Origin of the sequence: Streptomyces sp. NBC_01390 (assembly GCF_045040105.1) — a bacterium.
Taxonomy (GTDB): domain Bacteria; phylum Actinomycetota; class Actinomycetes; order Streptomycetales; family Streptomycetaceae; genus Streptomyces.
In genome coordinates this window covers 6,306,475-6,421,817 of the sequence record NZ_CP109551.1, presented here as the reverse complement: position 1 = coordinate 6,421,817, position 115,343 = coordinate 6,306,475, and the positions used below count along the sequence as shown (strand labels likewise).

General features: G+C 69.0%; 103 protein-coding genes, 3 tRNA genes and 4 pseudogenes (1 of these 110 running past the window's edge). 65 read left to right on the top strand and 45 right to left on the bottom strand.

Annotation, left to right across the window (positions count from 1 at the left end):
* Positions 1-63, top strand: the 3' end of a protein-coding gene (locus OG241_RS28900) for a YibE/F family protein (RefSeq protein WP_405819251.1). 1,527 nt of this gene lie to the left of the window's left edge; the window shows 63 of its 1,590 coding nt (coding positions 1,528-1,590); its start codon lies beyond the left edge, outside the window; its stop codon occupies positions 61-63.
* 141 nt (positions 64-204) lie between these two features.
* Here OG241_RS28900 and OG241_RS28895 read toward each other — a convergent pair whose 3' ends face one another.
* The 4 genes from OG241_RS28895 to OG241_RS28880 form a co-directional block, all read right to left on the bottom strand.
* Positions 205-642: an SsgA family sporulation/cell division regulator gene (locus OG241_RS28895; protein WP_006373803.1), complete on the bottom strand. Its 438-nt coding sequence runs from the start codon at positions 640-642 to the stop codon at positions 205-207.
* 100 nt (positions 643-742) lie between these two features.
* A complete protein-coding gene (locus OG241_RS28890) occupies positions 743-1,672 on the bottom strand; it encodes an IclR family transcriptional regulator C-terminal domain-containing protein (RefSeq protein ID WP_405826471.1) in 930 nt (309 codons plus the stop codon).
* Between the two features lie 234 nt (positions 1,673-1,906).
* On the bottom strand, positions 1,907-2,119 hold the full coding sequence (locus OG241_RS28885; RefSeq protein ID WP_006373816.1) for a DUF5326 family protein: 213 nt from the start codon (positions 2,117-2,119) through the stop codon (positions 1,907-1,909).
* Positions 2,120-2,291: 172 nt separating this feature from the next.
* On the bottom strand, positions 2,292-2,609 hold the full coding sequence (locus OG241_RS28880) for a cupin domain-containing protein (protein ID WP_189150442.1): 318 nt from the start codon (positions 2,607-2,609) through the stop codon (positions 2,292-2,294).
* A gap of 48 nt (positions 2,610-2,657) precedes the next feature.
* Between OG241_RS28880 and OG241_RS28875 the strand changes: the two genes are divergently transcribed.
* The 5 genes from OG241_RS28875 to OG241_RS28855 all read left to right on the top strand — a co-directional run bounded on the left by OG241_RS28875 (position 2,658) and on the right by OG241_RS28855 (position 6,473).
* Positions 2,658-3,035 carry a phage holin family protein gene (locus OG241_RS28875; protein ID WP_405819249.1) on the top strand — a complete coding sequence of 126 codons (378 nt, stop codon included), beginning with the start codon at positions 2,658-2,660 and terminating at the stop codon, positions 3,033-3,035.
* A gap of 9 nt (positions 3,036-3,044) precedes the next feature.
* On the top strand, positions 3,045-3,536 hold the full coding sequence (locus OG241_RS28870; RefSeq protein ID WP_405819247.1) for a low molecular weight protein-tyrosine-phosphatase: 492 nt from the start codon (positions 3,045-3,047) through the stop codon (positions 3,534-3,536).
* Positions 3,533-4,702, top strand: a complete 1,170-nt coding sequence (locus OG241_RS28865; protein ID WP_405819245.1) for a cystathionine gamma-lyase — start codon at positions 3,533-3,535, stop codon at positions 4,700-4,702. Before OG241_RS28870 ends, OG241_RS28865 begins: the two co-directional genes overlap by 4 nt.
* Before the next feature lie 227 nt (positions 4,703-4,929).
* Entirely contained in the window at positions 4,930-5,835 is a 906-nt protein-coding gene (locus OG241_RS28860) for a LysR family transcriptional regulator (protein ID WP_405819243.1), read from the top strand.
* 155 nt (positions 5,836-5,990) lie between these two features.
* Positions 5,991-6,473: an NUDIX domain-containing protein gene (locus OG241_RS28855; protein ID WP_405819241.1), complete on the top strand. Its 483-nt coding sequence runs from the start codon at positions 5,991-5,993 to the stop codon at positions 6,471-6,473.
* A gap of 15 nt (positions 6,474-6,488) precedes the next feature.
* On the opposite strand, the gene OG241_RS28850 is transcribed toward OG241_RS28855, so the two are convergent.
* A complete protein-coding gene (locus OG241_RS28850; protein WP_405819239.1) occupies positions 6,489-8,153 on the bottom strand; it encodes a globin domain-containing protein in 1,665 nt (554 codons plus the stop codon).
* Between the two features lie 706 nt (positions 8,154-8,859).
* Here OG241_RS28850 and OG241_RS28845 point away from each other — a divergent pair.
* A complete protein-coding gene (locus tag OG241_RS28845; protein WP_405819237.1) occupies positions 8,860-9,726 on the top strand; it encodes a GNAT family N-acetyltransferase in 867 nt (288 codons plus the stop codon).
* A 23-nt stretch (positions 9,727-9,749) separates the two neighbouring features.
* Here the strand turns inward: OG241_RS28845 and OG241_RS28840 are convergent.
* Positions 9,750-10,319, bottom strand: a pseudogene (locus OG241_RS28840) (MFS transporter); the annotation flags it as partial.
* A 1-nt stretch (position 10,320) separates the two neighbouring features.
* On the opposite strand from OG241_RS28840, the pseudogene OG241_RS28835 reads away from it, so the two are divergent.
* The 3 genes and pseudogenes from OG241_RS28835 to OG241_RS28825 form a co-directional block, all read left to right on the top strand.
* Positions 10,321-10,539, top strand: a pseudogene (locus OG241_RS28835) (MarR family transcriptional regulator); the annotation flags it as partial.
* Between the two features lie 140 nt (positions 10,540-10,679).
* Positions 10,680-10,787, top strand: a pseudogene (locus OG241_RS28830) (MarR family transcriptional regulator); the annotation flags it as partial.
* A 9-nt stretch (positions 10,788-10,796) separates the two neighbouring features.
* Positions 10,797-11,249, top strand: coding sequence for a GNAT family N-acetyltransferase (locus OG241_RS28825; RefSeq protein ID WP_405819235.1), 453 nt, complete (start codon positions 10,797-10,799; stop codon positions 11,247-11,249).
* A gap of 61 nt (positions 11,250-11,310) precedes the next feature.
* On the opposite strand, the gene OG241_RS28820 is transcribed toward OG241_RS28825, so the two are convergent.
* Entirely contained in the window at positions 11,311-12,696 is a 1,386-nt protein-coding gene (locus tag OG241_RS28820; RefSeq protein WP_405819233.1) for a serine hydrolase domain-containing protein, read from the bottom strand.
* A 65-nt stretch (positions 12,697-12,761) separates the two neighbouring features.
* On the bottom strand, positions 12,762-14,237 hold the full coding sequence (gene dnaB, locus OG241_RS28815) for a replicative DNA helicase (protein ID WP_319097781.1): 1,476 nt from the start codon (positions 14,235-14,237) through the stop codon (positions 12,762-12,764).
* 458 nt (positions 14,238-14,695) lie between these two features.
* Here dnaB and OG241_RS28810 point away from each other — a divergent pair, with 458 nt between their 5' ends.
* Entirely contained in the window at positions 14,696-16,033 is a 1,338-nt protein-coding gene (locus OG241_RS28810) for an MATE family efflux transporter (protein ID WP_405819231.1), read from the top strand.
* 190 nt (positions 16,034-16,223) lie between these two features.
* On the opposite strand, the gene rplI is transcribed toward OG241_RS28810, so the two are convergent.
* The 4 genes from rplI to rpsF form a co-directional block, all read right to left on the bottom strand.
* Entirely contained in the window at positions 16,224-16,670 is a 447-nt protein-coding gene (gene rplI, locus OG241_RS28805) for a 50S ribosomal protein L9 (RefSeq protein WP_318322612.1), read from the bottom strand.
* A gap of 18 nt (positions 16,671-16,688) precedes the next feature.
* Positions 16,689-16,925 (bottom strand): 30S ribosomal protein S18, encoded by a 237-nt coding sequence (gene rpsR / locus OG241_RS28800; protein ID WP_006381652.1) that lies wholly within the window; start codon positions 16,923-16,925, stop codon positions 16,689-16,691.
* 60 nt (positions 16,926-16,985) lie between these two features.
* A complete protein-coding gene (locus tag OG241_RS28795; protein ID WP_405819229.1) occupies positions 16,986-17,594 on the bottom strand; it encodes a single-stranded DNA-binding protein in 609 nt (202 codons plus the stop codon).
* 80 nt (positions 17,595-17,674) lie between these two features.
* Positions 17,675-17,965 (bottom strand): 30S ribosomal protein S6, encoded by a 291-nt coding sequence (gene rpsF / locus OG241_RS28790; RefSeq protein WP_006381649.1) that lies wholly within the window; start codon positions 17,963-17,965, stop codon positions 17,675-17,677.
* 262 nt (positions 17,966-18,227) lie between these two features.
* Here rpsF and OG241_RS28785 point away from each other — a divergent pair, with 262 nt between their 5' ends.
* The 3 genes from OG241_RS28785 (at position 18,228) to OG241_RS28775 (ending at position 20,913) form a co-directional block, all read left to right on the top strand.
* Entirely contained in the window at positions 18,228-18,542 is a 315-nt protein-coding gene (locus OG241_RS28785; RefSeq protein WP_105970260.1) for a hypothetical protein, read from the top strand.
* Positions 18,543-18,693: 151 nt separating this feature from the next.
* Complete coding sequence (gene femX, locus OG241_RS28780; RefSeq protein ID WP_319097776.1) at positions 18,694-19,815, top strand: peptidoglycan bridge formation glycyltransferase FemX; 1,122 nt, start codon at positions 18,694-18,696, stop codon at positions 19,813-19,815.
* A 66-nt stretch (positions 19,816-19,881) separates the two neighbouring features.
* On the top strand, positions 19,882-20,913 hold the full coding sequence (locus OG241_RS28775) for an alanine racemase (protein WP_405819226.1): 1,032 nt from the start codon (positions 19,882-19,884) through the stop codon (positions 20,911-20,913).
* Between the two features lie 91 nt (positions 20,914-21,004).
* Here OG241_RS28775 and OG241_RS28770 read toward each other — a convergent pair whose 3' ends face one another.
* Complete coding sequence (locus OG241_RS28770) at positions 21,005-22,513, bottom strand: glycosyltransferase family 87 protein (protein WP_405819224.1); 1,509 nt, start codon at positions 22,511-22,513, stop codon at positions 21,005-21,007.
* A gap of 150 nt (positions 22,514-22,663) precedes the next feature.
* On the bottom strand, positions 22,664-25,396 hold the full coding sequence (locus OG241_RS28765; protein WP_405819222.1) for a transglycosylase domain-containing protein: 2,733 nt from the start codon (positions 25,394-25,396) through the stop codon (positions 22,664-22,666).
* 384 nt (positions 25,397-25,780) lie between these two features.
* Between OG241_RS28765 and OG241_RS28760 the strand changes: the two genes are divergently transcribed.
* The 4 genes from OG241_RS28760 (at position 25,781) to OG241_RS28745 (ending at position 29,539) form a co-directional block, all read left to right on the top strand.
* On the top strand, positions 25,781-26,467 hold the full coding sequence (locus OG241_RS28760) for a PadR family transcriptional regulator (RefSeq protein WP_405819220.1): 687 nt from the start codon (positions 25,781-25,783) through the stop codon (positions 26,465-26,467).
* A gap of 42 nt (positions 26,468-26,509) precedes the next feature.
* Positions 26,510-27,592 (top strand): inositol-3-phosphate synthase, encoded by a 1,083-nt coding sequence (locus OG241_RS28755; protein ID WP_405819218.1) that lies wholly within the window; start codon positions 26,510-26,512, stop codon positions 27,590-27,592.
* Between the two features lie 106 nt (positions 27,593-27,698).
* Positions 27,699-28,961, top strand: a complete 1,263-nt coding sequence (locus tag OG241_RS28750) for an MFS transporter (RefSeq protein ID WP_405819216.1) — start codon at positions 27,699-27,701, stop codon at positions 28,959-28,961.
* Between the two features lie 116 nt (positions 28,962-29,077).
* A complete protein-coding gene (locus OG241_RS28745; protein ID WP_405819214.1) occupies positions 29,078-29,539 on the top strand; it encodes a hypothetical protein in 462 nt (153 codons plus the stop codon).
* Positions 29,540-29,647: 108 nt separating this feature from the next.
* Here OG241_RS28745 and OG241_RS28740 read toward each other — a convergent pair whose 3' ends face one another.
* Positions 29,648-31,114, bottom strand: a complete 1,467-nt coding sequence (locus OG241_RS28740) for a CCA tRNA nucleotidyltransferase (protein WP_405819212.1) — start codon at positions 31,112-31,114, stop codon at positions 29,648-29,650.
* 219 nt (positions 31,115-31,333) lie between these two features.
* Between OG241_RS28740 and OG241_RS28735 the strand changes: the two genes are divergently transcribed.
* From OG241_RS28735 to trxA, 7 genes are all read left to right on the top strand, one after another.
* Complete coding sequence (locus OG241_RS28735) at positions 31,334-33,706, top strand: DUF6049 family protein (protein ID WP_405819210.1); 2,373 nt, start codon at positions 31,334-31,336, stop codon at positions 33,704-33,706.
* A gap of 47 nt (positions 33,707-33,753) precedes the next feature.
* Entirely contained in the window at positions 33,754-36,021 is a 2,268-nt protein-coding gene (gene murJ, locus OG241_RS28730) for a murein biosynthesis integral membrane protein MurJ (RefSeq protein ID WP_405819209.1), read from the top strand.
* A gap of 118 nt (positions 36,022-36,139) precedes the next feature.
* Complete coding sequence (locus tag OG241_RS28725; RefSeq protein WP_405819208.1) at positions 36,140-37,837, top strand: protein kinase family protein; 1,698 nt, start codon at positions 36,140-36,142, stop codon at positions 37,835-37,837.
* A 22-nt stretch (positions 37,838-37,859) separates the two neighbouring features.
* Positions 37,860-38,570 carry an RNA polymerase sigma factor SigM gene (gene sigM, locus OG241_RS28720; protein WP_405819206.1) on the top strand — a complete coding sequence of 237 codons (711 nt, stop codon included), beginning with the start codon at positions 37,860-37,862 and terminating at the stop codon, positions 38,568-38,570.
* The gene (locus OG241_RS28715) at positions 38,567-39,418 is read left to right on the top strand and encodes an anti-sigma factor family protein (RefSeq protein ID WP_405819204.1); all 852 of its coding nucleotides are present in this window, start codon (positions 38,567-38,569) and stop codon (positions 39,416-39,418) included. Before sigM ends, OG241_RS28715 begins: the two co-directional genes overlap by 4 nt.
* Before the next feature lie 180 nt (positions 39,419-39,598).
* Positions 39,599-40,570 (top strand): thioredoxin-disulfide reductase, encoded by a 972-nt coding sequence (gene trxB / locus OG241_RS28710; protein WP_405819202.1) that lies wholly within the window; start codon positions 39,599-39,601, stop codon positions 40,568-40,570.
* A 42-nt stretch (positions 40,571-40,612) separates the two neighbouring features.
* Positions 40,613-40,942, top strand: coding sequence for a thioredoxin (trxA, locus tag OG241_RS28705; protein ID WP_369029134.1), 330 nt, complete (start codon positions 40,613-40,615; stop codon positions 40,940-40,942).
* An 84-nt stretch (positions 40,943-41,026) separates the two neighbouring features.
* Here the strand turns inward: trxA and OG241_RS28700 are convergent, their stop codons facing one another.
* The 9 genes from OG241_RS28700 to rpmH all read right to left on the bottom strand — a co-directional run bounded on the left by OG241_RS28700 (position 41,027) and on the right by rpmH (position 48,023).
* Positions 41,027-41,644, bottom strand: a complete 618-nt coding sequence (locus OG241_RS28700) for a GNAT family N-acetyltransferase (protein WP_334590082.1) — start codon at positions 41,642-41,644, stop codon at positions 41,027-41,029.
* 330 nt (positions 41,645-41,974) lie between these two features.
* On the bottom strand, positions 41,975-43,075 hold the full coding sequence (locus OG241_RS28695) for a ParB/RepB/Spo0J family partition protein (protein WP_405819199.1): 1,101 nt from the start codon (positions 43,073-43,075) through the stop codon (positions 41,975-41,977).
* Positions 43,072-44,145: a ParA family protein gene (locus tag OG241_RS28690; protein ID WP_405826469.1), complete on the bottom strand. Its 1,074-nt coding sequence runs from the start codon at positions 44,143-44,145 to the stop codon at positions 43,072-43,074. Before OG241_RS28690 ends, OG241_RS28695 begins: the two co-directional genes overlap by 4 nt.
* Before the next feature lie 281 nt (positions 44,146-44,426).
* Positions 44,427-45,143, bottom strand: coding sequence for a 16S rRNA (guanine(527)-N(7))-methyltransferase RsmG (gene rsmG, locus OG241_RS28685; RefSeq protein ID WP_405819197.1), 717 nt, complete (start codon positions 45,141-45,143; stop codon positions 44,427-44,429).
* Positions 45,144-45,324: 181 nt separating this feature from the next.
* A complete protein-coding gene (locus tag OG241_RS28680; RefSeq protein WP_405819195.1) occupies positions 45,325-45,840 on the bottom strand; it encodes a protein jag in 516 nt (171 codons plus the stop codon).
* Positions 45,841-45,855: 15 nt separating this feature from the next.
* Positions 45,856-47,139, bottom strand: a complete 1,284-nt coding sequence (gene yidC, locus OG241_RS28675) for a membrane protein insertase YidC (RefSeq protein ID WP_405819193.1) — start codon at positions 47,137-47,139, stop codon at positions 45,856-45,858.
* Between the two features lie 3 nt (positions 47,140-47,142).
* Complete coding sequence (yidD, locus tag OG241_RS28670) at positions 47,143-47,496, bottom strand: membrane protein insertion efficiency factor YidD (protein WP_105970238.1); 354 nt, start codon at positions 47,494-47,496, stop codon at positions 47,143-47,145.
* Positions 47,493-47,864, bottom strand: a complete 372-nt coding sequence (gene rnpA, locus OG241_RS28665; RefSeq protein WP_235476823.1) for a ribonuclease P protein component — start codon at positions 47,862-47,864, stop codon at positions 47,493-47,495. The genes yidD and rnpA overlap by 4 nt, the downstream gene beginning before the upstream one ends.
* 21 nt (positions 47,865-47,885) lie before the next feature.
* Positions 47,886-48,023 carry a 50S ribosomal protein L34 gene (gene rpmH, locus OG241_RS28660; RefSeq protein WP_006381191.1) on the bottom strand — a complete coding sequence of 46 codons (138 nt, stop codon included), beginning with the start codon at positions 48,021-48,023 and terminating at the stop codon, positions 47,886-47,888.
* Positions 48,024-48,409: 386 nt separating this feature from the next.
* Here rpmH and dnaA point away from each other — a divergent pair, with 386 nt between their 5' ends.
* The 9 genes from dnaA (at position 48,410) to OG241_RS28615 (ending at position 61,388) form a co-directional block, all read left to right on the top strand.
* Positions 48,410-50,281 carry a chromosomal replication initiator protein DnaA gene (gene dnaA / locus OG241_RS28655; protein ID WP_405819190.1) on the top strand — a complete coding sequence of 624 codons (1,872 nt, stop codon included), beginning with the start codon at positions 48,410-48,412 and terminating at the stop codon, positions 50,279-50,281.
* Between the two features lie 922 nt (positions 50,282-51,203).
* Positions 51,204-52,334 (top strand): DNA polymerase III subunit beta, encoded by a 1,131-nt coding sequence (dnaN, locus tag OG241_RS28650; RefSeq protein ID WP_006381194.1) that lies wholly within the window; start codon positions 51,204-51,206, stop codon positions 52,332-52,334.
* A gap of 193 nt (positions 52,335-52,527) precedes the next feature.
* Complete coding sequence (gene gnd, locus OG241_RS28645) at positions 52,528-53,403, top strand: phosphogluconate dehydrogenase (NAD(+)-dependent, decarboxylating) (protein WP_405819188.1); 876 nt, start codon at positions 52,528-52,530, stop codon at positions 53,401-53,403.
* Positions 53,404-53,462: 59 nt separating this feature from the next.
* The gene (recF, locus tag OG241_RS28640) at positions 53,463-54,584 is read left to right on the top strand and encodes a DNA replication/repair protein RecF (protein ID WP_405819186.1); all 1,122 of its coding nucleotides are present in this window, start codon (positions 53,463-53,465) and stop codon (positions 54,582-54,584) included.
* Positions 54,581-55,144, top strand: a complete 564-nt coding sequence (locus OG241_RS28635) for a DUF721 domain-containing protein (RefSeq protein ID WP_405819184.1) — start codon at positions 54,581-54,583, stop codon at positions 55,142-55,144. The genes recF and OG241_RS28635 overlap by 4 nt, the downstream gene beginning before the upstream one ends.
* 395 nt (positions 55,145-55,539) lie before the next feature.
* Positions 55,540-57,603 carry a DNA topoisomerase (ATP-hydrolyzing) subunit B gene (gene gyrB / locus OG241_RS28630; RefSeq protein ID WP_405819182.1) on the top strand — a complete coding sequence of 688 codons (2,064 nt, stop codon included), beginning with the start codon at positions 55,540-55,542 and terminating at the stop codon, positions 57,601-57,603.
* Between the two features lie 42 nt (positions 57,604-57,645).
* Positions 57,646-60,252: a DNA gyrase subunit A gene (gyrA, locus tag OG241_RS28625; protein WP_405819180.1), complete on the top strand. Its 2,607-nt coding sequence runs from the start codon at positions 57,646-57,648 to the stop codon at positions 60,250-60,252.
* Positions 60,253-60,270: 18 nt separating this feature from the next.
* The gene (locus OG241_RS28620) at positions 60,271-61,179 is read left to right on the top strand and encodes a DUF3566 domain-containing protein (RefSeq protein WP_405819178.1); all 909 of its coding nucleotides are present in this window, start codon (positions 60,271-60,273) and stop codon (positions 61,177-61,179) included.
* A 132-nt stretch (positions 61,180-61,311) separates the two neighbouring features.
* Positions 61,312-61,388, top strand: a tRNA-Ile gene (locus OG241_RS28615).
* Positions 61,389-61,618: 230 nt separating this feature from the next.
* Here the strand turns inward: OG241_RS28615 and OG241_RS28610 are convergent.
* A complete protein-coding gene (locus tag OG241_RS28610) occupies positions 61,619-61,960 on the bottom strand; it encodes a DUF6344 domain-containing protein (protein ID WP_405819177.1) in 342 nt (113 codons plus the stop codon).
* 349 nt (positions 61,961-62,309) lie between these two features.
* Here OG241_RS28610 and OG241_RS28605 point away from each other — a divergent pair, with 349 nt between their 5' ends.
* A complete protein-coding gene (locus tag OG241_RS28605) occupies positions 62,310-62,438 on the top strand; it encodes a DLW-39 family protein (protein ID WP_003999697.1) in 129 nt (42 codons plus the stop codon).
* Positions 62,439-62,729: 291 nt separating this feature from the next.
* Positions 62,730-64,073, top strand: a complete 1,344-nt coding sequence (locus OG241_RS28600; protein WP_405819175.1) for a hypothetical protein — start codon at positions 62,730-62,732, stop codon at positions 64,071-64,073.
* A 30-nt stretch (positions 64,074-64,103) separates the two neighbouring features.
* Here the strand turns inward: OG241_RS28600 and OG241_RS28595 are convergent, their stop codons facing one another.
* Entirely contained in the window at positions 64,104-66,023 is a 1,920-nt protein-coding gene (locus tag OG241_RS28595) for a protein kinase domain-containing protein (RefSeq protein WP_405819173.1), read from the bottom strand.
* A 301-nt stretch (positions 66,024-66,324) separates the two neighbouring features.
* The gene (locus OG241_RS28590) at positions 66,325-66,873 is read right to left on the bottom strand and encodes a helix-turn-helix domain-containing protein (protein ID WP_405819171.1); all 549 of its coding nucleotides are present in this window, start codon (positions 66,871-66,873) and stop codon (positions 66,325-66,327) included.
* 180 nt (positions 66,874-67,053) lie between these two features.
* On the opposite strand from OG241_RS28590, the gene OG241_RS28585 reads away from it, so the two are divergent.
* Together OG241_RS28585 and OG241_RS28580 are read left to right on the top strand one after the other, a co-directional pair.
* Positions 67,054-67,126 (top strand) — tRNA-Ala (locus OG241_RS28585).
* Between the two features lie 275 nt (positions 67,127-67,401).
* Positions 67,402-67,923 carry a GtrA family protein gene (locus OG241_RS28580; protein ID WP_405826466.1) on the top strand — a complete coding sequence of 174 codons (522 nt, stop codon included), beginning with the start codon at positions 67,402-67,404 and terminating at the stop codon, positions 67,921-67,923.
* A gap of 146 nt (positions 67,924-68,069) precedes the next feature.
* On the opposite strand, the gene OG241_RS28575 is transcribed toward OG241_RS28580, so the two are convergent.
* On the bottom strand, positions 68,070-68,768 hold the full coding sequence (locus OG241_RS28575) for a DUF5324 family protein (RefSeq protein WP_405819170.1): 699 nt from the start codon (positions 68,766-68,768) through the stop codon (positions 68,070-68,072).
* Positions 68,769-69,161: 393 nt separating this feature from the next.
* Here OG241_RS28575 and OG241_RS28570 point away from each other — a divergent pair, with 393 nt between their 5' ends.
* Together OG241_RS28570 and OG241_RS28565 are read left to right on the top strand one after the other, a co-directional pair.
* Positions 69,162-69,695: a peptidylprolyl isomerase gene (locus OG241_RS28570; RefSeq protein ID WP_405819168.1), complete on the top strand. Its 534-nt coding sequence runs from the start codon at positions 69,162-69,164 to the stop codon at positions 69,693-69,695.
* A gap of 177 nt (positions 69,696-69,872) precedes the next feature.
* Entirely contained in the window at positions 69,873-70,766 is an 894-nt protein-coding gene (locus OG241_RS28565) for a rhomboid family intramembrane serine protease (RefSeq protein ID WP_405819166.1), read from the top strand.
* Positions 70,767-71,119: 353 nt separating this feature from the next.
* Here the strand turns inward: OG241_RS28565 and crgA are convergent, their stop codons facing one another.
* A complete protein-coding gene (gene crgA, locus OG241_RS28560) occupies positions 71,120-71,374 on the bottom strand; it encodes a cell division protein CrgA (protein ID WP_006383246.1) in 255 nt (84 codons plus the stop codon).
* A gap of 142 nt (positions 71,375-71,516) precedes the next feature.
* Here crgA and OG241_RS28555 point away from each other — a divergent pair, with 142 nt between their 5' ends.
* Genes OG241_RS28555 through OG241_RS28530 form a run of 6 tightly spaced genes read left to right on the top strand, consistent with a single transcriptional unit; the run spans position 71,517 to position 76,075 of the window.
* The gene (locus OG241_RS28555; protein ID WP_405819164.1) at positions 71,517-72,296 is read left to right on the top strand and encodes a DUF881 domain-containing protein; all 780 of its coding nucleotides are present in this window, start codon (positions 71,517-71,519) and stop codon (positions 72,294-72,296) included.
* 34 nt (positions 72,297-72,330) lie between these two features.
* Entirely contained in the window at positions 72,331-73,047 is a 717-nt protein-coding gene (locus OG241_RS28550) for a class E sortase (protein ID WP_405819162.1), read from the top strand.
* Positions 73,048-73,091: 44 nt separating this feature from the next.
* Positions 73,092-73,274 carry a hypothetical protein gene (locus tag OG241_RS28545; RefSeq protein WP_164315836.1) on the top strand — a complete coding sequence of 61 codons (183 nt, stop codon included), beginning with the start codon at positions 73,092-73,094 and terminating at the stop codon, positions 73,272-73,274.
* Entirely contained in the window at positions 73,271-73,909 is a 639-nt protein-coding gene (locus OG241_RS28540; RefSeq protein WP_405819160.1) for an aminodeoxychorismate/anthranilate synthase component II, read from the top strand. The genes OG241_RS28545 and OG241_RS28540 overlap by 4 nt, the downstream gene beginning before the upstream one ends.
* Positions 73,906-75,303 carry a class E sortase gene (locus OG241_RS28535; RefSeq protein WP_405819159.1) on the top strand — a complete coding sequence of 466 codons (1,398 nt, stop codon included), beginning with the start codon at positions 73,906-73,908 and terminating at the stop codon, positions 75,301-75,303. The genes OG241_RS28540 and OG241_RS28535 overlap by 4 nt, the downstream gene beginning before the upstream one ends.
* A gap of 13 nt (positions 75,304-75,316) precedes the next feature.
* Positions 75,317-76,075: a class E sortase gene (locus OG241_RS28530; RefSeq protein WP_405819157.1), complete on the top strand. Its 759-nt coding sequence runs from the start codon at positions 75,317-75,319 to the stop codon at positions 76,073-76,075.
* A gap of 100 nt (positions 76,076-76,175) precedes the next feature.
* On the opposite strand, the gene OG241_RS28525 is transcribed toward OG241_RS28530, so the two are convergent.
* The 8 genes from OG241_RS28525 to OG241_RS28490 all read right to left on the bottom strand — a co-directional run bounded on the left by OG241_RS28525 (position 76,176) and on the right by OG241_RS28490 (position 85,537).
* Positions 76,176-76,838: a restriction endonuclease gene (locus tag OG241_RS28525; protein ID WP_405819155.1), complete on the bottom strand. Its 663-nt coding sequence runs from the start codon at positions 76,836-76,838 to the stop codon at positions 76,176-76,178.
* Positions 76,839-76,969: 131 nt separating this feature from the next.
* Positions 76,970-77,230: a hypothetical protein gene (locus tag OG241_RS28520; protein WP_405819153.1), complete on the bottom strand. Its 261-nt coding sequence runs from the start codon at positions 77,228-77,230 to the stop codon at positions 76,970-76,972.
* A 145-nt stretch (positions 77,231-77,375) separates the two neighbouring features.
* Entirely contained in the window at positions 77,376-79,373 is a 1,998-nt protein-coding gene (gene pknB, locus OG241_RS28515) for a Stk1 family PASTA domain-containing Ser/Thr kinase (protein WP_405819151.1), read from the bottom strand.
* Between the two features lie 171 nt (positions 79,374-79,544).
* Positions 79,545-81,017, bottom strand: coding sequence for a peptidoglycan D,D-transpeptidase FtsI family protein (locus OG241_RS28510; RefSeq protein WP_405819150.1), 1,473 nt, complete (start codon positions 81,015-81,017; stop codon positions 79,545-79,547).
* On the bottom strand, positions 81,014-82,453 hold the full coding sequence (locus OG241_RS28505; RefSeq protein ID WP_405819149.1) for an FtsW/RodA/SpoVE family cell cycle protein: 1,440 nt from the start codon (positions 82,451-82,453) through the stop codon (positions 81,014-81,016). The genes OG241_RS28510 and OG241_RS28505 overlap by 4 nt, the downstream gene beginning before the upstream one ends.
* A 27-nt stretch (positions 82,454-82,480) precedes the next feature.
* Positions 82,481-84,043 (bottom strand): Stp1/IreP family PP2C-type Ser/Thr phosphatase, encoded by a 1,563-nt coding sequence (locus tag OG241_RS28500; RefSeq protein WP_405826465.1) that lies wholly within the window; start codon positions 84,041-84,043, stop codon positions 82,481-82,483.
* Between the two features lie 98 nt (positions 84,044-84,141).
* Positions 84,142-84,666, bottom strand: coding sequence for an FHA domain-containing protein (locus OG241_RS28495; RefSeq protein ID WP_405819148.1), 525 nt, complete (start codon positions 84,664-84,666; stop codon positions 84,142-84,144).
* A gap of 10 nt (positions 84,667-84,676) precedes the next feature.
* Positions 84,677-85,537, bottom strand: coding sequence for an FhaA domain-containing protein (locus tag OG241_RS28490; RefSeq protein ID WP_405819146.1), 861 nt, complete (start codon positions 85,535-85,537; stop codon positions 84,677-84,679).
* A gap of 481 nt (positions 85,538-86,018) precedes the next feature.
* Here OG241_RS28490 and OG241_RS28485 point away from each other — a divergent pair.
* The 4 genes from OG241_RS28485 to OG241_RS28470 all read left to right on the top strand — a co-directional run bounded on the left by OG241_RS28485 (position 86,019) and on the right by OG241_RS28470 (position 89,162).
* A tRNA-Leu gene (locus OG241_RS28485) sits at positions 86,019-86,101 on the top strand.
* A 235-nt stretch (positions 86,102-86,336) separates the two neighbouring features.
* On the top strand, positions 86,337-87,788 hold the full coding sequence (locus tag OG241_RS28480) for a DUF2252 domain-containing protein (protein WP_405819145.1): 1,452 nt from the start codon (positions 86,337-86,339) through the stop codon (positions 87,786-87,788).
* A 111-nt stretch (positions 87,789-87,899) separates the two neighbouring features.
* Positions 87,900-88,796 carry a hypothetical protein gene (locus OG241_RS28475; protein ID WP_405819143.1) on the top strand — a complete coding sequence of 299 codons (897 nt, stop codon included), beginning with the start codon at positions 87,900-87,902 and terminating at the stop codon, positions 88,794-88,796.
* A gap of 36 nt (positions 88,797-88,832) precedes the next feature.
* Positions 88,833-89,162 (top strand): rhodanese-like domain-containing protein, encoded by a 330-nt coding sequence (locus OG241_RS28470; RefSeq protein WP_405826463.1) that lies wholly within the window; start codon positions 88,833-88,835, stop codon positions 89,160-89,162.
* A gap of 114 nt (positions 89,163-89,276) precedes the next feature.
* Here OG241_RS28470 and OG241_RS28465 read toward each other — a convergent pair whose 3' ends face one another.
* Positions 89,277-90,410, bottom strand: a complete 1,134-nt coding sequence (locus OG241_RS28465; protein ID WP_405819141.1) for an acyl-CoA dehydrogenase family protein — start codon at positions 90,408-90,410, stop codon at positions 89,277-89,279.
* A 348-nt stretch (positions 90,411-90,758) separates the two neighbouring features.
* Between OG241_RS28465 and OG241_RS28460 the strand changes: the two genes are divergently transcribed.
* From OG241_RS28460 to OG241_RS28450, 3 genes are read left to right on the top strand one after another with little or no spacing between them, the layout of a single operon-like run.
* Positions 90,759-91,616, top strand: coding sequence for a DUF5819 family protein (locus OG241_RS28460; RefSeq protein ID WP_405819140.1), 858 nt, complete (start codon positions 90,759-90,761; stop codon positions 91,614-91,616).
* Positions 91,613-92,887, top strand: coding sequence for an HTTM domain-containing protein (locus tag OG241_RS28455; protein WP_405819138.1), 1,275 nt, complete (start codon positions 91,613-91,615; stop codon positions 92,885-92,887). The genes OG241_RS28460 and OG241_RS28455 overlap by 4 nt, the downstream gene beginning before the upstream one ends.
* Positions 92,884-93,657, top strand: a complete 774-nt coding sequence (locus tag OG241_RS28450; RefSeq protein WP_405819136.1) for a TrmH family RNA methyltransferase — start codon at positions 92,884-92,886, stop codon at positions 93,655-93,657. The genes OG241_RS28455 and OG241_RS28450 overlap by 4 nt, the downstream gene beginning before the upstream one ends.
* Here OG241_RS28450 and paaN read toward each other — a convergent pair.
* A complete protein-coding gene (paaN, locus tag OG241_RS28445; protein WP_405819134.1) occupies positions 93,654-95,360 on the bottom strand; it encodes a phenylacetic acid degradation protein PaaN in 1,707 nt (568 codons plus the stop codon). The genes OG241_RS28450 and paaN overlap by 4 nt on opposite strands.
* A 149-nt stretch (positions 95,361-95,509) precedes the next feature.
* Here paaN and OG241_RS28440 point away from each other — a divergent pair, with 149 nt between their 5' ends.
* Positions 95,510-97,024 carry a 3-hydroxyacyl-CoA dehydrogenase gene (locus OG241_RS28440; RefSeq protein WP_405819133.1) on the top strand — a complete coding sequence of 505 codons (1,515 nt, stop codon included), beginning with the start codon at positions 95,510-95,512 and terminating at the stop codon, positions 97,022-97,024.
* Entirely contained in the window at positions 97,021-97,611 is a 591-nt protein-coding gene (locus OG241_RS28435; RefSeq protein ID WP_405819131.1) for a TetR/AcrR family transcriptional regulator, read from the top strand. The genes OG241_RS28440 and OG241_RS28435 overlap by 4 nt, the downstream gene beginning before the upstream one ends.
* 18 nt (positions 97,612-97,629) lie before the next feature.
* Here OG241_RS28435 and OG241_RS28430 read toward each other — a convergent pair whose 3' ends face one another.
* Positions 97,630-98,115 (bottom strand): Lrp/AsnC family transcriptional regulator, encoded by a 486-nt coding sequence (locus OG241_RS28430; RefSeq protein WP_405826462.1) that lies wholly within the window; start codon positions 98,113-98,115, stop codon positions 97,630-97,632.
* Between the two features lie 190 nt (positions 98,116-98,305).
* Here OG241_RS28430 and pdhA point away from each other — a divergent pair, with 190 nt between their 5' ends.
* From pdhA to OG241_RS28395, 7 genes are all read left to right on the top strand, one after another.
* The gene (gene pdhA, locus OG241_RS28425) at positions 98,306-99,439 is read left to right on the top strand and encodes a pyruvate dehydrogenase (acetyl-transferring) E1 component subunit alpha (RefSeq protein ID WP_405819130.1); all 1,134 of its coding nucleotides are present in this window, start codon (positions 98,306-98,308) and stop codon (positions 99,437-99,439) included.
* On the top strand, positions 99,439-100,443 hold the full coding sequence (locus OG241_RS28420) for an alpha-ketoacid dehydrogenase subunit beta (protein WP_405819129.1): 1,005 nt from the start codon (positions 99,439-99,441) through the stop codon (positions 100,441-100,443). The genes pdhA and OG241_RS28420 overlap by 1 nt, the downstream gene beginning before the upstream one ends.
* On the top strand, positions 100,443-101,750 hold the full coding sequence (locus OG241_RS28415; protein ID WP_405819127.1) for a dihydrolipoamide acetyltransferase family protein: 1,308 nt from the start codon (positions 100,443-100,445) through the stop codon (positions 101,748-101,750). Before OG241_RS28420 ends, OG241_RS28415 begins: the two co-directional genes overlap by 1 nt.
* Before the next feature lie 55 nt (positions 101,751-101,805).
* On the top strand, positions 101,806-102,744 hold the full coding sequence (locus OG241_RS28410; protein WP_405819126.1) for an NTP transferase domain-containing protein: 939 nt from the start codon (positions 101,806-101,808) through the stop codon (positions 102,742-102,744).
* Positions 102,741-104,171, top strand: coding sequence for a molybdopterin molybdotransferase MoeA (locus tag OG241_RS28405; protein ID WP_405819124.1), 1,431 nt, complete (start codon positions 102,741-102,743; stop codon positions 104,169-104,171). Before OG241_RS28410 ends, OG241_RS28405 begins: the two co-directional genes overlap by 4 nt.
* Before the next feature lie 52 nt (positions 104,172-104,223).
* On the top strand, positions 104,224-105,321 hold the full coding sequence (locus OG241_RS28400) for a potassium channel family protein (protein WP_405819122.1): 1,098 nt from the start codon (positions 104,224-104,226) through the stop codon (positions 105,319-105,321).
* Between the two features lie 189 nt (positions 105,322-105,510).
* Positions 105,511-106,734: an RNA-guided endonuclease InsQ/TnpB family protein gene (locus tag OG241_RS28395; RefSeq protein WP_405819120.1), complete on the top strand. Its 1,224-nt coding sequence runs from the start codon at positions 105,511-105,513 to the stop codon at positions 106,732-106,734.
* 134 nt (positions 106,735-106,868) lie between these two features.
* On the opposite strand, the pseudogene OG241_RS28390 reads toward OG241_RS28395, so the two are convergent.
* A pseudogene (locus OG241_RS28390) lies at positions 106,869-107,198 on the bottom strand (ATP-binding cassette domain-containing protein); the annotation flags it as partial.
* 152 nt (positions 107,199-107,350) lie between these two features.
* On the opposite strand from OG241_RS28390, the gene OG241_RS28385 reads away from it, so the two are divergent.
* Positions 107,351-108,331 carry an NAD(P)H-quinone oxidoreductase gene (locus tag OG241_RS28385; RefSeq protein ID WP_405819118.1) on the top strand — a complete coding sequence of 327 codons (981 nt, stop codon included), beginning with the start codon at positions 107,351-107,353 and terminating at the stop codon, positions 108,329-108,331.
* 26 nt (positions 108,332-108,357) lie between these two features.
* Here the strand turns inward: OG241_RS28385 and OG241_RS28380 are convergent, their stop codons facing one another.
* Positions 108,358-108,768: a hypothetical protein gene (locus OG241_RS28380; protein WP_405819116.1), complete on the bottom strand. Its 411-nt coding sequence runs from the start codon at positions 108,766-108,768 to the stop codon at positions 108,358-108,360.
* 171 nt (positions 108,769-108,939) lie between these two features.
* On the opposite strand from OG241_RS28380, the gene OG241_RS28375 reads away from it, so the two are divergent.
* Positions 108,940-109,482: a bacterial proteasome activator family protein gene (locus OG241_RS28375; protein WP_006381368.1), complete on the top strand. Its 543-nt coding sequence runs from the start codon at positions 108,940-108,942 to the stop codon at positions 109,480-109,482.
* 100 nt (positions 109,483-109,582) lie between these two features.
* Here OG241_RS28375 and OG241_RS28370 read toward each other — a convergent pair whose 3' ends face one another.
* Positions 109,583-111,304 (bottom strand): protein kinase domain-containing protein, encoded by a 1,722-nt coding sequence (locus tag OG241_RS28370; RefSeq protein WP_405819114.1) that lies wholly within the window; start codon positions 111,302-111,304, stop codon positions 109,583-109,585.
* Between the two features lie 351 nt (positions 111,305-111,655).
* On the opposite strand from OG241_RS28370, the gene OG241_RS28365 reads away from it, so the two are divergent.
* Positions 111,656-113,251 (top strand): protein kinase domain-containing protein, encoded by a 1,596-nt coding sequence (locus OG241_RS28365; RefSeq protein ID WP_405819112.1) that lies wholly within the window; start codon positions 111,656-111,658, stop codon positions 113,249-113,251.
* A 161-nt stretch (positions 113,252-113,412) separates the two neighbouring features.
* On the opposite strand, the gene OG241_RS28360 is transcribed toward OG241_RS28365, so the two are convergent.
* Entirely contained in the window at positions 113,413-114,819 is a 1,407-nt protein-coding gene (locus tag OG241_RS28360) for a phosphotransferase (RefSeq protein ID WP_405819110.1), read from the bottom strand.
* A 76-nt stretch (positions 114,820-114,895) separates the two neighbouring features.
* Positions 114,896-115,291, bottom strand: a complete 396-nt coding sequence (locus tag OG241_RS28355; protein WP_405819109.1) for a pyridoxamine 5'-phosphate oxidase family protein — start codon at positions 115,289-115,291, stop codon at positions 114,896-114,898.
* Positions 115,292-115,343 lie beyond the last annotated feature (52 nt).

Below are 115,343 nucleotides of genomic sequence, written 5' to 3'. Positions count from 1 at the left end.
GCGGGCGCGGCGCCCCAGGCGGTCGCGGCCCGCGCGGGGAAGGGCCGTCGCCGCAAGCACTGACGGACGTCTAGCCCCCTTTTTTTTGGGGGGAGGTCCGCGCCGAACGCCGAAGTACGACCGTGCCCGAAGAGACGCCACTGCAAGCTTCTCCTCGCGTCTGGAGAAGCGTTACAGCACCGCCGTGCCCCGCCGCGAACCCGCTCAGCCCGCGCTCTGCTCCTCCGCCAGAATGCGGTCCAGCGCCTCGTCGAGGTGGGCGTCGAAGTCGGCGAGGGAACGCTCCTGCCCCAGTGGCACGAGCTTGTCCGTGCGGTCGAGGAAGGCCACCAGCGGCGCCGCCCCGGAGCGGAACAGCGCCTGGTCGCCGCCGACCTGAAGCCGGATCAGCACCTCGCCGAGGACGTCGGTGTCGGCGGGCGCGATCCGCACATCTCCGTCCCCGCATGGCCGCCCCACGCCGTCGATCAGCAGCTCACGCCCGAAGGCCCAGGTCACAGGAGCGTCGCCAGGCAAATGGAACGTCAGCCGGACGGCGTAGGGATCACAGGTCTCGTAGCGCAGCTCCACCGGAATGCGGAAGGAGAGCTCCTCCGAGACAAGAAAGCTCATCATGACTTCTGCCTGCACCGACTCGCGCATCGCCTAACCCCGTCAGTTGCCGTGGACTGGCCTGGAATCATCGCTCTGATACTGCTCGAATCTTGCTGAAAGTACACGGTGAATCACAAGGAGTGAGTTTTCAGATACTGATAGAGATCGCGAACGACCCGACCAGTCTTCCGACCTCTGTCTGCAACTGCTGTGCCGCGTCTAGCAGTCGATCAGCCTGATGGGAAGGAAGAGAAATGGCCAAAGTTGCTGCCGTCGCCCCGATGGTGATCGGAATCGCCGCACAGACCGTCCCCAGCGCGTACTCCTGCCGCTCCACGACGAGTTCCATCCGCCGCATCCGGTCGAGGCGGCGCAACAGGGTGTGGCTGTCGCGCACCGTGTAGGGGGTGACCGCCTGTACGGGGTGGCGGTCGAGATGGTCCCGGCGGTCCTGCTCGTCCAACTGCGACAGCAGGCACTGTCCGACGGCGTGCGCGTGCCCGGTCTCACGGAAGTCGGCCCACTCCTCGACCGCCGGGTTCGCGGGGGTGTCGGAGACGCACACGACCTCGATGTCGCCGTCGCGGTACACGGCGTAGTACACGGGTACGCCGATGATGTCGCGCCAGTGCGCGAGGGCGTCCACGACCGCGCTGCGACGTTTCTGCCTCGCACCGCTGCTGCCCAGCCGCTCGGCCGACTCGCCGAGGAAGAACAGCCCTTTCTCTCGCCGCAGATAGCCTTCGAAGACGAGTGTCCGCAGCAGGTGGTAGGCGGTCGGAAGGGCGAGGCCGGTCTCGCGGGCCAGTTGTTTGGCCGGAGCGCCGTGTTCGTGCGCCGCGACGGACTCCAGCAGCCGCATCGCCCGCTGGACGGAACCGATGAGGGTCGCCGTGGAGTGCGGTTCGGCAGGCGGCACGAGCGCGGGGACGGACGCCGGGACGAGCGCGGTTCCTGGGGTCGACAGGGGTCTCTCGGCCGGCCGGACACGAGCTCCCGGGGAGGGTGGTGGGGTCCGCTGCTCGGGCCGGCGTTGTACGGGTGGAGCCTGTGGTTCCGCGGGTGCGGTGTCGACCATGTCGAGGGTCACTCTCGAAGGCGGTGGGCTGCCCGTGCGGAGAGGCACGGGAGGAGGGGATACGCCGTCCGCGGGGATCGTTCCCGCGTCGAATTCCGGACTCTAACCGCCTGTCACCGCGCACAGACGGCCCGTACGGGAAACTTCCCCCGCCCGAGGGACCCGGCGATTTCTGTTACCGGCGCCGGTGCCGCCCCAGGCACCGGCTCCCGTGTCCCCTCCGCCCCACTGCTCTCACCAGTCGCTGCGCGACGACGAACTCGACATGAACTTCCGTACGACGTAGATGAGTCCGCCGACCAGGGCGACGAAGACCAGCGCCTTGAAGAGCAGGCCGATGACGAAGCCGACGACGGTCGCTATCAGCCCGCCGAACACGACGAGGGCGATGACCGGCACCGCGACCCACTTCACCCACCACGGCATTCCCGCGAAGATCTCTCGCATCGCCCTTTTCCTTACTTCTCCGCCCGTCGCATCCGCCGGGGCCTGGGGCCTTCGCTCGTGCCGGGACATTCGATGTTCCGCTCTCGATGCTAGGGCCGGCAGGGGGCCCGGCGGGGGCCTCGCAGCCCTTGTCCTCCCCTGATCCGTCCCCTAGGGAACCCTGAGGCGGCAGTCAACTCTCGGGCGGAGAGAAGACCACCATGACCCGCAGATCCTCGCTGATGTGGTGGAACTTGTGGGCCACCCCGGCCGGCACGTAGACGACGCTGCCGCGCGCCACCTGGGTCGTCTCCATGCCGACCGTGATCGCTGCGCGCCCGCTCACCACGAAGTAGACCTCGTCCTGACGGTGGGGCTGCTGTGGATCCTGCTCGCCCGCGTTCAGCGCGTACAGGCCGACCGACATGTTCCGTTCGCGCAGAAACTGCAGGTAGGCGCCATCGTTGGCGGCACGTTCCGCCTCCAGTTCATCCAACCGGAATGCCTTCATCGCCCTCGCCCACGCTCGTAACCGATCTCTTCTGCCACGATCAGACACATGAAGAATTTCGTAGTCAAGACGATCGCCAACGCGGGCGCTCTCGGCGTGGCCGTGTGGATACTCGACAAGATCACCCTGACCGGTGACAGCACGGGCAAGAAGATCGGCACACTGGTTGTCGTCGCCCTCCTGTTCGGCCTGGTGAACTTCCTCGTCAAGCCGCTCGTGAAGGTGCTCACCTTCCCGCTGTTCATCCTCACGCTCGGCCTGATCACCCTGGTGGTCAACGCCCTGATGCTGCTGCTCACCTCGTGGCTGGCCGACAAGTTCGACCTGAGCTTCCACGTCGAGGGCTTCTGGACCGCTGTCCTGGGCGGCCTGATCATCTCGATCGTCTCCTGGGCGCTGCACATCGTCCTTCCCGACGAGGACTGAGGGCGCCCGATGCCCTTCCGCGTCTGTTTCGTCTGCACCGGCAACATCTGCCGCTCCCCGATGGCGGAGTCCGTCTTCCGCGCGCGCGTGGAGGAGGCCGGGCTGGCCGGCCTGGTCGAGGTCGACAGCGCGGGCACGGGCGGCTGGCACGAGGGAGACGGCGCCGACGAGCGCACGGTCTCCGTGCTGGAGGCCGCCGGTTACGACGGCGATCACGCGGCCCGCCAGTTCCGGGCCGCGTGGTTCGCCCGTCTCGATCTCGTCATCGCCCTCGACACGGGCCATCTGAAGGCCCTGCGCCGCATGGCACCCACTCCGCAGGACGCGGAGAAGGTACGGCTGCTGCGTTCGTACGATCCCGCCGCGGGCGCTGATCTCGATGTCCCGGACCCGTACTACGGGGGTATGGACGGCTTCGAGGAGTGCCTTGAGATGGTGGAGGCGGCGAGCCCGGGCCTGCTCGCCGCGATACAGGCGGAAGTGGAGGGACAGGCGGTATGAGTGATTCGGCTACGAACGAAGGTTCGGGCGTGCACGCGGACCCGGAGCTCGGTGACGGGACGCGCGCAGTGCGGGCGGGGCTGCCCGACCCGGTCAAGCACGCCCCGGCCCTCCCCGGCCCGGTGTTCGCGGCCCACTACCACCTACCGGGTGTCCCCACCGGCCCGTACACCTACGGCCGCGACGAGAACCCGACCTGGACGCTGCTGGAACGTGCCATCGGCGAGTTGGAGGCGCCGGGGCAGGACGGCGTCGAGACGCTGGTCTTCGCCTCCGGCATGGCCGCCGTCTCGTCGGTGCTCTTCTCCCAGCTGCGCACCGGGGACACCGTCGTCCTGCCCGGCGACGGCTACCAGGCGCTGCCCCTGGTCCGCGCCCAACTGGAGGCGTACGGCATCGAGGTACGCACCGCTCCGACCGGCGGCGACGCCCAGCTCGACGTTCTCGACGGCGCGCGGCTGCTGTGGCTGGAGACCCCGTCGAACCCGGGACTCGACGTGTGCGACGTACGACGGCTCGCCGAGGCGGCACACGCGCGTGGCTGTCTCGTGGCTGTCGACAACACCCTGGCGACACCGCTCGGCCAGCGCCCGCTGGAACTTGGCGCCGACTTCTCCGTGGCCAGCGGCACCAAGCAGCTCACAGGGCACGGTGACGTGCTGCTCGGTTACGTCACGGGGGCGGATGCCTCCGCGATGGCCGCCGTACGACGTTGGCGCAAGATCGCCGGGGCGATTCCCGGGCCGATGGAGGCCTGGCTCGCGCACCGCTCGATCGCCACGCTCCCCTTGCGGGTCGACCGGCAGGATGCCACCGCTCTGGCTCTCGCGGAGTCCCTGCGGGGGCGCCCCGAGGTGACCGGGCTGCGTTATCCGGGGCTGCCTGAGGATCCCGCATACAAGATCGCTTCGCGGCAGATGCGGCGCTATGGGTGTGTGGTTTCCTTCGTGCTGCCCACGCGTGCGCGTGCCGATCGTTTTCTCGACGCGCTGCGGCTTGTCGACGACGCCACGAGCTTCGGCGGGGTCCGGTCCACGGCCGAACGGCGCGGTCGGTGGGGCGGGGACGCCGTGCCGGAGGGCTTCATTCGCTTCTCGGTGGGCGCCGAGGACCCGGAAGACCTGGTGGCGGATGTGCTGCGCGCGCTGGCGGAGTCGACGGACTGACCGGCGGCGGAGCGACCGAAAGGTACTCCGCTCCGTCGGACGGTGGTCCGAGCCTCCCCCCTCGTGGCTCGGACCACCGCGGTTCCGCGCGCGAAGAACCGCGCACACAAGGCTAGTTGACTCTGTGTCAGTGTCCAATCACTCTAGCGACAGGGTCCTATCGACTTATTTATAGTTGGGCGCGGCCGGGGGCAGGAAAGAGGGCGGAGAGAGGGAGGGGGTGCGTCATGGACCTGACCTTGCTGCGCACCTTCGTGACCGTCCACCGAGCCGGCTCCTTCACCCGTGCCGCCGCGCTGCTCGGCCTCTCGCAGCCTGCCGTCACCTCGCAGATCCGCACCTTGGAGCGGCAACTGGGCCGTCCCCTGTTCCTGCGCCAGGCCCGTGGCGTGACCCCCACCTCCATCGGCGACGAGCTCGCGCACAAGGCCGCGCCGCATCTCGACGCGCTCGTGGAGATCACCGAGACCGGGTTGGACGAGGACTCATCCGTACGCACGCTGCATCTCGCCGGGCCACCGGAGTTCACCGCGGAACGCGCGCTCCCCGCTCTCACGAAGCTGACCGGAGGCGACGGCCAGGGCTTCGCTCTACGGGTCTCCTTCGGCAATGCCGAGGAAACCCTGGAGGGGCTGTCCGCGGGGCATCATGATCTGGCCATCACCACGGCCCGTCCGCGCGGCCCCCTGCTGGCAACGACCGCGCTCTGCGACGAGGAGCACGTCCTGGTCGCATCTCCGCTCTGGGCCGCCGAGGTCGGATCCGGAAACCTGCGCCGCAAAGGAGCGTCCGCCCTCCAGGACGTCCCCCTGGTGGAGGTCCACGAGTCACTGCCGTTCGTCGCCCGCTACTGGGCTTCCGTCTTCGACTCCCACCCCGCGGCCTCCGGCACCGTCATCGTCCCCGACCTGCGAGGGGTCCTTGCCTGCGCCGCCGCGGGTGCGGGGCTCGCGGTACTGCCCCGGTACCTGTGCGCGTCCGCCCTGGAACGCGGCGAGGTGGTCACTCTGTTCGATCCGGCGATACCTCCGCTGCGGACGTACTTCCTGGTTGTCCGCACCGGCACGCTGGCGATGCCGCACATCACGCGGGCGCACGACTGGCTCCAGCACGCGGCGGCCGAATGGGGCTGAGGCTCCGTATGCCTCGGAGATTCCCCTGCGGGCCTCGGTGATGTTTCACGTGAAACACGCATTTCGCTCTGCGGTGCAGCATCTTTACCCCGCCAGGAGCGGTTCGTGGAGGGCCGGAATGTTTCACGTGGAACCAGCCGGGCCACATTTCTCCCATGACCGTCCGACCCGTGGTCAAGCGCACCGCACGCGCCATCCTGCTCGATGGCGACGACCTGATCCTGATCAAGCGGACCAAGCCAGGCGTCGATCCCTACTGGCTCACTCCGGGCGGCGGGGTGGAAGCGGACGACACCACCGTCGTCGAAGCCCTCCACCGTGAAGTCCACGAAGAGCTGGGGGCCAAGATCACTGACGTGGTGCCCTGTTTTGTGGACACCGTCGAGCACATCGGTGCGGACGGCGGCGCCACAGGCGTGAAGGTGCAGCACTTCTTCGTGTGCCGACTGGAAGCCATGAACCCCTCGCTGCGACACGGCCCCGAAGTCGACGAGCCCTGCGGCGAGTACGAGATCGTCCGTATCCCCTTCACCCGGGTCGGCATCGCCTCCGTTCATCTCGTGCCGCTCTCGCTGCGCCACTATCTGGACGGCAACATCGAGGGCGTACGGGCGATGCACGCGCCTGACCTGGGCTGACAGTACGGGGGCTCGTCAGTTTCCGGTGACCACGAGTTCCTCCACCGCGTCATGGCGGATCCGCTCCACAGGGATGCCGGCGCGCCGCAGCGCGACCACACCATTGCGGATCATCCCGGGCGGGCCCGACAGATAGGCGTCGTACTCGTACCAGGGTCCGTACTCCCGTACGGCGTCGGGCAGCTGCAGATGCGCCTGCTGGTCTATGACGGCGTGCACCGCGAGCCAGGGGTGACTCTGCTGGAGCCGCAGCATGGTGTCGATGTCGTACAGGTCGAGATCGGTACGGGCGCCGTAGAACACCTCGACCCGCCGTCGGTCACCGTGCTCGGCGACGTCCTCGACGAGTGCCTTGATGGGCGCGATGCCGGTGCCGCCGCCCAGACAGAGCAGGCCGCTGTTGGTGGTGTGGTCGACGGTCATCGTTCCGACTGCCGGGCCGAGCCGGACGATGTCGCCGGGTCGGGCACGGTGCACCAGCGCGTTGGAGACCCAGCCCGCGGGCACCGCCTTCACGTGGAAGGACAGCAGACCGTCGGAACGGGGCGCCGAGGCAAAGGAGTAGTGCCGCCAGATGCGCGGCCACCACGGCGTCTCCAGGCTCGTGTACTGGCCCGCGAGGAACGGATACGGCTGGTCGGGCCGGACGGTGATGACGGCGACCTCCGGCGTCCTGAGGTCGTGGGAGACCACCTCCCCGTACCACCAGGCCGGAGCGCGCAGTTCGTCGACAGCCGCCGCGTCGATCATCACCTGCGACATCGTCGTGTACGCCCGCACCCACGCTGCCTCGGTCTCCTGGTCCCAGATCGCGGCTGCGTACCGGCTCAGTGAGCCGATGAGGCACTCCCCGACGGCCGGGTAGTGCTCGGGCCGGGTGCCGTACTTGCGGTGGCCACGGCCGAGGTTCTTCAGATACGCGACGAGGACCTCGGTGTTGTCGATGTGCTCGGCGGCGGTGAGCAGTGCCTTGAGGAGCCGGTCCCGCTGGGTGTCCATCGCGGCCGGGAAAAGTGAACGCAGTTCGGGGTGACGGACGAACAGCAGCGCGTAGAAGTACGAAGTGGCCTTGTCGGCGACAGGGCCGACCGCGTCCATGGTCCGCCGGATGAGCACTGCGTCCGGGGACGCCTGTTCGCGAGGCTCAGCGGACACCGCGGGCCCTTGTACGGGCGCGTACGGGTCGGAGGACGGAGCCGGGGCCGGGGCCGGCACCGGGCGTTGGGGCGCTGCGGGGAGAGCGGATTCGGGTGCGTCGGTGGACGTGTCGGTATCCGGCGGCTCGGGTACGAAGGGCGGGAGTACCGGCGTCCCTCCGGCCGAAGGCGCGGGCGTGAAGGGCGCGGGAAGAGGTGACGCGGGTGCGGGGGGCAGGGGAGGGAAGGGCGCGGGAGGCGGAGGTGTCGCCGGACGCTGAGGGTTCGGCGGCCCAGGTATTCGCTCCTGCTCCGGCGGGAACCCGGCCTCAGCCGGGCGGGCGTCGTCGTCCGGCTGCACGCTCCTGGCGGCGCTTGTACGGGGCCTGCCCACGGGACGAAGAGCGGCCAGCCGACTGCCTTCCGTTGTCTCCTGTTCGCCGCCCGGGGGCGCCTCCGGCTGCGTGTGGGGCTTGAACCAGCCGCCCCCGCCGCTGCCGCCGGAAGTGCCGTTGTCGGCCGACGTGGTGGTCGGAGCGTCCATGGTCTGCCTCGCCTCGAACATCTTTCGGTCGGTCTGCGCACTTCCTCGGTCGGAATGTGCTCGCGTTCCCCCGCTGACGGCTTGCTTTCCCCGTTCGCCCCCTGTCCAATGCGGTCGCATTCAACCCGGATCACCACGTCACGCGGACAAGCAGGGCCAGGGCGTGACATTGGCCGCGGTGCTCTTCGCGCAGCGTCCCACCGTGGACGAACACCGTCACCGTGTAACCGGAAATGCGAGTCTTCGATCTCTCCGTCCCGTTAGGCTGCATTGCCCCGCTCTTACCGCGTGCACGGGATACGTCACCCCGGTGCGGACAAGAACCGGAGTCGACCATACCGGCCGTCGCCGAGCACACAAGTCCCGACCTTCTCGGCCACGAAAGAGCGAGGGGCGAACCAACAATTCCCCCAACTACCGGGCGCCGCACACCAATTCGTAGGCATCCCACAGATCCCGCCCCGCGCAGGTGTGGGTCGTGAGGTCCGCCGGACGACGATCGGCGTGGCCCCGACAAAGACCGGTACCACCCCGAAGAACGCTGCGTCGGGGTAGGCCAGGCCTGTCACCCGATGACCGATGCTCAGCGTTTCACGTGAAACATCTGTCCATACGCTGTGCGGACCGGCACGACATGGCCAAAAGAGCATGCGGGCGACCGCAAACCGGTGGACGCCGGGGGCGCCGGTCGGACAGCCTGACCTGCGTGCCGACTCCTTCTCCAGCCGATCTGCCCATCCGCCGTCTGACGCATCGCGATCTCACCGCGTGCGCCGACCTGTCCGAGGACCGGGGCTGGCCCCGAGAGGAGCACAAGTGGAGTCTCCTGCTCACGGCAGGGAAGGGCTACGGCATCGACGACCCCGGCGGCGGACTGGTCGCCGCGTGCGTCGTCACTGAGTACGGACTGTACGGAGAGCCCGAGTTGGGAGCCATCGGCATGATGCTGGTCGCCGAGCGGTATGCCCGCCAAGGCATCGGGCGGCGGCTGATGCGGTACGTCATCGCTGCGATGGGCACCACACCACTGACACTGCACGCGACCCCGAACGGTCGCCCGCTCTACGAAGAACTCGGCTTCAAGGTCACCGGCCGGGCCGAGATGGTCCGCGGCCGCTTCACGCCAAACGGTCCGGAGCCGGCGAGCGGCACGCGCCCGGCCACGGCCGAGGACCTCGTCGGCATCATCCGGCTCGACGAAGAGGTGTTCGGCACCGACCGCACACACATGATCACTCGGCTGCCCGCCTTCTCCGACCAGTTGCGCGTCGCGGAGGAGAACGGCCGGATCATCGGTTACGCGGCAGCCTGGCCCAACATGGACACCCATGTGGTCGGTCCTCTGATCGCCCGCGACACGGAGACGGCGAAGGCACTCCTCGCCTCGCTCGCCGCCCTTACCGACCGTCCGCTGCGTACGGACATCGACCTGCGGCACGAGGAACTGCTGGCATGGGTGAAGGAGCGCGGGCTGGCTCCGGTGGGGCTCAACGCGGTGATGACGTACGGGATCCTCGAACTGCCCGGTGACTGGACGCGGCGGTTCGCCCCTCTCACGGTGGCCGCAGGCTGAGTGCCTGCTCTGTCCGGCCCTGGTCACCGGCGCAGTGCCGCCTGCTGGCTGGCAGGTGCTCCGCCGGTGGCGACTGAACCCGATGCGCTCGCGCGGCGCTCCAGTGCAGCCGACAGAAAGGCGAGGAGCAGGGCACCCGCGGCGAGGGCGGCGCCCACCCAGTTCGGGGCGGTGCAGCCGCGGCCCACCGCGATCACCATGCCTCCGAGCCAGGCGGCGAGTGCGTTGCCAAGGTTGAAGGCACCGATGTTGGCGGCCGAGGCCGGCGTCGGAGCACCGTGCGCCTGGTCGAGGACCCGCTTCTGCAACGGCGGAACGGTCGCGAAGCCCAGGGCACCGATCAGGGTGATCGTGACAGCCGCGAGGACCTTGTAGTGGGCGGTGACCGTGAAGAGGGCCAGTACGACGGCCTGGGCGCCCAGGGCGCCCAGGGAGACGTACAGCAGGGGCATCAGTGCGTGGTCCACGTACCTGCCGCCGACCAGGTGGCCTCCGACCATGCCGAGGCCGAACAGGACCAGCAGCCAGGTGACGGAGCCGTCCGCGAAACCGGCGACGTGAGTCATCGTCGGAGCGATGTAGGTGATGGCGGCGTCGCTGCTGGATGTCCTCAGCCGACAGCACGACGGCGTGAGCGGCCATCTCCAGATGAAGGCGGTCGCCGACGCGGTCGTCCTCAGCGAGAGCGCCACGACGCGGCTGGTCACGAGACTCGAGGACCGCGGGCTGATTGCGCGATACCTGTGCCCCACCGACCGCCGAGGGTTCCGCACCGACGTCAGCGAGGCAGGGCTCACGCTCCTCGCCGAGGCACCCCCCCCATTACCGTCTTCGTAGCCCCGCAACGGGGTTACCGGCCTTCGGAGTTGGCATGACTACCTCCCCTTGTCGAGTGCATGGCCTGGGGGGTGGTGTCACCAGCTCCGGAGGCACTGACAGACCACTGATTAGGGGCACCCCCCAATGACAGCGCCCTTCGCGAGGCACTCGACGAAGCGGCCGTGGACCCACAACTGGCTCCGCTGGTCCGGGTCGTGGAGTCGATGAACCTGCCCGCATAGGCTGCGGACATGGGAGATCTTGAAATACGGCCCGCGACGGCGGAGGACGTTCCCGCGATCGTCGGCATGCTGGCAGACGACCCGCTGGGCGCAGAGCGCGAGTCACCGGACGACCCCACCCCGTACCTGATCGCACTGGACCGGCTGACCGCCGACCCGAACCAGCACCTGATCGTCGCGGCCCGCGAGGCTCGCGTGGTCGGCACCCTCCAGCTCACGATCGTTCCCGGGCTGTCTCGCAGGGGCGCGACCCGGGCGATCATCGAGGGCGTGCGTGTCCACACCACCGAACGCGGCAGCGGTCTGGGCACGCAGCTCATCGAGTGGGCGATCGAGAAGGCACGCCAGGAGAACTGCCAGTTGGTCCAACTGACCTCGGACGTCACGCGCACCGACGCCCACCGTTTCTACGAACGGCTCGGCTTCACGCCTTCACACGTGGGCTTCAAGCTCCAGCTCTGAAAACAACACCGGAGAAGCGTCATGTTTCACGTGAAACATGATGCTTCTTCGCAGTCGGCGCCTACTTGATGCCGCGCCACCCTTCCGGATCCACGCCACCCGGCACAGAGGCCCCCTCCTCGTACGGCTGACGCACGAAGACGAACGATCCGAGGTCCAGGTGGTCCACATCCCCGTTCGGCCGTCGTACAGCCCGCAGAAGCTCACCGGCGAAGTACCCGTCGAGGCCCGTCCAGGTGCCGTCGCCGTTCGCCCGGAACCGCGAGCGGCGGCCGAGGCCGGCCAACGGCCCCAGCGAGACGCCCCCGTCGAGCGAGAGCCGCAGGGCATAGGGGGCGGTCCCCCAGTACCACTGGCCCGTCAGCTCCAGCACAGCCCTGTCGACCTCGGGCAACGGGCGCCAGGGATCGGGAATCCGCGGCTCGGCCTCCGCGACGATCTTCACGAGGTCCCCGGCGACCACGGACACCGGCGGGCCGGAGGTGCAGTTGGCCAGAACGACAGCCGCGAGGTCGTCCGCCACGTCGATGGTGAGGCTCGCCAGGAAACCGGGGAGTGAGCCTCCGTGCCCCACCAGAAGTCGGCCCTCCCGGTACTGGATCTGCATACCGAGGCCGTACGCCGAGCCCGCAGCCACATCCTCCGGCTCGGCGGGAGCGGCCGGCGTACGCATCTCCGCGACGGACGCGGCACTCAGTACCTGGTCGTCCCCCTTGGCCAGGAAGGCGGCGAAGCGCGCCAAGTCCCCTGCCGTGGACCAGAGCTGACCGGCAGGCGCCATCCGTCCGAGGTCCTCCGTCGGTTCCGGCAGCAGCACATCGGCCCAGGGATGCACCGCCCAGCCACCCGCGTGCGGCGCCTGCGGCTGCCCGCTGGTCCGTTCCAGCCCCAGGGGGTCGAGCACCTCACGCCGCAGCACGTCCTCCCACGGAGCACCGCGCAACTCCTCGACCAGCGCGCCCAGAAGGCTGTAGCCCGGGTTCGAGTAGTGGTGACGTCGACCCACGGGATGCAGCAACGGCCGCTCGCCGAGGACGTCGGCCAGCTCGGGGCGCAGTGATCCAGGTGTCCGCTCCCACCAGGGCGCGGGTGACTCGGCCGCCAACCCACCGGTGTGCGCGAGCAGTTCGGCGATGGTGGCCTCCCCCGCACCGGTGCCCGGCAGGTGCTTCTCCAGCGGATCGACGAGATCGAGAAGCCCCTCGTCCCGCAGCCGCATCACCAGTACGGCGGTGAAGGTCTTGGTGATCGAACCGATCCGGTACTGCACGTTCGCGTCGGGGGCGTGGCCGTCCACCGAACTGCGCGCCCCTGTCCACACTGTCTCCCCGCCCCGCACCACCGCCGCGACCAGCGACGGCGCCCGTCCGTCACTCTGGGCGACGGCGATCCGATGGAGCAACGCCCGTCGCGTGCCGGGAAGGAACTCGTCCTGAGGTGTTGTCATGGAGCAAGTTCAGCGGTGGAGCCGCCTCGCGTCGAGCGCATTTCCCCCTCGCCACGAGCACCGGCTCACGTCTGGGCCATGTCCACGAACCGGGAGTAGTGCCCCTGGAAGGCGACTGTGATCGTCGCCGTCGGGCCGTTTCGGTGCTTGCCGACGATGATGTCCGCCTCGCCGGCGCGCGGTGACTCCTTCTCGTACGCGTCCTCGCGGTGCAGCAGGATCACCATGTCCGCGTCCTGCTCGATCGAGCCGGACTCACGCAGGTCGGAGACCATGGGCTTCTTGTCCGTGCGCTGCTCAGGACCACGGTTCAGCTGGGACAGCGCGATCACCGGCAGTTCCAGCTCCTTGGCCAGGAGCTTCAGGTTTCGTGACATGTCCGAGACCTCCTGCTGGCGGCTCTCGGACCGCTTGCCGCCGGACTGCATCAGCTGGAGGTAGTCGATGACCACCAGTTTCAGGTCCGCGCGCTGCTTGAGACGGCGACATTTGGCACGGATCTCCATCATCGACAGGTTCGGGGAGTCGTCGATGTACAGGGGCGCGGCCGAGACGTCCGGCATGCGGCGGGCGAGCCTGGTCCAGTCCTCGTCGGTCATCGTGCCGGAGCGCATGTGGTGAAGGGCCACGCGTGCCTCGGCGGACAGCAGACGCATGGCGATCTCGTTGCGGCCCATTTCGAGGGAGAAGATCACGCTGGGCATGTTGTGCTTGATCGAGCAGGCACGAGCGAAGTCCAGTGCCAGCGTCGACTTACCCATGGCGGGGCGGGCCGCGATGATGATCATCTGACCGGGGTGCAGGCCGTTGGTGAGCTGGTCGAGGTCGGTGAACCCGGTCGGCACACCGGTCATCTCCCCCGACCGTGAGCCGATCGCCTCGATTTCGTCGAGCGCGCCTTCCATGATGTCGCCGAGCGGCAGATAGTCCTCGGTGGTGCGCTGCTCGGTGACCGCGTAGATCTCGGCCTGGGCGCTGTTGACGATCTCGTCGACGTCACCGTCCGCCGCATATCCCATCTGGGTGATGCGGGTTCCGGCCTCGACCAGACGCCGCAGGACCGCGCGCTCGTGCACGATCTCCGCGTAGTACTCGGCGTTCGCCGCCGTCGGCACCGTCTGCACCAGCGCGTGCAGATAAGGAGCGCCGCCGACTTTGGTGATCTCGCCCCGTCTGGTGAGCTCGGCCGCGATCGTGATCGGGTCGGCCGGCTCGCCCTTCGCGTAGAGATCGAGGATGGCCCCGTAGATGATCTCGTGCGCAGGCCGGTAGAAGTCGTGGCCCTTGAGTACCTCGACGACGTCGGCGATCGCGTCCTTCGACAGAAGCATGCCGCCGAGTACCGACTGTTCGGCGTCCAGGTCCTGTGGCGGTACCCGCTCGAAAGACGTGCCTTCGCTTTCCCAGGCGCCGTTCTCCCGACCGCGGTCGTGCTGTTCGTCACGTCCCCGGCCCCCTTCACGGCGTTGACGGGAGGGGGGCAGACGATCACTGGGACCGCTGTCGGCCCACGGATCGTCCAAGGGCTCGGAAATACTCACCGAGCCACCTCCTCCCATCCGCAGAGCGGACCTCGCCGTGCCCTCTGTTCTACGGCACGGCACTGACAAATAAGAGGCCCAACTCCGGTTCCGGCGCGTCGGTTTTGTGACGTTTCCGAGGCTGGGAGACGGGGTGGGCTCCGGACCACCGTAGGCCCGTCTGCACCGTCAGCCAATCTGGTTATCCACAGGCCATGTGGACGACGGCCCGGATGCTGTGGAGAACTCCGCAAAACCTGTGCACGACCCGGTGGACAGCCCTGTGAACAAGCTTTCGCGGTCTCCGACGCACCGCCACTGACCAGCACGTTTTCCATCCACCGGCTGTGCAGGAGAAAAACTTTCGCCATCGGGCCAAGATCTCCACGAGCGGCACACCGCAACACACGCCTCAAGCGGTGAAGTAACAGTCTCTATCGCTTTGCATCTCTTACCTGTGGAAGACTAGATTGGTGGTCATGACACAGGCTCCCGCCGCACCAAGGGCGACCCGGCGCCGGCACGACCGTGAGATCGTCGCGCTGGCCGTCCCTGCCTTCGGCGCACTCATCGCCGAGCCCCTCTTCGTCATCGCCGACAGTGCGATCATCGGCCACCTCGGCACCGCTCAACTGGCCGGGCTCGGCATCGCCTCGGTCCTTCTCACCACAGCTGTCAGCGTCTTCGTCTTCCTCGCGTACGCCACCACGGCCTCCGTCGCCCGCCGCGTCGGCTCCGGCGATCTCCAGGCAGCCATCCGCCAGGGTGTGGACGGCATCTGGCTCGCCCTGCTGCTCGGCGCCGCGGTCATCGCCGTCGTCCTGCCCATGTCGCCCTCGCTCGTGGATCTCTTCGGCGCCTCGAAGACCGCTGCCCCGTACGCGGACACCTATCTGCGGATCTCGGCGCTCGGCATCCCTGCCATGCTCGTCGTCCTCGCCTCCACCGGCATTCTGCGTGGCCTCCAGGACACGAAAACCCCGCTGTACGTCGCCATCGCGGGCTTCGTCGCCAACGCCGCCCTGAACGCGGGGCTCGTCTACGGCGCGGACCTCGGCATCGCGGGTTCCGCCTGGGGCACTGTCATCGCCCAGTGGGGCATGGCGGCGGCGTATCTCACAGTCGTCGTGCGGGGCGCGCGGCGACACGGGGCCTCGCTACGCCCCGACGCTTCGGGGATCCGGGCCTCCGCCCAGGCGGGTGCGCCACTTCTCGTGCGCACCCTGTCCCTGCGGGCGATCCTGATGATCGCCACGGCCGTCGCCGCACGGCTCGGGGACGCGGACGTCGCCGCGCACCAGATCATCCTGTCGCTGTGGAGTCTGCTCGCCTTCGCTCTCGACGCGATCGCCATCGCTGGGCAGGCCATCATCGGGCGCTGTCTCGGCGCGAACGACACCCAGGGCGCGCGCGACGCCTGCCGCCGCATGGTCGAGTGGGGCATCGCGACCGGAGTCGTGCTCGGTCTGCTGGTAATCGTCAGCCGTCCACTGTTCCTGCCCCTGTTCACCAGCGACTCCGTGGTCAAGGACACCGCGCTGCCGGCCCTGCTCGTGGTCGCGCTGTCGCAACCGATCTGCGGGATCGTCTACGTCCTCGACGGCGTACTGATGGGCGCGGGGGACGGCCCCTACCTGGCCGGGGCGATGCTGATCACGCTGGCCGCCTTCGTACCCGCAGCCCTGCTCGTGCCGACTCTCGGCGGCGGCCTCACCACCCTTTGGGGAGCGATGACACTCATGATGACCGTCCGCATGGTGACTCTGGGGCTACGGTCCCGTTCAGGCCGTTGGATGGTCACGGGCGCCACCCGCTGACGCGAAACGAGCGCCGAGTGCACCGAAACCCAGCCCTCCGTCGGCGCCCCCTGTTTCACGTGAAACATCGACCGCATTCCTACCGTTTCACGTGAAACATCTGCGTGACCTGTTGCCCACCAACCCGCTCACGCAGGAGGGCCGCACCCCGGAGGATGCGGCCCTACAACTACTTCAACGAGCGCAGCGGTCAGGCCGCGACGACCTCGATGTTGACCTTGGCGGCAACCTCGGGGTGCAGACGCACGGACGTCTCGTGAGCGCCGAGGGTCTTGATCGGCGAACCCAGCTCGATGCGGCGCTTGTCGACCTCGGGGCCACCAGAAGCCTTGATCGCCGTGGCGATGTCGGCCGGGGTGACGGAACCGAAGAGACGACCGGCGTCGCCGGAGCGAACGGCCAGACGAACCTTGACGCCTTCGAGGCGGGCCTTGATGTCGTTGGCCTGCTCGATGGTCTGGATCTCGTGGATCTTGCGAGCGCGACGAATCTGCTCGACGTCCTTCTCGCCGCCCTTGGTCCAGCGGATCGCGAAGTTCCGCGGGATCAGGTAGTTGCGAGCGTAGCCGTCCTTGACGTCGACGACGTCGCCCGCGGTACCGAGGCCGGAGACCTCGTGGGTGAGGATGATCTTCATTAGTCGGTCACCCTTCCCTTATCGCGCGGTGGACGTGTAGGGCAGCAGCGCCATCTCACGGCTGTTCTTGACAGCCGTGGCGACGTCACGCTGGTGCTGCGTGCAGTTGCCGGTCACGCGGCGGGCACGGATCTTGCCGCGGTCGGAAATGAACTTCCGCAGCATGTTCGTGTCCTTGTAGTCCACGTACTGGACCTTGTCCTTGCAGAAAGCGCAGACCTTTTTCTTAGGCTTGCGCACAGGCGGCTTCGCCATGGTGTTTCTCTCCTGTGTGATCAAGAAGTGTGGGTACGGCCCACCCCTCGGCCCGAAGGCCTAGAAGGGGGGCTCGTCCGAGTAGCCGCCGCCACCGCCGCCGCCACTGTTGCCGCCGGAGTTTCCACCCCAGCCGCCACCGCCGCCGCCCTGGTTGCCACCGGCAGGAGCGCCGGTCGCCCAGGGGTCGTCGGCCGGAGCGCCGCCGCCCTGCGGAGCGCCGCCGGAGTTTCCACCCCAGCCACCGCCCTGCTGGCCGCCGCCACCGCCGCCCCCACCGCTGTAACCGCCCTGGCCACCTCGGCCTGCGGCCTTGGTGACCTTGGCGGTGGCGCTGCGCAGGCTGGCGCCGACCTCATCGACGTCCAGCTCGTAGACCGTGCGCTTCTCGCCCTGGGTGGTCTCATAGGACCGCTGCTTCAGCCGGCCCTGCACGATGACGCGCATGCCTCGCTGGAGCGACTCGGCCACGTTCTCCGCAGCCTGACGCCAGACCGAGCAGGTCAGGAACAGGCTCTCGCCGTCCTTCCACTCGTTCGTCTGACGGTCGAAAGTGCGGGGGGTGGACGCGACACGGAACTTCGCGACCGCCGCACCCGAGGGGGTGAAGCGCAGCTCGGGGTCGTCGACAAGATTGCCGACGACCGTGATGACGGTCTCGCCTGCCATAGGGGAACCTCTCGGCGGGTTTGCTGCTGGCTGCTTTTGGTGCTGCTACTCGAAATCCCGAGATCGACCGAGCGGGAGGCTCAGTGGGTCTCGGGGCGGAGGACCTTGGTCCGGAGGACCGACTCGTTCAGGTTCATCTGGCGGTCGAGCTCCTTGACGATCGCGGGCTCAGCCTGCAGATCGATGACCGAGTAGATGCCCTCGGGCTTCTTCTTGATCTCGTACGAGAGACGACGACGGCCCCAGGTGTCGACCTTCTCGACCTTTCCGTTGCCCTCACGGACGACGGAGAGGAAGTTCTCGATCAGAGGGGCGACAGCGCGCTCCTCCAGCTCGGGGTCGAGGATGACCATCACTTCGTAGTGACGCATGTGGAACCCACCTCCTTTGGACTCAGCGGCCACGGTCGTTCCGTGGCAGGAGGGTTGTTATGCGTACGCAACGGTATCGGCGACCACTGACAGTCGGAGGTCCTTGGAGGGATTCTCACGACGTCCTGGGCAGACACCGGTGCAGACGCTACAGACTACCCGTACTGCGCTTCCGGTTGAAATCAGGCCCCGGTGACCCGCAATCTGTACACATCGGGTGTGTATGGCGCTACAGTGCGCCGCCTTCCGCAGGAGGTGCCACATGGCACAGGCATTGCGACCCAACACCGCCGGATCCCTCTTCGCCACCGACGGCAAACCCCATCCGCTCCAGGACAGCCTGCTGGCTGTGACCCTGGTGCTCGGGGTGACGGCCTTCGTCACGGCGATGTTCCACAGTCTGCATCTGCTCAGCTCCTGGACCGGCCTGGTGGGGATCCTCACCGGCGCGTACGGACAGTTCGTCTCGGAGACGACCCGCGAACGCTTCGGACTGATCCTGGGGCTCGGTGCCGCAGCGGTCGGCTTCTTCCTCGGTATGGCCCACGGCGGTCTCTTCGGCGGCGTGATCGGCTGACGCGGACCACCCCCTGGTGCCCGGGCCGAGGCAGTGCCGGGGCACCAGTGCCGTACAGCCAGACGAGGCGCTCGCAGGGCGCAGTAGGCTTCGGCGCGAGAGCCGGAGCCCCTGTACCCATGGGGACACACCAGCCCGAGGAGCGCCCGGAATGAGCCTGACCCTGAGGACGATCAGCCGAGAGCAGCATCTGGCGTACATCCAGAGCCTGCCGTCGGCGAGCCACATGCAGGTTCCTGCCTGGGCAGACGTCAAGGCGGAGTGGCGCTCCGAGAACCTCGGGTGGTTCGACGACCGGACGGGCGAGATCGTCGGCGCGGGCCTCGTCCTGTACCGCCAGCTGCCCAAGATCAAGCGCTACCTCGCTTATCTGCCCGAGGGCCCGGTCATCAACTGGTTCGCGCCGAATCTCGACGACTGGATCCAGCCGATGCTGGCGCACCTCAAGCAGCAGGGCGCCTTCTCGGTGAAGATGGGCCCGCCGGTGATCATCCGGCGCTGGGAGGCCACGTCCATCAAGGCGGGTATCCAGAGCCCTGACGTGAAGCGGCTGCGGGACATCGAGGCCGACTTCATCGAGCCGCGCGCCTTCGAGGTCGCCGACAAGCTGCGTCGCATGGGCTGGCAGCAGGGAGAGGACGGCGGGGCCGGCTTCGGCGACGTACAGCCTCGCTACGTCTACCAGGTGCCGCTCGCGAACCGCTCGTTGGAAGAGGTCCACGCGAACTTCAACCAGCTGTGGCGCCGCAACATCAAGAAGGCCGAGAAGGCCGGCGTCGAGGTCGTCCAGGGCGGCTACAACGACCTGGAGGAGTGGCAGCGGCTGTACGAGATCACAGCGGTGCGCGACCACTTCAGGCCCCGCCCGCTGTCGTACTTCCAGCGCATGTGGACGGCCCTCAACACCGAGGACCCCAACCGCATGCGGCTCTACTTCGCCCGCCACAACGGAGTGAACCTGTCGGCCGCGACGATGCTGATCGTCGGCGGGCACGTCTGGTACTCCTACGGCGCGTCGGACAACATCGGCCGTGAGGTCCGGCCCTCGAACGCCATGCAGTGGCGGATGCTGCGCGACGCCTACGCACTCGGCGCCACCGCCTACGACCTGCGCGGCATCTCCGACTCGCTGGACGAGACGGACCACCTCTTCGGTCTGATCCAGTTCAAGGTAGGTACCGGCGGGCAGGCCGCCGAGTACCTCGGTGAGTGGGACTTCCCGCTCAACAAGCTGCTCCACAAGGCACTCGACATCTACATGTCGCGCCGCTGACGTACCGGCATTCCCCGTCACACCCCTGAGGCACCACAGCCACGAGAAAGGTTCCAGGTCCCGGCCATGGCGCTCACGCTCTACGTCGACACCGCGCGCTGGCGTGCGCACCACAAGCACGTGTCCGAGCAGTTTCCGGGGCTCGTCCCGGTCTGCAAGGGGAACGGCTACGGCTTCGGGCACGAGAGGCTCGCGGAGGAGGCCACTCGGCTGGGCTCGGACATTCTGGCCGTCGGAACGACGTACGAGGCCGCGCGGACCAAGGACTGGTTCGGCGGCGACCTCCTGGTGCTGACGCCCTTCAGGCGGGGCGAGGAGCCCGTGCCGCTGCCCGACCGCGTCATCCGCTCGGTGTCGTCGGTGGACGGGGTGCACGGCCTCGTCGGCGCCCGTGTCGTCATCGAGGTCATGTCCTCCATGAAGCGTCACGGTGTGACCGAGCGGGAACTGCCCCAGCTGCACGCCGCCATAGAGGACGTACGTCTCGAAGGCTTCGCGATCCACCTGCCGCTGGACCGCACCGACGGCTCGGACGCCGTGGAGGAGATCATCGGCTGGATGGACCGGCTGCGCGCCGCCCGGCTGCCCCTCCACACCATGTTCGTCAGCCACCTCAAGGCGGACGACCTCGCGCGGCTTCAGCAGCAGTTCCCGCAGACACGTTTCCGCGCCCGCATCGGCACGCGGCTCTGGCTGGGGGATCACGAGGCCACGGAGTACCGCGGCGCGGTCCTGGACGTCACACACGTGGCCAAGGGCGACCGGTTCGGCTACCGGCAGCAGAAGGCCGCCTCGGACGGCTATCTGGTGGTCGTGGCGGGCGGTACGTCGCACGGAGTGGGCCTGGAGGCCCCCAAGGCCCTGCACGGCGTCATGCCACGTGCCAAGGGCGTCGCCCGCGCCGGCCTCGCCACGGTCAACCGGAATCTCGCCCCGTTCGTCTGGGGCGGCAAGCAGCGCTGGTTCGCCGAGCCGCCGCACATGCAGGTCTCGATCCTCTTCGTGCCGTCGGACGCACCGGAGCCGAAGGTGGGCGAGGAACTCGTGGCCCATCTGCGGCACACCACCACGCAGTTCGACCGGATCGTCGACCGCTGACCACGCTCTGAGGATTCGACTGAGGGCCGTACAGGGAGTCAGGCGGACTCCCTGTACGGCCCTCAGCGCGTCTCTCTCCAGCGGTGTTCGCTCAGAGCGAACGCTCGTCCTCGTCCCGGGCCGGCCTGCTGCCCCACTCCACCTGCGGTCCGTCGAAGTTCGTGGCGTGCTGCGGTGGATGAGCCGCGGGGCCGAGCACGAAGACGTCCTCAGCGCCGTCGAGCACGCCTCCTGAGGGATCGTCGTCACCAGCCCGGCGCACCACGTCCCGCTCCGGCATGAGGACGTCCCGGACGACCACGGCGCACAGGTACAGCGTGCCCACCAGGTGGACGCCGATGACGAACTGGTAGCCCTCGACGGGCAGGCCCTTGTGGGCGTCGCCGCTGGTCGTGTAGGCGAGGTACATCCAGATCCCCAGGAAGTACGCGACCTCGCACGCCTGCCAGATCAGGAAGTCCCGCCATTTCGGGCGGGCCAGCACGGCGAGGGGGACCAGCCACAGGACGTACTGGGGTGAGTAGACCTTGTTGGTGAGGATGAAGGCCGCGACGATCAGAAAGGCCAGCTGGGCGAAGCGCGGACGGCGCGGTGCGGTCAGAGTGAGCGCCGCGATGCCCACGGCCGAGGCCAGCATCAGGAGCGTCGCGAAGGTGTTGACGGTGTCGGTGGTGAGCGGGTTGTCCGAGCGCTGGGAGAGGATCAGCCAGAAGGATCCGAAGTCGACGCCCCGCTCCTGGCTGAACGTGTAGAACTTCGACCAGCCGTCGAAGGCGAAGAGCATCACCGGAAGATTCACGGCGGCCCAGGCCAGGACAGCGCCCCCCAGAGCCGTCCCGAACTGTCGCCACTTGCCGGCGCGCCAGCACAGCACGAACAGGGGGCCCAGCAGCAGCACGGGATAGAGCTTGGCGGCCGTGGCGAGGCCCAGGAGAACCCCGAAGGCAAGCGACCGGCCCCGGGACCACATCAGCATCGCCGCGGCTGTCAGAGCGACCGCCAGCAGGTCCCAGTTGATGGTGGCGGTGAGCGCCGCGGCAGGCGCCAGGGCGACCAGCAGACCGTCCCAGGGGCGCCGCGCGTGCGTACGTGACACGCATACGACGATGATCGCCGCGCACACCATCAGCATTCCGGCGTTGACGAACCAGTACCACTGCTCCTGGTGCTGGATGGTTCCGCTGCTGGGCGTGAGCCAGGCGGCCACCTCCATGAACACGCCGGTCAGCACCGGGTATTCGAGGTACTGCATGTCGCCGTCGAACTTGTCGAAGTACGGCACCAGTCCGTCGGCGAATCCGCGGCCCTGGTAGAGATGCGGAATGTCGGAGTAGCAGGCGTGCGTGTACTGCGAGCTGGCCCCGAAGAACCAGCCGCCGTTGTAGCAGGGCGCCTTCTGGACCAGGCCGAGGGCGAACATGCCGATCGCCACGAGCGCGACCACCCGTACCGGGGTCCACCAGGACGTCCCCAGCAGGGCACGCCGTCCGATGGGGCCGCCGATCAGCTCACTGCCGGCCACGGCGATCTCGTCGTCCCTGGTCGGCCGTACCGGATCCGGCTCGCGCACGCTCGCTTGCGTCGTCTCTGCACTGGACATGGGCCACATCCTGCCGTACGCGCCTAGGAATACGCCGAGGGCCGCCGCACCTGGTCGGTGCGACGGCCCAATGTTTCACGTGAAACAGCGTGAATCGGATCGGTGTTTCACGTGAAACACCCGCGTCGGGCGCTGCCCGGGCCCGTCCGGTCAGCCGAAGATGCCTCCGTTGTTGCCGCCGTTGCCGTTCGCGTTGCCGTTGCTTTGTCCGTCGCTCTCCGTTGGTGACGGACTGGATGTCACTCCGCCGTCGGTAGAGCCTTGATCCGTGCCTCCGTTGCCGGTCCCCCCGGTGTCCGAACACGTGGGATCGAAGGGGTTGCAGGATTCGCTCGGTGAGGGCGAGGGCGAGGGCTCGACCTCTTCGTCGGAGGGCGTCGGGCTCGGCGTCGGAGTCGCTTCCTCCGACTCGGTGACAGAGGGAGTCGGACTCGGCAGCGGGTCCTCGTCGACGACCTCGCCATAGGGCTCGGGAGTCGGGAAGTTCACCACCGGAGCGCCCTTGAGCGCCTGCTCCATGTAGTCGTGCCAGATCTCGGCCGGGAACGAGGCGCCGTGGATCTTCTCCTGGCCACCCGTGCCGTACATCTCCAGGAACTGGCGGTTCTTCTGGGTCTCGTCGTCGTTCATCCGGAACATGCTGATCGCGGTGGACAGCTGCGGGGTGTACCCGATGAACCAGGCCGACTTGTTCCCGTCGGTGGTACCGGTCTTACCGGCCACCTCCCGGCCGGGCAGCTGGGCCGCCGTACCCGTTCCGTCGTCGACCACGGTCTTGAGGACGTCGGTGACGTTGTCGGCGACCTGCTCGGTGAACATCTGCTTGGGCTTGGCGATCTTCTCGTGATCGAAGACGACACCGTCCTTGCTGCTGACCTTCTCGACCGAATACGGGTTGTTCTGCTTGCCACTGGCCGCGAAGGTCGCGTACGCACCGGCCATGCGGATCGCGCTGGGGTCGGACGTACCGATCGAGAACGACGGGAATTCGGCACTGGCCAGACTGCTGTCGAGGATGCCCGCGTCGGTCGCGGACTCCCGGACCTTGTCCAGACCGACATCCATACCGAGCTGGACGTAGGCGGAGTTGGACGAGACCCTCATGGCCTCACGCAGGTCGATTCGGAAACTGGGCGCGTTGTACGACTCGTCGCCGTCGTTGCGCTGCAGCCACTCCTTGTCGTCCTTGTCCTTCCAGATCGTGTTGTCGTAGTTCTCGATCTTCAGCTTGTTCTTGCCGCTGTAGATGCTGTCCGGGGAGACCTGGGTCCGCTCGTCCTGGGCCTGCTCCGCCCCCAGGTCCGGATCCCGTACGCCCCACTTCATCGCGGCGGCGAGTACGAACGCCTTGAACGTCGAACCCACCTGGGCACCCGTCGTGTCGGCGTTGTTGGTGAAGTGCTTGGTCGCGTCCTCACCACCGTAGGTGGCCTTGATCGCGCCTGTCGCCGGGTCCACGGAAGCTCCGCCGAACTGGACGTACCTGTCGGTCTTCGGCCGCTCGCCGGGCTTGATGTTCGCCTTCTCGACGTTCTTGACCGCCTTCTCCAACGCCTGGACCTTCTTCTTGTCGAAGGTCGTGTAGATCGAGTAGCCGCCCTGCTGCAGTTGGTCGGCGGTGATCCCGGTCTTGTCGGTGTTGTTGATGAGGTAGCCCTTGGCGAGGTCGACGAGGTAACCGACCTGACCGCTCAGCGCGGTGTTGGAACGCGGGTTCTGGATCTTCGGGAAGGTCGTGATCTGGGCGCGGTCGGCCGCGGTCATGCGCCCGTCCTTGACCTCCTCGTCGAGGATCCACTTCCACCGATACTCGGCCCGCTTGCGGTTCTTGTCAGGGGTGGCGTTCACGGAGTCGACAGCCACGTTGCCGGCCGGGTCGTAGTACGTGGCGCCCTTCAGTACGGCAGCCAGGAAGGCGCACTCGCTCGGGTTCAGGTCCTTGGCGTCCTTGTTGAAGTACGCGCGAGCGGCCGCCTGCATTCCGTAGGAGTCGCGACCGTAGTAGGCGGTGTTCAGGTAGCCGGCCATGATCTCCTTCTTGTCGACGTTGGTGCCGACCTTGATGGAGATGAACAGCTCCTTGAACTTCCGCGTGAGCGTTTGCGACTGGTCGTTCAGGCGGGCGTTCTTCACGTACTGCTGGGTGATCGTCGAACCACCCTGTGTCTGACCGCCCTTGGCCATGTTGAACAGGGCTCGGGCGATACCCATCGGGTCGACACCGCTGTCGGTCTCGAACGTCTTGTTCTCGGCCGACATCACGGCGTACCGCATCGACGCGGGGATCTGCTCGTACCCGATGATCTGGCGGTTCGTCTCACCACCGGTCGCCACCATCTGGCTGCCGTCGGCCCAGTAGTAGACGTTGTTCTGAGCAGTGGCGGTATTCGCGACCTGCGGCACGCCCACCAAGGCGTAGCCGATGCCGGCCACCGCCACCAGGCTGCCGACGAAGCCGATGAAGAGTCCCGTCACCTGCCGCCACGAGGGCATCCAGCGCGCCGCGCCGTACTTGCCCGCGCGCGGATAGTCGATGAAGCGCTTCTTGGGCGGGGGACCGGCCGCTCTGCCTCTGCCACGCCCGGGTCCGTTCGGGCCGCTGGGACCGCCGCGGCGTCCGCCGCCCTCGGCTCCTCTACGACGTCCACCAGAACTTCTCTGGGCGGCGCGCCGGGAATCGGCGCGGCCTTGCGACTGGCTCTCCTCGCCTTCCGCTCCGTAGGGGCCCAACCCGTAGGAACCCGACCCGTAGGAATCGGAGGAAGACTCGGTTGCGCCTCGCGGTGCCGCACGGCGGCCGGAGGACGAGCCGGACTGGCCGCGTCGGGCCGCGGCACGTCCGCCTCCCTGCGGCTGCGGCGGTTTGCGACGGTGCTCGCTCATCGAACGATTACTCCTTGGGCAGGCGCACCCGTGCGCGCCTGGAAGCGGCGGCTGGTTTCCGGTCCCCCCAAAGTACGGATGCGGCCGTGTTCGCATTCACCCGTACCGCACCGAGCACGACGACGTCCCCAAACGTCACTTGGTTCCCGGTGGATTGCATGGCCCACAGACTACGCACCGTCAAAACCTCCCCAGCCCCGAAGTTCACCCCAAATCAGGCAACTTGGTTCCGACGAATCGGTGATGTGATCCCGTTCACGACTTCCCCCCTTGTCCCATCCGCAGGGTCGTTCTATCGTCTAGATGTATCGAGTCGATACATCAGCTCGGCATAAACAGTGCTCAAGACCGTCACGGTCGGACCGTGGGAGAGGGGAGGCGACGATGAGCCGACGTTCCGGGATCCTCGAGTTCGCCATCCTCGGCCTGCTCCGCGAGTCCCCCATGCACGGCTATGAGCTGCGGAAACGACTCAATACATCACTGGGTGTGTTCCGTGCCTTCAGCTACGGCACGCTGTATCCGTGCCTCAAGACGCTGGTCGTGAGCGGCTGGTTGATCGAGGAGTCGGGGGGCGCGTCCGAGGACGCCCTCGCCGCCCCGCTCACAGGACGCCGCGCCAAGATCGTCTACAGGTTGACGGCGGAAGGTAAGGAGCACTTCGAGGAGCTGCTCTCGCAGACCGGCCCGGACGCGTACGAGGACGAGCACTTCGCCGCTCGTTTCGCCTTCTTCGGGCAGACGTCCCGCGATGTACGCATGCGTGTACTTGAGGGGCGTCGCAGCCGACTGGAGGAGCGTCTGGAGAAGATGAGTTCCTCCCTGGCGCGTACACGGGAGCGCCTCGACGACTACACCCTTGAGCTCCAGCGCCACGGAATGGAGTCCGTGGAGCGCGAAGTGCGCTGGCTGAACGAGCTCATCGAGAGCGAGCGGGCCGGGCGGGACCTCAAAGGTGCCGACTCCGGGAAAACCGACTCGCAGGACACCACATCTGGAGCGCCGGGCGGCCTGCCCCGGTCCCGGGAGGACGACTCCCGGACCGGTCCGTCCGACGACACCGCCACGTGAGGGCCGCTCAGGTCCTCACTCGTACACACAGGGAGCAACCGAATGGGTTCCATTCGCGTAGCCGTCGTCGGCGTGGGCAACTGCGCCGCGTCGTTGGTACAGGGAGTCGAGTACTACAAGGACGCCGATCCGGCGGCGAAGGTCCCCGGCCTGATGCATGTCACGTTCGGTGACTACCACGTCAAGGACATCGAGTTCGTCGCCGCGTTCGACGTGGACGCCAAGAAGGTCGGCCTCGACCTGGCGGACGCCATCGGCGCCTCCGAGAACAACACGATCAAGATCTGCGACGTGCCGAACACCGGTGTGAAGGTCCGGCGTGGCCACACCCTCGATGGTCTCGGCAAGTACTACCGCGAGACCATCGAGGAGTCCGAGGCCGAGCCGGTCGACGTCGTCAAGATCCTCAAGAAGAAGCAGGTCGACGTCCTCGTCTGCTACCTGCCCGTCGGTTCCGAGGCCGCGGCGAAGTTCTACGCCCAGTGCGCCATCGACGCCAAGGTCGCTTTCGTCAACGCCCTCCCCGTCTTCATCGCCGGCACCAAGGAGTGGGCGGACAAGTTCACCGAGGCGGGCGTCCCGATCGTCGGCGACGACATCAAGTCGCAGGTCGGCGCCACGATCACGCACCGCGTGATGGCAAAGCTGTTCGAGGACCGGGGTGTGGTCCTGGACCGCACGATGCAGCTGAACGTGGGCGGCAACATGGACTTCAAGAACATGCTCGAGCGTGACCGCCTGGAGTCCAAGAAGATCTCCAAGACGCAGGCCGTCACCTCCCAGATCCGGGACCGCGAACTGGGCGCCGACAACGTCCACATCGGCCCGTCCGACTACGTGGCCTGGCTCGACGACCGCAAGTGGGCGTATGTCCGCCTGGAGGGCCGTGCGTTCGGCGACGTCCCGCTGAACCTGGAGTACAAGCTGGAGGTCTGGGACTCCCCGAACTCCGCCGGTGTCATCATCGACGCCGTACGTGCCGCGAAGATCGCCAAGGACCGCGGCATCGGCGGCCCGATCCTCTCCGCGTCGAGCTACTTCATGAAGTCCCCGCCGGTCCAGTACTTCGATGACGAGGCACGGGAGAACGTCGAGAAGTTCATCAAGGGAGAAGTCGAGCGCTGAGAGGAGTCCAGCGCCGACCAAGCCCCAACAGGCTTGTCGCTCCTGCCCGTCGAGGGTCCCCGGGTCATCCGCCCGGGGACCCTCCTCGTATGTGAGGCTGTGCCCCATGGCTGTCGTGCGTGACCTGCGGGTACTCCTGCACCTGAGGAACTTCCGGCGCCTGCTGGCCGTACGGCTGCTCTCGCAGGGGGCCGACGGCGTCTACCAGGTCGCACTCGCCGCGTACGTGGTCTTCTCACCGGAGAAGCAGACTTCGGCGACCGCGATCGCCTCCGCCATGGCGGTACTGCTCCTGCCCTACTCCCTGGTCGGCCCTTTCGCCGGCGTCCTCCTGGACCGCTGGCGCCGCCGCCAGGTCTTCCTGTACGGCAACCTGCTACGCGCCCTTCTCGCCTGCGTGACAGCCGTCCTGATGCTGAGCCACGTCCCCGACTGGCTCTTCTACGTCTCCGCCCTCTGTGTCACCGCCGTCAACCGCTTCGTCCTGGCCGGGCTCTCGGCGTCCCTGCCGCGCGTGGTCGACGACGACCGCCTGGTGATCGCCAACTCGCTCTCCCCGACAGCGGGCACGCTCGCTGCCACCGCGGGCGGCGGACTCGCCTTCGTCGTACGGCTGGCGGGCTCCGACTCCGACGCCGCGGTGGTCCTCCTGGGCGCGGCCCTGTACCTCTGCGCGTCGCTCGCCTCCCTGCGCCTCGACCCGGAACTGCTCGGCCCCGACCCCGAGTTGGTCCAGCCCCGGCTGGGAGCCGCGCTCACCGGCACCGCGCGCGGCCTGGCGGCAGGCGTACGGCATCTGGCGGAGCCCGGGCGCCGGGAGGCGGCCTGGTCGCTGGCCGCGATGACCCTGATGCGGTTCTGCTACGGCGCCCTGACGGTCATGGTCCTCATGCTCTGCCGGTACGCCTTCTCGGACGGCTCCGACGACGGGCTGGCCCTGCTGGGCCTCGCGGTGGGTATCTCCGGGGCGGGATTCTTCGTCGCGGCCGTCATGACCCCGGCCGGGGTCGGGCGTCTCGGACCCGGCGGCTGGATCGTGGTGTGCGCCGGCGCGGCGGCGGTCCTGGTTCCCGGGCTGGGCCTGGCATTCGCCGAGGTGCCCATGCTGATCGCGGCGTTCGTCCTGGGCCTCGTCACCCAGGGCTCGAAGATCGCCACGGACACGATCGTCCAGTCCTCGGTCGCCGACGGCTTCCGCGGCCGGATCTTCTCCGTCTACGACGTCCTGTTCAACGTCGCCTTCGTCGGCGCGGCCGGAGTGGCGGCGCTGATGCTGCCCTCAGACGGCCGCTCGATGCCTCTCTTGGTCACAATCGCCGTTATCTACGGGGCAATTGCTGTGACTATGGCCCGCTTTGAACGTCAGTAAGTGTCACATGAAGGCCACAGAGAGCCTCTGAGGTGCAGAGTTGTCAGTGGGTCCCGGTAATTTACGTGCGTCTTACTTCACACCACGCACACCCATAACCAAGGGGGACCTTCAAAGTGACCACGCCGCCGCCTCCGCAGGGCGAGAACCCGTACGCTCAGACGCCCACTGCGCCTCTGACACAGCAGCCGTACGCCCCGTTCCCGAACCAGGGCGCGCCCGTGCCCCCTCCGCCCACTCCGGCGCAGCGAGGCGGCAAGAAGGCGCTGCGGATCCTTGGCGCCATAGTCGTCGGCATACTCGTGCTCGGCGTCAAGTTCGGGATCGGCTGGTGGGCTGACCGCACCGACGCGGAGACCACGTCCGTTGGCGCGTGCCTGCACAATGACGGTACCGACTCCGACGCCGACCTCAACGAGGTCGACTGCTCCTCGGACAAGGCCCAGTTCACGGTGGTCGAGAAGTTCGACGACAGCAGCGATGAGAACAAGTGCCAGACCGTCACGGAATCAACCATCTACTACGTCCAGTCGGGTAGTGGCCATGACGTCGTGCTCTGCTTGAAAGAAACCAAGTAACGCACACCCACGCTCTTACATGCCGACGGGCGTTGTTTCACGTGAAACAACGCCCTCCGCGCGTTCCGGCGCGATGTTTCACGTGAAACATCGCGCCGTTTCACAGTCTCAGCTCTGCTCGGCCCACCACTCCTTGAGCGCGGCCACTGCCGCTTCCCGCTCCATCGGCCCGTTCTCCAGCCGCAGTTCCAGCAGGAACTTGTACGCCTGCCCGATCGCCGGCCCGGGTCCGGTGCCCAGGATCTCCATGATCTGGTTGCCGTCGAGGTCGGGACGGATCGAGTCCAGCTCCTCCTGCTCCTGAAGCTGGGAGATGCGCTCCTCCAGGCCGTCGTACGCCCGCGAGAGTGCCGTGGCCCTGCGCTTGTTCCGCGTGGTGCAGTCCGAGCGGGTCAGCTTGTGCAGGCGGTCGAGGAGAGGCCCCGAGTCCCGGACATAGCGGCGGACCGCCGAGTCCGTCCACTCGCCGGTGCCGTACCCGTGGAAGCGCAGGTGGAGTTCGACCAGACGGGCGACGTCCTTAACCAGCTCGTTGGAGTACTTGAGCGCCGTCATCCGCTTCTTGGTCATCTTCGCCCCGACCACCTCGTGGTGGTGGAACGAGACCCGCCCGTCCTCCTCGAAGCGGCGGGTACGCGGCTTGCCGATGTCGTGCAGCAGCGCGGCCAGCCGGAGAACGAGATCGGGCCCGGCCTCCTCCAGTTCGATCGCCTGCTCCAGGACGATCAGCGTGTGCTCGTAGACGTCCTTGTGCCGGTGGTGCTCGTCGCGCTCCAGGCGCAGGGCCGGCAGCTCGGGCACTACGTGGTCGGCGAGGCCGGTGTCCACCAGCAGCGTCAGACCCTTGCGCGGGTGGGCGGACAGGATCAGTTTGTTGAGTTCGTCCCGGACCCGCTCGGCCGAGACGATCTCGATACGTCCTGCCATGTCGGTCATGGCGGTGACGACCTCGGGAGCCACCTCGAAGTCGAGCTGGGCTGCGAACCGCGCGGCCCGCATCATCCGCAGCGGGTCGTCCGAGAAGGAGTCCTCGGGCGTGCCCGGCGTACGCAGCACCCTCCTCGCCAGGTCCTCGCGACCGCCGTGCGGGTCGATGAACACCTTCTCCGGAAGTGCCACGGCCATCGCGTTCACCGTGAAGTCACGCCGGACCAGGTCTTCCTCGATGGAGTCGCCGTACGACACCTCGGGCTTGCGTGAGGTCCGGTCGTAGGCCTCCGACCGATACGTCGTCACCTCGATCTGGAAGCTCCGATCAGCGTCTCCGACGCGGGCGTCCTTTTGCGCCCCCACCGTGCCGAAGGCGATCCCGACCTCCCACACGGCGTCCGCCCAGGGCCGGACGATCTTCAGTACGTCCTCGGGCCGGGCGTCGGTCGTGAAGTCCAGGTCGTTGCCGAGCCGGCCCAGCAGCGCGTCCCGGACGGAACCGCCGACCAGGGCGAGTGAGAACCCGGCCTCCTGGAAACGGCGGGCAAGGTCGTCCGCGACCGGGGCCACCCGCAGCAGCTCAGTCACCGCTTGGTGCTGCGCCTGGCTCAGGGCGCTGGAATTGTCTTCGTTGGCGTTCGGCACAACAGAAAAGGGTACGTGGCCCGAGCGACAGCCCGCTCCTCCATAAAACGTCCACGCGGAACACCGGGGACTCGTCCGTCAATACACGCACATAGAGGACAGTCGGACTGGGTTCCACGATCTTGTGGAGCAGTCCGCGGCACTTCCCCTCAGCGCGCATCGTTACCATGCGTGGACGCACATTCCGACGACCACTGACGACGAGGGACGGGCGAACGCGTGGCCGAGGCGGCAGACTTCCCGGGGCTGACTCCCTCTCTCGCGCGCCGGTGGTTCCGGCGAGCCGGAGTGCTGCTCACGGGGGCGCCCCTGCTGGCCGGTCTCCTCCAACTACCCGCCGGGCAGCCCGCGTATGCCGCGGGATCCGACCCGGTGGTCGTCTCCCTCAACTCGCTAACCCCCAGCGCCCCCACGGACGGGGACACGCTGACCGTGTCCGGCACGGTGACCAACAAGGGCAAGAAGGCGGTCACGGACGCCCATGTGGACCTGCGCGTGGGGCAGCTGCTGACCACCCGCTCGGGGATCGACGACGTCGCCGCACGCACCGACTACGTGTCGGGCGCCGACGGGACGGAGGTCGGCGGCAAGTACGTCGAGAAGTTCTCGAAGCTCACTCCGGGCGTCACTCAGCCGTTCACCATCTCCGTGCCGGTCGACAAGCTGGACCTCGGCCAGGACGGCGTCTACCAGATCGGCGTCTCGCTGTCCGGCGAGACGGCCACGGCGCCCTACGAGCAGGTGCTGGGAATCCAGCGGACCTTCCTGCCGTGGCAGCCTGAGGAGGCGGACACCAGAACCCGGACGACGTATCTGTGGCCGCTGATCTCCACGGTCCACATGACGGCGGAGACCGGCCCGGGCGAACAGCAGACGCCCGTCTTCCTCAACGACGACCTCGCCGCGGAGATCTCCCCGGGCGGACGCCTGGAACAGATGCTGTCCCTGGGCAAGGGTCTCGACGTCACCTGGGTGATCGACCCCGACCTGCTGGCCTCCGTCGACGCGATGATCGGCAGCTACGGCATCCAGGGCGCGGACGGCACCAGTACGCCCGGCACCGGTCAGGCGGTCGCCAAGCAGTGGCTCGCCGAACTCCAGGACGCCGTCGAGGGCAAGGAAGTCGTCGCCCTCCCCTTCGGCGACCCCGACCTCGCCTCCATCGCGCACAACGGCAAGAACGTCACCGGCACGCTGAGCCACCTCAAGAGCGCCACGGACGTCGCCACCGACACCGTGGAGACGATCCTCCACGTCACGCCGAGCACCGACTTCGCGTGGCCGGTGAACGGCGCCGTCGACCCGTCGATCGTCAAGATCGCCACCTCGGCGGGCGCCGACAAGGTGATCGCGCGCAGCGACAGCCTGAAGGAGACCGGCGACCTGCCGTACACGCCCTCCGCGGCCCGCCCCATCGGCGGCGGCACCACAGCGGTGGTCGCGGACACGCGGCTGTCCACCGCGTTCCAGAGCGACATGACGCGTGCCGGCAGCTCCACGCTGGCGGAGCAGAAGTTCCTCGCCACGAGCCTGACCACCACCCTTCAGACCGACAAGCAGCGCACCGTCGTCGTCGCCCCGCAGCGCATGCCGTCCGCGAGCCAGGCCCAGACGATGGAGAAGGCGATCACCGCGCTCCAGGACTCGAACTGGTCCGAGTCCCAGGAACTCACCGCGAGCGCCGACACCAAGCCGGACCCGGGCGCCACCACCAAGGTGCCCTCGGCGTCCTCGTACCCCGCCACACTGCGCAGGCAACAGCTGCCGCAGTCGGCGTTCTCGCAGATCGCGACCACACAGGACAAGCTCGACAACTTCAAGGTCATCCTCACCGACAAGACACGTGTGGAGACCCCCTTCGGGCGCGCGATCAACCGTGAGATGGCCACGTCCTGGCGCGGCCGGTCCGGCGAGGCGATCAGCTTCCGCAGAGGCGTGGAGTCGCACCTCAACGAACTGACCAACCAGGTCAAGCTGATCGAGAAGTCCGAGACGAAGCTCTCCGGCGGCAGCGCCACGATCCCGGTGACCGTCCAGAACAACCTCGTCCAGCCCGTGGACAACCTCGTGCTGCGGGTCACGTCGACGAACCCGACCCGGCTCAAGATCGGTGACGACGACTACCAGGAGCAGTCCGTCGCCGTCACCGGCGGGCACAGCCAGTCGGTGAAGTTCACCACCTCGTCCAACGCCAACGGCCCGATCACCGTGATCGCCCAGCTCTACACGAAGGACGGCCAGAAGTACGGGCCGGCTGTCTCCTTCGATGTGCGGGTCACCGAGTTCACGGCCATGGCGATGCTCGTCATCGGCGGCGGCTTCCTGCTGCTCGTACTGGCCGGCCTGCGCATGTACACGCAGCGCAAGCGCGCCGCGGCCCGGCGGGCCGAGGAGCCCGGCGACGGGCACGAGGACGAAGCCACCGAAGAGAACGCCGACGGCGAGAACCACGACGGCGACGAGAGCCGTCCGAAGGGGGAGCCGGAGGCAACAGCGCAAGCGGACGCCCCGGAGCAGCCGAGTGACCCGACGCCGAACACCGCACCGGAAAGCGCCGACCCGTCCGGAACGGGTGAGAGAGTGGACCGTTGAGCGATGTCGTGGCCGGTGGGCCCGGTGAACGATGAGGTGGGGTAAGCATGAACGCGCCGTACGACGGTGACCGCGGTCAGGGCGCGGGCGACTCGGGCCACCCCGAGGGCCCGCCGCCCGAGCACGGCCAGGTGCCGGCGCAGCCCCCCGCGGACGCGTATCTCCAGGACGCCTACGCACAGGACCCGTACCGGGCGCAGGACCTCTCCGCCCAGGACCCGGTGGCCGAGGCGCTCTACGACCGCGCCGCGCACCCCCCGCCGCCCCCCGGGACCCATCAGCCGCAGCCCCCGCTCTACGGACAGCCCGCCCCGTCGCCGTACGCCCCCGACCCGAACGTGTGGGCCCAGACCCCGGCCCCCGAGCCGGACGGAGCCACGCAGTACCTGCCGTACGGCGACGATCCCCGCACCACCCAGTACGTGGGCGTCGACGCCCTGGTCTCCCAGGCCGGCGAGCAACGGCACGAGCCGGACGCCTTCGCCCATCTGTTCCGGGACCAGCAGCAGGGCAGCGGACAGGGACCCATCGAGCCTCCGGTGGTACCCGGACCGTCTCCCTCGCCCGCGCCGGGCCAGGGCGGCCCGGTCCCGCGGGCCCAGATTCCGGCGTCGGACGCCACGATGCAGCTCACCCCCCAAGCGGCGACCGCCCCAGCCGCGTCGCCGGCGGCCCCCAAGAAGGGCGGTCGGGCCACGGGCCTGCTGAAGTCGAGCGCCGTCATGGCGGCGGGCACGATGGTCTCCCGCCTCACCGGCTTCGTCCGCTCCGCACTGATCGTGTCGGCCCTCGGCGTCGGCCTGCTGGGTGACACCTTCCAGGTCGCCTATCAACTGCCGACGATGATTTACATCTTGACCGTAGGCGGCGGCCTCAATTCCGTCTTCGTACCCCAACTCGTACGCGCGATGAAAGAGGACGAGGACGGAGGCGAGTCCTACGCCAACCGTCTTCTGACCCTGGTCGTGGTAGCGCTCGGTGTACTGACCGTGCTCGCGGTCGTCGGCGCCCCCATTCTGATCCGCCTGTTGTCCGACCCGGTTGCAAGCGACCCTGCAGCCAACGAGGTCGGCATCACCTTCGTCCGGTACTTCCTGCCCTCGATCTTCTTCATGGGCGTCCACGTGGTGATGGGGCAGATCCTCAATGCACGCGGCAAGTTCGGCGCGATGATGTGGACCCCGGTTCTGAACAACATCGTCATTATCGTGACGCTGGGCATGTTCATCTGGGTCTACGGCACCGCCGCGGACTCCGGCATGAAGGTCACCACCATCCCATTGGAGGGACAGCGGCTCCTCGGCGTCGGAATCCTGCTCGGACTCGTCGTGCAGGCATTGGCGATGATCCCGTACCTGCGTGAAACGGGCTTCCGGCTGCGACTGCGCTTCGACTGGAGGGGCCACGGCCTCGGCAAGGCCGTGACGCTGGCCAAGTGGACGTTCCTCTTCGTCCTCGCCAACCAGGCTGGCGCGATCGTCGTCTCCCAGTTGTCCACCGCAGCAGGCAAGGACTCGCCGGTCGATGGCACCGGCTTTGCCGCCTACGCCAACGCTCAGCTCATCTGGGGCCTGCCGCAGGCCATCATCACGGTCTCCCTGATGGCCGCCCTGCTGCCGCGGCTGGCCCGCTCAGCCCACGAGGGCGACGCCGGAGCGGTCCGCGACGACATCTCCCAGGGGCTTCGCACCACCGCCGTCGCCATCGTGCCCATCGCCTTCGGCTTCGTGGCCCTCGGCATCCCGATGTGCACCCTGATCTTCGGCTCCTCGGGCACCGACGAGGCCACCAACATGGGCTTCATGCTGATGGCCTTCGCCCTGGGCCTGATCCCCTACTCCGTGCAGTATGTCGTCCTGCGCGCCTTCTACGCCTACGAAGACACACGCACGCCCTTCTACAACACGGTGATCGTCGCCGCCGTCAACGCGACGGCCTCCGCCCTCTGCTTTTTCCTGCTCCCGGCCCGCTGGGCCGTGGTCGGCATGGCCGCCTCGTACGGCCTCGCGTACGCGATCGGTGTCGGCGTCGCCTGGAACCGGCTGCGCAAGCGGCTGGGCGGCGACCTCGACGGCACCCGTGTCCTGCGGACATACGCCCGGCTGGGTATCGCCTCGGTACCGGCCGCGCTCCTCAGCGGCGCGGCCTGCTACGGCATCGGCCACACTCTGGGCCAGGGCGTCGGCGGCTCTTTCGTCTCCCTCCTCGGGGGCGGTGCCGTCCTGCTCGTCGTCTTCTACGTCGCCGCCCGCCGTATGCGCATTGAGGAACTGAACTCACTGGTGGGTATGGTGCGCGGGCGACTGGGGCGGTGAGTCGAGGGAAAGCGCACAACCATCGTCCACCCCCGCGTGTCGTGCAGAGCGACGGTCTGTGGGCACAATTGGGTTTGGCGTCGGAGAGCTCGCACAGGATGGGGAGGCAGGAGCGACGGTGGCGGAACGGAGCACGGCTGCCGTCGACGTGGCAGCCAACAGCGGCGACGAGCCGCTGACCGCGCAGGCGGACGAGTCCACGGCCGACGGCGCGGCCCAGAACCGGGAGCGGGACACGGAGAACGACGAGGCACAGGGGAGCGGCGGGACCGAGAGTCCCGGAAAGGCCTCACCGCCCGAACTGCACAGCGGTCACAAACTCGCCAGGCGCTACCGCCTGGAGGAGTGCGTCACCCGTCTGGACGGATTCAGCAGCTGGCGCGCGGTCGACGAGAAACTGCGTCGCGCCGTCGGTGTGCACATCCTGCCCGCGGACCACTCACGGGCGCGTTCCGTGCTGGCCGCGGCCCGCTCCTCGGCGCTTCTCGGAGACCCCCGCTTCGTGCAGGTCCTCGACGCCGTCGAGGAGAACGACCTCGTGTACGTCGTCCACGAATGGCTGCCCGACGCCACGGAGCTGACGGCGCTCCTGGCAGCCGGCCCCCTGGAGGCGCACGACGCCTACCAGATGGTCAGCCAGATCGCCTCCGCCATGGCGGCCGCCCACCGGGAGGGCCTCGCGCATCTGCGCCTGACCCCGGGCACCATCCTGCGGAGTTCGTCCGGCCAGTGGCGTGTGCGTGGCCTCGCGGTCAACGCCGCGCTGCGCGGCATCACGTCCGACACCCCGCAGCGCGCCGACACCGAGGCGATCGGCGCCCTGCTGTACGCCTCGCTCACCCAGCGCTGGCCGTACGAGAACGACGCCTACGGCCTGTCCGGGCTGCCCAAGGGCGTCGGTCTCATCGCGCCCGACCAGGTGCGGGCCGGGGTCCACCGAGGCCTGTCGGAGCTCGCGATGCGTGCGCTCGCGAACGACGGCGCCACCGCCTCACGCCACGAGTCCGCGTGCACGACGCCCGAGGAACTGGTCAAGGCGATCGGTGAGATGCCCCGCATCCGCCCGCCGGAGCCGGTCTTCACGGCCCCGCCCGACTACCAGCGCACCACGTACCAGCAGGGCTCGTACGGCCGTCAGGCGCCCCGCCCGGGCGTCACGCAGCCCCTGCCCACCCCGCCGCCTCCGCTGCAGAGCCGTACCGGCAAGGCGCTCAAGTGGGCTGTGTCGGCGTTGATCATTGCCGCGCTGGGCCTGGGCAGCTGGCAGCTGGCGGACGCGCTCATCGACCGGGGCAACAAGTCTCAGGAAACCGACAAGACCCAGACAACCGACGGTGGGAACAAGGCCCCGACGAAGCCTGTCAGCAAGCCCATCGCCATCGAAGGTGCCCGCGACTTCGACCCGCTCGGCGAGGACGGATCCGAGAACCCGAACGACATAGACAAGGTCTACGACACCGCTGCGGGTACCTACTGGCAGACGAGCTACTACACGAGTTCCGACTTCGGACGGTTGAAGTCGGGCGTCGGAGTCGTCCTCGATCTCGGCAAGGTCCAGCAGGTCGGAAAGGTGACCGTCACCTTCGTCGGCGACACCTCCGTCGAACTCCGCGCCGCCTCGGGAGACACCGGTACGGAGCCGACGACCCTGGACGGTTACACCAAGGTGGCCGAGGGCTCGGGCGCGAGTGTGACCCTCAAGCCCGGCAAGACCCTCAAGTCTCGCTATCTTCTGGTCTGGCTGACAGATCTGCCGAAGCAGGTCGACGACGGCCAGTTCCGCGGCAGGATCGTGGACGTCAAGGTGAGCAGCTGAGATGTGAAGGGGAGGGGGTCCGATGGCAGATGGCAGCACATACGGTGACACAACCGATCAGGACCTTCTCGCCCGGCATGTAGACGGCGACCCCGACGCCTTCGGTGAGATCGTGCGTCGGCATCGTGACCGGCTCTGGGCGGTGGCACTGCGGACGCTGGGAGACCGCGAGGAGGCCGCTGACGCCGTCCAGGACGCTCTCGTGTCCGCCTACCGGGCCGCCCACACCTTCCGGGGCCAGTCGGCCGTCACGACCTGGCTGCACCGCATCACGGTGAACGCCTGCCTGGACCGCGTCCGCAAAGCCGCCTCCCGCAAGACCTCTCCGGTCGACGACACCGAACGGCTGGAGCAACTGCTCGAACCGCACGAGTCGGCGTCGGCCCCTGCCGAGCGCAATGATCTGCACCGCCAGCTCATCGAAGCGCTCGGTACCCTCCCGCCCGACCAGCGCGCCGCCCTCGTCCTGGTGGACATGCAGGGCTACCCGGTCGCGGAGGCCGCCCGTGTCCTCGACGTGCCCACCGGGACGGTGAAGAGCCGCTGCGCCCGAGGCAGAGCCAGACTCCTGCCGCTCCTCACCCACCTCCGCCCGGAAAACACCGGTGACGGAAAGGAATCAGGTGACGGACGGAACCGGGCGCAGGGGACATCCGTCCCACCCGCAGTGGGACCGAAGGACGCAGGGCCAAGCGATTCGACTGCTGTGAAGGGCGGAGGTGGGCGAGCGTGACATCCACGACGGACACGGCCGGACACCCGGACGTCACGGAGATCACCGACCTCACCGAAGGCCTGCTCGCACCGTCCCGGACCTCGTACGTACGACAGCACCTCGACGAGTGCGATATCTGCGCCGACGTGTACGCCTCCCTGGAGGAGATCCGGGGCCTCCTCGGCTCAATGCCGAGCCCTGCGCGCATGCCCGACGACATCGCCGACCGTATCGACGCCGCACTCGCCGCAGAGGCCGAGGGCGCGCATGTTTCACGTGAAACATCGACTCCCCTCGACCGACCCGCCGACCGTCCGACCGGGTACGCTCACGCGGCCACCGGGCCCGGGCGCAAAGGCAGCACACGGCGCGTCCGGCGACGGACCATTGTCCTGGGCACCGCCTTCACCGCCGCCGCCCTGGGGCTCGGCTCCCTGCTGGTGTCGTCTCTGGGCGATGACAACAAGCACCCCCAGGCCGCGAGCACGTTCTCCGGGCAAAAGGTGGAGAGCCAGGTCGCCGAACTCCTCAAGGGCCAGGGCGGCAAGAAGACAACCCGCAGCGGGGGACCGTCGGTCGGCATAAAGAGTCACCCCAGTGACCTGACGCCCGACGAACACGGTGACACCATCAAGCTCCAGCCGACGTCGGTGCCCGCGTGCGTCCTGAAAGGCATCGGGCGCACCGACACATCCGTCCTCGGCGTCAAGGAAGGCACCTACGACGACACCGACGCGTACCTCGTGCTGCTGCCCGCAGCGGGCGACAGCAACCGCGTCACCGCTTACGTCGTCGACTCGGCCTGTGTGAAGCAGCCGTCGGTCCCCGCAGAGGTTCTGCTGACGCAGTCCTACGCGCGTTCCTGAGCGCGGACACTACGACTCCCCTCCCCTTGGCCGGCCCTTGGCGTTCCTTGGCGAGTGACGCCCCTGTGTGCCCGGACACAGCGGGAATGCGGGCCCCGTAGGATCCGTTGGGTGGGGTGAGAGTTCTGAGAGAGGCTCCCACCGGTCAGACGAAGCCGTCCAGAAACGAGGAAACACGCCGTGAGCGACGTCCGTAACGTGATCATCATCGGCTCAGGGCCCGCCGGCTACACGGCGGCGCTCTATACCGCTCGCGCGTCGCTGAAGCCTCTGGTCTTCGAGGGCGCCGTCACCGCCGGTGGCGCGCTCATGAACACCACCGAGGTGGAGAACTTCCCCGGCTTCCAGGACGGCATCATGGGCCCCGAGCTCATGGACAACATGCGCGCCCAGTCCGAGCGCTTCGGCGCTGAGCTCGTTGCGGACGACATCGTCGCCGTCGACCTCACGGGTGACATCAAGACGGTCACGGACACCGCGGGCACCGTGCACAAGGCGAAGGCCGTCATCGTCGCCACCGGCTCGCAGCACCGCAAGCTCGGTCTGCCGAACGAGGACGCCCTGTCCGGCCGTGGCGTCTCCTGGTGTGCGACATGTGACGGCTTCTTCTTCAAGGACCAGGACATCGCCGTGATCGGCGGCGGCGACACCGCGATGGAGGAGGCAACCTTCCTCTCCCGCTTCGCCAAATCGGTGACGATCGTCCACCGCCGTGACACGCTGCGCGCCTCCAAGACCATGCAGGAGCGCGCCTTCGCCGACCCGAAGATCAAGTTCGTCTGGGACAGCGAGGTCGCCGAGATCCAGGGCGACCCCAAGCTCGCCGGACTGAAGCTGCGCAACCTCAAGACCGGCGAACTGTCCGACCTGGCCGTGACGGGCCTGTTCATCGCTGTCGGCCACGACCCGCGGACCGAACTCTTCAAGGGTCAGCTGGACCTCGACGAAGAGGGCTACCTGAAGGTCGAATCGCCCTCGACGCGCACCAACCTGAGCGGTGTCTTCGGCGCCGGAGACGTGGTCGACCACACCTACCGCCAGGCGATCACCGCGTCCGGCACCGGCTGCGCCTCCGCTCTGGACGCCGAGCGCTTCCTCGCCGCCCTGGCGGACAGCGAGCAGCAGGCCGAGCCCGAGAAGACCTCTGTCTGACCCCCAACCGCCCCACCGCAGCATCGAGTTAAGGAGCCCCCTGTGGCCGGCACCCTGAAGAACGTGACCGAAGACTCCTTCGACGAGGACGTCCTGAAGAACGACAAGCCCGTCCTGGTGGACTTCTGGGCTGCCTGGTGCGGCCCGTGCCGCCAGATCGCGCCGTCGCTCGAGGCGATCGCCGCCGAGTACGGCGACAAGATCGAGGTCGTCAAGCTCAACATCGACGAGAACCCGGGTATCGCCGCCAAGTACGGCGTGATGTCCATCCCGACCCTGAACGTCTACCAGGGTGGCGAGGTCGCCAAGACCATCGTCGGCGCCAAGCCGAAGGCCGCGATCGTGCGCGACCTCGAGGACTTCATCGGCTAGCACTTCCGCGCGACAGCCGATGTTTCACGTGAAACACGAGTGGGCCGACCCGAAAGGGTCGGCCCACTCGCTTTGTATCGCTTCTCAGAGCGGCCGAAGCGCAGGCTCCTTCTGCACTGCTCCCAGCAGCCGGTCGAGTGCCATCTCCACGTCTTCCTTCCAGGAGAGCGTCGTCCGCAGCTCCAGTCGAAGCCGAGGGTGCACGGGGTGGGGGCGCACCGTCTTGAAGCCCACAGCGAGCAGATGGTCTGCGGGCAGGACGCAGGCCGTCTCCTTCCAGCGGGCGTCCCCGAAAGCCTCGATCGCCTTGAAGCCCCTCCGCAGAAGATCCTTGGCCACCGTCTGCACCATCACGCGCCCCAGTCCCTGTCCCTGGTAACCCGGCATGATGAAGGCGGTCATCAGCTGCACCGCGTCAGGCGAGACCGGGCTCGTGGGAAACGCCGTGGCCCGGGGAACGTAAGCCGGAGGCGCGTAGAGCGCAAAGCCCACCGGATTGTCGTCGACGTAGACGACACGACCGCAGGAACCCCAGTCGAGGAGAACGGCGGAGATCCACGCTTCCTTCTCCAGTGCGGGTGTCCCCGCCTTTACCGCGGCTTCCCCGCTGACGGGGTCCAGCTCCCAGAAGACGCACGTGCGGCAGCGCTTGGGAAGGTCCGGAAGGTTGTCCAGCGTGAGCGGTACGAGCCGACGCCCCATGAAGGCTGTTCCTCGCTTCCTTCGCCCGCAGCGTCGCGAGCGGCTGTCAGAGCGTTTCGTTCCCTGACCAGACTGCCGACGAACCCGCCGACGGCGCCCAGTCCCAGACCCGCGCTCATCAGTCCGGTGCGGCTCACGATTCGCATGACCCCCGCCTCCCCAACTCAGAGGTGCTGCCAGGTGGATGCGCCATACCCAATCGCATCGTATCGACGAAGCGATTGCATCGATACCGCATGGAAGCAAAGAGCGGGCTGTGTCCGGTGTGCACCAGACACAGCCCGCTCCGGCCGTCGATCGAGCGGAAACCGCCCGGGCCGGCCAAGCTCCTCAGTCCTCCGACTCCTCGGAGTCGTCGTCCAGAAGGCTCTTCTGAAGGACCGGCCCCTCACCCGGGGCGAGGGAGCTGAGAATGCGCTCAAGGTCCTCCATCGAGGCGAACTCGACGGTGATCTTGCCCTTCTTCTGTCCCAGGTCGACCTTCACCCGCGTCTCGAAGCGGTCCGAGAGGCGTCCGGCCAGATCCGTCAGTGCCGGAGACACCAGGGCGCCGGCCCGCGGCCCCTTGCCCCTCGTGGCCGCCTGCGGCCGTGAACCCATCAGGGTCACGATCTCCTCGACGGCCCGTACCGACAGCCCCTCGGCCACGATCCGGTGAGCCAGCCTGTCCTGCTCCTCCGAATCGTCCACGGAGAGAAGCGCCCGGGCGTGCCCGGCGGACAGGACTCCGGCGGCCACCCGGCGCTGGACCGCCGGAGAGAGCTTCAGCAGACGCAGGGTGTTGGAGACCTGCGGGCGGGAACGGCCGATCCGGTCCGCCAGCTGATCGTGCGTGCAGTGGAAGTCCTTGAGCAGCTGATCGTAGGCCGCTGCCTCTTCCAGCGGGTTCAGCTGAGCCCGGTGGAGGTTTTCCAGCAGCGCGTCCAGGAGGAGCTTCTCGTCATCCGTGGCCCGCACGATCGCCGGGATCGCCTCCAGGCCCGCTTCCCTGCACGCCCTCCAGCGCCGTTCGCCCATGATGAGCTCGTAGCTGGTGGGACCCACCTGCCGTACGACGACAGGCTGGAGGAGACCGACCTCCTTGATGGAGGTGACCAGTTCTGCCAGTGCGTCCTCGTCGAACACATCCCGCGGCTGTCGCGGGTTCGGCGTGATCGAGTCGATGGGCAGCTCGGCGAAGTGAGCACCGATCGGCGGCGCCGGTGCCTCTCCGAAGCCGTTCGAGGAATCGTCCTCTGTTTCACGTGAAACATTCGGCAGCGAAGCCAGCCTCGCCGCAGCCACTCCGCGCTCGGCGGTGAGGACCGGGACCGCCGCCGGTGAGGTGGAGGCCGCGCCCCCCATCGCCGGTGGCGTCGGCCTGTCTCCTGTCGGTGCCGATGGGATCAGTGCGCCGAGACCACGGCCCAACCCCCTCCGTCGCTCGCTCACTGGATACCCTCCACGATGCTCTGTTCGTTCTGTGCGCCGATGTGGACGTGCTGCGCGTCATAGCTGACGCCGACACCCTTCAGCGCGATTTCCCGGGCCGCCTCAAGATAGGACAGGGCCCCACTCGATCCTGGATCGTAGGTGAGCACCGTCTGTCCATAGCTCGGCGCCTCGGAGATACGGACCGAGCGCGGAATGCTCGTCCGCAGCACCTCGTCGCCGAAGTGGTTGCGCACCTCGTCCGCGACCTGGGACGCGAGACGCGTCCGGCCGTCGTACATGGTGAGCAGAATCGTCGTTACCTGAAGGTCGCGGTTGAGGTGAGCCCGCACCAGATCGACGTTGCGCAACAGCTGACCCAGGCCTTCCAGCGCGTAGTACTCGCACTGGATCGGGATGAGCACCTCGGCACCGGCGACCAGTGCGTTGACCGTCAGCAGACCCAGCGAGGGCGGGCAGTCGATGAGGATGTAGTCCAGAGGCTGCTCATACGCCTGGATCGCTCGCTCGAGCCGGCTCTCTCGCGCCACCAGCGACACCAGCTCGATCTCCGCACCGGCGAGATCGATGGTGGCAGGTGCACAGAAGAGGCCCTCGACGTCGGGGACCGGTTGAACGACTTCCGAGAGTGGCCTGCTGTCGATCAGCACGTCATAGATGGAAGGAACGTCGGCGTGATGGTCGATCCCCAGCGCCGTGGAAGCGTTGCCCTGAGGGTCGAGGTCCACGACCAGAACGCGGGCCCCGTGCAGGGCCAGCGAGGCGGCTAGGTTGACGGTTGTTGTCGTCTTCCCCACTCCGCCCTTCTGGTTGGCGACCACCATGACACGGGTCCGCTCCGGCCGTGGCAGGCCTTCGCCGGCCCGCCCCAGAGCCTCCACCGCCAATTGGGCAGCACGACCGATGGGAGTGTCGTCCATCGGGGGCGGTGTTTCACGTGAAACATCCTGCCCGATCGACTCGGTTCGGGGACCGGGGACCGGATCGGTCATCGGTCCCGCGATGTTGGCGTTGGACCGCAAGGATTCACTCTCCTCGACATCAGGCTCGCAATGAACAGAGCCTGCCATGCCTTCGGGGTCGTGAACCAGTGAGGCCTGGTGTTCTGTGGAGAAATCCACCTCTGTGGACAACTCCGTTACCTCTCTGGGTGAACCGAGAGGCTTTCGGTCGCGGGGGGCGGCCGCGGCCCGGCCGCGGCTGATGATGCCGTGCAGCAGTGAGCGACGTTTCACGTGAAACAAGATGCCCAGGTGCGAGGGCCATGGCCGCGCGACACTCCGAGATGCGTAGGTTAGGCAGCTTGTGTGGAGTACGTCTCGTCGTCAGGACGGATCAACGAACGGGAAGATCAGCGTCGCCGTCGCGCCCGCCCCGTCCGGGCAGCCTTGGCCCGCTTCGCCGCGAACCGCACTCCACCGGGACTCTCACCGACCTCGACCCGCACGACGGTCGACAGCGGGTCCACCACACCCTCACCCACATGCAGGATGGACGTCTCGACCGCCCCGAGCTTGCTCAGCGCGGTGGCCGAGGCCTTCAGCTCCTCCTCGGCGGTGTCCCCCTTGAGCGCGAGCATCTCCCCGTACGGACGCAGCAAGGGAATGCCCCAGGCGGCCAGCCGGTCCAGCGGAGCCACTGCACGTGCCGTCACCACATGGACCGGCTGGAGCGTCCCCATGACCTCCTCGGCACGGCCACGGATGACCGTCACATGGTCCAGGCCCAGCAGCTCGACGACCTCACTGAGAAAGTTGGTCCGCCGCAGCAGGGGCTCCAGCAGCGTGATCTTCAGGTCCTCCCTGACCAGCGCCAGCGGAATGCCGGGCAGACCTGCCCCCGAACCCACATCGCACACCGTCACGTTCTCCGGCACGACCTCGGAGAGCACCGCACAGTTCAACAGGTGCCGCTCCCACAGGCGCGGCACCTCACGCGGGCCGATCAGACCGCGCTGCACACCGGCCTCCGCGAGCAGTTCCGCGTATCGGACCGCGTCCGCGAAGCGATCGCCGAACACCTCGCGCGCCTGCTCGGGCGCCGGGGGGAGCTCCGCTGCCTCCGTCACGGGGGACCGTCCTTCCGTACCGCATGAGCGCACTGCGCGCTGTTCACCAGGACTACAGGGACTGGAGCTGTCGAGGACCACACGGGGACGAACAGAGGACCAACAGCTGCCGGGGACTACAGGCTGACAAAGTTCGGCCCCGTCTGCGCAACAGACGGGGCCGGAGGGTCGTACGTACCGGTCAGGCGGGAAGGACGACGACGAAGCGCTCCGGCTCCTCGCCCTCGGACTCGCTGCGCAGACCGGCGGCCTTCACCGCGTCGTGCACGACCTTGCGCTCGAACGGGGTCATCGGCTTCATCTTGACGGGCTCGCCGGAGCTCTTGACCTCGGCCGCGGCCTTGGCGCCCAGCTCCGAGAGCTCCTCACGCTTCTTGGCGCGGTAGCCCGCGATGTCGAGCATCAGCCGGCTGCGGTCCCCGGTCTCCCGGTGCACGGCCAGGCGCGTGAGTTCCTGGAGGGCCTCCAGCACCTCGCCGTCCCGGCCGACCAGCTTCTGCAGGTCTCGGCCGCCCCCTTCGCTGATGATGGAGACAGCGGCGCGGTCGGCCTCGACGTCCATGTCGATGTCGCCGTCGAGGTCGGCGATGTCCAGCAGACCCTCGAGGTAGTCCGCCGCGATCTCACCCTCCTGCTCCAGGCGGGACAGGGTGTCGACACCCTCGGCAGCGGCGGAGGTGGTGGTGCCTTCCGTCACGGGATGGACTCCTTCTTACTTCTTGGACGGGGACTTGGGGCGCTGCGGACCCTTGCGCTGTCCGGACTGGGCCTTGCTGCGGGTACCGGAACCGGGCTTGGAGGCTGCCTGCTTGGCGGCCCCTCCGGCCGGCTTGGCGTCCTGCGGCTCGTCGGACTTGATCAGCGACGTCGGGGAGGTGTCCGGCTCGGCACCACCCGCGGGCTTGGCGCCCGACTGACGCTGGGACTTGCTCTGACGCTTGGGCTGCTGGCGCTTGGCGGTGGCGCTGGTGGGCGTACCGTCCTCGGTCTCGGCGACATCGGCGTTCACGCCCGCCGTCACCGTGCCGTCGGGCTGGGCCGCCAGGCCCGCCTTGTTGATAGCGGTGATGAACTTGCGCTCGAACTCGTTGCGGTCACGGCCCTTGGCGACGATGGCCTTCACGATGGCGCGCTCACCGCGGCTGCGGGTCTTGCCGTGGTGCGTGACGTGCTTGTAGAGGCGCTCCAGGTAGGCGGCCTGCGCCTTGCTGCCCGGGGTCGGGTTGTTGCGGATCACGTACATCTGCTGGCCCATGGTCCACACGTTGGTGGTCAGCCAGTAGACGAGGACACCGACCGGGAAGTTGATGCCGAAGAAGGCGAACATGACCGGGAAGACGTACATCAGCATCTTCTGCTGCTGCATGAACGGCGTCTTCACCGTGGTGTCGACGTTCTTCGTCATCAGCTGGCGCTGCGTGTAGAACTGCGACGCCGACATCAGGACGATCATGATCGCGGTGACGACGCGTACATCGGTGACCGTGGCGCCCAGAGCCTGGACGGTGCTGGAGCCGTCCCTGAACTTCGCGGCGAGCGGGGCACCGAAGATGTGCGCCTTACGGGCGCTGGCCAGCAGCGAGTCGTTGATGACACCGATGGTGTCGCCCGTCGCGATGCCGTTGAGCACGTGGTACAGGGCAAAGAAGAACGGGGACTGCGCCAGGATGGGAAGGCACGAGGAGAGCGGGTTGGTGCCCGTCTCCTTGTACAGCTTCATCATCTCTTCGGACTGACGCTGCTTGTCGTTCTTGTAGCGCTCCTGGATCTTCTTCATCTCGGGCTGCAGTGTCTGCATGGCCCGAGTCGACTTGATCTGCTTCACGAAGAGCGGGATCAGGCAGATACGGATCAGGATCACCAGGGACACGATGGACAAGCCCCAGGCCCAGCCGGTGTCGGGGCCGAAGATCGCGCCGTACACCTTGTGGAACTGGACGATGACCCAGGAAACGGGTGTCGTGATGAAGCTGAAAATGCTGGCAATCGTGTCCACTAATCATGCTCCTTGGACATGGGACGGGGTCTCGGCGGCCGGACTCGAGGGGTTCTGGCCCTCGATGGCCGCGCCGGCGGCGGAGGTCCCGCCCTTGCGTGCGTGCCAGGCGTTGCGCAGCATTTCGTGCCACCGCGGACGCTTCCGCGGCGGGACATGGTCCACGCCGCCGAGCGACCACGGGTTGCACCGCAGGATGCGCCAGGCGGTGAGCGCCGTCCCCTTGACCGCACCGTGCCGGTCGATGGCTGTATGGCCGTAGTGGGAACACGACGGGTAGTACTTGCACACCGGTCCGAGCAGCGGACTGATCGTCCACTGGTACAGCTTGATCAGAGCCAGCAGCGGGTACTTCATCGCGCGCCCCCTCCCAGCAGCCGCTGCAGAGCGGCGTCCAGGTCTCGGGCCAACTGTGCATGGTCGGCATCGCCCGCACCGGGCAACGCTCGTACGACTACCAGGCTACCGGGGGGCAGCTCGGCGACTCGGTCGCGCATCAGGTGGCGAAGCCTGCGCTTCACCTTGTTGCGGACGACGGCGCCGCCGACTGCCTTGCTGACGACGAAACCCGCACGCGTCGGGGGAGCGCTCTCCCCAGGCGCGTGCGGGTCCGTGGTACCGCTACGAAGATGGACGACGAGGAGCGGGCGGCCGGCCCGGCGACCCCGTCGTACCGCGGTCGCGAAGTCCTCGCGCCGCCTCAGCCGATGCTCGGTAGGCAGCACGACGTCATGACCTGATCAGGATCAGGCGGACAGGCTCGCGCGACCCTTGCCACGGCGGTTCGCGAGAATCGCGCGACCGGCACGGGTACGCATCCGCAGGCGGAAGCCGTGGGTCTTCGCGCGGCGACGGTTGTTCGGCTGGAAGGTGCGCTTGCTCACTCGGGGGCTCCAGAAAGAATCGGTAGGTACCGGGGTGCCGTCTTGGCTGTCACCGTGCGCCCACGAGTAGCTCGCTTACGCCCGATTGCACCGCTCCCGATCACTGAAGGATGCCCTGGTAGGAGCACTCCACGTGATCTATGCCCATCGGAGGCAGGCGGCAGCAGCCATCGACAACTCGACCTGGTCACGGTACGCGGGGCTACGCCATCCGGTCAAACCAGCACCCGGGGCGAGACACTATCCACAGCCTGGGGACAACAACTTGAACCGCACCCGTCGCCCTGACTACCTTGGCCGGACTCCCTATCGCCCGTCCCACCCGATGTACATCCCGATACGTCCCAGAACCACACGTTCGTGGGACCCGTGAGAGAGCGTGCCCTGTGGCTGACGTACCTGCCGATCTTGCCGCAGTGTGGCCACGAGTGCTGGAACATCTCCTCGGTGAGGGCCGTGGACAGGGCGTCGAGGTGAAGGACGAGCGCTGGATCAGGCGCTGTGAGCCGCTGGCCCTGGTCGCGGACACCGCACTCCTCGCCGTACCGAACGAGTTTGCGAAAGGCGTGCTCGAAGGCCGCCTCGCGCCGATCGTCAGCGAGACACTCAGCCGCGAGTGCGGCCGGCCGATCCGCATCGCGATCACCGTGGACGACTCCGTCGGCGAGCCCTCCCCGCCCGCGCCCGTCCCCCCGCAGTCGCGCTACGAGGACTCCGAGCTCCCCCCGGCCCGCGACCCCTACCAGGGATACGGCCGCCACCGCGCCGACGACCACTCCCAGCCCCGCGACGGCCAGCAGCCCTCCCACGCGGACCAGCTCCCGACCGCCCGCCCCGCCTACCCTTCCGAGTACCAGCGCCCCGAGCCCGGCGCCTGGCCCCGGCCGATGCAGGACGACTACGGCTGGCAACAGCCCCGGCTCGGCTTCCCGGAACGCGACCCGTACGCGTCACCGTCCTCCGACTACCGCCCGCAGCCACCGCGCGACCGCTCGCCGTACGAGCAACAGCGCTCCGAGTACGAACAGCAGCGTTCCGACTACGGACAGCAGCGCTCGGACTACGAGCAGCGCGACGGCCGCCGCGACCTGTCGGACTCCCAGTCGGGCGGCGGTCACGCGCACCGGGGCGGACCCGGAGGGCCCGGGGGCGCCGTGCGTCCCGGCGGTGGCGCCCCCGGTTCACCGGCCTCGCGACAGGCCCCGGCACCGGGTCCCGGCGAGCCCACCGCACGTCTGAACCCCAAGTACCTGTTCGACACGTTCGTCATCGGGGCGTCGAACCGTTTCGCCCACGCGGCCGCCGTCGCCGTGGCCGAGGCACCCGCGAAGGCGTACAACCCCCTCTTCATCTATGGGGAGTCCGGACTTGGCAAGACGCACCTGCTGCACGCGATCGGGCACTACGCGCGGAGCCTCTACCCCGGCACGCGTGTGCGATATGTGAGCTCGGAGGAGTTCACCAACGAGTTCATCAACTCCATCCGCGACGGCAAGGGCGACAGCTTCCGCAAGCGCTACCGCGAGATGGACATCCTGCTCGTCGACGACATCCAGTTCCTCGCGGACAAGGAGTCGACGCAGGAGGAGTTCTTCCACACCTTCAACACGCTCCACAACGCCAACAAGCAGATCGTGCTGTCCAGCGACCGGCCGCCGAAGCAGCTCGTCACGCTGGAGGACCGGCTGCGGAACCGTTTCGAGTGGGGGCTGATCACCGACGTCCAGCCGCCCGAGCTGGAGACGCGTATCGCCATCCTCCGTAAGAAAGCGGTCCAGGAGCAGCTCAACGCCCCGCCCGAGGTCCTGGAGTTCATCGCCTCCCGCATCTCGCGCAACATCCGCGAGCTGGAGGGCGCGCTGATCCGAGTGACGGCGTTCGCCTCGCTCAACCGGCAGCCGGTGGACCTCGGTCTCACGGAGATCGTCCTCAAGGACCTGATCCCGGGCGGCGAGGACTCGACCCCCGAGATCACCGCGCCGGCCATCATGGCGGCAACCGCCGACTACTTCGGCCTCACGGTCGAGGACCTCTGCGGCAGCTCACGCGGCCGCCAGCTCGTCACGGCCCGCCAGATCGCCATGTACCTGTGCCGGGAGCTCACGGACCTCTCCCTGCCGAAGATCGGGGCGCAGTTCGGCGGCCGCGACCACACCACGGTGATGCACGCCGACCGCAAGATCCGCGCGCTGATGGCGGAGCGGCGCTCCATCTACAACCAGGTCACCGAGCTGACCAACCGCATCAAGAACGGCTGACGGCAGCACACTCACGGCACCGAGGGCGCCCCGGGACACGGTCCCGAGGGCGCCCTTCGCCGTTCTCCGGCGGTCTCCTGAGCGGTTGATGGCGCTTCCCCGCCGGTTTCGGCGCCCGTCGGGCGTTGCCGCTCCGCAACCCACTGTTCGAATGCGGGCCGGGTTACGGCCACCCTCCACAGATTTGGTGACTTTCTCGCGTCCACACCCTGGGGACCGCGAAGTTGTCCAGACTGTGTCCACAGGCGAGGCTGGCGATAGACCATCAGACCAGGTCAGGTGGTTGTGGATTGGTGGACAAAAGATCTCCACAGGCTGTGGACAAGAAAATGATCCACAGGCTGTGCACGGAGTTGTCCACCGGTGGCCCACAGGCTGCGGCCGGTTGTCCCCAGCGATCACCGGCTTCTCCACACCTCTGTCCACTGTTCGGCAACACGACGCGCCTCCTCACCACGTCGAGTGAAAGGCGTCACACCAAGGCGTCAGGTTGGGCTGTGGGAAAGGTGGGTAAAGCTGGGGACGGTCCTGGGGAGAAGTAGCCCCCGCCTGTGCATGGGGTGTGCAGAACTTTCTGTTCTCCACAGAAGCGGTGAGTTATCCACCGCCTCCACCCACAGGGTCAGTGGACAAAATTTGCCGCCTGAGCTGCGAAAACGGGGTTATCCACGGTATCCACAGCCCCTACTACTACTGACAACTAGAGAGAGCTGGGAATCCGTTTCGAAGTGGGTCCTGTGCACAACTGGCTCTCGAGAGCTCGGCTGCCCCTCGTCACGACTTGACCCGACAGGCACCTACTGTCAGTGCTGTGCGTCAGACTGTTCCCGGTGTCCTTCCCAGCACAGGGACCGACGACACCGAGACAGACGACGAAGCCAGGCAGGCCAAGAAGCGCCGGCAACAGCAGGAGGCGGCAACAGTGAAGATCCGGGTGGAACGCGACGTACTCGCGGAGGCAGTTGCCTGGGCGGCGCGCAGCCTCCCGGCCCGTCCGCCGGCCCCTGTCCTCGCCGGCCTCCTGCTGAAGGCCGAGGAAGGCCAGCTGAGCCTGTCGAGCTTCGACTACGAGGTCTCCGCCCGGGTGTCGGTGGAGGCCGAGGTCGAGGAGGTGGGCACGGTCCTGGTGTCGGGCCGGCTCCTCGCCGACATCTGCCGCGCCCTCCCCAACCGCCCGGTGGAGATCTCCATGGACGGTGTACGGGCGACGGTGGTGTGCGGCTCCTCCCGCTTCACCCTGCACACACTGCCTGTGGAGGAGTACCCGGCGCTGCCGCAGATGCCGACCGCGACCGGCACGGTGCCCGGCGAGGTCTTCGCCTCCGCCGCGGCCCAGGTGGCCATCGCGGCAGGCCGTGACGACACGCTGCCCGTCCTCACCGGTGTGCGCATCGAGATCGAGGGCGACAGGGTGACGCTGGCGTCCACCGACCGCTACCGCTTCGCGGTCCGCGAGTTCCTGTGGAAGCCGGAGGACCCGGAGGCGTCCGCGGTGGCCCTGGTGCCCGCCAAGACGCTCCTGGACACCGCCAAGGCGCTCACGAGCGGCGACAGTGTGATCCTGGCGCTGTCCGGCTCGGGCGCCGGCGAGGGCCTCATCGGTTTCGAGGGCGCCGGCCGTCGCACGACGACGCGTCTGCTGGAGGGCGACCTCCCGAAGTACCGCTCGCTGTTCCCGACGGAGTTCAACTCCATCGCCGTGATCGAGACCGCCCCCTTCGTGGAGGCCGTCAAGCGTGTGGCCCTGGTGGCCGAGCGGAACACCCCGGTGCGGCTCAGCTTCGAGCAGGGTGTGCTCATCCTGGAGGCCGGTTCCAGCGACGACGCACAGGCTGTGGAGCGGGTCGACGCCCACCTGGAGGGCGACGACGTGTCGATCGCCTTCAACCCGACGTTCCTGCTGGACGGCCTGAGCGCGATCGACTCCCCCGTGGCCCAGCTGTCCTTCACGACGTCCACGAAGCCCGCGCTGCTCAGCGGCAAGCCGGCCCTGGACGCTGAGGCGGACGAGGCGTACAAGTACCTGATCATGCCGGTGCGCCTGAGCGGCTGAGCGATGTGAGCGGGGTGTGGAGCCGCTGAGTCTTTTCGAACGGCTGATCGTCTCCGACGGAAACACTGCAGGTGGGGGCATACGTTTGAGCGCGTATGCCCACAGATGTGCATGAGCGTCCGGGTTTAGGCTCGGACGTGGGTACGAGCAACAGGAGTGCCCTCATGCCACGTCGCAACCTAAGGAACAACTGATGGAGCTCGGTCTCGTCGGCCTCGGCAAGATGGGCGGCAACATGCGCGAGCGGATCCGCCGCGCAGGTCTCACGGTCATCGGATACGACCGCAACCCGGACGTCGCCGATGTCCACAGCCTGGGAGAGCTTGTGGACAGGCTCAGCGCCCCGCGTGTGGTGTGGGTGATGGTCCCGGCCGGCGCCCCGACCCAGTCCACCGTCGACGAGCTCGCCGAACTCCTGGAACCCGGCGACGTCGTCGTGGACGGCGGCAACTCGCGCTGGACGGACGACGAGAAGCACGCCGAGGAGCTGGCAGCCAAGGGCATCGGCTTCGTCGACTGCGGTGTCTCCGGCGGCGTCTGGGGCCTGGAGAACGGCTACGCGCTGATGTACGGCGGCGATGCCGAGCACATAGCCAAGGTGCAGCCGGTCTTCGAGGCCCTCAAGCCCAAGGGCGACTTCGGCGCGGTGCACGCCGGCAAGGTGGGCGCCGGGCACTTCTCGAAGATGGTCCACAACGGCATCGAGTACGCCATGATGCAGGCCTACGCCGAGGGCTGGGAGCTGCTGGAGAAGGTCGACTCCGTCACGGACGTGCGCGAGGTCTTCCGCTCCTGGCAGGAGGGCACCGTCATCCGCTCCTGGCTCCTCGACCTGGCGGTCAACGCCCTCGACGAGGACGAACACCTGGACAGGCTGCGCGGGTTCGCCGCCGACTCCGGGGAGGGCCGCTGGACCGTGGAGGCCGCCATCGACCACTCCGTGCCGCTGCCCGCGATCACGGCGTCACTGTTCGCGCGGTTCGCGTCCCGCCAGGACGACTCCCCGCAGATGAAGATGATCGCCGCGCTGCGCAACCAGTTCGGCGGCCACGCGGTCGAGTCGAAGTAGTCGAGTAGTCCACAGGGCCGTTCAGCGGTCCACAAGTACGGGGGAGGGCGGCGACGACCATGCACGTCACGCATCTGTCGCTGGCCGACTTCCGCTCGTACGCGCAGGTCGAGGTCCCGCTCGAACCGGGCGTCACCGCGTTCGTCGGCCCCAACGGCCAGGGCAAGACCAACCTCGTCGAGGCGATCGGCTATCTCGCCACGCTGGGCAGCCACCGGGTCTCCTCGGACGCGCCCCTGGTGCGGATGGGCGCCGACCGGGCGATCATCCGGGCGCAGGTCAAACAGGGCGAGCGGCAGCAGCTGGTCGAGCTGGAGCTGAACCCGGGCCGGGCGAACCGCGCCCGCATCAACAGGTCGTCGCAGGTCAGGCCACGTGACGTACTGGGGATCGTACGGACGGTGCTGTTCGCGCCCGAGGATCTCGCCCTGGTGAAGGGGGACCCGGGTGAGCGGCGGCGGTTCCTCGACGAGCTGATCACCGCGCGCTCCCCGCGTATGGCGGGCGTGCGCTCCGACTACGACCGGGTCCTCAAGCAGCGCAACACGCTCCTGAAGTCGGCGGCGCTGGCCCGGCGGCACGGCGGTCGCACGATGGACCTCTCGACGCTCGACGTGTGGGACCAGCATCTCGCGCGCGTGGGGGCCGAGTTGCTGGCCCAGCGGATCGACCTGGTCGCCGCGATCCAGCCGCTGGCCGACAAGGCGTACGAGCAGCTGGCGCCCGGCGGTGGTCCGCTGGCCCTGGAGTACAAGCCGTCGGCGCCGGGTGAGGCACACGCGCGCGAGGAGCTGTACGAGCAGCTGATGGGCGCCCTGGCCGAGGTGCGCAAACAGGAGATCGAGCGGGGTGTCACGCTGGTGGGCCCGCACCGGGACGACCTGCATCTCAAGCTCGGTGAACTGCCCGCGAAGGGGTACGCGTCCCACGGTGAGTCGTGGTCGTACGCGCTGGCGTTGCGGCTGGCCTCGTACGACCTGCTGCGGGCCGAGGGCAATGAGCCGGTGCTCGTCCTCGACGACGTGTTCGCGGAGCTGGACACCCGGCGCCGGGAGCGGCTGGCGGAGCTGGTGGCGCCCGGGGAGCAGGTGCTGGTGACGGCTGCGGTCGACGACGACGTGCCGCACGTACTGGCGGGGACGCGGTACTCGGTGTCGGACGGGGCGGTGGAGCGCGTATGACGGCCGACCGGTCCGTGTCGTCCGGGGAGGGCCCGGAGGAATCCCCCAGGCCCGCCCCTGAGCCTTCCGGGGTGGATCTCGCGCGGGTGGCGCTCAGGGCGGCGAAAGAGGCGGCACGCGCGCGTGGGGACGCTGTCCAGCAGAAGAAGCAGGCGCGGCGCGGAGGCGGGCTGCGTTCCGGCTCGGGCCGGGACGGCCGCGACCCCATGGCGCTCGGTGCGGCGATCAACCGGCTGGTGACGGAGCGCGGGTGGGAGGCGCCGGCCGCGGTGGGCGGGGTGATGGGCCGCTGGCCGCAGATCGTCGGCGAGGACCTGGCCAAGCACTGTGAGCCGGAGTCGTACGACGAGGACGAGCGGGTGCTGACCGTGCGCTGTGACTCGACGGCGTGGGCGACGAACGTGCGGCTGCTCGCGCCGCAGCTGGTCGCACGGCTGAACCAGGACCTCGGGCACGGCAGGGTGCGGCTGATCAAGGTGCTCGGCCCGGGTGGTCCGGCACGCCGTTACGGCCCGTTGCGGGCGCCCGGGAGCACCGGTCCGGGGGACACCTACGGGTGAGCCCCGCCCCTCTCTGTGGGTGAGGTGTGTCACATGGGCGCCGTGGCGGGGGCGGGCGGAGTTCGATGCGCGCGTAGGTGAATCCCTACGTGACTTGCCGGTAGCCAAGGGTTGACACCCGGAAGCGCTGAGTGCCTCTCCAAGCCTCTTGGAGCCCCGCTCCGCATATGGGGACTCGGGAGAGACCGGTTGAGGGCGGCACATGCGGACTCAGGTACCGGCAAACCCCCATCACTGTCGGCGCTACCGGTAGACTGGAAGCTAATCCCGCCCCATTGGAGGGGACCACGGGAAATGGTGTGCACCGCTGACTAAGGCTTACCAACGCATCACGCCGCAGCCGCTCCGGCCCACAGGCCGGGAGTCGGCTTGTGCTGTGCCAGAAAGGGCGCTTCGTGGCCGATTCCGGCAACCCCAACGAGAACATCCCGTCCACCGACGACGCCGGCGCCACGGCCGAGGCGAAAACCTCGAACGGCGAGGTCACCGCCTCGTACGACGCCAACGCCATCACCGTCCTCGAGGGTCTGGACGCGGTCCGCAAGCGACCCGGCATGTACATCGGCTCGACCGGTGAGCGTGGACTGCACCACCTGGTGCAGGAGGTCGTGGACAACTCCGTCGACGAGGCACTGGCCGGTCACGCGGACACCATCGACGTGACGATCCTGGCCGACGGCGGCGTGCGCGTCGTCGACAACGGCCGAGGCATCCCGGTGGGCATCGTCGCGTCCGAGGGCAAGCCGGCCCTCGAGGTCGTGCTGACTGTCCTGCACGCGGGCGGCAAGTTCGGCGGCGGCGGCTACGCGGTCTCCGGCGGTCTGCACGGCGTCGGTGTCTCCGTCGTGAACGCCCTGTCCAGCAGGGTCGCGGTGGAGGTCAGGACCGACGGCTACCGCTGGACGCAGGACTACAAGCTGGGCGTCCCGACGGCTCCGCTGGCCCAGCACGAGGCGACGACGGAGCACGGCACGTCGGTCACCTTCTGGGCCGACGGCGACATCTTCGAGACCACCGAGTACTCCTTCGAGACGCTGTCGCGGCGCTTCCAGGAGATGGCGTTCCTCAACAAGGGTCTGACGATCAACCTCACGGACGAGCGTGAGGTGGCCAAGGCCACGATCGGGGCGGACGAGGCGGGCGCCGACGAGAAGGACGAGGTCAGGACCGTCTCGTACCACTACGAGGGCGGCATCGTCGACTACGTGACGTACCTCAACTCCCGCAAGGGAGAAGCGGTGCACGCGACCGTCATCGACCTGGAGGCGGAGGACAAGGACAAGAGCCTGTCCCTCGAGGTCGCGATGCAGTGGAACAGTGGTTACACCGAAGGTGTGTACTCCTTCGCCAACATCATCCACACGCATGAGGGCGGTACGCACGAGGAGGGCTTCCGGGCCGCGCTGACGTCGCTGATCAACAAGTACGCGCGCGACAAGAAGCTGCTCCGCGAGAAGGACGACAACCTCACGGGTGACGACATCCGCGAGGGTCTGACCGCGATCATCTCGGTGAAGCTGGCGGAGCCCCAGTTCGAGGGGCAGACCAAGACCAAGCTCGGCAACACCGAGGCGAAGACCTTCGTGCAGAAGGCGGTCTACGAACACCTCAACGACTGGCTGGACCGCAATCCGGTCGAGGCCTCGGACATCATCCGCAAGGGCATCCAGGCCGCCACCGCGCGCGTGGCCGCCCGCAAGGCCCGCGACCTCACCCGTCGCAAGGGCCTGCTGGAGACCGCGTCCCTGCCGGGCAAGCTGTCCGACTGCCAGTCGAACGATCCCACCAAGTGCGAGATCTTCATCGTCGAGGGTGACTCCGCCGGCGGTTCGGCCAAGTCCGGCCGGAACCCGCAGTACCAGGCGATCCTCCCGATCCGCGGCAAGATCCTCAACGTCGAGAAGGCGCGGATCGACAAGATCCTGCAGAACCAGGAGATCCAGGCGCTGATCTCCGCCTTCGGCACCGGAGTCCACGAGGACTTCGACATCGCGAGGCTGCGCTATCACAAGATCATCCTGATGGCGGACGCCGACGTCGACGGCCAGCACATCAACACGCTGCTGCTGACCTTCCTGTTCCGCTTCATGCGCCCGCTGGTCGAGGCCGGACACGTGTTCCTGTCCCGTCCCCCGCTGTACAAGATCAAGTGGGGCCGGGACGACTTCGAGTACGCGTACTCGGACCGTGAGCGCGACGCGCTGATCGAGCTGGGCCGGCAGAGCGGCAAGCGGGTCCGTGAGGACTCGATCCAGCGCTTCAAGGGTCTCGGCGAGATGAACGCCGAGGAACTGCGCGTCACGACGATGGACCAGGAGCACCGGGTCCTCGGCCAGGTCACGCTCGACGACGCCGCGCAGGCCGACGACCTGTTCTCGGTCCTCATGGGCGAGGACGTCGAGGCACGCCGCGCGTTCATCCAGCGCAATGCCAAGGACGTCCGCTTCCTCGACATCTGAGTCGGTCTCAGCTGACCGCGTCAGAAAGGATCTTCACCCGCAATGACCGACGAGACACCCCTTTCCCCCACGGGTCCGAGCACTCCTGAAGAGGGTGCGATCACCCTGCGCGTCGAGCCCGTCGGGCTCGAGACCGAGATGCAGCGCTCGTACCTCGACTACGCGATGTCCGTCATCGTGTCGCGTGCGCTGCCCGACGTACGGGACGGTCTCAAGCCCGTCCACCGCCGTGTCCTGTACGCCATGTACGACGGCGGCTACCGGCCCGAGAAGGGCTTCTACAAGTGCGCCCGTGTCGTCGGCGACGTCATGGGCACCTACCACCCGCACGGCGACTCCTCGATCTACGACGCGCTGGTCCGCCTCGCGCAGCCGTGGTCGATGCGGATGCCGCTGGTGGACTCCAACGGCAACTTCGGTTCCCCGGGCAACGACCCGGCCGCCGCCATGCGGTACACCGAGTGCAAGCTGAAGCCGCTGTCCATGGAGATGGTCCGCGACATCGACGAGGAGACCGTCGACTTCACGGACAACTACGACGGCCGTAACCAGGAGCCGACGGTTCTGCCGGCTCGCTTCCCGAACCTGCTGATCAACGGCTCGGCGGGCATCGCGGTCGGTATGGCGACCAACATTCCGCCGCACAACCTCCGTGAGGTCGCGGCCGGCGCCCAGTGGTACCTGGAGAACCCCGAGGCCTCCCACGAGGAACTGCTCGACGCCCTGATCGAGCGGATCAAGGGCCCGGACTTCCCCAGTGGCGCCCTGGTGGTGGGCCGCAAGGGCATCGAGGAGGCGTACCGCACCGGTCGTGGCTCGATCACGATGCGCGCGGTCGTCGACGTGGAGGAGATCCAGAACCGCCAGTGCCTGGTGGTCACCGAACTCCCCTACCAGGTGAACCCGGACAACCTCGCGCAGAAGATCGCCGACCTCGTGAAGGACGGCAAGGTCGGCGGCATCGCGGACGTCCGCGACGAGACGTCGTCCCGTACGGGCCAGCGCCTGGTCATCGTCCTGAAGCGGGACGCGGTCGCCAAGGTCGTCCTGAACAACCTCTACAAGCACACCGACCTGCAGACGAACTTCGGCGCCAACATGCTGGCGCTCGTCGACGGTGTGCCGCGCACCCTCTCCCTGGACGCGTTCATCCGGCACTGGGTGACGCACCAGATCGAGGTCATCGTCCGCCGTACGAAGTTCCGGCTGCGCAAGGCCGAGGAGCGCGCGCACATCCTGCGTGGCCTCCTGAAGGCCCTGGACGCCATCGACGAGGTCATCGCGCTGATCCGGCGCAGCGACACGGTCGAGATCGCGCGCGAGGGCCTGATGGGCCTCCTGGAGATCGACGAGATCCAGGCCAACGCCATCCTGGAGATGCAGCTGCGCCGGCTGGCTGCCCTGGAGCGTCAGAAGATCGTCGCCGAGCACGACGAGCTCCAGGCCAAGATCCGTGAGTACAACGCGATCCTCGCCTCGCCGGTGCGTCAGCGCGGCATCATCAGCGAGGAACTCGCCGCGATCGTCGAGAAGTTCGGCGACGACCGGCGTTCCAAGCTGGTGCCGTTCGACGGTGACATGTCCATCGAGGACCTGATCGCCGAAGAGGACATCGTCGTCACCATCTCGCGCGGTGGCTACGTCAAGCGCACCAAGACCGAGGACTACCGCTCGCAGAAGCGCGGCGGCAAGGGCGTACGCGGCACGAAGCTCAAGGAAGACGACATCGTCGACCACTTCTTCGTGTCGACCACGCACCATTGGCTGCTGTTCTTCACCAACAAGGGCCGTGTCTACCGCGCGAAGGCGTACGAGCTGCCCGACGCCGGGCGGGACGCGCGCGGCCAGCACGTCGCCAACCTGCTGGCCTTCCAGCCGGACGAGGCGATCGCGGAGATCCTCGCGATCCGCGACTACGAGGCGGCGCCCTATCTCGTGCTGGCCACCAAGGGTGGTCTGGTCAAGAAGACGCCTCTGAAGGATTACGATTCGCCGCGTTCTGGCGGTGTGATCGCGATCAACCTCCGTGAGACGGAGGACGGTTCCGACGACGAACTGATCGGAGCCGAACTCGTTTCGGCAGAGGACGATCTGCTGTTGATCAGCAGGAAGGCACAGTCGATCAGGTTCACGGCGACCGACGACGCGCTGCGTCCGATGGGCCGGGCCACATCGGGTGTCAAGGGCATGAGCTTCCGTGAGGGAGACCAGCTGCTCTCGATGAATGTTGTTCGACCCGGTACGTTCGTGTTCACTGCTACCGACGGCGGGTACGCGAAGCGGACCGCAGTCGACGAGTACCGCGTCCAGGGGCGCGGCGGCCTCGGTATCAAGGCCGCCAAGATCGTCGAGGACCGCGGTTCCCTCGTCGGTGCGCTGGTGGTCGAGGAGACCGACGAGATCCTCGCCATCACGCTCTCGGGCGGTGTGATTCGTACGCGGGTCAATGAGGTCAGGGAGACGGGCCGTGACACCATGGGCGTCCAACTGATCAACCTGGGCAAGCGCGATGCCGTGGTCGGCATCGCACGAAACGCCGAAGCGGGACGTGAGGCCGAGGAGGTCGACGGCGAGGACGCCGTCGACGAGCCGGCCGAGGGTGTCGTGACCATCGGCACGGACGAGGGCGATCAGTCCTCGCCGGAGTAGCGCGAGGAGTGAGTCATCGTGAGCGGAGCCACGGGCGCCGGTTCGTCCGGCAGTTCGTCCGGTCCCTCGACCGGTACGGACAAAGACGGCGGCGGTCGTGGCTCCGCCGCGCGTGCGACCGATGGCCAGCAGGGTGCGAGGGACGCGCACAGTGCGACAGATCCGCACACGACCAACCTGCAGGCCATCAAGCCGCGCGCGAGCGGAAACCGCTCGCCCGACACGCATGGATCGCAGGGATCCCAGGGGGGAACCGTGACGGACGCCAGAGGTCCGCAGACCCAGCAGTACGGGGCCGGCGCCGGCCCCGCCGCCCCCGGTGCGATGCCGGTGGCGGAGTCCGCCGCGCAGCGCGCCGCGGCGCCGCCGCAGTCGCCGTTGCCCGGTGAGCGGCAGCCGCAGCAGGCGGCAGGGCCCTACCACCCGCCGCAGGCCTACCCGTCGGCCGCTGCCGGGAGCCCCGCGGCCCCGGTGCAGGCCCCGGCTCAGGCGCAGGCCCGCAACGCCCAGGCAGGGGCCGTACGGCGCCCGCGTACGGGGGCGACCACCCTGCCCCGCACGCGCAAGGCACGTCTGCGTGTGGCCAAGGCCGACCCCTGGTCGGTGATGAAGGTCAGCTTCCTGCTGTCGATCGCGCTGGGCATCTGCACGATCGTGGCGGCGGTGGTCCTGTGGATGGTCATGGACGCCATGGGAGTCTTCTCGACGGTCGGCGGCACGATCTCGGAGGCCACGGGGTCGAACGAGTCGAACGGCTTCGACCTCCAGTCCTTCCTGTCACTGCCGCACGTCCTGATGTTCACGTCGGTCATCGCCGTCATCGACGTCGTCCTCGCGACGGCACTGGCGACCCTCGGCGCGTTCATCTACAACCTCTCCGCGGGCTTCGTCGGCGGCATCGAGCTGACGCTCGCCGAGGACGAGTGAGCCGGTGAAGCACAGGTGACGTGCGGGTGAGGTGCGGTCCCAAACGTCGCCCGACTATCGATTTTGGGACTGGCCGCGTCGTGCGCTAATCTTCAGAGGTCAGCGCGCGGGACATACACCGCAGAGCGCGGCGGGGCTATAGCTCAGTTGGTTAGAGCGCATCCCTGATAAGGATGAGGCCACAGGTTCAAATCCTGTTAGCCCCACCAGCACGAAGGCCCCCAGCCAATCTTGGTTGGGGGCCTTTGGCGTTCAACGGCTGGCATCAGTCGCTGTGTTGCATGGACCCAGAAAGAACGAGAGACCCCCGGCCAGGGATGGCCGGGGGTCTCTCGTTCTTTCTGGTGTGTCTCCGTGTGGCTTTGTACGCAAGTTCGCCGCTACAGGGGGAGGGGGATCAATGGTGGGGCGTCACGTGAGGGCAGTCCCGCGCGCGGGGTCAGGATGGTGGCTGTGCCGCCGGCTCGGCGTCCGTGTCGGTGTCCGGGCCGGCTTCCGTCTCGGCGTCCGTGTCCGCGGGTGAGCGGTGGCGGCAGCTCGGGGAGGAACCGTGGGCCTCGGCTCGGATGCGCTGCTTCATCGTGGGGGGCAGGGACCGGGCGTTGGACCAGGCCCAGGCGGCTGTGGGGGGTGCCACCGCGGGTGCGGTGCAGTTGCGTGCCGGGTGACTCTCGGCTACCGCCGCGGTGGCGGTCGTCGTGATCAGTCCCAGCGTCGTGCACAGCGTCAGGAAGGCGGTGACGACGATGGTCCACAACTTCATGACCTTGTTCTGGGCCATGGCCCCTCACTTTCGGGTTGGGCGATTTGCGTACTTTCCCAATCATGTGTACGGAGGTCGCGAAGTGGTGGACCCGCGACCGTGGCGCGTCGATCTTCCGATGAACACCACCCGGATGGACGCAAGAGCGCTGAAAAGTGAGGAATTAGGGAGGGAAGGCAGTGGATCAGGGCAAAAAGTCACGGTACGTGGAGATGTGATCACCCTCCGATCGGAGCGGTGCCGTCCGCTTCTACTGCTGCGTGCCGGACGGGAGTTGGGGGCCGGCGTAGGTCACCGATCGGTCTCGGCCGGAGGGTATAGTCGGGCGCCAGAGGTCCCCTTCCTCAAGGAAAGACGAGGTCGCACGGTGAAGAAGCTTCTCCTGGTCGCACTGGCCGCCATCGGCGGGCTCCTCGTGTACCGCCAGATCCAGGCGGATCGCGCCGAGCAGGATCTGTGGACGGAGGCGACCGACTCCGTGCCCACGGGTTCGTGAGTATCGACAGCAGTCTGTGAACAGACCCCGGCCGCCGACGCGGTCGGGGTTTTGTGTTGTCCGGATGACGCCCGGGACCCGTGGGTAGTTCGCCGTCGTGAATGAAATGCTTGCTGGGACAAATCCGGATGCCTTGTGGCGGGTTGTTTCGAGCGCTCGTACGGATTGCGCGGGTGGCGGGGCGGCCGACGGGGCAGGATGGGCGGCGGTCCGGGCAGAGACGGTGCCCGGACCCGGCAGAGGCGGCGGACGGTTCGGGCAGCGGTCGGGCATGACGAGGGGTGGCGCGTGATGGGGCGGCGCACAGCGCGGGGCGCGGTCGTGGCGGCGGCGCTGTGCGCGCTGGTGGGCGCGGGTCCGGGGGCCGGCTCCGAGGCGGTCGCCGCGCAGGACGCGTACACGTACGACTTCGCCGAGGGCGCCCAGAGCGTCGAGGGGGCCGCGAGCACCACGGACGCCGTGGGGCTGGAACCCGGCGGAACCTACCGCAGCACCCTCCCGGTCAACGGAAGGCTGTACTTCCGCCTCGCTCTCGACGCCACGTCGAACGCCTACGTCTCCGCCACCGCCGTCCCCCGCCACGGCACGACGGTGTCCTCCTCCGACGGCGTGAAAGTGGCCGTGCAGGACGCCGACGCCCGTTCCTGCTCCTACGACAGCACCCGCTTCGGGGCCTCCCGCAGCCCGCATCCGGTCGCCGCCTGGGCATCCCGCGTGACCGACGGCGAGACGACGGCCTGTCAGACGGCCGGTACGTACTACCTGGTCGTGGACCGCATCGACTCGGCGGGCTCGTCGTCGGACGACTGGGACCTCGAGCTGACCTACACGTCCGAGCCGGGCCTCGTGAACAAAGCCGCGACGACCGCCCCCGAGTCCCCCGACGACTGGAACTCCGCCTCGCCCGACCCGCTCACCGGCGACGCGGTCCGCCGCGAGGGCGGCGCCGGCTTCGCCACGGCCGCCCCGCTGGGACAGGGAGTCTGGCGGGACGACATCACGCCCGGTCAGACCCGCTTCTACCGGGTGCCGGTGGACTGGGGACAGCAACTCCACGCCGTTGCCGAACTGGGCAGTTCCAGCAGCGGCAGCGGGTACGTCAGCAGCGCGCTCGTCATGTCGCTCTACAACCCCGCGCGCGGGTACGTCGACGACGAGAGCCTCCTCTACGACGGCCGCCAGAGCTCGGCAGCCCTCGATCCACTGCCACCCGTCGCCTACGCCAACCGCTTCGGCCTGGGCGACCGGATGAGCGGGATGCGGTTCGCCGGCTCGTACTACCTCGTCGTCCATCTCGCCGAGCAGATGACGGAACGATTCGGCGCGGGCCCGTACGGGCTGACACTGCGCGTCCAGGTGACGGGTACCGCGCAGGACCCTCCCGGCTACCTGGGACAGTCCGTGCCCCGGGACACCTTCGCGGTCACGGAACAGGACCGGAAGGCAGCCGACGGCTGGACCTCCGACGCGTCGGCGGGGGGCACCGGCGACGACAGGGCGGACGGGACCCGCGCGCGGGACGGCGACGTCGCGATGCGGGTGGTCGCGGTGAGCGGCATCGGGGCCGGGAGCGTGCTGGTGCTCGGCCTCGGGCTGTGGACGATGATCGCTCGGCGGCGCGCCCACCACGCCTAGGACGACTTGAACGGCCGCACAGGCCCTGGTTCAGATTCGGAACAGGGCCCAGAAACCCACGGCATAACAGGCCAGGGCTAGAAACAGCACCGGTACCGCCACCTTCGCGGGCGGACCGGGGCGTCGCTGGCGGCGTCGGCCGCGGCGCTGCGGAGCCGCCTGCGCGGGGAGCGGAACCTGCGCGGAGCGGGTGGCATACGTGTCCTGCCGCAGAGTCGGAACGGGCGTCACTGTCGCGGTAGGCGTCTGCGTGGCGGTCCGCGGCGTGTGCGGCCCGGGGAAAGGTTCCTGCGCGGACTCGAAGCGCGAGCCGCCGAAAGACGGGACCTCGAAGGGCGGCGGCACGTGGACCGCGGCCGGCGCCGGGAGCGGGACAGCCGTGGGGGGAGTGGAGGGCTGCACCGGCCGGTGAGGCGAGTACTGGTGCTGTGCCGTGGTGGAGGGGGCGGCGACCTGGGGCGGGGGGAGGTGAAAGCTGCCCGTGTCCGACATCGCGGACGGCTGGGGCGGGATCACTGCCGGAGGATGGACGGGGCGCGGTGGCGGGGCGTCCGACAGGGGCGGGACGCCGTTCTGCTGGATCGAGTGAGCCGAGTGAGCCGGGTAGGTCGGCGGAGCGGGCGAGGCCTGCTGTCCTCGTGGCTGGTTCGGTACGGAGTCCGGTTCGGGCCGGACCGGGGCGGCACCCGGGTGTCGCCAGGGCTGCTCGGTGCCGGAGTCGGCCCCTGAGGGGACGGGGTCCTTGACCGGCTTGGCGGGTATGGCGCCGGTGCCCGGTCCGGAGGGCGGGGCGACGGCTCCCGGGGTCGGCATCGGGCCGGGCAGCGAACCCGGTCCCGGCCTGAGCCCCGGCCCTGTGCGCGTCCCGCCGGTCGCCGGGCCGGTGGGCGTGCCGTCCGACTGCGGCTCGCGGTACGGGTCGTATCGGCGGGCCGCCCCAGGGCCGGTGTCTACGCCGTCCGAGTCCGGATCGCCGTGCCCGGCGCCTGTGGTCGGTCTGCTTTCGGTGCCGCTGCCCGTCCCCGTTGTTCCCGTACGCGCGCCGCTCGTGGTCACACCCGGGGACAGCTTGAGGGGGCCGGCCGGGGCGAAGTCCTGTGGGAGAGGCCCGAGTTGGTCGAAGATCTCGATCAGCTCGTCGTCGGGGCCCGGCTCGGGCAGCAGCTCGGCGGCCTGTGCAAGAGCCTTGCGCGCGCCCGTGGCGGTACGGAACCGCGCCTGCGGGTCCGGCTGCAGCAACGTCGCCACGACCTGCCACAGCGGCTCGGGTATGCCCTGTGGGGCGCTGGGCGTGCCGTGCGCCGCGAAGTACTCGATGAGGGCCTTGGAGTCCGGCTTGGCGCCCTCCAGGAGATAGAGCGCGACCAGGCCCACGGCGAACAGGTCGGAAGGGAAGTCCGGGTCCGCACCCAGCATTTGCTCGGGGGCGAAGTAACCGGGCGTGCCCACCACGTAGTCGGTCTCCGTCAGCCGTGGCTCGCCCAGCCGCATCGCGATGCCGAAGTCGGACAGCCGCAGCCGCGGGCGACCCGTACCGGTCGCTTCGAGCAGCACGTTGGCGGGCTTGATGTCGCGGTGTACGACGCCCTCCGCGTGCACGGCGGCGAGACCGGAAAGAAGCTGGTCGAGAAGGGTGCAGACGAACGTGGGCGGCAGGGGGCCGTAGTCCGCGATGAGATGGACGAGCGAACCTCCGGCGACCAGATCCATGGTGAACAGGACCTTGTCGTCGTCCGCGGCCCAGCTCGCCGGAGCGAGGACATGCGGATGGTCGATCCGCAGCGCCTGCTCACGGACGAAACGCAGCAGCGAGTGGGCGTCGCTCTGCTGCAGGACCTTGGCTGCCACGTACCGGCGGCGGCGGTGGTCCCAGGCGCGCCAGACGGCGCCTACTCCCCCGCGCCCGATCGGGTCGGCCAGTTCGTACCGGCCGGCGAAGACCTCACCCATGGCTCTGCGTCGATCCCCCTTCGGATCATCGCTCGGTCGGTTCCGGACCTGCGGATGGTACGGCTCCTCCTACCCCGCTCCCGAGCCCACTGTCACACCGCTCACTTAGAACCTGTCTCTGTACCCGTTTCCCTGCCCGCTTCCGTCACCCCCCGGTTCCCGTCGTGACCCGAGTCGTTCCACGGGCCGGTCGGTCCTGCAGGGCGTACGAGCCTGGTCACCCGCGTGCCCTCTGCCCCCCTCAGACCCCCCTGAGGCGTAGCCCGGCCGCCGAACCCCCGGTCGGCGGCCGGGCGGCGGCTCAGCTCTGGTGGGACTGGTAGTGCGTCACTGCGTCAGAGGTGCGTCCCGCGCCGTACACCCGGAGGAACTCTGCCAGTTCCGGGTGGCTCGGGGCGAGAGTGTCCGCCGCGTCGATGATGTCGCCCGCGGCGGCCACCGAGCGAAGCAGCGACTGGATCTCGCGGACCACCCGCTTGACCGTGGGCGCCCCCGAACTCGTCGTCGACTGCGCGGTGTTGCTGAGCACTGAACCCCCCTGCGACTTCTTGATCTCGTCCATCCGCTCGGTCGCCTCGGCCGCGCTGACGCTGCCGTCCGCGACCTGACCGGCCAGATCCTGCAGCAACTGCACGCGCTGCACCACTGCCGGATTGCCGATCTTGGCCCGCTGGCCGCTCATCAGCTGTGACAGCATCGGCGCGGACAACCCCAGTACCCCCGCGAGACGAGCCTGGTTGAGTCCAAGATCGTCGATGAGCTTACGGAAGAGCGCCCCCAACGGCTCCCCGTACCAGTTCCGCTGAAGCTCCCGCGCTCTTGCGGTTGCTTCCTGCTGTGCGGCATCCATTGCGTCTCCCCATCGCTTCCCCAAATACCGCGGTTCGCTGTAGCGAACCACGTCGAGCATCTTACGGAGAGTGGTCGTCCACGGGGACCCCAATCCTTTTGCGAGATACCGGGGATGACCCGGTACTCTGGTCTGCGGCGCCCACCAGTACCTGGTGTTCTGGGCGGACGCCTCCCTTTGGGGGCCTTAGCTCAGTTGGTAGAGCGCTGTCTTTGCATGGCAGATGTCAGGGGTTCGACTCCCCTAGGCTCCACACATCAAATGCCCTCTGAACTGCGGAAACGCAGTCACAGAGGGCATTTTTCGTCCTTCCTCTTCCTCCCGGACGGGTGGCGCCTGCCGGAGCACGAAGGTAGGGCTGGCTACACCCCCGGTTCGGGAGTACGCGTCATCGTTTCCCCGAGCGCGCGACGGCATCGTTGAACCCGGTCGATCCCCGTGATCCACCGACGTTCACAGCCCGCCGCCCGGAAGGAAACCGCCGTGAAGTCGCTGCTCCCGTCGAAGCCGAGGACGACCGGAGCGGCGCTGCGCACGGAAGCCGCCGGTGTGACGGAGACCGCCGTCGCCCCCGGACCGCTCGCCTCCTTCGCCCGGTTCGTCCTGTGCGGCGGCGGAGTCGGACTCCTCTCCAGCGGCGCCGTCGCACTGCTCGCCGCGACGCTGCCCTGGGCACTGGCCAACGCGCTCATCACGGTCGCCTCGACCATCCTGTGCACCGAACTCCACGCCCGCTTCACCTTCGGAGCCGGCCGGCGCGCCGGATGGCGCCAGCACTGGCAGTCGGCGGGTTCAGCCACCGCCGCCTACGTCGTCACCTGTGCCGCGATGTTCGTCCTGCACCTGGTTCAGTCGTCGCCCGGCATGCTGACCGAGCAGATCGTCTATCTCAGCGCCTCGGGCCTCGCCGGTACGGGCCGCTTCCTGGTCCTCCGTCTGTTCGTCTTCGCGGTCGGCCAGAACAAGCCCGCCCGCCGCGACAAACTCCGCGCCCTGGCCCTGACGGGCATCGGGCAGCTGAGGACGAGCCCGCGACTGGCCGTCTCCTGACGTGTTTCACGTGAAACACGTCAGGAGACGGCCAGGACGAATGGACACCGCCGCGTCACGTTTCACGTGAAACATCGCTGTGGGGCGGGAGGCACCTATGCCTCCCGCCCCACAGCGACCTCACCGACGACACGACACACGAACCGTCAGCGGCGGTTCTCGTCGTCCGCCTCCGACTCGGCCTCCTTCGCCTGGACCTCGGGATCCAGGACCGACTGACCAGTCCCGTCCACCGACGTCAGACGGCCCGTCTCGGGAACCTCGGTCGCGGCGGGCGGCTCCACCAACCAGTCGGGGTTGGCCTGCTTGTCCCACCACTTCCATGCGGCAAAGGCGCCACCCGCCAGGATGCCCAGCGCGGCCAGTCCCTTGGCGAGCTTGCCCGCCCGGGCCCGCCGCTGATGCTTGCGAGCGAGCTTCCTGATCTCCTGCGGAGTGACCTGGCCGCGCAGCGCGGCCAGAGCCGCGGCACCACGTGCGGCGGCCTCCTCTCGTACGGGTCCGGCTGCCGCAACCGCACGCTCAACGCGCGGCGCGGTGTAGTCGGCGGCCTGCCGGGCGGCCCTGGCGGTACGGACAGCGGCTTCATGGGCGGCATGGTCGACCTTCGGCGGCACATGCGTACGGGCCTGCTCCAGCCGCGGCGCAAGATGCGCGCCGTACTGGACACGGGCCTGTTCCGCAGCCTGGGACACCTTGGGCGCAAGCCGTACGCGTGCCTCGTGTGCGTACTGGGTGGCCCTGTCCTTGGCCGTGTCGGCGTAGGGCGCCACCACGTCCGCGGCGTGCAGGACGCTGTCCTTCGCCGAGCCGGTAGCGGCGCGCACGCTTTCAATGCGGGTCACGGGATCCTCCTCCTCGGTGGCGTACGGTATTCGACTCTCCACCCTTTTACGGATCATGCCCGGCAATACGCCGTGAGGCATGCGAGGGCGGGCATCCGGGTCATGGACGGCCGGTCACACGGGACTGATGGCACCGAACCGATCGCAAGTGACAGTGGATGACGATCACAGGCAATAGCGATGAATACAGGGCAACGGGAGCTTGTCGTCGACAATGCCACGGATCCCTGCCCCGCGCCCCCGTCCCGTGCCCACTCGACCGGTTTTCTCCCGAGCGGCGCAGCACAGGCGAAATTGCCGGATCTTCCCCCGGAGGAAGGTGTCGGGCGACGCGCGGCGTGGACCGTGCGAGGATCGGGGCGTCACAAGAGGTAGGACAACGGAAGGCAGATCGTGGCTGAGCAGCTTTACGCCACCCTGAAGACCAACCAAGGCGACATCGAGTTCCGGCTCCTGCCGAACCACGCGCCCAAAACGGTCCGGAACTTCGTCGAGCTCGCCACCGGCGAGCGCGAGTGGACCAACCCGGAGACGGGCGAGAAGTCCACGGACAAGCTCTACGACGGCACGGTCTTCCACCGGGTGATCAGCGGCTTCATGATCCAGGGCGGTGACCCGCTCGGCAACGGCACCGGCGGTCCCGGCTACCAGTTCGAGGACGAGTTCCACCCGGACCTCCGTTTCGACAAGCCGTACCTCCTGGCCATGGCCAACGCCGGCCCGGGCACCAACGGCTCGCAGTTCTTCATCACCGTCTCCCCGACGGCCTGGCTGACCCGCAAGCACACCATCTTCGGTGAGGTCACCGACGCGGCCAGCCAGAAGGTCGTGGACGCCATCGCGACCGCGGCGACCAACCCGCGCACCGACCGGCCGGTCAACGACATCGTCATCGAGTCGGTCGTCGTCGAGACCCGCCAGGGCTGAGACCCGGGAGCCTCTCCCACCGGCTCTTTCACGGGGATCTCCGCGATCCTCCGCAGGAGACACCCAGGGAACCAAACGCCCCGCCCATCCGTAAGGATGTGCGGGGCGGTGCATTGCATACGACGACGTGTCGACCGCTCTGACGGATCGATGGATTGACGGATTTTGGGGGAGCTCATGGAACAGGCGCCAGGCAGCCCGCAGGGCCCGCAGGACGCCCAGAGCCTGCCCACCTGCTACCGCCACCCGGATCGCGAGACAGGCATCCGCTGCACCCGCTGCGAACGCCCGATCTGCCCCGAGTGCATGGTCAGCGCCTCCGTCGGCTTCCAGTGCCCGGAATGCGTGCGCAAGGGCTCCGGAACCGGCCACGCGCCCGGCGCCTCCCGGCCGCGCACTCTGGCCGGCGGCACCATCGCGGCAGATCCCCGCCTCCTGACCAAGATTCTCATCGGGATCAACCTCGCGGTCTTCCTCGTCGGCCAGATCCGCCCGTCGTTCCTGGACGACCTGGTCCTCGTCGGCAAGTGGCCCCCGGCCCCGTACGCGGCCACGGAGGGCGTCGCCGAGGGGCAGTGGTATCTGCTGTTCACCTCGATGTTCGCGCACCAGGCCATCTGGCACTTCGCCTTCAACATGCTGAGCCTGTGGTGGCTCGGCGGCCCGCTGGAAGCCGTCCTCGGCCGGGTCCGTTACCTGGCGCTCTACATCATCTCGGGTCTCGCGGGCAGTGCCTTCACCTACCTGTTGGCCTCCCCGAGCAGCGGCTCGCTCGGTGCCTCCGGCGCCATCTTCGGCCTCTTCGGCGCGACCGCTGTCCTGATGCGCCGCCTCAACCAGGACATGCGGCCGATCATCGCCCTCCTGGTGATCAACCTGCTCTTCACCTTCGGGCCGCTCAACATCGCCTGGCAGGCCCACATCGGCGGCCTCGTCGGCGGTGTCGTCATCGGCTACGCCATGGTCCACGCCCCGCGCGAGCGCCGATCCCTGGTCCAGTACGGCGCCTGCGCGTTGGTTCTCGTCGCAGTGGTCGCCATGACACTGATCCGCACCTCCCAGCTCATCTAGCGTGCCCCGACAGGAAGCCATGACCGGTCGCGCCTGACACTGAGTGCCTGTTGTCCACAGTGCGTGGCCTTACCTGTGCATAGTGTGCGGGAACAGCTGTGCCCCCTGTCACCGACCGGAGTTTCCCCAGGTCAGACAGGGGGCGAACAAGCTTGCGATTGCCGGTGTGTCAGTCGTACCGGCGTCAACGCTCGATGAGTTATCCACAGATCGTCGTCTTTTCCCCAGGCGGGGTGTGGAAAATCAATCCTGGCTGTGGATAACTCAGTGGAAAGCCCTGGGCAGAGCCCCGTTCACCCGGAGGTGACCGGCCGGCCCACAGGGCCGCCGGGGACCGACCACCGAGGGGACCGCTACTTCCACTGCGTGGAGACACCGAATCCGGCGGCGATGAAGCCGAAGCCCACCACGATGTTCCAGTTGTCCAGTGAGTCGATCGGCAGCGTGCCGTCGGTCACATAGAAGAGGACGATCCAGGCCAGGCCGATGAGGAACATCGCCAGCATGACCGGTGCGACCCAGCCGCGACTGTTCAGTTTGATGGCCGTCGCCTGCTTGGCGGGCGGCGGCGTGTAGTCGGCCTTCTTGCGGATACGTGACTTCGGCACGAGGGTCTCTCCTGTCGATGCGCTGCGTGGCCGCGCAGGTAACTGGGTCGGGCTCCGGGGCAGCGTACAAGGGGACACGTGGTGCTCCCCCGGGCGTCCGTTAGCGTAGTGCTTCCGCGGCGCCGAAGGAGATAAGGGTACGTTGAGCAATTCTGCCGACTTCCCCGGGACGGATCCCAGTCCTGCCCGTAACCGCCGTTTCCGCCCGGTCCGGGTGCTCACCGCGGGGGTCTTCGCGCTCGCGGGGCTGATTTTCTTCACGAGCTTCGACACGGCCAAGGGCACGAACATCCGCACGGACGCCTCCCTGCTGAGGCTCTCGGACCTCATCCAGGAGCGCAGCCACAAGAACGGCCGGCTCGACGAGTCCAACGCGGCCCTGCGTGACGACGTCGAGGCCCTCGCCGAGCGCGACGACGGCAGCACCTCGGCCGAGGACGCCAGACTGGCGGCGCTGGAGAAGGCGGCGGGCACCCAGAAGGTCAAGGGGCAGGCGCTCACGGTCACTCTCAACGACGCCCCGCCGAACGCCACGGCGAAGCTCCCCGGCTATCCCGAGCCCCAGCCCGACTATCTGGTCATCCACCAGCAGGACCTGCAGGCCGTGGTCAACGCCCTGTGGCAGGGCGGGGCCAAGGGGATCAAGGTCATGGACCAGCGCCTGATCTCCACCAGTGCGGTCCGCTGCGTGGGCAACACCCTGATCCTCCAGGGGCGCGTCTACTCACCCCCGTACAAGATCACGGCGGTCGGCGATCCGGAGAGGCTGAGGGGCGCGCTCACGGCGTCCAAGGCGATCCAGAACTACATGGTGTACGTCAACGTCTACGGGCTCGGCTGGCAGGTCGACGAGGACGGGACGGTGACTCTGCCCGGCTACTCAGGCACAGTGGACCTGCACTACGCGAAGCCTGTGGAGTAGCCGGAACAGCTGGTAGCTCACCGCTGGGGGGCCTGTGTCGGGGCGTGTCATCGTCAGGACGGTCAGTGAGCTGTGCGTCACGGTGGGCACGCTGATCGTGCTCTTCGTCGTGTACGTGCTGTTCTGGACGGGTGTGAAGGCCGACGACGTCATGGACGACCAGATCCACCGGTTACAGGAACAGTGGTCGAAAGGCGCGGTGACACAGACGCCGCCGGCCGCGACCCCCAGCCCCGCGAGCACTACGGTCTCGACCGGTCCCAAGCCCGCCGCGCCCTACACCTCGGCCGAGCCCTTCGCGATCATGTACATCCCGCGGCTTGGTTTCACGTGGAACAAGCCCGTGCTCGAAGGCACGAGAACGAGCACCCTGAAGAAGGGCCTCGGCCACTACGCCACCACCGCGCGGCTCGGCCAGGAGGGCAACTTCTCGGTCGCCGGCCACCGGCGGACGTACGGCGATCCGTTCAAGGACTTCCCGAGGCTGCGGCGCGGGGACGCGGTGGTGCTGACGGACGGGACGACGTGGTTCACGTATCGGATCGACAAAGGCCCCTACAAAACCGTGCCCACGGACATTGAGGTGATCGATCCTGTGCCACGTAAGAGCGGGTACACGCGTTCGGGTCGTTATCTCACGCTGACCACGTGCGATCCGGAGTGGGGACACAGTCATCGGCTGATCGTCTGGGCGCATCTGGATTCCACACAGCCTGTGGAGGCCGGGAAACCCGCGGCGTTGCGCCGTTAATCTGGTGGGGTACGGCGTGAGTCCGGTGCCGCGAGTCGGGTGCCGTGGGCGACGGAAGGGACGGCATGTACGGCTGGATCTGGCGGCATCTGCCAGGGAACGCGTGGGTGAGGGCGTTGCTCTCCCTCGTGCTGGCGCTGGCGGTTGTCTACGTGCTCTTCCAGTACGTCTTCCCGTGGGCCGAACCGCTCCTCCCCTTCAACGATGTGACGGTGAACGACCAGTGAGCGCACGGATTCTCGTCGTCGACAACTACGACAGCTTCGTCTTCAACCTGGTCCAGTACCTGTACCAGCTGGGCGCCGAGTGCGAGGTGCTGCGCAACGACGAGGTGTCGACGGCGCACGCGCAGGACGGGTTCGACGGAGTGCTGCTGTCGCCGGGTCCGGGTACGCCCGAGGAGGCCGGCGTCTGCATCGAGATGGTCCGTCACTGCGCGGCCACCGGGGTGCCGGTGTTCGGGGTCTGCCTGGGCATGCAGTCGATGCAGGTGGCGTACGGCGGTGTGGTGGACCGGGCGCCCGAGCTGCTGCACGGCAAGACGTCCCTCGTGGAACACGGGGGCAGGGGCGTCTTCGCCGGTCTGCCGAGCCCGTTCACGGCGACCCGCTACCACTCACTGGCGGCGGAACCGGAGACGGTCCCGGCCGAGCTCGAAGTGACCGCTCGTACGCACGACGGCATCATCATGGGCCTCAGGCACCGCGAGCTTCCGGTCGAGGGTGTGCAGTTCCACCCCGAGTCGGTGCTGACGGAGCACGGTCACCTGATGCTGGCCAACTGGCTGGCGGAGTGCGGTGACCGGGGTGCTGTGGCGAGGTCTGCGGGGCTCGCCCCGGTGGTGGGCAGGGCCACGGCGTGACCGCCCTGCGCCCCGAGCGCGAGTCCGGCTCCGCCTACGGAGAGACCGGCGACCAGGCAACCTCGTACGGGCAGCAGCAGCCGTTCGAGGCGCCGGGCGCGTTCGAGGCGGCGGTTGACGGGTTGGCGGACCCGCTGAGCGACCCGTTGCCGGGGCAGCGGAACGATCCGCCGCCTCCGGGCCGCGGGAAGCGCAGGCGCGGTCATGCACGGCCCTACGACGCCTCGGCGGAGCGCGGGGCGTCGGAGCACCGGGACCCGGGGCCCGAGTCGGAGTACGACTCGCGGGGGTACGCGCAGGACTGGCAGGTGGGTGTGTACGAGGAGCAGGTGCAGGTGCCGTACGCGCCTCCCGCGGCTCCCTCGGCTCCTCCTGTGACGCCTCCCTCGCCGCCTACGGTCGTCCTCCCGCCCATCGACGAGGAGACGGTGGCGCTGCGGCTGGCGGACCTGCCGCCCGATGTGGGGCCCGAGGCGCCGCGAATAGGCGACGGGGACGCGATGTCGGCGGCCTCGGCCGTCGCAAGGGCCACAGGGGCCTCTGAGGGCCCTTCTGCGGCCGGCGGGCGCGCGGCACGCCGGAAGGCCGCCAAGGCCCGTCACGGGCGCCCTGAGGGCCCGCAGGAGGGATCCGAGGCGTCGGACGGTGTGTCCGCCGATGCGTCGGCGGACGGAGCGCCTCTCTCGCGGGTCGCGGCGCGGCAGGCGGCGCGGGCGCAGAAGCCGGGCATGGCGGTGATGGCGAGCCGGGCGATCGGTGAGGTGTTCATCACCACCGGTGTGCTGATGCTGCTGTTCGTGACCTACCAGCTGTGGTGGACGAACGTCCGGGCGCACGCGCAGGCCGGGAGCGAGACGACGAGCCTCCAGGAGGACTGGGCGAGCGGGAAGGGCGCGCCGGGGGCGTTCGAGCCCGGGCAGGGCTTCGCCATCCTCGACATCCCCAAGCTGGACGTGGTGGTGCCGATCGCGGAGGGCACCAGCAAGAGCAAGGTGCTGGACCGGGGCATGGTCGGCCATTACGCGGAGGATGGCCTGACCACGCCGATGCCGTCCGCGGCGACCGGCAACTTCGGGCTCGCGGGCCACCGCAACACGCACGGCGAGCCGTTCCGGTACATCAACCGGCTGAAGAAGGGCGACGCGATCGTCGTGGAGACGCAGGACAAGTACTACGTCTACAAGATGGAGTCGATCCTGCCGGTCACGTCGCCGAGCAACACGAGCGTGCTGAATCCGATTCCCAATGGCTCGGGTTTCACCAAGCCCGGCCGCTACATCACCCTCACGACGTGTACGCCGGAGTTCACGAGCAAGTACCGGATGATCGTGTGGGGCAAGATGGTCGAGGAACGGCCGCGCAGCAAGGGCAAGCCGGATGCGCTCGTGCAGTAAGGGCAGATGAAGAGTGGCAGCGACGACGGACCAGGACGAGCAGACCACCGGCGCCCCGGCTTCCCCGTCGCAGGCCCGCCCGCGGCGCAGGGGCGGCAAAGTGGCCACCGCGGTGAGCCTTTTCGGCGAACTGCTCATCACGGCGGGCCTGGTGCTCGGCCTGTTCGTCGCGTACTCCCTCTGGTGGACGAACGTCGTCGCGGACCGTGAGGCGAACAAGCAGGGCGACCAGGTACGCGACCATTGGGCGGACGGCGACGGCGGTGCTACGGGCCCGGGCGCGCTGGACACCAAGGACGGCATCGGCTTCCTGCACGTCCCGGCGATGCGGAACGGCGAGGTCCTGGTCAGGAAGGGCACGTCGTCGAAGGTCCTGAACGACGGAGTCGCCGGCTACTACGTGGACCCGATCAAGTCGGCGCTCCCCCAGGCGAAGCAGGGCAACTTCACGCTGGCGGCTCACCGGGACGGCCACGGCGCCAAGTTCCACAACATCGACAAGCTGAAGAAGGGCGACCCGATCGTCTTCGAGACGAAGAACGACTGGTACGTCTACAAGGTCTACGCCACCCTCCCGGAGACCTCGAAGTACAACGTCGAGGTCCTGGCACCGGTCCCGAAGGAGTCGGGCAAGAAGAAACCCGGCCGCTTCATCACGCTGACGACCTGTACGCCGGTGTTCACGTCGGAGTACAGGTACATCGTGTGGGGGGAGCTGGTGCGGGTGGAGAAGGTGGACTCGAAGCGGACGGTTCCCGAGGAGTTGCAGTGAACTGACAGCACTCCTTGGAGGAGGGCTGTCGTTTAGCATGACGAAGGCCCGAAGCCGCAACTTTCCTTTGCGGCTTCGGGCCTCTTGCGTCACCCCGTGCCTACTCCAGGACGTTCAGGGGTTCGCCCGCACTCCACTCCTCCAGCACCCCGCGGTGTACGGCGGTGATCCCTGCCTCTGTGGCGATGCTCAGCGCCTCCGGCGTGAACGGGCACGTTGCCACGTAGAGCGCCACTTCCGCGCGGTACAGCACCTTGGCCGAGCCGACGAACTTCTGCATGTCGGGGCTGGTGATGTTGAGGTAGGGCGCGAACCTCTTGCACTGGACGACGAGGCGTCGTCCGTCGGCGGTGAGCGCGATGATGTCGACGCCGCGGTCTCCGTGACCGCCCTGCACGACGACGTTGGTGCAGCCGTCTCGGCGCAGCAGTTTGGCGACGTGGTGCTCGAACGTGCGGCCGTTCATGGCGTCCATGGCTGCCATGACCCCGACGGCCGGCCGGTCGTCCCGGGTGCCTTCGAGTCGTTGCAGCCGGGCGTGGTGCTGGTGGAGCCGCCGTTCGATGCGCTGGACGCCCGTCCGCAGGGCGACGAGCTCCTTACGGTGTTCGCCCGACGTTTCGATCAGGGCGTTGAACATGGGGATGACGGTCTTGCCGAGGATGTGGGTGATGCGCTGGTCGATGCGGTCGTCCAGGGAGACAGCGCCGTTGTCCGCGTGGACGGGACTCTCCATGGGCTGAGTACGCGCCAGGTACTCCATGTCGAGAAGGTAGACACGTACCTGTCGTGCGATGCCGCTGTCCCGGAGCAGCATGGCGACGTTGAGGACGGCTCGGCGTGACCAGAGAGCCAGACGTGAGCGTCGCTGTGGATGACTTCCGGATGACGAACTCAGGTTGAGGTTCTGATATTCGCGCAGGTCAGCGCCGGTGAGGATGTGCAGGCCGTTGGACTGGAGCTCTTGGCGGTGGCGGTTGAGCAGGTTGTTGACGACTGTCTCGGCGACTTCGAATAGGTCGCCACCATCGCCGTCATCACATGCATCCCGTCCGGCAGCAGTGACAGCGTCTTCACCTTGTCGAGAACGTCCGTACGTTCGAGCGCACTGTCGCGGAGTGCCTTCGACTCCAGCAGTGCTGTTTCGTTGATCACGTTCTGTTTCTCCTCAACTCGTCGGATTTTCCTCATTCGTCCAACGAGTTCAGGCATGCGAAGTTGTGGTCGTATGTCGTACATGGGTATGAGTGAGCCCCGGCACCTTCCCAGGTGTCGGGGCTCACTCGTGTGACAAGCGGGGTCAGCCGAAGACGCCGCCGTTGTTGTCGCCGTTTCCGCCGTTGTTGCCGTTTCCGAAGTTGACGGTCTGGAGTGTGATCTGGGTGTTGCCCGGATCGTCGACCTCGGTGTCCCTGCCCGGGTCCTGGCCGGTGACGAAAGCGGTGTCGCTCTGGTCGCTTCCGTTGCTGAACTGGATCTGGGTGAAGCCGGCCGCCTGAAGGGTCTGCTTGGCCTGTCCCACGGTCTGTCCGACGACGTTCGGAACCGGGGTCTTCTGGACCTCGGCCTTCTTGCCGATCTGGATGCTCACCGTGGAGCCCGGGTCGGCCTCCTGGTTGGCCTGCGGTGAGGTCGAGATGACCTTGCCGTCCTGGTTGTCGTCCTGGGTCTCGACCTCTGTGCACTCGCCGACGAGGCCGTTGGCCTCCATCTGCTTCTTGGCGGTGTCACAGTCCTGGCCGGTGACGTCCGGGACCGTCGACTTCTTCACTTCCTTGGCGATGGTGAGGGTGATCTTCGAGCCCTTCTCCACCTCGGTGCCGAACTTCAGGGACTGTTCCAGGACGGACCCCGGGTCCTCGGGAGACTCCTTCTCGACCGTTTTCACGTCGAACTGGTACTCGTCGCCCTCGAGCTTCTTGGTGGCGTCGTCCTCGCTGGAGCCCACCACGCTCGGCACGATCACCTTCGGCGCCCCGGTGGACACCACCAGCGCGATCGTGTCGTTCTTCTTGACGTTGGCGCCGGCCGCCGGGTTCTGGGAGCAGATGTTGCCCTTGGGCTCGTTCTCGCAGGGCTTTTCGGTGAACGTCAGTTGCAGTTCGACGTTCACCGCCGCCTTCTGCGCGTCGGCCTTGGTCTGGCTGACGAAGTTCGGGTTCTTGATGGCGCTGTCGTTCACCGCCTGCCCGTCGAACACGTACTTGCCGATCAGGATCGCGCCGACCAGCACCAGCACGCCGGCGACGGCAAGCAGGATCGTCGAGGTGTTCGACTTCTTCTGCTGGCGCCGTCGGGGGCCGCGGTCGTCGTAGCCGTAGCCGCCGTCGTCCGGGTTCATCGGGGGGAGCATGGTGGTGGCGCCGGCGTCGGAGCGCAGGGCGGTGGTGGCCTGGTCGTCGGGGTAGCCGTAGGCGCCGTAGCCGACCGAGCCCATGGCCGCCGCGGCCGCGACGGGCTGGCCGTCGAGGCAGGCCTCGATGTCGGCGCGCATCTCGTCGGCGGACTGGTACCGGTAGTCCGGGTCCTTGACCAGGGCCTTGAGGACGATGGCGTCCATCTCGGGCGTGATCTCGGGGTCGAACACCGACGGGGGCTGCGGTTCTTCCCGTACGTGCTGGTAGGCCACCGCGACCGGGGAGTCCCCGATGAAGGGCGGGCGGACCGTCAGGAGTTCGTAGAGCAGGCAGCCGGACGAGTACAGGTCGGACCTCGCGTCCACCTGCTCGCCCTTCGCCTGCTCCGGCGACAGGTACTGGGCTGTTCCTATGACCGCGGACGTCTGCGTCATCGTCATGCCGGAGTCGCCCATGGCTCGGGCGATGCCGAAGTCCATGACCTTGACCTGGCCGTTGCGCGTGAGCATCACGTTGGCCGGCTTGATGTCTCGGTGGACGATGCCGCTTCTGTGGGAGTACTCCAGTGCCTGGAGGATCCCGATGGTCATCTCCAGCGTCCGCTCGGGCAGCAGCTTGCGGCCCGAGTGGAGGAGTTCGCGGAGGGTGGAGCCGTCCACGTACTCCATGACGATGTACGGGATGGACGTCCCGTCGATGTAGTCCTCGCCGGTGTCGTACACGGCGACGATCGCGGGATGGTTGAGCGAGGCGGCCGACTGGGCCTCCCGGCGGAACCGGGCCTGGAAGGAAGGGTCGCGCGCGAGATCGGCGCGCAACGTCTTCACTGCCACGGTGCGGCCCAGGCGGGTGTCATGGGCGAGGTATACCTCTGCCATGCCACCACGGCCGAGCACGTGACCCAGCTCGTACCGGCCGCCGAGGCGACGCGGCTCTTCCATAGCTTCCTACCAGCCCTCTCCGTCGGTCCCGACCGCACCTGCTGTGTGGTCCGGCGGTGTGCCGTCCGGGCATACGGTACCCGGGTTCATTTGTGTGACCTGGCCAAGCCCGTCAGCCGATACCGGACCGGTATCGCAACGTGCACCGATGTGAAGGGGACGTGACGGGGTTCACTGCTTGCTCTTGATGACCGCCTCCATCACGCTCTTGGCGATCGGTGCGGCCAGACCGCCGCCCGAGATGTTGTCGCGGACGGCCGCCTCGTCCTGGACCACGACCGCCACGGCGACCGGTGAGCTGCCGTCGGCGAGCCTGGCGTAGGAGATGAACCAGGCGTACGGCTTCTCGCTGTTGTCGACGCCGTGCTGGGCGGTACCGGTCTTGCCGCCGACGGTGACGCCGCTGATCTGGGCGTTCTTGCCGGTGCCGTCCTTGACGACGGTCTCCATCATCGACTGGAGGGTCTGGGCGTTCTTGGAGGTGAGCGGCTGGCTCATCTCCTCGGGCTCGGTCTGTTCGAGCACGTCGATGTTGGGGGCCTGGAGCTTGTCGACCATGTACGGCTTCATCAGCTTGCCGTCGTTGGCGATCGCGGAGGCGACCATGGCCATCTGCAGCGGGGTCGTCGCCGTCTCGAACTGGCCGATGGAGCTGAGCGCGGTCTGCGGCTTGTCCATCTTCTCGGGGAAGTTGGAGGCGGCGGAGCGGACCGGGATGAACTGCTCGGCGTTGAAGCCGAACTTCTTGGCCTCCTCCAGCATCTTGTCCTTGCCGAGGTCGGCGCCGATCTTGCCGAAGACGGTGTTGCAGGAGTACTGGAGCGCGACGCGCATCGTCGCGTTCTTGCAGGGGATGTTCCCCTCGTTCTTCAACGGGGTCGTGGTGGTCGGCAGGTTGTAGGGGAGCGGCGAGTCCGTCTTCTCGTCGGCGTCCGTGTACAGGCCGTTCTCGAGGGCCGCCGCCGCCGTCACGACCTTGAAGGTGGAGCCGGGCGGGTAGATGTCGCGCAGCGCCCGGTTGAGCATGGGCTCGTTGGGATCGTTCTTCTTCTGGAGCTTCGTCCAGGCTTCCGAGTCCTTGTTCGAGTTCCCGGCGAACGTCGAGGGGTCGTACGAGGGGAAGGAGGCCAGGGCCAGGATCGCGCCGGTGGACGGGTCGATCGCGGCCACCGCGCCCTTGCCGCGGCCCTTGAGACCGTCGTACGCGGCCTTCTGGGCGGCGGCGTTGAGGGTGGTGACGACGTTGCCGCCCTGCTTCTTCTTGCCCGTGATCATGTCGAGCGTGTTGCGGAAGAAGAGCCGGTCGTCGTTGCCGGTGAGGATGCCGTCGTCGATGGACTCCAGCTGCGTCGCGCCGAACGCCTGCGAGGCGTAGCCCGTGACGGGGGCCCACATGGGGCCGTCCTTGTAGCTGCGCTTGTACTCGAAGTCGCTGCTGTTGGACGTGGTGGAACCGGTGATCGCATCGCCGTCGACGATGATGTTGCCGCGGGGAGTGGCGTACCGCTCGATGGCGACGCGGCGGTTGAGCGTGTCGTCCTTGAGGTCGTCCGCGCGGACGTACTGGAGCCAGTTGTCGCGGATGAGCAGGGCGAGCACGAGCAGCCCGCAGAAGATCGCGATCCGGCGCAGGGGCTTGTTCACGGTCGGACCACCTGGGTCATCTCGGCGTCGGGGCTGGGGGCCGGGGCAGGCGCCGGACGGCGCGCGGTGTCGCTGATTCTGAGCAGGATGCCGATGAGTGCCCAGTTGGCGATGACGGAGGAGCCACCGGCGGCGAGGAACGGCATCGTCATACCGGTGAGCGGGATCAGGCCCATGACGCCGCCGGCGACGACGAAGACCTGGAGGGCGAAGGCGCCGGAGAGGCCGATGGCCAGCAGCTTGCCGAAGGGGTCGCGGGCGGCGAGGGCGGTGCGGACGCCGCGTTCCACGACCAGGCCGTAGATGAGCAGGATCGCCATGACGCCGGCCAGGCCGAGTTCCTCGCCGAAGGTGGCGAGGATGAAGTCGGAGTTGGCGGCGAAGCCGATGAGGTCGGAGTTGCCCTGGCCGAGGCCGGTGCCGAGGGTGCCGCCGGAGCCGAAGGCCCACAGGGCCTGCATGGACTGCATGGTGTGGCCCCCGACGCCCTTCAGGCTGAGGAGGTACTCGTTCTTAGGGTCGAGCCAGGCCTCGACGCGCTGCTGGACGTGCGACTCGAAGCTGGCGACACCGACCGCGCCGGCCGCCGACATCAGCAGACCGAAGACGATCCAGCTGGTCCGCTCGGTGGCGACGTACAGCATGATGATGAACATTCCGAAGAACAGCAGCGACGTGCCGAGGTCGGTCTCGAAGACCAGGATCAGGATCGAGATGATCCAGACCACGATGATCGGTCCGAGGTCGCGGCCACGGGGCAGGTACAGGCCCATGAAGCGGCGGCTGGCCAGGGCGAGCGCGTCGCGTTTCACCATCAGGTAGCCGGCGAAGAAGATCGCGAGAGCGATCTTCGCGAACTCGCCGGGCTGGACGCTGCCCAGGCCGGGGATCCTGATCCAGATCTTGGCGCCGAAGTTGTCGAAGCCGAGGCCCGGTACCAGCGGCAGGACCAGCAGGACCACCGCTCCGGCCATGGAGATGTAGGTGTAGCGCTGGAGGATGCGGTGGTCCTTCAGGAGGACCAGCACCGCCACGAACAGGGCGACGCCCAGTGCGGAGTTGAGCAGCTGGCGGGGGGCGGCTTCGACGAACGTCTTGCTCTGCTGGAGTCGTTCGGACTGGTCGAGGCGCCAGATGACGACCAGGCCGATGCCGTTGAGCAGGGTGGCCAGGGGCAGCAGCAGTGGGTCGGCGTACGGGGCGAACTTGCGTACGACGAGGTGGCCGACGCCGGCGATCAGGCCGAGGCCGAGGCCGTAGCTGAGCAGGCCGGCGGGGATCTTGTCGTTGATGGCCAGGCCCACGTTGACGTAGGCGAAGACGGGGATGACGACGGCGAACACCAGCAGTGCCAGTTCGGTGTTGCGTCGGCTCGGGGTGCCGATCGCGCCGATCGTGGACGTGTGGTGCTGAGAAGTGTTGGTTGTACTGCTCATCGTATGAAGTGGCCCCTCACGGCTTGCCTACTGCTTACCGCACAGCGAGACCAGCTTCTGCTCATCCTCGGAGAGGCTGGGGCCGGGTGTGGGAGTGGGTGCGGTTGCGGACGGGGACGCCGATCCTGACGGCGTCGGGCTCGGCGTTGCCTTGGACGTGGCGGCGGTACGGGTGGTTCCCGTGGTGCCTCCGGCCTCGCCCTCGCCGGTCTTGGCGTTGTTCGCGTTTTCGGCCGCGCGCCGTTCTTCCTGCTTCTTGCATGCGGAGGCCTGGGTGGCCAGCTCGGAGATCTTCGACTGGGCGTCCTTGAGACCGCCCTCCGTGATGGTGCCCTCGACCTGCTTCTGCTGGTAGGCGGGCAGGTACTTGAGTTCGATCTCGGGATGGTCCTTCTCGACCTTCGAGAGCGAGATCCAGGCCAGGTCCTGGTTGATGCCCCTGTACAGCGCGACGTGCTCGTCGCTGGCGCCGACGTAGTACTGGGTCTGTGTCCAGCGGTAGCCGCCGTACAGGCCGCCGCCGATGACGGCGAGGGCGAGCGTGATGTAGAGGGTTCTCTTGAACCACTTGCGGCCGGCGCTGGGTTTGACGAAGTCGTCGTCGGTGTAGCCGCCGAAGCCGCCGGCCTGGATGTAGCCGGTGGTGTCGCCGGAGCCGGGCGGGCCGAACTCGCCGCCGCCGTGTGCGGGCCGCTGCCGGCCGAGCCCGGAGGCGCGTCCGGCGGGTGTCTGCATGGCGCCGCCGTCGTGCATGTGGTGCTGGTTGTGCTGGTTCTCGGCGACCGCGCCGACCACGACGGGTACGTCGGACAGCTGCCCGGCGAGGGTGTCCCCGGTGTCGAGGTCCAGGACGTCGGCGATGATCACGGTGATGTTGTCGGGGCCGCCGCCGCGCAGCGCCAGCTCGATGAGCTGCTGCACGGTCTCCTGGGGGCCCTGGTAGCTGGCGAGCGTGTCCTCCATGGTCTGGTGGGACACGACCCCGCTCAGGCCGTCGGAGCAGATCAGGTACCGGTCGCCGGCCCGGACCTCACGGATGGAGAGGTCGGGTTCGACATGGTCGCCGCTGCCCAGTGCGCGCATGAGGAGCGAGCGCTGCGGGTGGGTGGTGGCCTCTTCCTCGGTGATGCGTCCCTCGTCGACGAGGCGCTGCACCCAGGTGTGGTCCTGTGTGATCTGGGTGAGGACGCCGTCCCGCAGGAGATAGGCACGCGAGTCGCCCACATGTACGAGGCCGAGGCGCTGGCCCGTCCACAGGAGGGCGGTGAGCGTGGTGCCCATGCCCTCCAGCTGGGGGTCCTCCTCGACCATCATCCTGAGCTGGTCGTTGGCCCGCTGCACGGCGGTGCCGAGCGAGGTGAGAATGTCCGAGCCGGGGACGTCGTCGTCGAGGGCGACGATGGTGGAGATCACCTCGGACGAGGCGACCTCACCGGCGGCCTGGCCGCCCATGCCGTCGGCGATCGCGAGGAGGCGGGGACCGGCGTAGCCGGAGTCCTCGTTGCCCTCGCGGATCATGCCTTTGTGCGATCCGGCGGCGAAGCGCAGTGACAGACTCATGCGCACCTCGCCCGTCGGCTCCGGGTACATCCGCACGGTGCCCACCCTCCGGTCGGGAGCGCGCCGGGGCCCTTCGCATGGACCGCCGCCGCGTGCTCGCTCCGCTCGCGCCTATTCATGATGTAGCACTACTTCCGCAGCTCGATGACGGTCTTGCCGATGCGGATCGGCGCGCCCAGCGGAATCGGCGTGGGAGTCGTCAGCCGGGTCCGGTCGAGATAGGTGCCGTTGGTGGACCCGAGGTCCTCGACGATCCACTGGCCGTCGCGGTCCGGGTAGATCCTGGCATGCCTGCTGGAGGCGTAGTCGTCGTCCAGCACGATGGTCGAGTCGTGGGCCCGGCCGAGCGTGACGGTCTGTCCCTGGAGGGCGACGGTGGTGCCCGTCAGTGTGCCCTCGGAGACGACCAGTTTGCTGGGGGCGCCCCGGCGCTGCCTGCCGCCGCCTGATGGCTGCTGCTGGCGCTGCTGCGGGGGCGCGGCGGTCTGTCGGGCGGCCGCCTGCTGCTGGCGGCCGCTGTCACGCCTCGACCCGCGCTGTGTGACACGCGTACCGAACAGATCGCTGCGGATGACCTGCACGGCCACGATCACGAACAGCCACAGTACGGCCAGGAAACCCAGCCGCATGACCGTGAGGGTCAGCTCTGACATTGCCCCCGCTTCACCCTTCGGCTTGCCGGTAAATGATGGTGGTGCTGCCCACGACGATCCGCGAGCCGTCGCGGAGCGTAGCGCGGGTGGTGTGTGTCCCGTCCACCACGATGCCGTTGGTGGACCCGAGATCCTGGATCGTCGGGGGCGTTCCGGGGCGGATCTCACAGTGCCGGCGCGAGACGCCGGGGTCGTCGATCCGGACGTCGGCCTCGGTGCTGCGGCCCAGTACGAGCGTCGGGCCGGAGATCTGGTGGCGGGCGCCGTTGATCTCGACCCAGCACCGCATCCGGTTCGCGCCCGCGGTCGGGCGGTGTCCCATGGGCGGGCCCGCCGGGACGGCGCCGGGGCGTCCGCCGGGTGGCGGTGCGGCCGGCATCGGGGGTGGTGCGGCGGCGGGCGGATAGCCGTAACCGCCCGCTCCGGGCCGGCCCCTCGGTGGGGCCGCGGGTGCGGCGGCGCCAGGGCCGGGGCCGCCGGGGGACTGCTGGTTGGTGGAGGAGGCGAGCGTACGGCTGCGTACCCGGTACAGACCGGTGTCCAGGTCGTCGGCCTTCTCCAGGTGCACCTTGACGGTGCCCATGAAGGTGTACCGCTGCTGCTTGGCGTAGTCCTGCACCATCCCGGCGAGCTCGTCGCCGAGCTGTCCGGAGTAGGGGCTGAGGCGCTCGTGGTCGGGCGCGCTCAGTTCTACGATGAAGTCGTTGGGTACGACGGTCCGGTCGCGGTTCCAGATGGTCGCGTTGTTGTCGCACTCGCGTTGCAGTGCGCCCGCGATCTCCACGGGCTGGACCTCGGACTTGAACACTTTGGCGAAGGTGCCGTTGACCAGACCTTCGAGACGCTGCTCGAACTTCTTCAGGACTCCCATGGGGCACCTCCTCCTGGTTGCTGCTCTGTCTGAAGCCTTGCGTGCCGTGCCTGTTGTGCCTGCCGTACTTGGTACTGCTTACTGATCGTATCCACGCGCCGGGAAATCGGCTGGTTCCCCCTGTCAGGACGGTCGACGGGTGTCGACGCCTGACGAAGTTCCCGCGGAAGCGCCCCTTCGAACTCCCTGAGCCGTACCCAGATCGTAGAGGCGGCGCCAAACCAGTGTCCCGCACCTGACTGTGCACCTTGCCCGCCTCCTGGGGAGATGGGCTGGACCGGTACGAGGTTGATACGTGAACCGGCACGTGTTGATACGAAGTCGCACCCGGTCCGGCTCGGTCCGGCACGGTCCGGGTGGGGGTGGAGTGCGCCCGGGGGGTGGGGAAAGGGATGTGAACCCACCACTTCCAGCGTGCTAATCTTCTCGATGTCGGAAGGCCCCAGCACCGCAGGGAGCAGGGCCTGAGGACACAGCGAATGCGCGAGTGGCGGAATGGCAGACGCGCTGGATTCAGGTTCCAGTGCCCGCAAGGGCGTGGGGGTTCAACTCCCCCCTCGCGCACAAGTGAACGGCCCTCATCGGGATACTGATGAGGGCCGTTTCTCGTTGTCCTCTTCTCCATGTCCTCGCGCGTCCCGTTCTCGGCGTCGCGAAGATGTGAGGTCTCTCTCACATGAGGTGCGTCCCACAGGGATGCCCGACTTATCCACAGGGTCTGACCTGATGTGGTCTGTGGTTGTACGGTCGTCGCGAGTTGATGTTGGCGGTGGCGAGCGGAGCGGGGGAGGCGGTCGTGATGACCGAGGTCGGTACGGGGTCGGCAGGGGCCACGGTGGCGCGGAGCCGGGTGCGGGAGCTTCCCCAGGTACGCGGGTTCGCCCAGTGGCAGTCGGAGGGCTCTCCCAAGGAGGAGGGGAAGGCGCTGCGGCGGCAGGTTCCGCGCAGCGCGCACGCCTCCCTCGACACCGGCGCGGACGGCGGCCGTCCGGACGCCGAGTCGGCGGTCAGGGAGTCCAATCGTGGTCGGATCCCCGAGCTGACCCCGATAAGGGTGGGCAGGATGGCGGCCACTCCGTTCGCCTTTCTGCGCGGTTCGGCGGGGCTGATGGCGTACGACCTGGCCCGTACCCCGATGACCAGGATCCGTGCGCAGATCTGCGGTGACGCCCATGCGGGCAACTTCGGTCTGTACGGTGACGCGCGCGGCGGCCTGGTCATGGACCTGAACGACTTCGACGAAACCGTCCAGGGTCCCTGGGAGTGGGACCTCAAGCGGCTCGCCGCCTCGCTGGTACTCGCGGGCCGGGAGGCGGGCGCGGACGAGAGCACCTGCCGTCAGGCGGCGCATGGCGCTGTCGGCGCGTACCGCCGGACGATGCGGCTGCTCGCGAAGCTGTCGGTGCTGGACGCGTGGAACGCGATCGCGGACGAGGAGCTGGTCTCCCACACCGATGCCCATGATCTGATCGGCACGCTGGAGCGGGTCTCCGAGAAGGCGCGGGGCAACACCAGCGGGCGCTTCGCGGCCAGGTCGACGGAGGTCACCGACGACGGCGGGCGGCGCTTCGTGGACGCGCCGCCGGTGCTGCGGGGGGTGCCGGACGCGGAGGCCGCGGCGGTGGCGGCGGCGTTGGAGGAGTACGTGAGCACGGTGGCGGAGGACCGTCTTCCGCTGCTGTCCCGCCACTCGGTGCACGATGTGGCCTTCCGTATCGTCGGCACGGGCAGTGTGGGTGCGCGGTCGTATGTCGTCCTGCTCCTGGACCACAAGGGCGAGAGTCTCGTCCTGCAGGTGAAGGAGGCCCGTCCCTCGGCGCTGGTGCCGCATCTGGCGACCGCCGGCTTCGACCCGGTGGAGGCGGCGGGCGCTGTGCACGAGGGGCGCCGGGTGGTGCTCGGGCAGAAGCGCATGCAGGTCGTCAGCGACGTCCTTCTCGGCTGGACGACGGTCGACGGACTGCCTTTCCAGGTACGGCAGTTCCGCAACCGCAAGGGCAGCGTCGACCCGGCCGCCCTGTCCACCGACCAGATCGACGACTACGGCCGGATGACGGGCGCCCTCCTGGCGCGTGCCCACTCCCACAGCGCCGACCCCCGTCTGATCGCCGGGTACTGCGGCAAGAGCGACGAGCTGGACGAGGCGATGGCGACGTTCGCGGCGGCCTACGCGGACCGTACGGAGGCGGACCACGCGGTTCTGGTGGCGGCGGTGCGGGCGGGGAGGATCGACGCGGAGATGGGCGTGTGACGGTGGCGGCCGGGGGGGAAGGGTACGGGGCGGTGACGGCTGCGGGGGCCGTTTCGGGCTCTGTCCGGTGACCCGGGGTGGGCGCCTGAGCCGTGGCCTAGGCTTGGGCGGGTGACGACCCCGGAAGCTGAGCAGTCCTCGTCCGCGCCCGACGCCGAAGGGCCGCGGGAGCGCCCTGACGCGCAGGCGCCGTCCGGCGCGTCCGACACGGCCGGGGGCGCGGCTGAGGGGCCGCGGCCCGAGGAGCGCTTGGAGCGGGCCGTGCGGGTCGCCGAGCAGGCGCTCATCGAGTACGAGATCGCGGTCGAGACCTTCCGTATCGAGGTCGAGAACTTTTCCCGGCTGCACCATCAGAAGCTCGGTCCGATGTATGCCCGCCTCGATGAGCTGGACGCGGAGATCGCCGAGGCGAAGGCCGCGCGCAGCGGTGCTCCGGAGGACGTGCGGGCGGCGCAGGAGGCGCGGGCGCGGGTCATGCCGATGCCGGGTGTCGAGGAGCTGTTCCACGGCTGGATGGACTCGGAGGGGCTGTTCCCGGAGGCGGCGGCGATGCTCACCGAGCAGCCGGTACGGCCTCCGCAGCGGGTCCGCCCGAGCGACGAGGCCCGCAAGCTGTACCGCGAGCTGGTTCGCAAGGCACACCCGGACCTGGCGCAGGACGAGGGGGAGCGGGCTCGGCGCGACGAGTTCATCGCCCGGGTCAACAGTGCCTACGGGCGGGGTGACGAGGTGCTGCTGCGGGAGCTGGCCGAGGAGTGGGCGGCCGGTCCGGTGCCCGCCGAGTGGCGGCCGAGTCACAGCGAGGAGCTGTACGCCCGCCTGGAGTGGCTCTCCCAGCGCAAGGAGCTGCTCACGCTGGTCGCCAGTGAGCTGGAGGAGGGAGCGATCGGCGCGATGCTGAAGCTCGCTCCGGACGACCCGGACCGTCTCCTGGAGGAGATCGCCGAGCAGTTGCTGGCTCAGGTTTCGCAGCGTGAGGCGGAGCTCGCGGCACTGCTCGGACGGTGACCTGGGTATCGTCGGGGCATGCGTTTTGGATCTGGTGTGCCCACGGTGGAGGTCGCGGACCTCAAGGACGGCGACTTCCTGCTGGATGTCCGTGAGGACGAGGAGTGGCAGGCGGGCCACGCCGAGGGGGCGTTGCACCTCCCGATGAGTGAGTTCGTCGCCCGCTACGGCGAGCTGACCGAGGCGGCTCCGCAGGACGGCCGGGTCAATGTGATCTGCCGCTCCGGTGGCCGGTCGGCCCAGGTGACGAACTATCTGGTCCAGCAGGGCATCGACGCGGTGAACGTCGACGGCGGCATGCAGGTGTGGGAGGCGGCGGGCCGCCCGGTCGTCACCGACGAGGGTGCGCCGGGCTTCGTCGCCTGAATCCCGGCACCTGAGTTCTGGCACCTGCATCAGGGCGTCTGGATCTCGGCGCCTGAACCACGGTGTCCGGATCCGGGTGTCTGCACCCGCGGTTCTGACGGCCCGCAGGTGGCTTCAGGCGAGTTGGTGGGCCGCGAGCAGGTCGCCGAGCATCTCCTCGTGGGCGGCGGCAGGGCCGAGCGAGAGTTCCAGGTGTTTGGCCCAGGCGTGGTAGCGGTGCAGCGGATAGTCGGTGTCGGCGCCGAAACCGCCGTGCAGGTGCTGCGCGGTCTGGACGACCCGGCGTACTCCCTCCGAGGCCCAGATCTTGGCGACGGCCACGTCCCCGGAGGCGGGCAGCGCGCCTCCCGCCCCCGTGCTGATGCGCCACGCGGCCTGCCACAGCGTGGCCTCCATCGCGCGCAGGTCGATGTACCGATCGGCGGCCTGGACGGCGACGGCCTGGAACGTCGCCAGCGGATGCCCGAACTGCACCCGCTTGCCGGTGTAGTCGCTGGTCATGCCCAGTACCGCGGTCCCCAGTCCGAGCGCCTGCGCGCAGGTCCCGACGGTCAGCAGGTCGCGCAGCCACGGCCAGGCGCCGTCGGCGTCGAGGACGTACCGGTCGGGCAGCCGCACGGAGTCCAGACGCAGTTCGCCGAGCCGCTCACCGGCGGTGGATATCTGCTCGGCGAGGCCGACGCCGTCGGGGGCTCGGGGGACGAGAGCGAGGACGGTCCGGTCGGCGCTGGTGCGCGCGGGTACGAGGACGAAGTCGGCGTTGTGCGCCCAGGGCACCGCCGTCTGTATCCCGTCGAGCACCCAGCGGTCGCCGTCCCGGCTCGCGGTCACGGCGAGTTCGGCGGGGTCGTGGCCGGTGCGGCCGTGCGCGGCGACGGTGAGCACGAGTTCGCCGGTCCCGGTACGGCGCAGCACCTCGCCCCGCAACTCCCCGCTCCCGTACGCCTGTAGGGCCGCGGCGGCGGCGCAGCTCTCCAGCAGGGGCACCCTGGCCAGCACCTTCGCCGACTCGCGCAGGACGAGGCACAGGGCGATGGCGTCGAGACCGGCCCCGCCGAACTCCTCGGTGAGCAGGAGGCTCAGCAGATCCGCGCCGGCGAGGCTCTGCCACAGTGCCCGGTCGAAGTCGTCCGCGACGGCACCCGCGACGAGTGAGGGACTGGGCACCGCGTCCGCTGCGACCCCGCCGAACACCGCCCGGGCCGCCTCGACCGCCGCCTGCTGCTCCTCACTGAACCTGAAGTCCACGGTGCTGTCCTCTCGGCCCGGGGGCGGGTGACCTGACGGGGCGTCAAGATAGAACAGGTTCTAGAAGAAGGGAACGGGTGGGGCCGGGAGGGTGCGCGACAGCAACCGATCGTTCGGTTTGTCCGAGTCGATCGTCCGGTGGTGGGCCGTAGGGTGTCAACGGCTGTGGACAACTCCCGGACCAGCCGTGTGGGTACTGGTCATCGGTCGCACGGTTGTGCGGAGGGGGCTGTGCTGGGCGGGTGGCCCTGAGTACCGTGCCCGTGCGCACGCCGTGTCGTGGTGCGCGTGGATCGGCGGGTGCGACCGGCGGGTGCGGTGGGACCGGGTATCGGGAGACGGGGCGGAATGGACGCGTACGAGGCAGGCCCGGACGCCGGGCACGGGCGCGACGAGCCCGGCGAAGCCGAGGGGCCCCCGTCCGACGGCCCCCAGCCGCCGCCCCAGCCGCCGCCCGGGTCCGGGCCGCCGGACGAGGGCGCCGCAGCCGCAGCCGCACCTCACCTCGCCTCCCGGGAAGCTCCCCGCCCGGCGCTGGCGGCTCTCTCGCTCCCGTATCAGATCGGCGCCGCCCTGGCCGTCGCGGTCGTCGCCGTTGTCGCGTGTGCCCACCTCGGCATGGTCTTTCTGCATGTCGCGCCCTCGAACACGGTCTCGAAGGAGCACGCCCGGGCGGTCGACGACTGGATCTACCCGGAGTTCGAGCAGAACTGGAAGCTCTTCGCCCCCAATCCGCTGCAGCAGAACATCGCTGTCGAGGTCCGCGCCGATGTCCGTACGGCGGACGGCGGGGCCCGGACGACCGGCTGGTACGACCTCTCCGCGCTGGACGGCAAGGCCATCGACGGCAACCTGCTGCCGAGTCACACCCAGCAGAACGAGCTGCGCCGGGCCTGGGACTTCCTTCTCGCCTCGCACGACGCCCAGAACCGTCCCTCGGGCCTGCGCGGAGCCCTGGCCGAGCGGTATCTGCGCCGCATCGTCGTCCTGCGCCTGGACCGTGAGGACGCGGCCGGGCCCGGTGGCACGATCGACCGGGTCCAGGTCCGCTCCCGCAGTACGAACGTCCGACCGCCCGAGTGGAGTCAGGAGCAGGTGCCCGAGAAGCCCACGTACCGCGTACTGCCCTGGTGGCCCGTCCCCCACGACGAGGCGCCACCCGAGGCGGCGGGCCCGGCCGGCACGACGAAGGCGGACGGCTCATGAACCGCCTCGTCCCCGCGGCCTCGCGTTCGCTCTCCCGTTCGGTGTCCCAGGTGTCGCAGGGCATCGGCCGGGTCACCGAGACCGCGCTGGGCCCCTACCAGACCGCCGTCGTCCGGATCGGCCTCTCGGCGACCTGGCTGCTGTTCCTGCTGCGCGAGTTCCCGCACCGGCAGGAGCTGTACGGCCCCGACGGCCCCTGGAGCTGGGATCTCGCCCAGCAGCTCATCGCGGACAACGGCGCCTTCACGGTCCTGATGTGGTCCGGCAGTCAGATCTGGTTCGAACTCGTCTACGTGCTCGCCGTTCTCGCCGGTCTGCTTCTCCTGCTCGGCTGGCGCACCCGCACGCTGTCCGTGGTCTTCATGGTCGGCGTGCTCTCGCTTCAGAACCGCAGCATCTTCGTCGGCGACGGCGGCGACAACGTCCTGCACCTGATGTCCCTCTACCTGGTGTTCACACGCTGCGGGCAGGTGTGGTCCCTGGACGCCCGGCGCGCCCGCAAGGCACGCGCGCGTGTGCTCTTCGACGCCGCCCCCGACCGTGTGGGCCCGGTCCTCTGGGTCGTCCTCGGGGCGTTCCTCGTCGCCGGTACGGCCGCCGGAAAGCTCGACGGTGACCCGATGGTCCCGGCGATCCTCTGGGGCATGTGGCTGGCGCAGGCCGTCTGGTGGGCCGTGGCGCGCCGTGAGCCGGGCGGCGAGCCACGGATGCTCCTCGACATCGTCGGCAACGTCGTGCACAACGCGGCCCTCTTCGTGATCATGGCCGAGGCCTGTCTGATCTACGCGACGGCCGGCTGGTACAAGATCCAGGGCACGCGCTGGCAGGACGGCACCGCCGTCTACTACCCGCTCCACCTCGACTACTTCTCCCCGTGGCCCGCGCTCTCCGACCTGATGTCGTCGAGCGGCACGATGGTGATGCTGGTGACGTACGGGACGGTGGCCGTGCAGGTCGCCTTCCCCTTCACGCTCTTCAACCGGCGCGTCAAGAACGTCCTGCTGGCCGTGATGATGACCGAGCACGCCGTGATCGCCGTCGTCCTCGGGCTGCCCTTCTTCTCGCTCGCGATGATCGCCGCGGACGCCGTCTTCCTGCCGACCTCCTTCCTGCGCCGTCTCGGCGAAGGGGCGGCACGCGCGCGCGTGCGCCTGCTCGCCCGGCTGCCGGGCGACGGACGCTTCCGGCCGGGCCGGCGCACCCCCGAGGCGGCCGACGAGGAAGCGGCTGACGAGACGGCTCAGCCACCGCACGTAGGCTTCACCGCATGACGGACGAGGCGACGAAGTCGGCGAACGATCAGGTGGGCGACTGGCACCGGCTCGCCGGCGCTTCCGTCCTGCTCGACGGCTTCCACGCCCTCAAGCACGCCGTCCGCTTCGGCGCGCGGATCCCACTGGCCGTGACCACCGACCGGCGGGCGACCCTGGAGCTCGCCGGCCAGCTGGCTCCGGACGTACGGGACACCCTGGACGCCCTCCTGACCGAGGTCCCGGAGACGACGTACACCTCGCTCGTGCCGCGCCCGCACCCCACCGGGGTGGCCGCCCTCGCCGTCCGGCCCTCCCGCACGGGCAATCTGGAGGCGCTCGCCCGCTCGCCCCGGACCACGCCCGTCGTCGTCCTCGACAACCCGCGCAACCTCGGCAACGCCGGGGCGGTGATCCGGCTCGCCGCCGGGTTCGGCGCGACCGGGGTCGTCACCACCGGGACGCTCGACCCCTGGCACCCCACCGTCGTACGCGCCGGGGCGGGGCTGCACTTCGCGACCGCCGTGGAGCGGCTCGCGGTGGCCGAGCTGCCGGCCGGGCCGGTGTTCGCGCTCGACCCGGAGGGCGACGACATCCGGGGGCTGAAGCTCCCGGACGACGCCGTCCTCGCCTTCGGCTCCGAGCGCAGCGGGCTGTCGCCCGAACTACGCGCGCGCGCCGACCACCTGGTGTCGCTTCCGATGCGTCCCCAGGTCTCCAGCTACAACCTGGCGACCAGCGTGGCCATGACGCTGTACCACTGGAGCGTCACCGGTAACGGGGCCTTCTAGGCCTGGCGGCGGACCTCCACCACCCGGAAGCGGTTCGCCACGAACGCGCCGTCGCACAGGGCCGCGTTCGCCGCCGGGTTGCCGCCCGAGCCGTGGAAGTCGGAGAAGGCGGCCGTCTGGTTGACGTACACCCCGCCGGTCAGGTTCAGCGACAGCTGGGCGCACTCCTCCAGGCAGGCCTCCTGGACGGCCTGTTCGAACTCCGGGTCGGTCGTGTACGCGCCGACCGTCATCGCGCCCTTGTCGTGGATCGTCCGCCGCAGCAGCTCCACGGCGTCCGCCGCCGAGTCGACCGCGACGGCGAAGGAGACCGGGCCGAAGCACTCGCTCATGTAGGCGGCCTCGGAGTCGGCCCCCTCCCAGTATTTCCGCGCGCCGTCCAGCTTCACGATGACCGGCGTACGGACCACCGCCTCCGGGAACTCGGGGTTCACGATCTCCCGTGAGGCCAGGGCCACTTCGCCGAGCCCGGCCGCGGCCTCCAGCCGTGCCTTCACATCGGGGTTGACGATCGCGCCCAGCAGCCCGTTCGCGCGCGCGTCGTCGCCCAGCAGCCCGCTCACCGCGGCGGCGAGACCGGTGACCACCTCGTCGTACGACTTGTGGCCCTCCTCCGTACGGATGCCGTCGCGGGGGACGAGGAGGTTCTGGGGGGTGGTGCACATCTGGCCGCTGTACAGGGAGAGGGCGAAGGCGAGGTTCGACAGCATGCCCTTGTAGTTGTCGGTCGACTCCACGATCACCGTGTTGACGCCGGCCTTCTCCGTGTAGACCTGCGCCTGGCGGGCATTGGCCTCCAGCCAGTCGCCGAACGAGGTCGAGCCCGTGTAGTCGATGATCCGGATCTCGGGGCGGGTGGCGAGCGTCTTCGCGATGCCCTCTCCGGGGCGCTCAGCCGCCAGTGCCACCAGGTTCGGGTCGAAGCCGGCCTCCGCCAGGACCTCGCGCGCGACGGCGACCGTCAGCGCGAGCGGCAGCACCGCGCGCGGGTGGGGCTTCACGAGGACCGCGTTGCCCGTGGCCAGGGATGCGAACAGGCCCGGGTAGCCGTTCCACGTGGGGAAGGTGTTGCAGCCGATGACGAGGGCGATGCCGCGCGGGACCGGCGTGAACTCCTTGGTGAGAGCCAGCGGGTCGCGCTTGCCCTGGGGCTTGGACCACTCCGCGGTGCCGGGGGTGCGGACCTGCTCCGCGTACGCGTAGGCCACCGCTTCCAGGCCGCGGTCCTGGGCGTGCGGGCCGCCCGCCTGGAACGCCATCATGAAGGCCTGGCCGCTGGTGTGCATGACCGCGTGCGCGAACTCGTGCGTCCGGCCGCCGATCCGCCTGAGGATCTCCAGACAGACCATCGCGCGGACCTCTGCGCCGGCGTCGCGCCAGGCGCCCTGGCCGGCCTTCATGGCGGGCAGCAGCACGTCGACGTCCGCGTGCGGGTAGGTGACGCCGAGGCCGATGCCGTACGGGGACACCTCGCCGCCCACCCAGTCGTCCGTGCCGGGCTGGCCGAGGTCGAGGCGGGTGTTCAGGACGGCGTCGAAGGCGGCCTTGCCGGCCGCCATGTCCAGACTGCCGTCCTCCCCGTACGCCTTGGGGTGTTCGGGGTGCGGGGACCAGTACGCGCGCGTGCGGATCGCTTCCAGCGCCTGGTCGAGAGTGGGCCGGTGCTGGGCGATCAGCTGGTGCGCGGTGAGTTCGGCGGCCATCAGGGGACCAACTCCTCGTCTCAAGAGCACTTCGTTGAGCTCATGACCTGGGCGGAAAAGGCACGACAGAGCTAGAGTAACCGAACGATCGGTCGGGACAAGGGGGTCCGCCGCATCTGTGGACAACCTCGTGCAGGAGGATCGCGCACATGACTGCACTCGACCTCAGCAGCCCCGTGGCCGTCGTCGGCACCGGCACCATGGGCCAGGGCATCGCCCAGGTCGCGCTGGTCGCCGGTCACCACGTACGGCTGTTCGATGCCGCGCCGGGGCGGGCCCAGGACGCCGCCGACGCGATCGGCGCGCGGCTAGACCGGCTCGTCGAGAAGGACCGGATGACGGCGGCCGACCGGGATGCCGCGCGGGGCCGGCTGCACGCCGCCGGGAACCTCGCCGAACTCGCCGACTGCTCCCTCGTCGTGGAGGCCGTCCTCGAACGGCTCGACGTGAAGCAGGAGTTGATGCGCGCCCTGGAGGACGTGGTCGACGACGACTGTCTGCTCGCCACCAACACCTCCTCCCTGTCCGTCACCGCCATCGGCGGCGCCCTGCGCAACCCCGGACGGTTCGTGGGGCTGCACTTCTTCAATCCGGCGCCGCTGCTGCCCCTCGTGGAGGTCGTCTCCGGGTTCGCCACCGACGTCACCTCGGCCACGCGCGCGTACGAGATGGCCCGCGCCTGGGGCAAGACCCCGGTCGCCTGCGCCGACACCCCCGGGTTCATCGTCAACCGCCTCGCCCGGCCCTTCTACGCGGAGGCCTTCGCGGCGTACGAGGCCCAGTCCGCCGACCCCGCCACCATCGACGCGGTGCTGCGCGACTGCGGCGGGTTCATGATGGGCGCGTTCGAGCTCACCGACCTGATCGGGCAGGACGTCAACGAGGCCGTCACCCACTCCGTGTGGCAGGCCTTCTTCCACGACGTGCGGTTCACGCCCTCACTGGCCCAGCGCCGGCTCGTCGAGTCGGGCCGGCTCGGCCGGAAGACCGGGCAGGGCTGGTACGAGTACGGGGACGACGCCGAGCGCGCCGAACCGCACACCGCGGAACAGGCCCAGCCGCCCGCCTACGTCGTCGCCGAGGGTGACCTGGGCCCCGCGGCCGACCTCCTCGCGCTGATCCGTGAGGCGGGCATTCCCGTCCGTGAGGACGAGGAGGACCACGGCACCCGGCTGGTGCTGCCCAGCGGTGGTCAGCTGGTGCTTGCCGACGGGCAGACCAGCGTCGAGTTCCGGGACGTCGTCTACTTCGATCTCGCCCTCGACTACCGCCGGGCCACCCGGATGGCCCTCTCCGCCTCCCAGGACACCCAGCCGCAGACCCTCTCCGAGGCCATCGGCCTCTTCCAGGCGCTCGGCAAGGACGTCAGCGTCCTCGGGGACGCCCCCGGCATGATCGTCGCCCGTACGGTGGCTCGGATCGTCGACCTCGCGCACGACGCCGTCGCCAAGGGCGTCGCCACCGAGGAGGACGTCGACACGGCGATGCGCCTCGGCGTCAACTACCCGCTCGGGCCCTTCGAGTGGAGCCGTCGGCTCGGCCGGAGCTGGGCGCACGAGATCCTCGACGAACTGCACCAGCGCGACCCGAGCGGACGGTACGCGCCGTCCCTCGCGCTCTACCGCCACGCGTACGCCACCGACAAGCGGGAGGGCACCCCATGACCACCGCCAAGCGCGACACGTACACCCCGCAGACGCTGCTCCAGGTCGCGGTCCAGGTGTTCAACGAGCGCGGCTACGACGGCACCTCCATGGAGCACCTCTCCAAGGCTGCGGGCATTTCCAAGTCGTCGATCTACCACCACGTCACCGGCAAGGAGGAGCTGCTGCGGCTGGCCGTCAGCCGGGCGCTGGACGGGCTCTTCGGGATCCTCGAGGAGGAGCACGCGCGCGTGGGGCCCGCCGCCGGGCGCCTGGAGCACGTCGTACGGCGCATGGTCGAGGTGCTCATCGCCGAGCTGCCGTACGTGACGCTGCTGCTGCGGGTGCGCGGCAACACCGGCACCGAGCGCTGGGCCCTGGAACGGCGCCGCGACTTCGACCACCAGGTGGCCGAGCTGCTCAAGGCCGCCGCCGCCGAGGGGGACATACGTGGTGACGTGGAGGTGCGGCTCGCGACCCGGCTCGTCTTCGGGATGATCAACTCGGTCGTGGAGTGGTACCGGCCCGACGGGCGCGGCATGGGCGAGCGGGAGGTCGCCGACGCGGTGGCGCGGCTGGTCTTCGGGGGGCTGCGCCACCCGGCGTGAGTCCTGCGCGGGGGTGAGTCAGGTCTGCGGTTCCAGGTCCTCCGCCTCGAACACCAGCAGGGTGCGCGTGCTGAGCACCTCCGGGATCGCCTGCAGGCGCGTCAGCACCAGCTCGCGCAGCGCCTTGTTGTCGGGGGTGTGGACCAGCAGGAGTACGTCGAAGTCGCCGCCCACCAGGGCGATGTGGTCGGCCCCGGGGAGCCGCCTCAGCTGCTCGCGGACCGTGCGCCAGGAGTTCTGGACGATCTTCAGGGTGATGTACGCCGAGGTGCCCTGTCCGGCGCGCTCATGGTCCACGCGGGCGCCGAAGCCGCGGATCACGCCGTCCTCGATGAGGCGGTTGATGCGCGCGTAGGCGTTGGCACGCGAAACGTGGACGTGTTCGGCCACGGAACGGATCGAGGCGCGGCCGTCCGCCTGGAGTATCTGCAGGATGTCCTGATCAATGGCGTCCAGCGGGCGCGGGGGCGGCGGGGTGCTGCCGCTGTCCGGGCGTTCGGCCATTTGTTCAGGTGCCATGTCCCCCCGCTTCCCTTTCATGGACGTACTGCGTCCATCTCAGGCTGTGGAGAACCGTTTGTCCACAGCCTGGCGGTGCCTGTAGCCAAAATGTGCCGACGACCGAACAATCGGTAGGTGAGGCGGGTCACATCCGTGGCGCGCCTGGAGCCGTCTCCCACCAGGAGGTGCCGTCATGACGGTCATGGAGCAGCGGGGCGCATACCGGCCCACGCCGCCGCCCGCCTGGCAGCCCCGTACCGACCCCGCGCCCCTGCTGCCCGACGCGGCTCCGTACCGCGTCCTCGGCACCGAGGCGGCGGCGCGGGCGGATTCCGGGCTGCTGCGCCGGCTGTACGCGCAGCTGGTGCGCGGGCGTCGGTACAACGCGCAGGCCACCGCCCTCACCAAGCAGGGCCGGCTCGCCGTGTACCCCTCCAGCGTCGGCCAGGAGGCCTGCGAGGTGGCCGCCGCGCTCGTCCTGGAGGACCGCGACTGGCTCTTCCCCAGCTACCGGGACACCCTCGCCGTGGTCGCCCGGGGCGTGGACCCCGTACAGGCGCTTACGCTGCTGCGCGGCGACTGGCACACCGGGTACAACCCGCGTGAGCACCGGGTGGCGCCCCTGTGTACCCCGCTCGCCACGCAGCTGCCGCACGCCGTCGGGCTCGCCCATGCCGCCCGACTCAAGGGCGACGACGTGGTCGCGCTGGCCATGGTCGGCGACGGCGGCACCAGCGAGGGCGACTTCCACGAGGCGCTGAACTTCGCCGCCGTGTGGCAGGCGCCGGTGGTCTTCCTGGTCCAGAACAACGGCTTCGCGATCTCCGTGCCGCTCGCCAAGCAGACCGCCGCCCCGTCGCTGGCCCACAAGGCCGTCGGTTACGGGATGCCGGGCCGTCTGGTCGACGGCAACGACGCGGTCGCCATGTACGACGTGCTGAGCGAGGCCGTACGCCACGCGCGCGCGGGTGGTGGTCCCACGCTCGTCGAGGCGGTGACCTACCGCGTGGAGGCGCACACCAACGCCGACGACGACAAGCGCTACCGGGCCGACTCCGAGGTCACCGCCTGGCGCGAGCACGACCCGATCGATCTCCTGGAACGGGAGCTCACCGCGCGCGGCCTCCTCGACGAGGACGGCATCAGGGCGGCGCGCGACGACGCCGAGACACTCGCCGCCGACCTGCGCGCCCGGATGAACCAGGACCCGGCGCTCGACCCGATGGACCTGTTCGCCCAGGTGTACACCGAGCCCACCCCGCAACTGCGCGAGCAGCGGGCCCAGTTGCGGGCGGAGCTCGACGCCGAGGCGGAGGGGGCGCACTGATGACGACCGTCGCCCTCAAACCGGCCACCATGGCGCAGGCCCTCACCCGCGCGATGCGCGACGCCATGGCCGCCGACCCCGCCGTGCATGTCATGGGTGAGGACGTCGGCACCCTCGGCGGGGTCTTCCGGGTCACCGACGGGCTCGCCAAGGAGTTCGGCGAGGACCGCTGCACGGACACCCCGCTGGCCGAGGCGGGCATCCTCGGGGCGGCCGTCGGCATGGCCATGTACGGCCTGCGCCCGGTCGTGGAGATGCAGTTCGACGCGTTCGCCTACCCCGCGTTCGAGCAGCTGATCTCGCACGTCTCCCGGATGCGCAACCGCACCCGCGGGGCCATGCCCCTGCCGATCACCGTCCGGGTGCCCTACGGCGGCGGCATCGGCGGCGTCGAACACCACAGCGACTCCTCCGAGGCGTACTACATGGCGACCCCGGGTCTCCATGTCGTCACCCCCGCCACGGTCCCCGACGCGTACGGCCTGCTGCGGGCGGCCATCGCCTCCGACGACCCGGTGGTCTTCCTGGAGCCCAAGCGCCTGTACTGGTCGAAGGACTCCTGGAACCCGGACGAGCCGTCGGCCGTTGAACCGATCGGACGCGCGGTGGTGCGGCGCCCGGGCCGCAGCGCCACACTCATCACGTACGGGCCGTCCCTGCCCGTCTGCCTGGAGGCGGCGAAGGCGGCGGAAGCGGAGGGCTGGGACCTGGAGGTCGTCGACCTGCGTTCCCTGGTCCCGTTCGACGACGAGACAGTGTGCGCCTCGGTACGGCGGACCGGGCGCGCCCTGGTCGTCCACGAGTCGGGCGGCTACGGCGGCCCCGGCGGGGAGATCGCGGCCCGCGTCACGGAGCGCTGCTTCCACCACCTGGAGGCGCCGGTGCTGCGTGTCGCCGGGTTCGACATCCCGTACCCGCCGCCGATGCTGGAGCGGCACCACCTGCCCGGCGTCGATCGTGTCCTGGACGCCGTGGGACGGCTGCAGTGGGAGGCGGAACGCTGATGGCACAGGTACTGGAGTTCAGGCTCCCCGATCTCGGCGAGGGACTCACCGAGGCGCTGATCGTGCGCTGGCTGGTCGAGGTCGGCGAGGTCGTCGCCGTCGACCAGCCGGTCGTCGAGGTCGAGACGGCCAAGGCGATGGTCGACGTGCCGTGCCCCTACGGCGGTGTCGTCACCGCCCGCTTCGGCGAGGAGGGCACCGAACTGCCCGTCGGCTCCCCCCTGGTGACGGTGGCCGTCGGGACCCCGGCTCCCTCCGACCTCACCGGCGACGCGGCCGAGGGCTCCGGGAACGTGCTCGTGGGGTACGGCACCTCCGAGGCGCCCGCCCGGCGACGCAGGGTACGGCGGGACCAGGCGGCGCCCGCCGCTCCGGTGGCCGTCAAGAACGCGGACGGGGCCGCCCCCGCCCGCCTCGACGGTCCCGTATCGGTCATCTCGCCGCTCGTGCGCAGGCTCGCCCGCGAGAACGGCCTGGATCTGCGGGAGTTGACGGGCTCCGGGCCCAACGGGCTGATCCTGCGCGCCGACGTGGAGCGCGCCCTGCACACCGGCGCCACACGAACCGAGTCCCCGGCGTCCGCAGTGGCCCCCGCACCTGTCGCGGCTTCCACCGAGGGCACGCGCGTCCCCCTCAAGGGCATCCGCGGTGCCGTCGCCGACAAGCTCTCCCGCAGCCGGCGCGAGATCCCGGACGCGACCTGCTGGGTGGACGCAGACGCGACGGAACTGATGCACGCGCGCGTGCGGATGAACGCAAGCGGCGGGGGCCCGAAGATCTCCCTCCTCGCCCTGCTGGCCCGGATCTGCACCGCCGCCCTCGCCCGCTACCCCGACCTGAACTCCACGGTCGACCTGGAGGCCAGGGAGATCGTCCGGCTCGACCGGGTCCACCTCGGCTTCGCCGCGCAGACCGAACGCGGACTCGTCGTCCCCGTCGTACGGGACGCGCACACCAGGAACGCCGAGGAGCTCAGCGCCGAGATCGCACGACTGACCGAGGCCGCCCGCACGGGCACCCTCACCCCGGCCGAACTCACCGGCGGGACCTTCACGTTGAACAACTACGGCGTGTTCGGCGTCGACGGCTCCACGCCGATCATCAACCACCCCGAGGCGGCCATGCTCGGCGTCGGCCGGATCGTCCCCAAGCCGTGGGTGCACGAGGGTGAACTGGCGGTGCGTCAGGTCGTCCAGCTGTCGTTCACCTTCGACCACCGGGTGTGCGACGGCGGTACTGCGGGCGGTTTCCTGCGCTATGTGGCGGACTGCGTCGAACAACCGGCGGTGCTGCTGCGAACACTGTGATCAGGGCCGCGCGCGTACGTTCCCCGTGATCGACGACGGCCCGCATACTCGGAGGGTGACCGCCTACGAGCCCCAGCCCCCAGGGACCCCCGGCACCGACGGCTACGACGCCGTGGTGCTCGCGGGCGGGGCCGCCCGGCGGCTCGGCGGCGCCGACAAGCCCGGCGTACAGGTGGGCGGGCGGGCGTTGCTCGACCGGGTGCTCGCCGCCTGCGCGGACGCCGGCACCACCGTGGTCGTGGCCGGCCCCCGGCCCACCGCACGGCCCGTGACCTGGGCCCACGAGGACCCGCCGGGAGGCGGACCGGTCGCCGCGCTCGACGCGGGTCTGCGCCACACCGGGGCCGAGTCCGTCGTCGTACTCTCCGCCGATCTGCCGTTCCTCGAAGCGGCGACGGTACGGCGGCTTCTCGGCGCTCTGCGGACGAGCGGCGCGGAGGGCGCGCTGCTCACCGACCCGGACGGCCGGGACCAGCCGCTCGTGGCCGTGTACCGGGCATCCGCGCTGCGCCGGGAGCTGGGCGCGCTCACCCTTGAACACGGCGGACTCACCGGCCTGCCGCTGCGCCGGCTGACCGCCGCGCTCGACCTCACCCGTGTCGTGGACCCCGTCGCGTCCTTCGACTGCGACACCTGGGAAGACATCGCCGCCGCCAGAGCACGCATCAGGGAGCATGGGCACGTGTTGGACGAATGGATTTCCGCAGCCAAGGACGAACTGGGCATCGACCTGGACGTCGACACCAACCTCCTCCTGGACCTCGCCCGCGACGCCGCGCACGGAGTGGCCAGGCCGGCCGCCCCGCTCACGACGTTCCTCGTCGGATACGCGGCGGGCCGGGCCGGGGGAGGCCCCGAAGCGGTCGCCGAGGCCACCCGCAAGGCCGTCGCCCTCGCCCTGCGCTGGGCCGACGAGGCAGCGGCGGAGGAGAAGCCCGCGGCCGCCGAGCCAGGCGCGGTCCAGTCCCCCGACAGCCACCCGGACGCCGGATGACCGCCCGCGGCGACCTGGACGACCTCGGCGTCGAGGAGGCGCTCGCCCTCGTGAACGAAGGCAACGGCAACCGCACCGGTGGGCAGGGCGACGGACCGAACCCCGCGCGCCCCCCGGTGCCGGCCCCCGCAGGGGAGGGCGTCTACGACGTGGACGCCGACAGCGGCAGCCCCGGCGCCAACCCGGGTGCCGCCCCCGCCTCCGCCCCCGAGCGCCCCCGTGCCACCTCCTGGCCGCAGGCCCGCGCCATCGCCGAGCGTGCCGCCCGGCAGGTCCCCCGTGCCGCCTCGTCGCCCGTCTCCGTCCCCCTCGAAGCCGCCCTCGGCCTGGTTCTCGCGGCCCCGCTCGCGGCCCTCACCGACCTCCCCTCCTTCGACACGTCCGCGATGGACGGCTGGGCGGTGGCTGGCCCCGGCCCCTGGGACGTGCGCGAGGCCGGTGTCCTCGCCGGTCACGCGCAGCCGGAACCGCTCACCGACGGCGACGCGGTACGGATCGCGACGGGCGCCCGCATCCCCCACGACACGACCTCCGTACTGCGCAGCGAGCACGGCCGCACCGACGACAACGGCCGGCTGCACGCCACCCGCGACATGAGCCACGGCCAGGACATCCGGCCGCGCGGCCAGGAGTGCCGCTCCGGCGACCAGCTGCTGCCCACCGGCACCTTCGTGACCCCGGCGGTGCTCGGTCTCGCGGCAGCCGCCGGCTACGACACCCTCGCGGCGATTCCCCGGCCCCGGGCCGAAGTCCTCGTCCTGGGCGACGAGTTGCTCACCGAGGGACTGCCGCACGACGGGCTGATCCGGGACGCCCTCGGCCCGATGCTGCCGCCCTGGCTGCGCTCGCTCGGCGCCGATGTCATCGCCGTACGCAGGCTCGGGGACGATGCCGAGGCGCTCTACGAGGCCCTGAAGAACTCCCCCGCCGAGATCGTCGTCACCACCGGCGGCACCGCCGCAGGACCCGTCGACCATGTGCACCCCACCCTGCGCCGTCTCGATGCCGAGTTGCTGGTGCACGGCGTCCAGGTGCGCCCCGGACACCCGATGCTGCTGGCCCGGCTGAAGGAGAACCAGCACCTGGTCGGGCTGCCCGGCAACCCGCTGGCCGCCGTCTCCGGGCTGCTCACCCTCGCGGAGCCCCTGCTGCGGACCCTGGCCGGACGGGCGGCGCCCGAGCCGTACACGCTGCCCCTCAGGGACGAGGTGCACGGGCATCCGTACGACACCCGGCTCGTCCCTGTCGTCCTGCGCGACGACCGGGCCGTGCCGCTGCACTACAACGGGCCGGCCATGCTTCGAGGGATCGCCGCGGCCGAGGCTCTCGCGGTCGTCCCGCCGGGCGGTGCACGAGCCGGTCAGGAACTGGAACTGCTCGACCTGCCCTGGGCCGCGGCCACCGAAGCCGGGGTGTGTTTCACGTGAAACATTCGGATCGCATAGGCGCCCGCCATCGCGCCAGGGGAGGATGTTTCACGTGAAACTGCCGGGCCATGACGCCATCGCCCGCCAGGCGGACGAGCATCTGGTGACCCATCGGGTGAAACTTCCCCGGACAGTGGTGGAACGGCCGATCCGGCAGGTCGGCAAACGCGTCGCCATGGCCCTGCTGGTGCTGGTCGGGACCGCGCTCATCGTCTATGCCGACCACGACGGCTACAACGACAACGCCGACGGTTCCGTCAGCCTCCTCGACGCCTTCTACTACGCCACCGTCACCCTCTCCACCACCGGATACGGCGACATCGCACCCGTCAGCGACGCCGCCCGGTTCACCAACATCTTCGTCATCACACCGCTGCGCGTGCTCTTCCTGATCATCCTGGTCGGCACGACTCTCGAAGTCCTCACGGAGCGCACACGCGAGGAGTGGCGGCAGAACCGCTGGAGGGCGGCCTTGCGAGAGCACACCGTGGTCATCGGTTTCGGCACGAAGGGGCGGTCGGCCGTACAGACCGTCTGTGTCACCGGGCTGAAGAAGGAACAGGTCGTGGTCGTCGACCCCAGTGCCAAGGCCGTGGACGCTGCCACCGCCGAGGGGTACGCCGGAGTGGTCGGCGACGCCACCCGCAGTGACGTACTCCTGCGGGCCGAGGTGCAGAAGGCGCGGCAGATCATCATCGCCACCCAGCGCGACGACACGGCCGTGCTCGTCACCCTGACGGCCCGGCAGCTCAACCGCACGGCGAAGATCGTGGTCGCCGTGCGCGAGGAGGAGAACGCGCCGCTGCTCAAGCAGTCCGGCGCCGACGCCGTCATCACGAGCGCGAGCGCGGCCGGACGGCTGCTCGGGCTGTCCGTGCTCAGCCCTGCGGCCGGCATGGTCATGGAGGACCTCATCCAACAGGGCAGCGGGCTCGACATCGTCGAGCGGCCGGTCATAAAGGCCGAGGTCGGCAAGGGGCCGCGCGAGACGGACGACCTGGTCGTGAGCGTCGTCCGCGGGCATCGGGTGCTGGGCTACGACGATCCGGCCATCGGGCAGCTTCAGGTGGCCGACCGGCTCATCACCATCGTGCGGGTGTCGCCGGGCGCCCATGTGGCGCCCGACGCCCGTCCGATCCGCGACAACTGACGTCGGGATCTCGGGCTACCGAGTTTCATTCGCAGTGCATCGGGCTTCAGTCCGCTGTGAAGCGAATCTTGTGACTGCGGCGCGGAGCGTCGCAGTGTCCCTCCGGCGGAGCCGGATCACACGCAGTGGTGAAATCGGGAACGGATGTTCCCGGCGACAGTCGGTGTGGCTCGTTCGTACGATCGTCGCATGCAGCTTCGGTACACCTTCAGGGTGTACCCGGACACCGGCCAACAGGCGGCATTGGCGAGGGCGTTCGGGTGCGCCCGCGTCGTCTACAACGATGCCGTCCGCGCCCGCGAGGACGCCCGCCGGGCAGGCGACCCCTTCCCCACCGCGGGCGTCCTGTCCCGGAAGCTGGTCACCGAGGCGAAGCAGACACCCGAGCGGTCCTGGCTGAGTGAGGTGTCCGCGGTCGTCCTCCAGCAGTCCCTGCGTGACGCCGAGACCGCCTTCCGCAACTTCTTCGCCTCTCTCAAAGGCACGCGCAGGGGCCCGAAGCTGGGGGCGCCACGGTTGAAGTCCCGCAAGGACACCCGGCAGTCGATCCGGTTCACCGCCAACGCCCGCTGGAGCATCACCGGCAGCGGTCGGCTGAACCTGCCGAAGATCGGGGCGGTGAAGGTGAAGTGGTCCCGCACGCTGCCCGCCGTGCCGTCCTCGGTGACCGTGATCCAGGACGCGGCCGGGCGGTACTTCGCCTCCTTCGTCATCGACACCGACCCCGCCGCCGACGCGGCCCGGATGCCCGAGTCCGACCGCACTGTCGGCATCGACCTCGGCCTGACCCACTTCGCTGTTCTCTCCGACGGCACGAAGATCGACTCCCCGCGCTTTTTGCGGCGCGCGGAGAAGAAACTTAAGAAGGCCCAGAAGGAGCTGTCCCGCAAGCAGAAGGGATCGAAGAACCGCGAAAAGGCCCGCCTGAAGGTCGCCCGCGCCCATGCCAAGGTCACCGACGCCCGTCATGAGTTCCATCACCAGCTCTCCACCAGGCTGATCTCCGAGAACCAAGGGATCGCTGTGGAGGATCTGTCGGTGGCGGGACTGGCCCGCACGAAGCTGGCCAAGTCCGTGCACGACGCCGGATGGTCCTCGTTCATCGCCATGCTGGAATACAAAGCGGAACGGTACGGGCGCACCCTGGTCAAGATCGGCCGGTTCGAGCCGACGAGTCAGGTCTGCTCCGCCTGCGGGGTCAAGGACGGTCCCAAGCCGCTGCACATCCGGGAATGGACCTGTACCGCCTGCGGCACCGTCCACGACCGGGACCACAACGCCGCACTCAACGTCAAATCGGCCGCCGGACTGGCGGTATCGGCCTGCGGAGCGCCGGTAAGACCAGGAGTAATCCCGGCACAGCGCGAAGAAACAGGAAGCCACGGATTCCCGACCGAACCCCGTGCCGCGTAGCGGCACAGCAACGATCGAGAAGGCCAGAATCCTCGGGCTTCAGCCCGAGGAGCAAGTCAATTGCGGTTGTAGAGCCGCATGGTGACGGGGCCGAAGACCAGCATCAGCAGGCCCGCCCACCCCAGCGACCAGGCCTCGGTGCCGGTGAGGTCCTCGTCCACGGACGCGTACTGGCCGGTGAGGCTCACCCTGCCGCGTACCGTGTCGGCCTCGCGCACCACGTCGTGGCCGAAGACGTGTGCCTCGCCGCCGTCCGGCCTGAGCAGGGTGGCCAGCATCTTCACGGTGGTCGTCTTGCCGGCGCCGTTCGGCCCGAGGACTCCGTAGACCGTGCCGGTGGGGACGGCGAGGTCGACGCCGTCGACGGCCCGGGTCTCGCCGAACGTCTTCACCAGCCCCGCCGTCTCGATCGCGAGGTCGGGCGCCTCGGCCGCCCGGCCCGCCCTGGCTGCCTCTGGGCTCATGTCTCGGGTCCTTCCGGAGTCCTTGCGCGTACGGGGTGACGCAGAGGGAGACCGCCGGCCGGCTGGAAACTCATCGCTCGCCAGGCCGCACGTCTCTCCACCGGGCCGGGACCGCACCCCGTTCTCCTCGGGGCGGGGAGTAGCGTCCCCTCATGCATGCGATCACGATTCCCGAACCCGGAGGGCCCGAGGCGCTGGTGTGGGCCGAGGTCCCCGATCCCGTGCCCGGTGAGGGCGAGGTGCTGGTCGAGGTGGTGGCCGGCGCCGTCAACCGCGCCGACATCCTGCAACGCCAGGGCTTCTACAACCCGCCACCCGGCGCCTCCCCGTACCCCGGCCTGGAGTGCTCCGGCCGGATCACCGGGATCGGACCCGGAGTGTCCGGCTGGTCCGTCGGCGACGAGGTGTGCGCGCTGCTCACGGGCGGCGGTTACGCCCAGAAGGTCGCCGTCCCGGCCGGGCAGCTGCTGCCCGTGCCCGAGGGCGTCGACCTGAAGAGTGCGGCGGCGCTGCCCGAGGTGGCCTGCACGGTCTGGTCGAACGTCTTCATGATCTCCCACCTCCGCCCCGGCGAGACCCTTCTCGTGCACGGCGGCTCCAGCGGCATCGGCACCATGGCCATCCAGCTCGCCAAGGCGGTCGGCGCCAAGGTCGCCGTGACGGCGGGGACGAAGGAGAAGCTCGACCAGTGCGCCGAGCTGGGCGCCGACATCCTCGTCAACTACCGCGAGCAGGACTTCGTCGAGGAGCTGAAGCAGGCGACCGGCGGCGCCGGCGCGGACGTCATCCTCGACAACATGGGCGCCAAGTACCTGGACCGCAACGTCCGCGCCCTCGCCGTCAACGGACGGCTCTCGATCATCGGTATGCAGGGCGGCGTTAAGGCCGAACTGAACATCGGCGAGCTCCTCTTCAAGCGGGCCGCGATCAGCGCGACCTCGCTGCGCACCCGCCCGCTCGCCGAGAAGGCGGCGATCGTGGCCGCCGTACGCGAACACGTCTGGCCGCTGTTCGCCGCCGGTCAGGTCCGGCCCGTCGTCGACCGGGAGTTCCCGATGAGCGACGCGGCGGCGGCCCACCGGCTCGTGGAGGAGAGCGGGCACGTGGGAAAGGTGCTGCTGGTGGTCCCATAACTGGAGTAACGGGACGCCCTCGCCGATCACCTCCTCCGTACGCGCAGCCGCAGCGCCAGGAGGACGAGGCCCAGACCGAGGCCGAGCAGGACCAGCCCGCCGCCGAGCGGCAGTATCCGCAGCACCGGATCCGACGCGGCGGCGGGCGGGGCGGTGGTTGCCCCCGGCTCGTCCGGGACGGCGGTGGGTACGGGGGCGGGGACGGTCTCCTCGTACCCCGACTCGTCGGGAGGCGCGGACTCCCGTCGCCCCGGCCGCTCCCGCCCCTCGCCCGCCGGGCTCCCGGCCCGGGAGTCGTCGGGGGCGGGCCGGGTGGCACGGGCGACGGACAGGTTGGCGTACGGCGGTGTCGTGCCGTGCGGGGAGGCGGCGAGCGCGGGGGCCGCGAGGGCCATCAGAGTGCCGCAGGTACGCAGGGTGCGAAGCCACGGAGTCACGTCGTTGGCCCCCTCCCGCTGCGGAGTCGCCAGTCGTCAGTCGGCCTTCACCCGTCACCGGGGTTCGACGGAACCAGCCTCACACGCACCCGTCTGTCCGGCATCCCGGACGCGGAGAGCCGGACCGGACCCACCGGCCGACAACGCGACCAGGTGGGAGAGAATGGCCGCATGGAGATGCCGAGGAACGAAAGGTCGCCGGAGAACCCCCAGATCCTGGTCGTTGGCCAGGACGGGATGGCTCTCGGTGGTGGCGGTGACGACGACTCCCGCGAGATTCCGGTGACGGACATGGTGGAGCAGCCCGCCAAGGTCATGAGGATCGGCAGCATGATCAAGCAGTTGCTGGAGGAGGTGCGGGCGGCTCCTCTCGACGAGGCGAGCCGGGTCCGGCTCAAGGAGATCCACGCCAGCTCGGTGAAGGAGCTGGAGGACGGTCTGGCGCCTGAGCTCGTCGACGAACTGGAGCGACTGTCTCTGCCGTTCACGGACGAGGCGATTCCCAGCGACGCCGAACTGCGGATCGCGCAGGCCCAGTTGGTGGGCTGGCTGGAGGGCCTCTTCCACGGGATCCAGACCGCCCTGTTCGCCCAGCAGATGGCCGCGCGGGCCCAGCTGGAGCAGATGCGCCGCGCGTTGCCGCCGGGTGTCGGCGGCCACGAGGGCGACGAGGACCCGCGCACGGGCGGACGTACGGGCGGGCCGTACCTCTAGGACCGGTCCCAGTACTTCCGGTCCTTCCCAGATCTCATGGAGTGGGGCCCGGTGGCCGACCGACCGGCTGCCGGGCCCCGTTCCATGAACAACCGTCGGCTCAGGACGGGTTGCCCGTCGACACGCTCAGTTCGATCACCGGCATGTCCTCCGGGTCGGCGTCCGTGCCCGCGGAGGGGAACTGGTCCGTGACCGTGTCCTTGCCGAACGTGTTCTCGTCGACCCGGGTGATCTTCATCCGCCAGCCGGCCGCCTGGAAACAGGTCCTGACCGAGGTCAGGTTCTTGTAGCGGAAGTCGGGCAGCTGGACCTTGTCCGGATCCGTGTACGACTCCTGCGCCTCGGCGCACTTCTCCTCGTCGATCGTCTTGCTCAGGTCCGGCCCCTTGTATCCCGAACCCGAGTCCGCCCCTGTGTCCGTTCCCGTTTCCGCTGTCTGCGAGGCCGAGGCGCTCGCGGAGCTGTCGCTGCCGGTCCCGCCGCCGTTGTCGGTGGTGTCCCCGCCCAGCTTCAGGGCCAGGAGCAGCCCGCCGACGGCGACGAGGGAGACGACGATCGAGCCCACGATCACCGGGGTGTTGCTCTTCCGTCCTCCTCCGGAGGAGGACGGGGACGGCGGCGCCGGGGAGTACGCGACCGGCGGCGTGTGCTGCGACGCGTACGCGCCGGGCGCCTGGTACGCGGCCTGCTGCGGATAGCCGTACGCCGGAGCCGGTGTCTGCGGGGGCGTGTGCGGAGGTGTGTACGCCGGGGGCGGAGTGGCGCCGTACGGATTCAGGTGCTGCGGATTCGCGTGCTGTGGGTACGGGGTCGGCTGGTACGGCGTCTGTACGGGGCCCGGCGGGGCCGGGGTCGACTGGTCGACCGGCGGGAACACCGCGGAGGCGACGCCGGCGCCGCTCTGTGCGGGGGCGCCCGGAACGATGTTCGGGGCGGCCGGCTGCAGGGAGGCGGCCACCCGCAGGCACTCGTCACGCATGGCGACGGCGCTCGGGAAACGCTCGTTCGGGTTCTTCTTCAGCGCGCGGGTGACGAGCGCGTCCACCGCCGGAGGCAGTGCCCGGTTGACGGAGGAAGGGGCGACCGGCTGCTCCTGGACATGTGCGTACGCGATCGCGAGCGGTGAGTCCGCGTTGAACGGCAGCCGTCCGGTGACCAGTTGGAACAGCATGATGCCGACCGAGTAGAGGTCGGAACGGGCGTCCACGGCCCGACCCAGCGCCTGCTCCGGGGAGAGGTACTGCGGAGTGCCGACGACCATGCCGGTCTGCGTCATCGACGTGACGCCCGACTGCATGGCGCGGGCGATGCCGAAGTCCATGACCTTGACGACCCCGCGCTTGGTCACCATCACGTTGCCCGGCTTGATGTCCCGGTGGACCAGGCCCATCTCGTGGCTGATCTCCAGCGCCGCCAGCACGTCCGCGGTGACCTTGAGCGCCTTGTCGGCGGGCATCGCCCCGAACTGCCGCAGATCCGCGTCGAGAACGGAGCCGAGCGGCTCCCCCTCCACGTACTCCATGACGATGTACGGGGTCATGGTCCCCGCCACGTCGTCCTCGCCGGTGTCGAAGACCGAGACGATGTTCGTGTGCGTGAGCTTGGCAACGGCCTGGGCCTCGCGGCGGAACCGCTCGCGGAACGCCTGTTCACGGCCCAGTTCGGTGTGCAGCGTCTTGATCGCGACCTGCCGGTCCAGGACCGAGTCGTACGCGAGGTGCACCGAGGCCATCCCGCCCTCGCCGAGCAGATCGCGCAGCTGGTAGCGCCCGCCGGCGAGCGCGTGCCCCGCGTACCGGCCGTGTGCGCCGTCCTGGCTCATGTCTCAGCGTCCCCCGAGCTTCTCCACAGCCAGACGTGATCGATTGGCTGATTCCGGGCCAAGTCTGCCGGAGGGCACTGACACGTCAAGCGCGGTGCCCGTTCCGTGACCGTACGGGAAGGAAGCGTCGCGGAAGCGTTACAGGTGCTGCGCGGACGCGGCACGCAATTTGCACGACCATACCCGCAACGGGTTTGATGACCGGTCCGCCCGGGACCCGTACCCGGGCTCCTTCCGGAGCTCCTCCGGGAGCGCCTCCCGGACCGGAGGCTTGCGTAAAGGCTGTAGCGTGGCCGACGGAGACCGTAACAACACCGCGCGCACCGCGGGCAGAAACGACGGCGAGGACTGATGGCACAGCAGCGCGCTCAGGGCCCGTCCGACCCCGAGGCGGCTGGCGGCGGTATGTCAGACGCGCCTGAGTTGTGGGGCAACGGCGGACTGGTCGGGGACGGCCGTTACCGGCTCACCCACAGACTCGGCCGGGGCGGCATGGCAGAGGTGTTCGCCGCCGAGGACGTGCGGCTCGGGCGGACGGTCGCGGTCAAGCTGCTCCGCGCGGACCTCGCCGAGGACCCGATCTCCAAGGCCCGCTTCACGCGCGAGGCCCAGTCCGTGGCCGGGCTCAACCATCACTCGATCGTCGCCGTGTACGACTCCGGCGAGGACACGCTGCCGGCCGGCGGCTTCACCGCGGGCGGCGCCCAGTCCGTCCCGTACATCGTGATGGAGATCGTCGAGGGGCGCACCATCCGCGACCTCCTCATCAACGCCGAGGCGCCCGGGCCCGAGCAGGCCCTGATCATCGTCTCCGGGGTGCTGGAAGCGCTTGCCTATTCGCACCAGCACGGCATCGTGCACCGCGACATCAAGCCCGCCAACGTGATCATCACGCACGGCGGCGCGGTGAAGGTCATGGACTTCGGCATCGCCCGCGCGCTGCACGGGGCGTCCACGACGATGACGCAGACCGGCATGGTCATGGGCACGCCCCAGTACCTCTCCCCGGAGCAGGCCCTCGGCAAGGCCGTCGACCACCGCTCCGACCTGTACGCCACCGGCTGTCTGCTGTACGAACTCCTCGCGCTGCGGCCCCCGTTCACCGGTGAGACCCCGCTGTCCGTGGTCTACCAGCACGTCCAGGACATTCCGGTGCCCCCGTCCCAGGTCTCGGACGCGGCGCCGCCGGAACTCGACGGGCTCGTCATGCGTTCTCTCGCCAAGGAGCCGGACGACCGTTTCCAGACCGCCGAGGAGATGCGCGGTCTCATCCAGTACGGCCTGCAGATGCTGTACGACCAGGGCAGCCACACCGGCACCTGGAACACCGGGCCCGTCGACATGCACGACGGCCGGAACACCCCCTCGGGGGGCTTCGCCGGGACCACGGTGATGAACCACCCCGGTGAGCAGGCCGGCACCACCCAGATCCCCCAGCAGATCCTGCCCGCCGGGTACGGCGGCGGGGACGACGGCGGCTTCGAGGGGCACGGCAACCGGGGCGGCGGCCGGGGCAAGCTGTGGATACTGGCGTTCTTCGCCGTGATCGCCATCGCGGCCGGCGTGGCCCTCGCCGTCCAGAACGGCAACAAGAACGACGGCAGCCCCGGCACGAGCGAGTCGCCGACCACCTCGCAGTCCCAGACGGCCGACGACTCCACGGCCAGCCCGACCGACGAGACCTCCGAGGAGACGTCGAGCACTGCCACGGACGACGGCAGCGGCTCGGGCACCGGGTCCGAGTGGACGCCGTCGCCCACTCCGTCGTACTCGCAGTCCGTGACTTCCTCCCCCCAGCCGTCGCCCACCCCGTCGGACGTCCAGACGACCCCGCAGCCGTCGATCACGGCGTCGCAGTCGACCGGCGCGGCCTCTCCGTCGCCCGACACTTCGGGTGACCCCGGTGAGGAAGACGGCGGTACGGACAGCGGCGGCACCACTCCCTGACCCGCCGGCCGCCCTTCCGGGGGAACGAACCGACGGCGGGTTGACGAAAAGCAGTCTCCACGCGCGCGTGCGGCCCGAAAGGGCTTCACGCGCGCGTGCCGTTTCCGGGCCGGGCAGGCGGTTGTACCAGTCTGCGGGGGCCGGCGGTGCTTCGGCGGACGTCAGTCCACGAACGCCTCGCACACCACGTCGTACTCGCGCGTCCACCACACCGCGAGCGCCGAGGCGGCCGGGAACTGGGAGTCGGCGCGGGTGTCACCCCGCTCGTAGTGCCAGCGCAGCATCCAGAAGTCGTTGAGACGCTCCCACCACACCCGGTGTACGGCGGCGGCCAGTTCGGAGGGCGTGGCCCCCGCGGCCCGCCGGTACGCGCGCGCGTACGCCCGCGCCTTGGGCAGGTCGAGTGTGCCGGCGGGACGTACGAAGAAGATCGCGGCGGCGCGTACGGCCTCCTCCGCACGGGGCTGCACCCCGAGCCGGTCCCAGTCGACGATCGCGGCCGGGGCGTCCCCCTTGTAGAGCAGGTTGAACGGGTGGAAGTCCCCGTGCACCCAGCCCACCGAGCCGCCCGGCGGGGGCCGCCGGTCCGCGTGCTGTTCCAGCAGCGCGCGCCGTTCCAGGAGCCGGTGGCGGGCCAGTTCGTCGAAGGCGTCGGTGGGGCGGTGCCGGCGGACGTGGGCCAGGAGGTCGTCGATGAGCGCGAAGGTGTCGGCGGGGTCGGCCGAAGGGGCCTGCAGCGGCTCGGCGGTGCCGTCGGTACCGGCCGGCTCCTGCTCCCCGGTGGAGTGGTCGGCGCGACGGGCACCAGGCGGGGGCTCGACGGGGATGCCGGGGGTGAGGGCCCTCGTCCCGCCTTCGACAGAGGCGCCGGCCCGGCCGCGGCCCGTGGACCCGTCCTGGCGGGTGGCGTCCCGGGGGTGGACGACAGCGATCGGGACACCGGGTCCCCCGTCCCGGTCGGCCTGTCCCCGTCGGACGAACCCGTCGGCGGCGTCCTGTTCACCGGCCCGTCCGCGACCGGCGGTCACCCGCTGCGGGGCTCCCCGCTCCCGTCCGCCGACCCCTTCCGCTCTCCCGTGCCCTTCCCCGGCGCCGTTCTCGTCCCCGTGCCCGTCCGACGCCCGGCCGCGGGTCGGCATGACCCGTTCCAGGCTCGCGTGGACCACGCCCAGCAGCGCGCCCAGTCGACCGCACTGGACGGTGCTGAGCTGGCCGCCGTGGCGGTGGCGGCCGTCGATCCAGGGGTGCAGGGCGTAGGCGTGTCCGCCGACGACGGCGACCGTACGTCCGTCGCGGCCGGGCAGTGGCGGGGCCACCGGGACGCCGAGATCCGCAAGGCGCTGGGTCGCCCGGTGCTGACGGGCGATCGCGGCGGGGTCGGCGGTCTCGGGGTCGAAGTGGTGCTTCAGGAAGTAGTGGCCGCGCGTGGTGGCGAGCCGGTAGCCGCGGTTCAGCAGCCCTTGGTCGACGGGCTCGCAGGTCAGCGCGGACCCGGCGGCGTACTGGCGGAGGAGGGCGCCCAGAGGGGGCGCATGGGACGCAAAGGGTGGTACAGATGAGCGCGGCACGCGCCAGATGGTAGGGCACGAGCCGGGCGCGTGAGCGGGGCGCTTGTCGCAGGCAGTCACAGGTGACCGCAGACAGTCACGGGCAGTCGGTTTCGATCACCGAGTGCACTGTTGCGAACTGGGGTTCGACTCGCAGGTAGACGGGATCGAAGGGAACGCCGTCCACGGAGCGCGGTGCGGGGCCGAACCGGTCGAGTTCGGCGGCGGTCGGCTCGACGGCGGCACACTCCCCGACGACCTGCACGGACCAGGACCGACTCCGCGCGGACGGAACATCGGCGCCGTACGCGACGACACCGCCCACACACGCCCGGTGGTAGCCGTGCCCCCTGTGCAGGCGCAGCAGAACCTGGCCGTCCACCACGATGTGCCGGGCGGACGCCAGGAAGGGCAGCGCGCGCATGCTGGTCGCGACCCGGCCGTGCTCGACCCGGCCGAGGAGGTCGACGGCGCGCTGTTCGTCGGTCGGCATGCACTCAGGGTGCGAGACGGGAAGCCGGGCACACCAGGGGCGCTCGCCCCGA

Excerpts from the sequence above, each read along its gene's own strand:
- OG241_RS28860 (WP_405819243.1), top strand. The coding sequence starts at position 4,930 with ATGGACCTGACCTTGCTGCGCACCTTCGTGACCGTCCACCGAGCCGGC.
- OG241_RS28810 (WP_405819231.1), top strand. The coding sequence starts at position 14,696 with ATGACACAGGCTCCCGCCGCACCAAGGGCGACCCGGCGCCGGCACGAC.
- rplI (WP_318322612.1), bottom strand. The coding sequence starts at position 16,670 with ATGAAGATCATCCTCACCCACGAGGTCTCCGGCCTCGGTACCGCGGGC.
- OG241_RS28880 (WP_189150442.1), bottom strand. The coding sequence starts at position 2,609 with ATGAAGGCATTCCGGTTGGATGAACTGGAGGCGGAACGTGCCGCCAAC.
- OG241_RS28480 (WP_405819145.1), top strand. The coding sequence starts at position 86,337 with ATGACCGAGGTCGGTACGGGGTCGGCAGGGGCCACGGTGGCGCGGAGC.
- OG241_RS28435 (WP_405819131.1), top strand. The coding sequence starts at position 97,021 with ATGACCACCGCCAAGCGCGACACGTACACCCCGCAGACGCTGCTCCAG.
- OG241_RS28690 (WP_405826469.1), bottom strand. The coding sequence starts at position 44,145 with ATGGCAGGCTCTGTTCATTGCGAGCCTGATGTCGAGGAGAGTGAATCC.
- gnd (WP_405819188.1), top strand. The coding sequence starts at position 52,528 with ATGGAGCTCGGTCTCGTCGGCCTCGGCAAGATGGGCGGCAACATGCGC.
- OG241_RS28505 (WP_405819149.1), bottom strand. The coding sequence starts at position 82,453 with ATGAGCAGTACAACCAACACTTCTCAGCACCACACGTCCACGATCGGC.
- OG241_RS28355 (WP_405819109.1), bottom strand. The coding sequence starts at position 115,291 with ATGCCGACCGACGAACAGCGCGCCGTCGACCTCCTCGGCCGGGTCGAG.
- OG241_RS28760 (WP_405819220.1), top strand. The coding sequence starts at position 25,781 with ATGAGCCGACGTTCCGGGATCCTCGAGTTCGCCATCCTCGGCCTGCTC.
- yidD (WP_105970238.1), bottom strand. The coding sequence starts at position 47,496 with ATGAAGTACCCGCTGCTGGCTCTGATCAAGCTGTACCAGTGGACGATC.
- OG241_RS28775 (WP_405819226.1), top strand. The coding sequence starts at position 19,882 with ATGGCGCTCACGCTCTACGTCGACACCGCGCGCTGGCGTGCGCACCAC.
- OG241_RS28595 (WP_405819173.1), bottom strand. The coding sequence starts at position 66,023 with ATGGGTGAGGTCTTCGCCGGCCGGTACGAACTGGCCGACCCGATCGGG.
- OG241_RS28855 (WP_405819241.1), top strand. The coding sequence starts at position 5,991 with ATGACCGTCCGACCCGTGGTCAAGCGCACCGCACGCGCCATCCTGCTC.
- gyrA (WP_405819180.1), top strand. The coding sequence starts at position 57,646 with ATGACCGACGAGACACCCCTTTCCCCCACGGGTCCGAGCACTCCTGAA.
- OG241_RS28455 (WP_405819138.1), top strand. The coding sequence starts at position 91,613 with ATGAACCGCCTCGTCCCCGCGGCCTCGCGTTCGCTCTCCCGTTCGGTG.
- pknB (WP_405819151.1), bottom strand. The coding sequence starts at position 79,373 with ATGGAAGAGCCGCGTCGCCTCGGCGGCCGGTACGAGCTGGGTCACGTG.
- recF (WP_405819186.1), top strand. The coding sequence starts at position 53,463 with ATGCACGTCACGCATCTGTCGCTGGCCGACTTCCGCTCGTACGCGCAG.
- OG241_RS28825 (WP_405819235.1), top strand. The coding sequence starts at position 10,797 with ATGGGAGATCTTGAAATACGGCCCGCGACGGCGGAGGACGTTCCCGCG.
- OG241_RS28795 (WP_405819229.1), bottom strand. The coding sequence starts at position 17,594 with ATGGCAGGCGAGACCGTCATCACGGTCGTCGGCAATCTTGTCGACGAC.
- OG241_RS28490 (WP_405819146.1), bottom strand. The coding sequence starts at position 85,537 with ATGGGAGTCCTGAAGAAGTTCGAGCAGCGTCTCGAAGGTCTGGTCAAC.
- OG241_RS28700 (WP_334590082.1), bottom strand. The coding sequence starts at position 41,644 with ATGGGGCGTCGGCTCGTACCGCTCACGCTGGACAACCTTCCGGACCTT.
- OG241_RS28385 (WP_405819118.1), top strand. The coding sequence starts at position 107,351 with ATGCATGCGATCACGATTCCCGAACCCGGAGGGCCCGAGGCGCTGGTG.
- OG241_RS28850 (WP_405819239.1), bottom strand. The coding sequence starts at position 8,153 with ATGGACGCTCCGACCACCACGTCGGCCGACAACGGCACTTCCGGCGGC.
- OG241_RS28450 (WP_405819136.1), top strand. The coding sequence starts at position 92,884 with ATGACGGACGAGGCGACGAAGTCGGCGAACGATCAGGTGGGCGACTGG.
- OG241_RS28415 (WP_405819127.1), top strand. The coding sequence starts at position 100,443 with ATGGCACAGGTACTGGAGTTCAGGCTCCCCGATCTCGGCGAGGGACTC.
- OG241_RS28525 (WP_405819155.1), bottom strand. The coding sequence starts at position 76,838 with ATGGAGTACCTGGCGCGTACTCAGCCCATGGAGAGTCCCGTCCACGCG.
- OG241_RS28420 (WP_405819129.1), top strand. The coding sequence starts at position 99,439 with ATGACGACCGTCGCCCTCAAACCGGCCACCATGGCGCAGGCCCTCACC.
- OG241_RS28770 (WP_405819224.1), bottom strand. The coding sequence starts at position 22,513 with ATGTCCAGTGCAGAGACGACGCAAGCGAGCGTGCGCGAGCCGGATCCG.
- OG241_RS28755 (WP_405819218.1), top strand. The coding sequence starts at position 26,510 with ATGGGTTCCATTCGCGTAGCCGTCGTCGGCGTGGGCAACTGCGCCGCG.
- OG241_RS28765 (WP_405819222.1), bottom strand. The coding sequence starts at position 25,396 with ATGAGCGAGCACCGTCGCAAACCGCCGCAGCCGCAGGGAGGCGGACGT.
- OG241_RS28370 (WP_405819114.1), bottom strand. The coding sequence starts at position 111,304 with ATGAGCCAGGACGGCGCACACGGCCGGTACGCGGGGCACGCGCTCGCC.
- OG241_RS28875 (WP_405819249.1), top strand. The coding sequence starts at position 2,658 with ATGAAGAATTTCGTAGTCAAGACGATCGCCAACGCGGGCGCTCTCGGC.
- OG241_RS28460 (WP_405819140.1), top strand. The coding sequence starts at position 90,759 with ATGGACGCGTACGAGGCAGGCCCGGACGCCGGGCACGGGCGCGACGAG.
- OG241_RS28785 (WP_105970260.1), top strand. The coding sequence starts at position 18,228 with ATGGCACAGGCATTGCGACCCAACACCGCCGGATCCCTCTTCGCCACC.
- OG241_RS28365 (WP_405819112.1), top strand. The coding sequence starts at position 111,656 with ATGGCACAGCAGCGCGCTCAGGGCCCGTCCGACCCCGAGGCGGCTGGC.
- OG241_RS28635 (WP_405819184.1), top strand. The coding sequence starts at position 54,581 with ATGACGGCCGACCGGTCCGTGTCGTCCGGGGAGGGCCCGGAGGAATCC.
- OG241_RS28870 (WP_405819247.1), top strand. The coding sequence starts at position 3,045 with ATGCCCTTCCGCGTCTGTTTCGTCTGCACCGGCAACATCTGCCGCTCC.
- OG241_RS28395 (WP_405819120.1), top strand. The coding sequence starts at position 105,511 with ATGCAGCTTCGGTACACCTTCAGGGTGTACCCGGACACCGGCCAACAG.
- OG241_RS28430 (WP_405826462.1), bottom strand. The coding sequence starts at position 98,115 with ATGGCCGAACGCCCGGACAGCGGCAGCACCCCGCCGCCCCCGCGCCCG.
- OG241_RS28590 (WP_405819171.1), bottom strand. The coding sequence starts at position 66,873 with ATGGATGCCGCACAGCAGGAAGCAACCGCAAGAGCGCGGGAGCTTCAG.
- paaN (WP_405819134.1), bottom strand. The coding sequence starts at position 95,360 with ATGGCCGCCGAACTCACCGCGCACCAGCTGATCGCCCAGCACCGGCCC.
- OG241_RS28610 (WP_405819177.1), bottom strand. The coding sequence starts at position 61,960 with ATGGCCCAGAACAAGGTCATGAAGTTGTGGACCATCGTCGTCACCGCC.
- sigM (WP_405819206.1), top strand. The coding sequence starts at position 37,860 with ATGGCAGATGGCAGCACATACGGTGACACAACCGATCAGGACCTTCTC.
- OG241_RS28890 (WP_405826471.1), bottom strand. The coding sequence starts at position 1,672 with ATGGTCGACACCGCACCCGCGGAACCACAGGCTCCACCCGTACAACGC.
- OG241_RS28405 (WP_405819124.1), top strand. The coding sequence starts at position 102,741 with ATGACCGCCCGCGGCGACCTGGACGACCTCGGCGTCGAGGAGGCGCTC.
- murJ (WP_405819209.1), top strand. The coding sequence starts at position 33,754 with ATGAACGCGCCGTACGACGGTGACCGCGGTCAGGGCGCGGGCGACTCG.
- femX (WP_319097776.1), top strand. The coding sequence starts at position 18,694 with ATGAGCCTGACCCTGAGGACGATCAGCCGAGAGCAGCATCTGGCGTAC.
- OG241_RS28375 (WP_006381368.1), top strand. The coding sequence starts at position 108,940 with ATGGAGATGCCGAGGAACGAAAGGTCGCCGGAGAACCCCCAGATCCTG.
- pdhA (WP_405819130.1), top strand. The coding sequence starts at position 98,306 with ATGACGGTCATGGAGCAGCGGGGCGCATACCGGCCCACGCCGCCGCCC.
- OG241_RS28500 (WP_405826465.1), bottom strand. The coding sequence starts at position 84,043 with ATGTACCCGGAGCCGACGGGCGAGGTGCGCATGAGTCTGTCACTGCGC.
- rpsR (WP_006381652.1), bottom strand. The coding sequence starts at position 16,925 with ATGGCGAAGCCGCCTGTGCGCAAGCCTAAGAAAAAGGTCTGCGCTTTC.
- OG241_RS28565 (WP_405819166.1), top strand. The coding sequence starts at position 69,873 with ATGGAACAGGCGCCAGGCAGCCCGCAGGGCCCGCAGGACGCCCAGAGC.
- OG241_RS28440 (WP_405819133.1), top strand. The coding sequence starts at position 95,510 with ATGACTGCACTCGACCTCAGCAGCCCCGTGGCCGTCGTCGGCACCGGC.
- OG241_RS28885 (WP_006373816.1), bottom strand. The coding sequence starts at position 2,119 with ATGCGAGAGATCTTCGCGGGAATGCCGTGGTGGGTGAAGTGGGTCGCG.
- OG241_RS28820 (WP_405819233.1), bottom strand. The coding sequence starts at position 12,696 with ATGACAACACCTCAGGACGAGTTCCTTCCCGGCACGCGACGGGCGTTG.
- OG241_RS28750 (WP_405819216.1), top strand. The coding sequence starts at position 27,699 with ATGGCTGTCGTGCGTGACCTGCGGGTACTCCTGCACCTGAGGAACTTC.
- OG241_RS28600 (WP_405819175.1), top strand. The coding sequence starts at position 62,730 with ATGGGGCGGCGCACAGCGCGGGGCGCGGTCGTGGCGGCGGCGCTGTGC.
- OG241_RS28495 (WP_405819148.1), bottom strand. The coding sequence starts at position 84,666 with ATGTCAGAGCTGACCCTCACGGTCATGCGGCTGGGTTTCCTGGCCGTA.
- OG241_RS28895 (WP_006373803.1), bottom strand. The coding sequence starts at position 642 with ATGCGCGAGTCGGTGCAGGCAGAAGTCATGATGAGCTTTCTTGTCTCG.
- rpsF (WP_006381649.1), bottom strand. The coding sequence starts at position 17,965 with ATGCGTCACTACGAAGTGATGGTCATCCTCGACCCCGAGCTGGAGGAG.
- OG241_RS28865 (WP_405819245.1), top strand. The coding sequence starts at position 3,533 with ATGAGTGATTCGGCTACGAACGAAGGTTCGGGCGTGCACGCGGACCCG.